109 protein-coding genes, 1 tRNA gene, 1 other RNA gene and 1 riboswitch (1 of these 112 only partly in view) are annotated in these 110,331 nt (G+C 71.2%); of the genes, 57 read left to right on the forward strand and 54 right to left on the reverse strand.

Features of this window, described 5'->3' with window-relative positions; all coding sequences use genetic code 11:
• Positions 1–78 precede the first annotated feature (78 nt).
• The 5 genes from serS to ACLQ3F_RS10245 are packed head-to-tail and all read right to left on the reverse strand — an operon-like array spanning position 79 to position 5,500.
• Complete coding sequence (serS, locus tag ACLQ3F_RS10225; protein ID WP_425848224.1) at positions 79–1,365, reverse strand: serine--tRNA ligase; 1,287 nt, start codon at positions 1,363–1,365, stop codon at positions 79–81.
• Positions 1,366–1,406: 41 nt separating this feature from the next.
• Positions 1,407–2,534 carry a MerR family transcriptional regulator gene (locus ACLQ3F_RS10230; protein WP_425848226.1) on the reverse strand — a complete coding sequence of 376 codons (1,128 nt, stop codon included), beginning with the start codon at positions 2,532–2,534 and terminating at the stop codon, positions 1,407–1,409.
• Between the two features lie 25 nt (positions 2,535–2,559).
• The gene (locus ACLQ3F_RS10235) at positions 2,560–3,756 is read right to left on the reverse strand and encodes a saccharopine dehydrogenase family protein (protein WP_425848229.1); all 1,197 of its coding nucleotides are present in this window, start codon (positions 3,754–3,756) and stop codon (positions 2,560–2,562) included.
• 50 nt (positions 3,757–3,806) lie between these two features.
• Complete coding sequence (locus tag ACLQ3F_RS10240) at positions 3,807–4,955, reverse strand: alcohol dehydrogenase catalytic domain-containing protein (RefSeq protein WP_425848231.1); 1,149 nt, start codon at positions 4,953–4,955, stop codon at positions 3,807–3,809.
• Positions 4,952–5,500 carry a hypothetical protein gene (locus tag ACLQ3F_RS10245; protein ID WP_357206946.1) on the reverse strand — a complete coding sequence of 183 codons (549 nt, stop codon included), beginning with the start codon at positions 5,498–5,500 and terminating at the stop codon, positions 4,952–4,954. The genes ACLQ3F_RS10240 and ACLQ3F_RS10245 overlap by 4 nt, the downstream gene beginning before the upstream one ends.
• A 144-nt stretch (positions 5,501–5,644) precedes the next feature.
• On the opposite strand from ACLQ3F_RS10245, the gene ACLQ3F_RS10250 reads away from it, so the two are divergent.
• On the forward strand, positions 5,645–8,491 hold the full coding sequence (locus tag ACLQ3F_RS10250; protein WP_425848235.1) for a LuxR C-terminal-related transcriptional regulator: 2,847 nt from the start codon (positions 5,645–5,647) through the stop codon (positions 8,489–8,491).
• Between the two features lie 5 nt (positions 8,492–8,496).
• Here ACLQ3F_RS10250 and ACLQ3F_RS10255 read toward each other — a convergent pair whose 3' ends face one another.
• The 5 genes from ACLQ3F_RS10255 to ACLQ3F_RS10275 all read right to left on the reverse strand — a co-directional run bounded on the left by ACLQ3F_RS10255 (position 8,497) and on the right by ACLQ3F_RS10275 (position 11,675).
• On the reverse strand, positions 8,497–9,045 hold the full coding sequence (locus tag ACLQ3F_RS10255; protein WP_091409221.1) for a DsbA family protein: 549 nt from the start codon (positions 9,043–9,045) through the stop codon (positions 8,497–8,499).
• Positions 9,042–9,539, reverse strand: a complete 498-nt coding sequence (locus ACLQ3F_RS10260; protein WP_425848237.1) for a redoxin domain-containing protein — start codon at positions 9,537–9,539, stop codon at positions 9,042–9,044. The genes ACLQ3F_RS10255 and ACLQ3F_RS10260 overlap by 4 nt, the downstream gene beginning before the upstream one ends.
• Before the next feature lie 96 nt (positions 9,540–9,635).
• Complete coding sequence (locus tag ACLQ3F_RS10265; RefSeq protein ID WP_357206953.1) at positions 9,636–10,322, reverse strand: BON domain-containing protein; 687 nt, start codon at positions 10,320–10,322, stop codon at positions 9,636–9,638.
• A gap of 644 nt (positions 10,323–10,966) precedes the next feature.
• Positions 10,967–11,362 (reverse strand): hypothetical protein, encoded by a 396-nt coding sequence (locus ACLQ3F_RS10270; protein WP_355008803.1) that lies wholly within the window; start codon positions 11,360–11,362, stop codon positions 10,967–10,969.
• A gap of 169 nt (positions 11,363–11,531) precedes the next feature.
• Entirely contained in the window at positions 11,532–11,675 is a 144-nt protein-coding gene (locus tag ACLQ3F_RS10275; RefSeq protein WP_158629639.1) for a hypothetical protein, read from the reverse strand.
• Positions 11,676–12,061: 386 nt separating this feature from the next.
• On the opposite strand from ACLQ3F_RS10275, the gene ACLQ3F_RS10280 reads away from it, so the two are divergent.
• Entirely contained in the window at positions 12,062–12,427 is a 366-nt protein-coding gene (locus tag ACLQ3F_RS10280) for an STAS domain-containing protein (RefSeq protein ID WP_357201064.1), read from the forward strand.
• A gap of 18 nt (positions 12,428–12,445) precedes the next feature.
• Here ACLQ3F_RS10280 and surE read toward each other — a convergent pair whose 3' ends face one another.
• Both surE and ACLQ3F_RS10290 read right to left on the reverse strand, forming a co-directional pair.
• Positions 12,446–13,273, reverse strand: coding sequence for a 5'/3'-nucleotidase SurE (gene surE / locus ACLQ3F_RS10285; protein ID WP_425848240.1), 828 nt, complete (start codon positions 13,271–13,273; stop codon positions 12,446–12,448).
• On the reverse strand, positions 13,270–14,247 hold the full coding sequence (locus ACLQ3F_RS10290) for a 1-phosphofructokinase family hexose kinase (protein WP_425848242.1): 978 nt from the start codon (positions 14,245–14,247) through the stop codon (positions 13,270–13,272). The genes surE and ACLQ3F_RS10290 overlap by 4 nt, the downstream gene beginning before the upstream one ends.
• A gap of 191 nt (positions 14,248–14,438) precedes the next feature.
• Here ACLQ3F_RS10290 and ACLQ3F_RS10295 point away from each other — a divergent pair, with 191 nt between their 5' ends.
• Positions 14,439–14,909 (forward strand): SRPBCC family protein, encoded by a 471-nt coding sequence (locus tag ACLQ3F_RS10295; protein ID WP_425848244.1) that lies wholly within the window; start codon positions 14,439–14,441, stop codon positions 14,907–14,909.
• Between the two features lie 147 nt (positions 14,910–15,056).
• Here ACLQ3F_RS10295 and ACLQ3F_RS10300 read toward each other — a convergent pair whose 3' ends face one another.
• From ACLQ3F_RS10300 to ACLQ3F_RS10320, 5 genes are all read right to left on the reverse strand, one after another.
• Positions 15,057–15,557, reverse strand: coding sequence for a hypothetical protein (locus ACLQ3F_RS10300; RefSeq protein ID WP_425848245.1), 501 nt, complete (start codon positions 15,555–15,557; stop codon positions 15,057–15,059).
• Positions 15,558–15,698: 141 nt separating this feature from the next.
• Positions 15,699–16,763 carry a coiled-coil domain-containing protein gene (locus tag ACLQ3F_RS10305; protein WP_425848248.1) on the reverse strand — a complete coding sequence of 355 codons (1,065 nt, stop codon included), beginning with the start codon at positions 16,761–16,763 and terminating at the stop codon, positions 15,699–15,701.
• Between the two features lie 5 nt (positions 16,764–16,768).
• Positions 16,769–16,900, reverse strand: a riboswitch (cyclic di-AMP (ydaO/yuaA leader).
• A 118-nt stretch (positions 16,901–17,018) separates the two neighbouring features.
• The gene (locus ACLQ3F_RS10310; RefSeq protein ID WP_357201080.1) at positions 17,019–17,936 is read right to left on the reverse strand and encodes a cation diffusion facilitator family transporter; all 918 of its coding nucleotides are present in this window, start codon (positions 17,934–17,936) and stop codon (positions 17,019–17,021) included.
• 106 nt (positions 17,937–18,042) lie between these two features.
• Positions 18,043–20,160 (reverse strand): HelD family protein, encoded by a 2,118-nt coding sequence (locus ACLQ3F_RS10315; protein ID WP_425848251.1) that lies wholly within the window; start codon positions 20,158–20,160, stop codon positions 18,043–18,045.
• Between the two features lie 108 nt (positions 20,161–20,268).
• Positions 20,269–21,264: an alpha/beta fold hydrolase gene (locus tag ACLQ3F_RS10320; protein WP_425848252.1), complete on the reverse strand. Its 996-nt coding sequence runs from the start codon at positions 21,262–21,264 to the stop codon at positions 20,269–20,271.
• A gap of 169 nt (positions 21,265–21,433) precedes the next feature.
• Between ACLQ3F_RS10320 and ACLQ3F_RS10325 the strand changes: the two genes are divergently transcribed.
• Positions 21,434–22,057 (forward strand): carbonic anhydrase, encoded by a 624-nt coding sequence (locus tag ACLQ3F_RS10325; RefSeq protein WP_425848708.1) that lies wholly within the window; start codon positions 21,434–21,436, stop codon positions 22,055–22,057.
• Positions 22,058–22,264: 207 nt separating this feature from the next.
• On the opposite strand, the gene ACLQ3F_RS10330 is transcribed toward ACLQ3F_RS10325, so the two are convergent.
• Positions 22,265–22,594 carry a hypothetical protein gene (locus tag ACLQ3F_RS10330; protein WP_030330285.1) on the reverse strand — a complete coding sequence of 110 codons (330 nt, stop codon included), beginning with the start codon at positions 22,592–22,594 and terminating at the stop codon, positions 22,265–22,267.
• Between the two features lie 308 nt (positions 22,595–22,902).
• Here ACLQ3F_RS10330 and ACLQ3F_RS10335 point away from each other — a divergent pair, with 308 nt between their 5' ends.
• The gene (locus tag ACLQ3F_RS10335; protein WP_091409261.1) at positions 22,903–23,394 is read left to right on the forward strand and encodes a DUF3145 domain-containing protein; all 492 of its coding nucleotides are present in this window, start codon (positions 22,903–22,905) and stop codon (positions 23,392–23,394) included.
• A gap of 95 nt (positions 23,395–23,489) precedes the next feature.
• Positions 23,490–25,217, forward strand: coding sequence for a glycoside hydrolase family 3 protein (locus ACLQ3F_RS10340; RefSeq protein WP_425848255.1), 1,728 nt, complete (start codon positions 23,490–23,492; stop codon positions 25,215–25,217).
• 16 nt (positions 25,218–25,233) lie between these two features.
• Here ACLQ3F_RS10340 and ACLQ3F_RS10345 read toward each other — a convergent pair whose 3' ends face one another.
• On the reverse strand, positions 25,234–25,902 hold the full coding sequence (locus ACLQ3F_RS10345; RefSeq protein WP_425848257.1) for a lipoprotein: 669 nt from the start codon (positions 25,900–25,902) through the stop codon (positions 25,234–25,236).
• A 131-nt stretch (positions 25,903–26,033) separates the two neighbouring features.
• Here ACLQ3F_RS10345 and ACLQ3F_RS10350 point away from each other — a divergent pair, with 131 nt between their 5' ends.
• Positions 26,034–26,252 carry a hypothetical protein gene (locus ACLQ3F_RS10350; protein ID WP_355008813.1) on the forward strand — a complete coding sequence of 73 codons (219 nt, stop codon included), beginning with the start codon at positions 26,034–26,036 and terminating at the stop codon, positions 26,250–26,252.
• A gap of 50 nt (positions 26,253–26,302) precedes the next feature.
• Here the strand turns inward: ACLQ3F_RS10350 and fabF are convergent, their stop codons facing one another.
• The 7 genes from fabF to ACLQ3F_RS10385 form a co-directional block, all read right to left on the reverse strand.
• Complete coding sequence (gene fabF / locus ACLQ3F_RS10355; protein WP_357201096.1) at positions 26,303–27,529, reverse strand: beta-ketoacyl-ACP synthase II; 1,227 nt, start codon at positions 27,527–27,529, stop codon at positions 26,303–26,305.
• A 2-nt stretch (positions 27,530–27,531) separates the two neighbouring features.
• A complete protein-coding gene (locus tag ACLQ3F_RS10360) occupies positions 27,532–27,771 on the reverse strand; it encodes an acyl carrier protein (protein ID WP_030330276.1) in 240 nt (79 codons plus the stop codon).
• 85 nt (positions 27,772–27,856) lie between these two features.
• Positions 27,857–28,801, reverse strand: coding sequence for a beta-ketoacyl-ACP synthase III (locus ACLQ3F_RS10365; protein WP_238670069.1), 945 nt, complete (start codon positions 28,799–28,801; stop codon positions 27,857–27,859).
• Complete coding sequence (locus tag ACLQ3F_RS10370) at positions 28,798–29,724, reverse strand: ACP S-malonyltransferase (protein ID WP_425848260.1); 927 nt, start codon at positions 29,722–29,724, stop codon at positions 28,798–28,800. The genes ACLQ3F_RS10365 and ACLQ3F_RS10370 overlap by 4 nt, the downstream gene beginning before the upstream one ends.
• Positions 29,725–29,802: 78 nt before the next feature.
• Positions 29,803–31,131 carry a PucR family transcriptional regulator gene (locus ACLQ3F_RS10375; protein ID WP_425848710.1) on the reverse strand — a complete coding sequence of 443 codons (1,329 nt, stop codon included), beginning with the start codon at positions 31,129–31,131 and terminating at the stop codon, positions 29,803–29,805.
• A gap of 10 nt (positions 31,132–31,141) precedes the next feature.
• Entirely contained in the window at positions 31,142–31,843 is a 702-nt protein-coding gene (locus ACLQ3F_RS10380; protein ID WP_425848262.1) for a response regulator, read from the reverse strand.
• On the reverse strand, positions 31,840–33,024 hold the full coding sequence (locus ACLQ3F_RS10385; RefSeq protein WP_425848263.1) for a sensor histidine kinase: 1,185 nt from the start codon (positions 33,022–33,024) through the stop codon (positions 31,840–31,842). Before ACLQ3F_RS10385 ends, ACLQ3F_RS10380 begins: the two co-directional genes overlap by 4 nt.
• A gap of 414 nt (positions 33,025–33,438) precedes the next feature.
• On the opposite strand from ACLQ3F_RS10385, the gene ACLQ3F_RS10390 reads away from it, so the two are divergent.
• A complete protein-coding gene (locus tag ACLQ3F_RS10390; protein WP_425848264.1) occupies positions 33,439–33,750 on the forward strand; it encodes a hypothetical protein in 312 nt (103 codons plus the stop codon).
• A 112-nt stretch (positions 33,751–33,862) separates the two neighbouring features.
• On the opposite strand, the gene ACLQ3F_RS10395 is transcribed toward ACLQ3F_RS10390, so the two are convergent.
• The gene (locus ACLQ3F_RS10395; RefSeq protein WP_355008820.1) at positions 33,863–34,513 is read right to left on the reverse strand and encodes a hypothetical protein; all 651 of its coding nucleotides are present in this window, start codon (positions 34,511–34,513) and stop codon (positions 33,863–33,865) included.
• Positions 34,514–34,765: 252 nt separating this feature from the next.
• Between ACLQ3F_RS10395 and ACLQ3F_RS10400 the strand changes: the two genes are divergently transcribed.
• Positions 34,766–35,383 carry a copper resistance CopC family protein gene (locus ACLQ3F_RS10400; RefSeq protein WP_425848266.1) on the forward strand — a complete coding sequence of 206 codons (618 nt, stop codon included), beginning with the start codon at positions 34,766–34,768 and terminating at the stop codon, positions 35,381–35,383.
• Positions 35,384–35,559: 176 nt separating this feature from the next.
• On the opposite strand, the gene gltX is transcribed toward ACLQ3F_RS10400, so the two are convergent.
• Genes gltX through ACLQ3F_RS10415 form a run of 3 tightly spaced genes read right to left on the reverse strand, consistent with a single transcriptional unit; the run spans position 35,560 to position 39,646 of the window.
• On the reverse strand, positions 35,560–36,969 hold the full coding sequence (gltX, locus tag ACLQ3F_RS10405) for a glutamate--tRNA ligase (protein WP_425848268.1): 1,410 nt from the start codon (positions 36,967–36,969) through the stop codon (positions 35,560–35,562).
• A gap of 53 nt (positions 36,970–37,022) precedes the next feature.
• Positions 37,023–38,300 carry an MFS transporter gene (locus ACLQ3F_RS10410; RefSeq protein WP_355008823.1) on the reverse strand — a complete coding sequence of 426 codons (1,278 nt, stop codon included), beginning with the start codon at positions 38,298–38,300 and terminating at the stop codon, positions 37,023–37,025.
• Positions 38,297–39,646, reverse strand: coding sequence for a GH1 family beta-glucosidase (locus ACLQ3F_RS10415; RefSeq protein ID WP_425848270.1), 1,350 nt, complete (start codon positions 39,644–39,646; stop codon positions 38,297–38,299). The genes ACLQ3F_RS10410 and ACLQ3F_RS10415 overlap by 4 nt, the downstream gene beginning before the upstream one ends.
• Positions 39,647–39,834: 188 nt before the next feature.
• Between ACLQ3F_RS10415 and ACLQ3F_RS10420 the strand changes: the two genes are divergently transcribed.
• Positions 39,835–40,281: an SRPBCC family protein gene (locus ACLQ3F_RS10420; RefSeq protein ID WP_210783445.1), complete on the forward strand. Its 447-nt coding sequence runs from the start codon at positions 39,835–39,837 to the stop codon at positions 40,279–40,281.
• Positions 40,282–40,447: 166 nt separating this feature from the next.
• Here the strand turns inward: ACLQ3F_RS10420 and aceE are convergent, their stop codons facing one another.
• Positions 40,448–43,186, reverse strand: a complete 2,739-nt coding sequence (gene aceE, locus ACLQ3F_RS10425) for a pyruvate dehydrogenase (acetyl-transferring), homodimeric type (RefSeq protein WP_425848271.1) — start codon at positions 43,184–43,186, stop codon at positions 40,448–40,450.
• 178 nt (positions 43,187–43,364) lie between these two features.
• On the opposite strand from aceE, the gene ACLQ3F_RS10430 reads away from it, so the two are divergent.
• The 7 genes from ACLQ3F_RS10430 to ACLQ3F_RS10460 all read left to right on the forward strand — a co-directional run bounded on the left by ACLQ3F_RS10430 (position 43,365) and on the right by ACLQ3F_RS10460 (position 48,811).
• Positions 43,365–43,838: a hypothetical protein gene (locus ACLQ3F_RS10430; protein WP_425848273.1), complete on the forward strand. Its 474-nt coding sequence runs from the start codon at positions 43,365–43,367 to the stop codon at positions 43,836–43,838.
• Positions 43,839–43,864: 26 nt separating this feature from the next.
• Positions 43,865–44,269, forward strand: a complete 405-nt coding sequence (locus ACLQ3F_RS10435) for a YjbQ family protein (RefSeq protein ID WP_167457620.1) — start codon at positions 43,865–43,867, stop codon at positions 44,267–44,269.
• 232 nt (positions 44,270–44,501) lie between these two features.
• Positions 44,502–44,906: a MarR family winged helix-turn-helix transcriptional regulator gene (locus ACLQ3F_RS10440; RefSeq protein ID WP_355008892.1), complete on the forward strand. Its 405-nt coding sequence runs from the start codon at positions 44,502–44,504 to the stop codon at positions 44,904–44,906.
• Between the two features lie 51 nt (positions 44,907–44,957).
• Positions 44,958–47,537, forward strand: a complete 2,580-nt coding sequence (locus tag ACLQ3F_RS10445; protein WP_425848276.1) for a thiamine pyrophosphate-dependent enzyme — start codon at positions 44,958–44,960, stop codon at positions 47,535–47,537.
• A gap of 112 nt (positions 47,538–47,649) precedes the next feature.
• A complete protein-coding gene (locus ACLQ3F_RS10450) occupies positions 47,650–48,087 on the forward strand; it encodes a DUF3052 domain-containing protein (RefSeq protein WP_030330240.1) in 438 nt (145 codons plus the stop codon).
• A gap of 111 nt (positions 48,088–48,198) precedes the next feature.
• On the forward strand, positions 48,199–48,663 hold the full coding sequence (locus ACLQ3F_RS10455) for a peroxiredoxin (RefSeq protein ID WP_425848279.1): 465 nt from the start codon (positions 48,199–48,201) through the stop codon (positions 48,661–48,663).
• Between the two features lie 76 nt (positions 48,664–48,739).
• Positions 48,740–48,811, forward strand: a tRNA-Val gene (locus ACLQ3F_RS10460).
• A 43-nt stretch (positions 48,812–48,854) separates the two neighbouring features.
• On the opposite strand, the gene ACLQ3F_RS10465 is transcribed toward ACLQ3F_RS10460, so the two are convergent.
• Positions 48,855–49,598, reverse strand: coding sequence for an SDR family NAD(P)-dependent oxidoreductase (locus tag ACLQ3F_RS10465; RefSeq protein WP_425848282.1), 744 nt, complete (start codon positions 49,596–49,598; stop codon positions 48,855–48,857).
• Positions 49,599–49,832: 234 nt separating this feature from the next.
• Here ACLQ3F_RS10465 and ACLQ3F_RS10470 point away from each other — a divergent pair, with 234 nt between their 5' ends.
• The 3 genes from ACLQ3F_RS10470 to ACLQ3F_RS10480 all read left to right on the forward strand — a co-directional run bounded on the left by ACLQ3F_RS10470 (position 49,833) and on the right by ACLQ3F_RS10480 (position 52,309).
• Positions 49,833–50,456 (forward strand): HAD-IA family hydrolase, encoded by a 624-nt coding sequence (locus tag ACLQ3F_RS10470; RefSeq protein ID WP_425848285.1) that lies wholly within the window; start codon positions 49,833–49,835, stop codon positions 50,454–50,456.
• A 140-nt stretch (positions 50,457–50,596) separates the two neighbouring features.
• On the forward strand, positions 50,597–51,076 hold the full coding sequence (locus tag ACLQ3F_RS10475) for a GNAT family N-acetyltransferase (protein ID WP_425848287.1): 480 nt from the start codon (positions 50,597–50,599) through the stop codon (positions 51,074–51,076).
• Positions 51,077–51,166: 90 nt separating this feature from the next.
• A complete protein-coding gene (locus ACLQ3F_RS10480; protein WP_357194653.1) occupies positions 51,167–52,309 on the forward strand; it encodes a polysaccharide pyruvyl transferase family protein in 1,143 nt (380 codons plus the stop codon).
• An 8-nt stretch (positions 52,310–52,317) separates the two neighbouring features.
• Here the strand turns inward: ACLQ3F_RS10480 and ACLQ3F_RS10485 are convergent, their stop codons facing one another.
• A complete protein-coding gene (locus tag ACLQ3F_RS10485; RefSeq protein WP_355008835.1) occupies positions 52,318–52,524 on the reverse strand; it encodes a hypothetical protein in 207 nt (68 codons plus the stop codon).
• Positions 52,525–52,606: 82 nt separating this feature from the next.
• Between ACLQ3F_RS10485 and ACLQ3F_RS10490 the strand changes: the two genes are divergently transcribed.
• Complete coding sequence (locus ACLQ3F_RS10490) at positions 52,607–53,125, forward strand: DinB family protein (RefSeq protein WP_425848290.1); 519 nt, start codon at positions 52,607–52,609, stop codon at positions 53,123–53,125.
• Positions 53,126–53,153: 28 nt separating this feature from the next.
• Here the strand turns inward: ACLQ3F_RS10490 and ACLQ3F_RS10495 are convergent, their stop codons facing one another.
• On the reverse strand, positions 53,154–54,026 hold the full coding sequence (locus ACLQ3F_RS10495) for a carbohydrate kinase family protein (protein ID WP_425848293.1): 873 nt from the start codon (positions 54,024–54,026) through the stop codon (positions 53,154–53,156).
• 189 nt (positions 54,027–54,215) lie between these two features.
• Between ACLQ3F_RS10495 and ACLQ3F_RS10500 the strand changes: the two genes are divergently transcribed.
• A complete protein-coding gene (locus ACLQ3F_RS10500) occupies positions 54,216–57,554 on the forward strand; it encodes an SNF2-related protein (RefSeq protein ID WP_425848295.1) in 3,339 nt (1,112 codons plus the stop codon).
• A complete protein-coding gene (locus ACLQ3F_RS10505) occupies positions 57,551–58,453 on the forward strand; it encodes an SWIM zinc finger family protein (RefSeq protein WP_425848296.1) in 903 nt (300 codons plus the stop codon). The genes ACLQ3F_RS10500 and ACLQ3F_RS10505 overlap by 4 nt, the downstream gene beginning before the upstream one ends.
• A 46-nt stretch (positions 58,454–58,499) precedes the next feature.
• Here the strand turns inward: ACLQ3F_RS10505 and ACLQ3F_RS10510 are convergent, their stop codons facing one another.
• Positions 58,500–58,757 carry a DUF3040 domain-containing protein gene (locus tag ACLQ3F_RS10510; RefSeq protein ID WP_355008840.1) on the reverse strand — a complete coding sequence of 86 codons (258 nt, stop codon included), beginning with the start codon at positions 58,755–58,757 and terminating at the stop codon, positions 58,500–58,502.
• A 431-nt stretch (positions 58,758–59,188) separates the two neighbouring features.
• Between ACLQ3F_RS10510 and ACLQ3F_RS10515 the strand changes: the two genes are divergently transcribed.
• The 5 genes from ACLQ3F_RS10515 to ACLQ3F_RS10535 are packed head-to-tail and all read left to right on the forward strand — an operon-like array spanning position 59,189 to position 65,476.
• A complete protein-coding gene (locus ACLQ3F_RS10515) occupies positions 59,189–61,270 on the forward strand; it encodes a DUF1800 family protein (RefSeq protein WP_425848299.1) in 2,082 nt (693 codons plus the stop codon).
• A gap of 8 nt (positions 61,271–61,278) precedes the next feature.
• Positions 61,279–62,661: a DUF1501 domain-containing protein gene (locus tag ACLQ3F_RS10520; RefSeq protein ID WP_357194634.1), complete on the forward strand. Its 1,383-nt coding sequence runs from the start codon at positions 61,279–61,281 to the stop codon at positions 62,659–62,661.
• Positions 62,658–64,076, forward strand: a complete 1,419-nt coding sequence (locus tag ACLQ3F_RS10525) for a ferredoxin reductase family protein (RefSeq protein ID WP_425848301.1) — start codon at positions 62,658–62,660, stop codon at positions 64,074–64,076. Before ACLQ3F_RS10520 ends, ACLQ3F_RS10525 begins: the two co-directional genes overlap by 4 nt.
• A 13-nt stretch (positions 64,077–64,089) precedes the next feature.
• Positions 64,090–64,704: an FMN-binding protein gene (locus ACLQ3F_RS10530; RefSeq protein WP_425848303.1), complete on the forward strand. Its 615-nt coding sequence runs from the start codon at positions 64,090–64,092 to the stop codon at positions 64,702–64,704.
• A 49-nt stretch (positions 64,705–64,753) separates the two neighbouring features.
• Entirely contained in the window at positions 64,754–65,476 is a 723-nt protein-coding gene (locus ACLQ3F_RS10535) for an FAD:protein FMN transferase (protein ID WP_425848712.1), read from the forward strand.
• 382 nt (positions 65,477–65,858) lie between these two features.
• Here ACLQ3F_RS10535 and ACLQ3F_RS10540 read toward each other — a convergent pair whose 3' ends face one another.
• Complete coding sequence (locus ACLQ3F_RS10540) at positions 65,859–66,530, reverse strand: bifunctional DNA primase/polymerase (RefSeq protein WP_425848713.1); 672 nt, start codon at positions 66,528–66,530, stop codon at positions 65,859–65,861.
• Positions 66,531–66,778: 248 nt separating this feature from the next.
• Between ACLQ3F_RS10540 and ACLQ3F_RS10545 the strand changes: the two genes are divergently transcribed.
• The 7 genes from ACLQ3F_RS10545 to mctP all read left to right on the forward strand — a co-directional run bounded on the left by ACLQ3F_RS10545 (position 66,779) and on the right by mctP (position 73,494).
• Positions 66,779–68,008 (forward strand): helix-turn-helix domain-containing protein, encoded by a 1,230-nt coding sequence (locus tag ACLQ3F_RS10545; RefSeq protein ID WP_328652700.1) that lies wholly within the window; start codon positions 66,779–66,781, stop codon positions 68,006–68,008.
• 16 nt (positions 68,009–68,024) lie between these two features.
• Entirely contained in the window at positions 68,025–68,597 is a 573-nt protein-coding gene (locus ACLQ3F_RS10550; RefSeq protein ID WP_238690551.1) for a flavoprotein, read from the forward strand.
• A gap of 118 nt (positions 68,598–68,715) precedes the next feature.
• Entirely contained in the window at positions 68,716–69,552 is an 837-nt protein-coding gene (locus tag ACLQ3F_RS10555) for a Nif3-like dinuclear metal center hexameric protein (RefSeq protein ID WP_425848715.1), read from the forward strand.
• Positions 69,542–70,279, forward strand: coding sequence for a zinc ribbon domain-containing protein (locus ACLQ3F_RS10560; RefSeq protein WP_425848306.1), 738 nt, complete (start codon positions 69,542–69,544; stop codon positions 70,277–70,279). The genes ACLQ3F_RS10555 and ACLQ3F_RS10560 overlap by 11 nt, the downstream gene beginning before the upstream one ends.
• 3 nt (positions 70,280–70,282) lie before the next feature.
• Positions 70,283–71,449 carry a bifunctional RNase H/acid phosphatase gene (locus tag ACLQ3F_RS10565; protein ID WP_425848308.1) on the forward strand — a complete coding sequence of 389 codons (1,167 nt, stop codon included), beginning with the start codon at positions 70,283–70,285 and terminating at the stop codon, positions 71,447–71,449.
• 153 nt (positions 71,450–71,602) lie between these two features.
• Positions 71,603–71,845: a DUF3311 domain-containing protein gene (locus tag ACLQ3F_RS10570; protein WP_238680505.1), complete on the forward strand. Its 243-nt coding sequence runs from the start codon at positions 71,603–71,605 to the stop codon at positions 71,843–71,845.
• Positions 71,845–73,494: a monocarboxylate uptake permease MctP gene (mctP, locus tag ACLQ3F_RS10575; protein ID WP_393222397.1), complete on the forward strand. Its 1,650-nt coding sequence runs from the start codon at positions 71,845–71,847 to the stop codon at positions 73,492–73,494. The genes ACLQ3F_RS10570 and mctP overlap by 1 nt, the downstream gene beginning before the upstream one ends.
• Positions 73,495–73,656: 162 nt before the next feature.
• On the opposite strand, the gene ACLQ3F_RS10580 is transcribed toward mctP, so the two are convergent.
• Positions 73,657–74,202: a TetR/AcrR family transcriptional regulator gene (locus tag ACLQ3F_RS10580; RefSeq protein WP_425848311.1), complete on the reverse strand. Its 546-nt coding sequence runs from the start codon at positions 74,200–74,202 to the stop codon at positions 73,657–73,659.
• Positions 74,203–74,287: 85 nt separating this feature from the next.
• Here ACLQ3F_RS10580 and ACLQ3F_RS10585 point away from each other — a divergent pair, with 85 nt between their 5' ends.
• Positions 74,288–75,178: an NmrA/HSCARG family protein gene (locus ACLQ3F_RS10585; RefSeq protein ID WP_425848313.1), complete on the forward strand. Its 891-nt coding sequence runs from the start codon at positions 74,288–74,290 to the stop codon at positions 75,176–75,178.
• A 212-nt stretch (positions 75,179–75,390) separates the two neighbouring features.
• Here ACLQ3F_RS10585 and ACLQ3F_RS10590 read toward each other — a convergent pair whose 3' ends face one another.
• Positions 75,391–75,852, reverse strand: coding sequence for a MarR family winged helix-turn-helix transcriptional regulator (locus tag ACLQ3F_RS10590; protein ID WP_425848314.1), 462 nt, complete (start codon positions 75,850–75,852; stop codon positions 75,391–75,393).
• Positions 75,853–75,906: 54 nt separating this feature from the next.
• Between ACLQ3F_RS10590 and ACLQ3F_RS10595 the strand changes: the two genes are divergently transcribed.
• A complete protein-coding gene (locus ACLQ3F_RS10595; protein ID WP_425848315.1) occupies positions 75,907–77,139 on the forward strand; it encodes an MFS transporter in 1,233 nt (410 codons plus the stop codon).
• A 153-nt stretch (positions 77,140–77,292) separates the two neighbouring features.
• Here ACLQ3F_RS10595 and ACLQ3F_RS10600 read toward each other — a convergent pair whose 3' ends face one another.
• Positions 77,293–78,054 carry a sulfite exporter TauE/SafE family protein gene (locus ACLQ3F_RS10600; RefSeq protein WP_425848316.1) on the reverse strand — a complete coding sequence of 254 codons (762 nt, stop codon included), beginning with the start codon at positions 78,052–78,054 and terminating at the stop codon, positions 77,293–77,295.
• 127 nt (positions 78,055–78,181) lie between these two features.
• Here ACLQ3F_RS10600 and rnpB point away from each other — a divergent pair.
• From rnpB to ACLQ3F_RS10625, 5 genes are all read left to right on the forward strand, one after another.
• Positions 78,182–78,597: RNase P RNA component class A (gene rnpB, locus ACLQ3F_RS10605), an RNA gene on the forward strand.
• Positions 78,598–78,983: 386 nt separating this feature from the next.
• Positions 78,984–79,199, forward strand: coding sequence for a hypothetical protein (locus ACLQ3F_RS10610; protein ID WP_244220408.1), 216 nt, complete (start codon positions 78,984–78,986; stop codon positions 79,197–79,199).
• Between the two features lie 291 nt (positions 79,200–79,490).
• The gene (locus ACLQ3F_RS10615; RefSeq protein WP_425848318.1) at positions 79,491–80,237 is read left to right on the forward strand and encodes a hypothetical protein; all 747 of its coding nucleotides are present in this window, start codon (positions 79,491–79,493) and stop codon (positions 80,235–80,237) included.
• A complete protein-coding gene (locus tag ACLQ3F_RS10620; protein WP_425848319.1) occupies positions 80,183–81,022 on the forward strand; it encodes a hypothetical protein in 840 nt (279 codons plus the stop codon). Before ACLQ3F_RS10615 ends, ACLQ3F_RS10620 begins: the two co-directional genes overlap by 55 nt.
• On the forward strand, positions 80,997–81,482 hold the full coding sequence (locus tag ACLQ3F_RS10625; protein WP_425848320.1) for a hypothetical protein: 486 nt from the start codon (positions 80,997–80,999) through the stop codon (positions 81,480–81,482). Before ACLQ3F_RS10620 ends, ACLQ3F_RS10625 begins: the two co-directional genes overlap by 26 nt.
• A 1,413-nt stretch (positions 81,483–82,895) precedes the next feature.
• Here the strand turns inward: ACLQ3F_RS10625 and ACLQ3F_RS10630 are convergent.
• Both ACLQ3F_RS10630 and ACLQ3F_RS10635 read right to left on the reverse strand, forming a co-directional pair.
• On the reverse strand, positions 82,896–83,087 hold the full coding sequence (locus ACLQ3F_RS10630; protein ID WP_425848322.1) for a DUF397 domain-containing protein: 192 nt from the start codon (positions 83,085–83,087) through the stop codon (positions 82,896–82,898).
• A complete protein-coding gene (locus tag ACLQ3F_RS10635; protein WP_425848324.1) occupies positions 83,074–83,880 on the reverse strand; it encodes a helix-turn-helix domain-containing protein in 807 nt (268 codons plus the stop codon). The genes ACLQ3F_RS10630 and ACLQ3F_RS10635 overlap by 14 nt, the downstream gene beginning before the upstream one ends.
• 273 nt (positions 83,881–84,153) lie before the next feature.
• On the opposite strand from ACLQ3F_RS10635, the gene ACLQ3F_RS10640 reads away from it, so the two are divergent.
• Together ACLQ3F_RS10640 and ACLQ3F_RS10645 are read left to right on the forward strand one after the other, a co-directional pair.
• Positions 84,154–84,420, forward strand: a complete 267-nt coding sequence (locus ACLQ3F_RS10640; RefSeq protein ID WP_425848717.1) for a hypothetical protein — start codon at positions 84,154–84,156, stop codon at positions 84,418–84,420.
• Positions 84,417–84,683, forward strand: a complete 267-nt coding sequence (locus ACLQ3F_RS10645; RefSeq protein ID WP_328652709.1) for a hypothetical protein — start codon at positions 84,417–84,419, stop codon at positions 84,681–84,683. Before ACLQ3F_RS10640 ends, ACLQ3F_RS10645 begins: the two co-directional genes overlap by 4 nt.
• A gap of 72 nt (positions 84,684–84,755) precedes the next feature.
• On the opposite strand, the gene ACLQ3F_RS10650 is transcribed toward ACLQ3F_RS10645, so the two are convergent.
• From ACLQ3F_RS10650 to ACLQ3F_RS10670, 5 genes are all read right to left on the reverse strand, one after another.
• Positions 84,756–87,551 (reverse strand): TIM-barrel domain-containing protein, encoded by a 2,796-nt coding sequence (locus ACLQ3F_RS10650; RefSeq protein ID WP_425848326.1) that lies wholly within the window; start codon positions 87,549–87,551, stop codon positions 84,756–84,758.
• Positions 87,552–87,723: 172 nt separating this feature from the next.
• The gene (locus ACLQ3F_RS10655) at positions 87,724–88,095 is read right to left on the reverse strand and encodes a hypothetical protein (RefSeq protein WP_425848327.1); all 372 of its coding nucleotides are present in this window, start codon (positions 88,093–88,095) and stop codon (positions 87,724–87,726) included.
• A gap of 47 nt (positions 88,096–88,142) precedes the next feature.
• Positions 88,143–88,613 carry a hypothetical protein gene (locus ACLQ3F_RS10660; protein ID WP_425848329.1) on the reverse strand — a complete coding sequence of 157 codons (471 nt, stop codon included), beginning with the start codon at positions 88,611–88,613 and terminating at the stop codon, positions 88,143–88,145.
• Positions 88,614–88,793: 180 nt separating this feature from the next.
• The gene (locus ACLQ3F_RS10665) at positions 88,794–89,720 is read right to left on the reverse strand and encodes an expansin EXLX1 family cellulose-binding protein (protein ID WP_425848332.1); all 927 of its coding nucleotides are present in this window, start codon (positions 89,718–89,720) and stop codon (positions 88,794–88,796) included.
• A gap of 55 nt (positions 89,721–89,775) precedes the next feature.
• Positions 89,776–90,378, reverse strand: a complete 603-nt coding sequence (locus ACLQ3F_RS10670; protein WP_425848334.1) for a TetR/AcrR family transcriptional regulator — start codon at positions 90,376–90,378, stop codon at positions 89,776–89,778.
• Between the two features lie 117 nt (positions 90,379–90,495).
• On the opposite strand from ACLQ3F_RS10670, the gene ACLQ3F_RS10675 reads away from it, so the two are divergent.
• A complete protein-coding gene (locus ACLQ3F_RS10675; RefSeq protein ID WP_425848337.1) occupies positions 90,496–91,329 on the forward strand; it encodes an SDR family oxidoreductase in 834 nt (277 codons plus the stop codon).
• Between the two features lie 23 nt (positions 91,330–91,352).
• Here ACLQ3F_RS10675 and ACLQ3F_RS10680 read toward each other — a convergent pair whose 3' ends face one another.
• Entirely contained in the window at positions 91,353–91,994 is a 642-nt protein-coding gene (locus tag ACLQ3F_RS10680; RefSeq protein ID WP_425848339.1) for a TetR/AcrR family transcriptional regulator, read from the reverse strand.
• Between the two features lie 144 nt (positions 91,995–92,138).
• On the opposite strand from ACLQ3F_RS10680, the gene ACLQ3F_RS10685 reads away from it, so the two are divergent.
• The 3 genes from ACLQ3F_RS10685 to ACLQ3F_RS10695 all read left to right on the forward strand — a co-directional run bounded on the left by ACLQ3F_RS10685 (position 92,139) and on the right by ACLQ3F_RS10695 (position 95,267).
• Positions 92,139–92,918 carry an SDR family oxidoreductase gene (locus ACLQ3F_RS10685; RefSeq protein ID WP_425848342.1) on the forward strand — a complete coding sequence of 260 codons (780 nt, stop codon included), beginning with the start codon at positions 92,139–92,141 and terminating at the stop codon, positions 92,916–92,918.
• Positions 92,919–93,098: 180 nt separating this feature from the next.
• Complete coding sequence (locus tag ACLQ3F_RS10690) at positions 93,099–94,325, forward strand: epoxide hydrolase family protein (protein WP_425848344.1); 1,227 nt, start codon at positions 93,099–93,101, stop codon at positions 94,323–94,325.
• A complete protein-coding gene (locus ACLQ3F_RS10695; protein ID WP_425848345.1) occupies positions 94,326–95,267 on the forward strand; it encodes a redoxin family protein in 942 nt (313 codons plus the stop codon).
• On the opposite strand, the gene ACLQ3F_RS10700 is transcribed toward ACLQ3F_RS10695, so the two are convergent.
• Positions 95,254–96,138, reverse strand: coding sequence for a transglutaminase domain-containing protein (locus ACLQ3F_RS10700; protein WP_357194504.1), 885 nt, complete (start codon positions 96,136–96,138; stop codon positions 95,254–95,256). The genes ACLQ3F_RS10695 and ACLQ3F_RS10700 overlap by 14 nt on opposite strands.
• Positions 96,139–96,204: 66 nt before the next feature.
• Between ACLQ3F_RS10700 and ACLQ3F_RS10705 the strand changes: the two genes are divergently transcribed.
• Positions 96,205–96,783, forward strand: a complete 579-nt coding sequence (locus tag ACLQ3F_RS10705; protein ID WP_425848348.1) for a GNAT family N-acetyltransferase — start codon at positions 96,205–96,207, stop codon at positions 96,781–96,783.
• Positions 96,784–96,797: 14 nt separating this feature from the next.
• On the opposite strand, the gene ACLQ3F_RS10710 is transcribed toward ACLQ3F_RS10705, so the two are convergent.
• Both ACLQ3F_RS10710 and ACLQ3F_RS10715 read right to left on the reverse strand, forming a co-directional pair.
• Positions 96,798–97,316: a hypothetical protein gene (locus ACLQ3F_RS10710; RefSeq protein WP_425848350.1), complete on the reverse strand. Its 519-nt coding sequence runs from the start codon at positions 97,314–97,316 to the stop codon at positions 96,798–96,800.
• A gap of 39 nt (positions 97,317–97,355) precedes the next feature.
• Entirely contained in the window at positions 97,356–97,994 is a 639-nt protein-coding gene (locus ACLQ3F_RS10715) for a GrpB family protein (RefSeq protein WP_425848352.1), read from the reverse strand.
• Positions 97,995–98,137: 143 nt separating this feature from the next.
• On the opposite strand from ACLQ3F_RS10715, the gene ACLQ3F_RS10720 reads away from it, so the two are divergent.
• The 3 genes from ACLQ3F_RS10720 to ACLQ3F_RS10730 are packed head-to-tail and all read left to right on the forward strand — an operon-like array spanning position 98,138 to position 100,322.
• Positions 98,138–99,010, forward strand: a complete 873-nt coding sequence (locus ACLQ3F_RS10720) for an AraC family transcriptional regulator (protein WP_357259809.1) — start codon at positions 98,138–98,140, stop codon at positions 99,008–99,010.
• Positions 99,011–99,030: 20 nt separating this feature from the next.
• On the forward strand, positions 99,031–99,366 hold the full coding sequence (locus ACLQ3F_RS10725) for a PadR family transcriptional regulator (RefSeq protein WP_238687275.1): 336 nt from the start codon (positions 99,031–99,033) through the stop codon (positions 99,364–99,366).
• Positions 99,360–100,322: a hypothetical protein gene (locus ACLQ3F_RS10730; protein ID WP_425848355.1), complete on the forward strand. Its 963-nt coding sequence runs from the start codon at positions 99,360–99,362 to the stop codon at positions 100,320–100,322. Before ACLQ3F_RS10725 ends, ACLQ3F_RS10730 begins: the two co-directional genes overlap by 7 nt.
• A gap of 3 nt (positions 100,323–100,325) precedes the next feature.
• On the opposite strand, the gene ACLQ3F_RS10735 is transcribed toward ACLQ3F_RS10730, so the two are convergent.
• Both ACLQ3F_RS10735 and ACLQ3F_RS10740 read right to left on the reverse strand, forming a co-directional pair.
• Positions 100,326–100,823 carry an NUDIX hydrolase gene (locus ACLQ3F_RS10735; RefSeq protein WP_425848356.1) on the reverse strand — a complete coding sequence of 166 codons (498 nt, stop codon included), beginning with the start codon at positions 100,821–100,823 and terminating at the stop codon, positions 100,326–100,328.
• A 59-nt stretch (positions 100,824–100,882) separates the two neighbouring features.
• Entirely contained in the window at positions 100,883–101,983 is a 1,101-nt protein-coding gene (locus ACLQ3F_RS10740) for a M48 family metallopeptidase (RefSeq protein WP_425848358.1), read from the reverse strand.
• Positions 101,984–102,323: 340 nt separating this feature from the next.
• Between ACLQ3F_RS10740 and ACLQ3F_RS10745 the strand changes: the two genes are divergently transcribed.
• The 4 genes from ACLQ3F_RS10745 to npdG all read left to right on the forward strand — a co-directional run bounded on the left by ACLQ3F_RS10745 (position 102,324) and on the right by npdG (position 105,817).
• The gene (locus ACLQ3F_RS10745; protein WP_357194484.1) at positions 102,324–102,527 is read left to right on the forward strand and encodes a hypothetical protein; all 204 of its coding nucleotides are present in this window, start codon (positions 102,324–102,326) and stop codon (positions 102,525–102,527) included.
• 82 nt (positions 102,528–102,609) lie between these two features.
• A complete protein-coding gene (locus tag ACLQ3F_RS10750) occupies positions 102,610–103,461 on the forward strand; it encodes a histone (RefSeq protein ID WP_425848360.1) in 852 nt (283 codons plus the stop codon).
• A gap of 80 nt (positions 103,462–103,541) precedes the next feature.
• Positions 103,542–104,972 carry an RNB domain-containing ribonuclease gene (locus ACLQ3F_RS10755; protein ID WP_393222335.1) on the forward strand — a complete coding sequence of 477 codons (1,431 nt, stop codon included), beginning with the start codon at positions 103,542–103,544 and terminating at the stop codon, positions 104,970–104,972.
• A gap of 146 nt (positions 104,973–105,118) precedes the next feature.
• Positions 105,119–105,817 (forward strand): NADPH-dependent F420 reductase, encoded by a 699-nt coding sequence (gene npdG / locus ACLQ3F_RS10760; RefSeq protein ID WP_091409546.1) that lies wholly within the window; start codon positions 105,119–105,121, stop codon positions 105,815–105,817.
• 62 nt (positions 105,818–105,879) lie between these two features.
• Here npdG and panB read toward each other — a convergent pair whose 3' ends face one another.
• Together panB and ACLQ3F_RS10770 are read right to left on the reverse strand one after the other, a co-directional pair.
• Positions 105,880–106,725, reverse strand: a complete 846-nt coding sequence (gene panB / locus ACLQ3F_RS10765; protein WP_425848363.1) for a 3-methyl-2-oxobutanoate hydroxymethyltransferase — start codon at positions 106,723–106,725, stop codon at positions 105,880–105,882.
• Positions 106,726–106,954: 229 nt separating this feature from the next.
• Positions 106,955–108,712: an NAD+ synthase gene (locus ACLQ3F_RS10770; RefSeq protein WP_425848366.1), complete on the reverse strand. Its 1,758-nt coding sequence runs from the start codon at positions 108,710–108,712 to the stop codon at positions 106,955–106,957.
• Between the two features lie 321 nt (positions 108,713–109,033).
• On the opposite strand from ACLQ3F_RS10770, the gene glnA reads away from it, so the two are divergent.
• On the forward strand, positions 109,034–110,331 hold the 5' portion of the coding sequence (glnA, locus tag ACLQ3F_RS10775; RefSeq protein WP_355008887.1) for a type I glutamate--ammonia ligase. It continues 52 nt past the right edge of the window; only the first 1,298 of its 1,350 coding nucleotides appear in the window; the start codon lies at positions 109,034–109,036; its stop codon lies beyond the right edge, outside the window.

The following is a 110,331-nucleotide window of genomic DNA, read 5'->3' on the forward strand; positions in this document are numbered from 1 at the left end:
GACAGGAGGTCCTCGCCGATCAAGATCCGTCAGGTCGTGTCGTCACACAACCTCAACCAACGTGCCTGGGCAGTACAGCTAGCGCAGGGGGGTCAGACGGTCGGTGCCCAGGCGGTCCTGGAGGACCTTCGGGACCAGGACGCTGCCGTCGGCCTGCTGATTCTGCTCCAGGATGGCCGGGAAGAGCCGGCTGGTGGCCAGTGCCGACCCGTTGAGGGTGTGCACGAAGCGGGTCTGCTTGCCGCCCGGCTCGCGGTAACGGATGGCCGCGCGACGCGCCTGGTAGTCGCCGGCCCAGGAGACCGACGACACCTCCTTGTACTTGCCCGTGCTCGGCATCCACACCTCGATGTCGAGGGTCTTCTTCATCGAGGCGCTGGCGTCACCGGCCGAGAGCAGCGTGCGCTGGTAGTGCAGTCCCAGCCCTTCGACCAGGCTCTCGGCGTGGGCGAGCATCTCCTCCAGCGCCGCGTCGGCCTGCTCCGGCAGGGTGAACTGGAAGATCTCCACCTTGTTGAACTGGTGCCCCCGCACCGTGCCGCGCTCGTCCGAGTGCGAGCCGGCGGACTCCCGCCGGTAGCACGGGGTGTACGCGAACGCCTTCAGCGGCAGCTTCGGGGTCTCCAGGATCTCGTCCTGGTACGCGCCGAGGATCGCCGTCTCCGACGTGGGCAGCAGGAACTGGCCGCGCGGGGCGGACGCCGAGTCGAGGTGGTAGACGTCGTCGTAGAACTTGGGGAACTGCCCGGCGGCGAAGCCGGCCGAGTCCAGCAGCAGGTGCGGCGGGAGCAGGAACTCGTAGCCGGCCCTGATGTGCTGGTCGACGAAGTAGTTGAGCAGCGCCCACTCCAGCCGGGCGCCGACCCCGGTGTAGATCCAGAAACCGGACCCACCGAGCTTGACCCCACGCTCGTAGTCGACCAGGCCCAACGCGCGGCTCAGCTCCACGTGGTCGCGGACCTTCGCGATCACCGGCGGCTCACCGAAGGTCTTCACCACCCGGTTGGCTTCCTTGCCGCCGGCCACCACGTCGTCGCTGGGCAGGTTGGGCAGCTCACTCATCGCGTCGCGCAGCCGGGCCTGCACCTCGTCCAGCTGGGACTCCAGCTCGGCGAGCTGCTTACGCTCCGCCTCCGGTGCGGCGGCCTGCGGCTCCTCGCCGGCCCTCTTCGCCTGCGCGTACGCCCGGGCCTCGGCCTTGCGGCGCTGCCGCTCGGCGTCGATCTCCGTGATCAGGGCGCGGCGTTCCTGGTCGAGCCGCTGGATCTCGTCCAGGGCACGGGTGACCTCGGCGGGATCCAGACGCTTCGCCAGCGCGGTCGCCACCGCCTCGCGATCCTTCCGGATCAACTCCATGTCGAGCATGCTGCTCCGTACGCCTCCGTCCGGGGTTCACTGGTGAACCATCAGATGCTACCGTCGCGGCCCTCTCGGCCCGGGACGGGGAGGTTCTCCAGCCGGATCGGCATCAGCACCGAGTAGGTGTCGGCGTCGTCGGGTCGGCGTACGGCCAGCGGTGCGATCGGCCCATCCAGCTCCAGCACCAGTTGCGGCGCGCCGGCCGCGTTCAGCGCGTCCAGCAGGTAACCGCCGTCCACCCCGACCCGCAGCGCGTCGGTGCCCAGGTCGGCGGCGGGAAGCAGCCGCAGCCCGCCCTGGTCGTCGACGCCGAGCACGGTGACCGGCCGGGTCGTGCCGTCGTGGTCGAGGGCGACAGTGGGTGCCGCCGGGTCGGCCAGCGCGGCGCGCAGCGCGGCCACGTCCACCGGGATCCGGCGCGCGGTCGGCCGCTCACCGACGGACTTACGCAACAGGCGGTGGTAGTCCGGGAAGTCGTACGGCAGGGCGGCGGCGGTCAGCGTGCGGTCGGCCACCCGCACCCGCAGGTCCGTGCCCGCCACCGTCAGCCGTACCGGCCAAGTGTCGCCGGTGTCGAGCAGCGGCCGGAGCTGGTCGACGAGGGCGACCGGCAGGAACACCCGCACGGGCGGCCCGTCGACGTCGGCCCCGGCCCGAGCCAGCGCGAGCCGGTACCGGTCGGTGGTGACGAGCCGGACGCCGTCGGACTCCACGTCGAACAGCACCCCGGCCAGCATCGGCAGCTCCGGATCGACGCCGACGGCGAAGCGCACCGCGTCGAGCGCTGCGGCCAGGGCGGTGGGGGTGACCAGGAGAGTGGTGGCGGTCGGCGGGGCCGGGTCCACCAGGGCGCGGAGGCGGTCGACCTCGCGGCGGGCGTCGCTGAGCCCGTCGGCCAGCCGACGCAGGTGCGCGTCGAGCAGGTGGTGCACCACTGCCGGCTCGGCGCGAACCGCGGCGGCGATCTCCGGCACCGGCATGCCGATCCGACGCAGCCCGGCCACCAGCCGGGCCGGGGCGATCTGGCCCTCGGTGTACCAGCGGTAGCCGGTCACCGGGTCGACCAGGGTCGGCTCCAGCACCCCCGCCGAGTCGTAGAAGCGCAGTGCGCTGACGGTCAGGCCGCTGGCTCGGGCCAGCTCGCCGATGCTGTGCAGGTCACTCACGCTGGGCATCCTGCCCCCTCGACCCGGTTGAGGGTCAAGCCGCAGGCTCCCGCGTCTCCTGCTTGAGCACCCGGAAGGTGAGGCCGGCCCGGACGAGCCGGTCGAGCAGCGCGTCACCCATCGCGGCGACCGGGGTGAGCTGGCCGGCGGTCGACGGCAGCTCGTCGAGCGCCAGGCACAGCGCCGACTCGGCGAGCATCTTCGCCGTCTCGTCGTAGCCGGGGTCGCCGCCGGCGACCTCGGTGACCACCCGCCGTCCGCCGCCGGTGCCGACGAACCGGACCCGGAACCAGGACGACGCTCGCTGTTCCGCCGTGGGCCCCTGCCCGGACGCGAGTCGGCCGAGCAGCCAGCGTCGGCTGGGCGGCAGCTTCACCAGCCCGACCACCGCTCCGAGCCCGACCGCGCCGGCCAGCACGGTGGGCAGCCGCTTCACGGCGGCGAAGTGGCGGTAGCGGAAGTCCGGGCCGTACTCCGGGCGGGCCGCTGCCGAGCGGCGGACCACCTGCGGGTCGATGGTCGGCAACGGCACGGTCCAGATGCCCAGCTCCGCCGAGCGGGCCAGCCGGCCGGGCACCGCCCGGACCCGCCGGTCGGTGGGGCGCGGCTCGACCGCCCGACGGTCCCGGGCGGCCTGGCTGGCCTGCCCGGTACGGGAGAACGCGGTGAGCGCCGAGTGGTAGGTGCCGGCGGAGAACCGACCGCCGGCGCGCACGTACCCGTCCACTGTGATCGGGACGTCGGTGGGCAGCTGCTTCACCGTGAACCAGACGCCCAGGTCGTGCGGGATGGAGTCGAACCCGCAGGCGTGCACCAGCCGCGCGCCGCTGCGTGCCGCCTCGGCGTGGTGACGCACGTACATGAGGTCGACGAACTCCGGCTCCCCGGTGATGTCCAGGTAGTCGGTGCCGGCCCGGGCGCACGCCCCGACCAGCGGTTCCCCGTGGTGGATGTACGGGCCGACAGTGCTGGCCACCACCCGGGCGCACTCCGCCACCGCCCGCAGGGACTCGGCGTCGGTCACGTCGGCAGTGAGCAGCGGCAGGTCGGCCAGGCTCGGGTCGATCGCGGCGAGCCGGTCCCGGACGGCGGCGAGGCGCTGCGGGTTGCGCCCGGCCAACGCCCAGCGCAGCTCGGCCGGCGCGTGCCGGGCCAGGTATTCGGCGGTCAGGCCGCCGGTGAACCCGGTCGCTCCGAACAGCACCACGTCGTACGTTCGCTCGCCAGTCATCCTCAGAGTCTGCCATTCGTGGTCGCCGATCAGCGATCACGAGGAAGCGGTCACGGCGTGAACACGGCGCGTACGCAGCCGTCGGCCCGGTCCCGGAACAGCGCGTACCCCTCGGGACCCTGCGCCAACGGCAGCCGGTGGGTGGCCAGGTGTTCGGTCCGCAGCTCGTCGCGGGCCATCCGGTCCAGCAGCATCGGCACGTCCCGCAGATCCGGCCGACCGGCGCCGCGCAGCGTGAGTCGCCGCTCGGTCAGCGCGCCCAGTGGGAACGCGTCGACGAACCCGCCCGTCGCGCCGAGCACCACCACCACACCGCTCTTGCGACACGCGTGCACGGCCTCACGCAGCGCGTCCGGTCGGTCGGCGTGCTGGCCACCGAACCGGTCGGCCCTCGACCGGGCCGGCGGCGTGCCGACCGCCACCACGCAGACGTCCGGCCCGCGCCCACCGCTTCGGTCGCGCAGTTCGGCCGCGACGTCGGTGTGGCGGTAGTCGAGCGGCTCGGCGTCGGAGTGCCGCTCGGCCATCCGCAATCGCTGCTCGTGCCGGTCCACGACCAGCACCCGGGCGGCTCCGCGCAGCACCGCCGCCCGGGCGGTCACCTGACCCACCGCCCCGGCGCCCCAGATCGCCACCACGTCGCCGGGACGCACCGCACCCACCTCGGCGGCGAGCCACCCGGTCGGCGCCACGTCCGCCGCGAACACCGCCCGGTCGTCGGCGACGGCGTCCGGCACCCGGAAGGCGCTCACATCGGCGTACGGCACCCGCACGTACTCGGCGTGGCCGCCCGCGAAACCGCCCGCCGCCCGGGGCCGGCCGAAACAGCCCGCGTCGGAGCGGGCCCAGTCGGGTTCGGCGCTGGGCAGGTCGGCGTGGGCGTTGTCGCAGCAGGAGTGCAGGCCCTGGCGGCAGTACCAGCAGCCCCCGCAGGCAACGCTCGCACCGACCACCACCCGGTCGCCGGCGCGGTGTCGGCGGACCCCAGGGCCGACCTCCACCACCTCGCCCAGGAACTCCGCGCCGAGCACCTCGCCGGGCCGTAGCAGCGGGTGCCGGCCGGCCAGCAGCGGCAGGTCACCGCCGCAGGTGGCGCTGCGCCGAACCCGGACGATGACGTCACGCTCGTTGCGCAGCTCCGGGTCGGGGACCTCGCGTACGGCCAGCTCGCCGGCGGCCATCCAACAGAGCGCTCTCACCCGGGGACCTCGGGGCGGTCCAGCGCCGAGCGGTCCGCGCGGAGCACCTCACCGGCCTCCACCCGTTGCTTGATCTGGCGCAGGGTACGGCGGACCAGCAGACCCGGGTCGTCGCCGACGACGTGCGCGGCGAGCCCGGTGGGCGGTGTGACGCCGGCCAGCGGTCGGGCGGCCAGTTCGGTGCCCCGGTCACCGGGCGCCGGGCGCACCCGCACCTCGACCGCCCCGTCCAGGCGGCGCAGCGGCTCCGGCCAGCGGCCCTCCGGCAGCACCTGCTCCGGCGGCCGGTCGACGGTCACCACCTCCCACCGGGCCGACGCTTCGGCGTCGCCGTCCGCGCCGTGCCGGCCACGTGCAGCGGCGTCGCCGTCCGCGCCGTGCCGGCCACGTGCAGCGGCGTCACCGTCCGCGCCGTGCCGGCCACGTGCTGCGGCGTCACCGTCCGCGCCAGGCCGGCCACCCCGGCGGGGTACGCGCAGCAGCCGCGCCGCCCCGGCCAGCGCCGCCCCACCGAGGGCGGGTCCCGCCCGCACCAGCCGTCCCATCGGTACCACCCGTCCTCCCGGTTCACGTCCCCCGATCGTCGGTCGCACCCGGGTGAAGCGCGCTCGCCCGGAAGGGGTGAACCGGCCCGTGCCGGGTAACCGCTCGCCGACCGGGGGCGGAGCGCGTGGTGGGGGTGGGGCTGGGTGCCGGAACAGGATCACGTACGGGTCGAACCGGCATCGGGGCCACCGCTGTTGGCGTCCCGGCTGACGCCGGCCGTGCCGCCGGAGCCGGTGGTCGCCCGGCCCCGCCTGCTGCGCCGGTTGGACGAGGGCAGCGCGGGACCGGTCACCCTGGTCGCCGCTCCCGCCGGCTGGGGCAAGACCACCCTGCTCGCGTCCTGGACACGGCTGGGCGGCGCGCCGCCCGACGTGGAGCCGGGCGGGACGGTGCCGGACTCCGGTGACCTGTCGGTCTCGTCGGCTGACGTCCCGGTCTCGGCGTGGATGTCGGTGGAGGCCGGCGACGACTCCGACCGGCTCTGGGCGTACCTCGCCGCGGCGCTGCGTTCGGCGACCGGGGCGACGGAGGGCGGCCCGGTGCCCGACCGGCCGCCCCGCCCCGACCAGCTGGAGGCGCTGGCCGCCATGCTCGCCGCCGCCGACCGGCCGGTGCTGCTGATCCTGGACGACCTGCACCGGGTCGCCGACCCGGCGGCGTTGACCGGCCTGGAGTTCCTGCTGCGGCACGCCGGGCGGCGGCTCCGTCTGGTGATCGGCGCGCGGGCCGGACTGCACCTGCCACTGCACCGGCTCCGTCTCGCCGGCGAGCTGACCGAGATCGGCCCGGACGAGCTGGCCTTCACCGACGACGAGGTGGCCGACCTGCTCACCGCCCACGCCGCCGCGCTGCCGGCGACCGCGGTGCGCCGGCTGCGGGAGCGCACCGGCGGCTGGCCGGCCGCGCTGCGCATCGCCGCCCTCGCGGTACGCGGACAGTCCGACCCGGAACGCTGGGTGGGGCAGTTCGGCGGAGACCACCCGGAAATCGCCGGTTACCTGCGCGAGGAGGTGCTGGCGACGCTCGACCCGGCCGAGGAGGAGCTGCTGCGCCGTACCGCAGTCGTCGACACCGTCTGCGCCGACCTGGCCGAGGCGCTGACCGGCCGCGCCGACGCCGGGCAGGTGCTGGCCGACCTGGCCGGGACCGGTGGTCTGCTGCACCGGGAGGACACCCGGCCGCCCTGGTACCGGTACGACTCCCTGCTCGCCGAGCTGCTCCGCGCCGACCTCGCCCGGTTGCCAGTCGACGAGCTACGCGACCTGCACGTCCGGGCCGCCGACTGGTACGCGGGTGACGGGCGGCCCGCCGACGCTCTGCGGCACGCCCTGGCCGCCGGCCGCTGGGACCTGGCCGGTGATCTGTTCGTCGCGAACTGGCCGGAGCTGACCCGCTACGACCGGGACCCGGTGCAGGCCCCGGCACCCACCCCGCCGCCGGCGGAGGTGATCCGGGCCGACCCGGAGGTGGCGCTGGCCTGCGCCGCCGAGCGCGCGTACGCCGGTGACCTGCCGGCCGCCACCGGTCACCTGCGGGCCGCCGCCGGGCACGCCGCAGGGCTGCCGGTGCCGCGCCGGGACCGGTTCCTGCGGTTGGTCACCGCGCTGGAGCTGACAGTGGCCCGGCTCGCCGACGACCGCACCGAGGCCCGGGCCGCCGCCGCTCGCCTGCTGCGCACCCGCCCTGCGGAAGCCACGCCCACCGGGCTCCCGACGGGGGCTTCCAGTTCCGCCCCGACGGCCGGTGGCGGCGGCGCCGCCGACGACCTGGACCTGCGGGCGTTCACCGGTACCGCGCTGGGGCTGGTCGAGTTGGCCGACGGGGCGCTGCCCACCGCCCGGTTCGTGCGGGCCCGGGCGGCCGGGCGGGAAGCCGGCCGGCCGCGCACCGAGCTGGTCGCCGCAAGCCGCGCCGCGCTGCTGCTCGCGGTGCGCGGCGAGCTGCGGGCAGCCGAGCAGGCGGCCAGGGAGGCGCTCGGCATGCCGCCCTGTCGGGGCTGGTCCTGTCGGCTCGACTGCGGCCACGCGTACCTGGCTCTCGCCGTGGTGGCGCTGCTGCGCGACCAGCCCGAGGAGGCCGAGGCGAACCTCGCCCTCGCCCTTCCGGCGCTCGACGTCACGCACGGCTGGGCCGGCGATCCCTCCCTGGGTGGCGACTGGCTGGCTGGTGCCTCCGACGAGCCGGTGGCGGCGGCGGTGGCCGCGCTGTGCCGGGCACAGCTACGCCGCGACTCCGGCGACCCGGCGACCGGCCAGCGGCTGCTCGTCCAGGCGCGGGAGGCGCTGGCCGACCGACCGTCCGCCGACGAGCTGACCGGCCTGCTGCGGGCCGCCGAGGCCGAACTGCGGGCCGCGCGGGGCGACCTGGACTCCGCCCGCGACCTGCTGGCCGACGCCACCGACGAGGGGGCCGACCCGGTGCTCGCCGTGACGTTGGCGAAGGTGCAGCTGCGGGCCGGTGACGCCGCCATCGCCGAGCGGACCCTGCCGGACTGGCAGGCGCCGGCCGCCACGGCCTGGCCGCTACCGGTACGCCTGGACGCCGGTCTGCTCGACGCGGTGCTGGCCCAGCGGGCCGGGGACGGGCGTCGGGCGGGTCGGATCCTGGAGCAGACGCTGAGCCTGGCCGGCCCGCAGGGCTGCCGCAGGGTCTTCACCCGCGCCGAACCACCGGTGCGGGACCTGCTGGCCGCGCACCTGGACGCGGGCACCGCGCACTTCACGCTGGTCAGTGACCTGGTGCGGGGCGCGGGACAGGGCGCCGTCGGGCCGACCGCCGGGCCGGGGGGCGCGCTCGACGAGCCGCTCACCGAACGGGAGCTGACCATTCTGCGCTACCTGCAGAGCATCCTGTCCAACGTGGAGATCGCCGCCGAGTTGTCCCTCTCGGTCAACACCGTCAAGACCCACGTCCGCAACATCTACCGGAAACTCGACGCGACCCGCCGGCGCGAGGCGGTCCGGCGGGCGCGCGAGCTGCGTCTGATCTGAGCGGGTCAGGCGTTGGCGGCGGCATCCGCTGCCGTCAGCAGGTCGGGCAGGTCGTACCCGCCGTCGTGCCTGATGCCGTTCACGAACAGGGTCGGGGTGCCGTTCACCCCGCTGCGGATGCCCCCCACGAAGTCCCGACGCACCCGGTCCGCGTGCGCACGGTTCTCCACCTCGGCGTTCAACTCGTCCGGCGGCAAGCCGACCTGCTCGACGCCGAGCGAGAGGTGCACCGGGTCGAGCTGGTCCTGATGCTCGTAGAGCCAGTCGTGCATCTCCCAGAACCGGCCCCGGACCCCGGCGGCCTCGGCCGTCTCGGCGGCCCGTTCGGCGTACGGGTGCACGTTGGCGATCGGGAAGTAGCGGTAGACCAGCCGTACGGTGTCGGCCCGCTGCCGCAGCAACTCGTGCAGGTTCGGGTACGCGGCACCGCAGAACTGGCACTGGAAGTCGCCGTACTCGACGATGGTCACCGCCGCGTCGGCCGGCCCCCGGATGTGGTCGTCGGTGGTCACCGGGTCTCGAAGTCGGGCGGTGACCTGCAGTGGCGTGCTCATCGGGCCATCACCTTCCGATCGGCGGCGAGTTGGTCCAGCGCGTCGAAGATGCCGTCGGCGCCGGGGTTGACGTCGGGCGGCGACAGGTAGCTCCAGGTCACCGTCCCCGTCGGGTCCAGCACCACGAGCGCGCGGGCCGCCTCACCGTTGGGCATGTACGCGCCGTAGCTGCGGGCCACCTCGCCCTTGGGCTCGAAGTCGGCCAGCAGGGGGAACTCGATGCCCCGGCTCTCCGCGAACGCCCGGTGCGACCAGATGCTGTCCACCGACAGGCCGAGCACCACCGCCTCGTACTGGGCGAAGACGGGTGCCGCCGACTGGTAGAGCGACATCTGGTCACCGCAGACCGGGCTCCAGTCGGCGGGGTAGAAGGCGAGCACGACCGGCCGGCCACGGAACTGCTCGGGCCCCAGCAGGGCCCCGTCCGGGGTGGCCGGCAGGGTGAAACCGGGTGCGGTGCGCCCCGGTTGGATCAGCCCGTTCGGATCACTCATGCCACCAGCCTGCTCCCGGGGTGGGTGAGACGGGCTCACCCGCCCCGGGTGGTTCCCCGCCCGTTCAGCGCCCGCTCAGCGGGCGTCCGCGCCCGCTCAGCGCAGCACCGGGGCGACCGCGATGTGGTTCTGCACCTCCCGGATGCCCGGTGCGGACCAGGCCACCTGCTCGACCTCGGCCCGTTCGGGCATCGAGTGCACCAACCCGGCGAGGATCACGGTGTCGCCGTGCACCCGGACGTTGATCCGTTCGGCCTCGGTCGCTCCGGCCCGGGCGAGGGCGTCGACGATCCGGTCGGCCAGGTTGCGGGCGTCCGGCGCGCTGGCCGGTCTTACGGTGATGCCGTTGCTCACCCCGCGTACGCCGGTCAGCCGGGCCACAGCGCGTTCGGCCGCCCGCCGTTGGTACTCCCACTCGACGTCGCCGTGCAGCGTCACCCAGCCGGCGGAGACGGTGACCTGAAGCTTCTCGATGGGTACGAACGCGTCCCACTCCAGCCCGTGGCTGGCGGCGGCGGCCAGGTCGCTGTCGGCGCGCTCGGTGCCGTTGGTGAGCTGCACGGCCAGGTCGTTCGCGACCGCCCGGACCGAGGCGACCCGGTGGGTGGCTCGTTCGGCGGCCCACTTCTTGGCGTAGCTGTCCACGCGGCCGGTCAGGGTGACGACGCCCTCGGCGACGGTGACGCCGATCTCGTGCGGCTGCACCCGTGGTTCCCAGGTCAGCTCGTCGAGCACGGCGGACTGGATGTCCTGGTCGGTACGACTGATCTCCGCGATGGCCATCTGTCCCTCCTCCGCTGTTCCGATGGCGGACCGGGTGCTGGCCGCGGCCGAAGGTCCGCCGTGCTGCGATCCTGCCGCCGCCCCGGGTGAGCCGTCCTCGCCCGGACCGGGTGACGGAGGGGCCCGACCTGGGCGGGGCGGGTGGGGGAGCGCGTCGAACATCGATGATGGGAGCGCTTCCAAAGCGAGCTGCTTTCGGTTACGGTAATCGCATTCCTCGATTGCGGGAGCCGTCGCGTCGGGTGGTGGAGCCAGGGCAGCTCTACCCGTCTCGTCGTCGTGCTCGTCCCCCGGGCCACGGCGGCAGCCAGGTGATCGACCCCGTCCCCCGGGGCCGATCCCGAGAGGAACCGCCCTTGCGCAGATCAGTCCGGCGACCCCCACCGGCGCCGACGTCCACTTCGGCCTGCCACCGACCGACGGCCTCCGAGTACCGCGCCGACAACCACCCAGACCTGCCGTCGGCACGGGCGCTAACCACCGAGCAGGTGATCCGGACGGGACCCCGGATCACCACCGATGCACCGGTCCGCCGGGCCGCCTGAGGGGTCCGGCACCCGGCGGACCGGGTTCCACCCGAACGGGCGGATGACAGCGGGCCCCGCCCGACCGGGGTCGAGCGGGGCCGATGGTGGTGCTGTCGGTCAGACGGCGGGGGAGTTGGGGCGGTCGACGTCGACGAACTCCACGTCGTCGACCGTGTCGTCCCGGCTGCCGGCGGCCCGCGCGGCGGAGCCGACGGCCCAGCCGACCGCCGCGCCGACGAGCGCGGCGCCGATCAGGAGCGTCCAGGGCAGTGCCGGCTGGCGGCCGGCGAGCGCGTCGAAGGCCAGCGAGGCGCGGCGTCGCGCCTCCTCGGCGGCGGAGCCCACCAGGTCACCCGCCCCGTCGGCGAGGTCGCTGCTGTTCTGGCGGGCCGATCGGGCGGTGTCCCGCACACTGTCACCGGCGTAGCTGACCGCTGAGAGCAGGTGCTCCCATGCCTGGTCCGCGATCCGCTCCGGCTTGCTGCGGCGGTCCAGCAGGTTGGTTCCGAACATCGTGGTTACCTCCTCAGGTGCCGAAGCCGCCGGCCACTTCGGACTTCGGCGTCTTTCCAGCGCGTCACGGTGTCGCCTACCCCGCAGTGCCCCGGGTCAGCCGGACGCAAACCCCGAGCTGCACGCAGCACCGGTAGCCCGGCGCGCCGGGAACCTGCGCGCCACCGAATCAGCGCACGGCTGACACGGCGACACCTCGGGCGAAGTCGTCGTCGTCATCGTCGTCATCGTCGCCTCCGCCACCGAAACCGCAGGCCAGGACGAGGGCGAGCAGAACACCGACGCCGGCCAGCCCGGCAAGTCGCTTGATCATCGAAGATCCTCTCCGTAGCGGTGGTGTCCCGGCCGATGCTAGGGCGCGTCGGCAACCGGGGGCGCGGGCCGCGCCGGCCGACGGTGGGCGACACGCCGACGGCACACGGGGCGGGCGTAGGTCATGGGCCGCCTGTCGGGCGCGCCGGTTCCGGACCGCTACCCTGGTTCGGCGGCGGGCCGGTCCCGACTGATCGCCGATGGTCAGATAACGAAAAGTCTTGAGTAATCAGATACTGAAAAGTACGGATATGGGTGGCTTTGTGGGCCCGGATCCGTGAATTGCTCATCCCGAGGGGTGGCGACCGAGGCCGTCAGAGGAATACTCTCGGTCGCGGCCCGCGTACTGATGAGACGCCCGGGGGACGGGCGGGTGGAGGTGCTCGCGTGAGCCTGTCGATCGTGAAGTCGGTTCTGTCCGGTGGTGTCGTGGAGATCGCCCCGCGGGGTGAGATCGACGTCGACACCGCGTACGAGGTGCGCGAAGCGATCGCAGAGGTGCTGGCCAAGGGCCGCCCCCTGCGCATCGAACTCAACATGAGGTTGGTCACCTTCATCGACTCGGTCGGCATCAGCGCCATGGTCGCCGGCTTCCAGACGGCCGAGGTCAGCGACGTCAAGCTGGTGGTGACCCAGCCGAGCCGATTCGTGCACCGGCAGCTCTGGGTGACCGGCCTGCTCGGCCTCTTCGGTGCCCCGGAGCCCTACTTCGCCGGCGCTGCTCCCACCCCCGAGGTGCTCCCCGGCGCCTGAGCGCGCCGGGTCTCCCCGTCAGGGCTGCTCGTCCAGACCGGTCAGGTCGATGTCGGTCGCCTCGGTGACCGCTCGGATGGCCGTCACCGACGCGTACCCGGCGGCCAGCAACGCCACGTCCGTGCCCGGCTGTGCGGCCTGCCCCGGCTCCTCCAGCGAGGTACGGACGAACCCGTGGCCGGATTCGGCCACCGTCATCTGCACCTGGCCGAAGCTGGCCAGGGTGCCGCGCCGCACCCCGCGCAACTGCCCGTGCGGCAGGTCCGGGGTGTTCACGTTGAGCACGCTCTCCATGGGCGCGGAGGTCAGGCGGGGGAGCAGGTCCAGGGCGACCCGCGCGGCCGTGCCCCAGTGCCGCTCGGCGTCGCGTATCCGGGCTGCGGCATCCACTGCGGCACCACCGCTCGCGGCCGTCGCCTCGCCGACGGAGAGCACGTCCAGGGAGACCGCCATCGCCCGGCAGCCATTGCTGGCGGCGGTGAACGCGGCGCCCACGGTCCCGGAGTGCAGCACCGCCCGCCCGGCGTTGGCGCCCCGGTTGACGCCGGAGAGCACCACCGACGGCGGTGGTCCGAACGCCCCGTGCAGGGCGATCAGCGTGATGAAGCCCGGGGACCCGGCAACCCCGTACGTCGGCACCCCCGCCAGGTCCGGCAGCGGATGCTCGTTCACGACGACCCGTCCGTCGCGCTCCACGGCGCTCATCGCGGCGCTGGTGCCGCTCGCCTCCTCCATCGGCGCGGCCACCACGACGTCCAGGCCCCGCTGCCTGGCTGCCCAGGCCAGCGCCTGGATGCCCGGCGCGGCGACCCCGTCGTCGTTAGTGATCAACACCCGCAGGGTCATCGCTCGACCACCCGGCCGGCCAACTCGTCCGGGGTGGTCCGCTCCTGTTGCCGAGTGTCCGCCGGCACCAGCCGGACCCGGTCCACCAGCCCGGTGATCGAGTCCAGCCGCCCGGTGCCCAGGCCGTGCCGGGTCACGTTCAGCGCGCCAGCGGCGGCGCCGGTGCGGATGGCGGTCCGAATGTCGCCGCCCCTGGCCACGACGGCGGCCACTCCGGCCGTCATCGAGTCGCCCGCGCCGCGTGGGTCGGCGGCCTCCAGCCGGGGCATCTCGACCTGGAACAGTTCCCCGTCGATGAGCGCCAACGCCGGCTGGTCGGCGCGGCTCACCACCACCGTCTCGGCGCCGCCCGCGTGCAACTCGTACATGGCCCGCGTCAGCTCCTCGGTGTCGTCGCTGCGGGCGCGGCCGTCGCGGATCAACTCCTCGTGACTGACCTTGAGGAAGAACACCCCGCTCTCCAGCACCGAAGCGAGGTGATCGCCGGAGAGGTCGACCACCACCCGAGCACCGTTCGCGCCGAGGTCGGCGGCAAAGCGTCGGTACAGGTCGGCCGGTACGAGCCACGGTTCGTTCGGCCCACTGAGGATGCTCACCGAGGCCCGCAAGCCCTCGCCGAGGGCAAGGTTGTACAGCTCGTCGATCTCGTGCCGGCTCAGCGGCTGTCCGGGCACGTCGGCGATCTCCTGCCGGGAGCCGTCGCGGCGATCGTGCACGTACCCGCCGCTGCCGGAGTCACGGACCACCACCTTGAGGTCCACACCCTCGCTGACCAGCAGTGGCTCCAGCACCTGGCCGATCTCACCGCCGAGGGCGGCGCAGAGCACCACGTGGACTCCGAGGGAGAGCACCATCCGGGCCTGCCAGACGCCCTGCCCGCCGGGGTGCAGATGCAGCTCGGGGTGGTCGTTGGGCTGGTCCACCATCACCGTCAGCTGTGGGGTGGGCGCGAAGACCATCACGTGCCCACTCATCGGTCGTCGCCGTTCATGCTGGCCGCCCTCCGGCACCTTCGGAAGATTCCGTACTAACCGACCTTAATGGCGCAGGTGGTGGCAGGTCGTCGCATCGGCCCGGTCCGGCACGGCGCTGAGGGTCCCTGGGGCGTTGCCAGCCAGACATCGGTACGGGACGATCGGGCGACCAGACGACGGCGGGAGACGGTGTGCTCAGCAGCGATACCTTCAGCTACACCGTCCAGGCGCGGTGCTCACCCGCCGAGGCGGCAGCGTTGCTCAGCGACCTGACCCGGCAGGGCGAGCTGCATCCGCTGATCGTGCGGGTTCGCCGGGTACCGCCCCGGCCCGGCGCCCAGGCCAGCTACACGATCAACGACCGGTTGGCGGCCGGTCCGCTGCGCTTCCGGACCACCTACCACGCGGACGTGCTGATCAGCGAGGCCGACGAGATCGTCATGGTGGCCCGCCAGTGGCCGGCCACCACTGTGCGAAACCACACCCGACTACGCGCCGAGCCGGACGGCCTGACCCGCGTCGACGTCGAGATCACCCTGACCGCGCCGAGGCCCCTGTTCCGCTACGCGTTCCGCCAGGCCCAGGCCGCTCACCTCGCCCTGGCCACCCGGCTGGGCGCGGCCCTGGACCGCACCAACAACACCCCGCCCCCTAACCCCTGACCCGCGTCCCGACCCGCCCCGGGGCCGAGCCCGTCGGCGCCCCTGGCGCGCCGATCTTGCAGTTTCAGCTGTCGATATCAGTGGGATGAACCCATATGTCGGCGCAGTAAGTGCAAGATCGCGGGCGCGTAGGGCGGGGCGGGCGCGTTAGATCGGGGTTGGCGCGCTCTTGTGGGTCGGGCGGGTGGTGGGACGTCGGCCCCACGGCTTGTAGGTGGAGAGCACTGTCGCGATGACCATCAGGCTGGTCGACACCGCCGGCGCGATGACCAGGTCGGCGCGATCGCGGGCGGGCAGGGCGGCGCCGACCGCTCCGGCGTGACGCAGATTCGGGGTGAGCAGGAACAGCACCAGCCCGACCATCACCGTGGTGAGCACGAGCTTGACCAGCACCCAGCGGTGGCGCAGCAGGCCCCACGGGGTGAGCAGCGAGCTGGCGACTCCGATCAGCCACACCAGGACGCTCAGCGGCGCGAACAGCACCGTGCCGACCAGGGCCGTGACCGGATAGACCACCGCCGGGTCGGCACCCCGCTGCACGGCGACGCCGAGGGTGAGCAGCACCAGGTCGGCGCCGAGCCAGCCCAGCGAGGTGACGAGGTGCAGGGTGAGCAGCGCCTTGCGGGTGGTGGGTCGGATCCGAGGCATACCGCGATGCTGCCCGCCGGCCACCGCCGGGTCGTCCGACGAGCGACGACATCAGGGGTACGCCCGGTGACGTAGCCCCGCCCCCGGACACACATGATGCCTGTGAGCCATCACTGGCTCACAGGCATCACGACGCGTGGGTCAGTAGACCGACAGGTGTACGTGGTTGGTGTGGTCGCTGGACGGGTCGCCGCCCGCCCCGCTGTACGACTTCCACCCGCTGCTGGGCAGCCAGATCTGCCTGTACCAGATCACGTAGAGCACGGCGAGCCGGTCCGCGTTGCGGATGAAGTACGCGGCCAGGTTGTTGCCGTACGTCTTGTCGCCGCCGGTGGCGTCGCCGCCGAAGCCGTTCTTCTGCGCCGCGAAGTCGCAGGCCCGGCCCTTCGGGTGTTCACCCGAGCCGCTGGGGCGGTGGCACGAGACGTACCGGGTGAATCCCGCGGCCTTGGCCTGGTTGAGCGCGTGCAGGGTGCGCGGGGTGATGCAGCCGTTGGCCGGCGTGGGGTCGTTGACGCTGCACGACTCGGAGGGCCAGGAGCCGTCGGAGTTGCGCGGTGCGGCCTTCGCGTTGGCGCTGGAGGTGCCCCGGTTGGAGCCGGCGTCGGCGGTGGTCTGCGGCTTGGGCGTGGTGGCCACACTCAGGGCCCGTTCGGCCTGCTCCTTGCGCTTGGCCATCACCGCGACCTGCTTGCGCTGTTCGTTGATCTCGCCGTCCAGGGCGACCCGGGTGCGGTTGGCCTTGTCCTTGGTGTCCAGCAGGTCGCGCAGCACCCGGTCCTCGTTGGCCGCCACCGCGTCCAGCGCGGCCGCCCGGTCCATGAAGCCTTCCGGGGTGTTGCTGTTGAGCAGCGCCGACACCGCACCCAGCCGGCCGGTGCGGTAGGCGACCTCGGCGATCTCGCCGACCTTGCCGTTGCGCTGGTCGATCTCGACCTCAATGGTCTTCAACTGGGTGCCGAGCTGCTTCTGCCGTTGCACTGAGGTGTCCAGGGCGCGCTTCGCGTCCAGGTAACCCTTGCTGGCCGCATCGAGCTGGGCTCGCAACGCCGGGGTGCCGCCCTCCTCGTCGGAGTCGGGTGCGGCGGCTCGCAGGCCGGTCGGGGGAGCGGCCGAGGCGGTGCCGGCCGGAAGCGCGACGCCGAGGGCGAACATCGCGACGATCAGGGCCGCCAGTCGGGCGGCGGGTGGTCGTGCTGGTGCCACTGCGCATGTCCTTCCGTCAGCCGCCGACCGGGTTAGCTGACGGGTTCGGGACGGAAGATCCCTACCGCTGACGCGGATACACCCCAGGAACATGGTTCCCCGGTTCGCCCAGTTGGGCGATTAGGCGGCGACCGCCACCGGCGCCGGGAGGGCGCCGCCTGGTGACGGCCGGGACCGAGCCTACCGGTGCGGGTGGGGCCGCTGCAGCCGATGTGACGGACGGTGCGTGCGTCACCACGGAAATCGACGAACCGGTCACCATTCGATGGAGCCGCAGGCTCCAGAAGCGGCGCCGGGCTCGATCTGCAATGTCGCGTGTTCGATGCGGAAGTCGTCGTGCAGGGCCGTACGTGCCGCGGTGAGCACCGCGCCGACCTCCGCGCCCGGTGCCATGGTCAGGTGGGCGGAGGCCACCTCCATGCCCGAGGTGAGCGTCCAGACGTGCAGGTCGTGCACCTCGACGACACCGGGGACGGCGGCGAGCCGGTCGTGCACGGCGGTCACCTGGAGGTGCTCCGGGGCGGCCTGCACCAGGATGCGGATGGCGGCGCGGGCCAGCCGCCAGGTGCGCGGCAGGATGAACACGCCGATGGCGACCGCGACCAGAGGGTCGGCCCACCACCAGTCGGTGACGGTGATGAGCAGCGCCGCGCCGATGACGCCGACCGAGCCGAGCAGGTCACCGAGCACCTCCAGGTAGGCGCCCTGGAGGTTGATGCTCTCCCGGGCTCCGGCGCGCAGCAGCGCGAACGCGGCGATGTTCGCGAGCAGGCCGAGCACGGCCACCGCGAGCATCGGACCGGCGATGACCTCATGCGGGTCACCGAAGCGGCGGATCGCCTCGACCACCACGTAGATCGCGACGCCGGAGAGCAGGACGGCGTTGGCCAGCGCGGCGAGCACCTCGAGCCGGTAGAGCCCGAAGGTGCGCTGCGGGTCGCCGGTGGCCCGCCGGGTCGCCGTGATGGCGGCGAGCGCCATCCCGATGCCGAGCACGTCGGTGAACATGTGCCCGGCGTCGGAGAGCAGGGCGAGCGAGCCGGTGTGCAGTGCGACCACCGCTTCGACCACCATCAGGGTGGCGAGCAATCCGAAGGCCGCCCAGAGTCGACCCCGGTGCTGGTGTGCGGCATTGGCAACGGACCCATGGTGGTGGTCATGACCTGCGCCCACGAGAACCACCTTCCGCCGCTGGTCGGGACCCGGTCAAATGTATGCTCACATCGCTATGTGTGCAAGTGTACGGGCGGGGCGTGCCGCTGGCGGCAGTCCGCACACGTCAGCCGGTCGGGTCGATGGTGGTGAGACGCTGGGTGGCCCGGGAGAGCGCCACGTACAGGGTGCGCACCCCGGCGCCCGGATCCGCCCGGATCTCGCTCGGGGCGACCAGCACCACCCCGTCGTACTCCATGCCCTTGGCTTCCAGGCTGGTCACCACCTGCAACCTGGGCGCGCCGAGCGCGCCCAGCCAACCGGCGACCTCGTCCCGGCGAGGGACCGGCGTGATGACCCCGACCGTGCCCTCCACCTCGGCCAGCAGGCCGGCGGCGGCCTCCACGGTCGCGGTCTCCAAGCCCGTCGCGGGCACCACCAGCTCCACCGGCTCGACCCCGGTGGAGCGGACGGCGGTCGGCAGCGGAAGGTCCGGGTAGAGCCGCCGGATCTCCGCCGCCGCCACCGCGAAGATCTCCGCCGAGTTGCGGTAGTTGGTGGTGAGCGTGAAGTCGTGTCGCTTACGCCGGCCCAGCGCCTGGTCGCGGGCCCGGGTCAGCTCCTCCGGATCGCCGGTCCACGCGGTCTGCGCGGGGTCGCCCACCACGGTCCAGGAGGCCAGTCGGCCGCGTCGACCGATCATCCGCCACTGCATCGGCGAGACGTCCTGCGCCTCGTCCACCACCACGTGCGCGTAGTCCCGGTAGTCCTCGGGGCGCTCCCGGGCCGCCGCGCGGGCCGCCCGTTGCCGTTCACCGAGGGTGCTGAGCTCACGGACGCCGCCGGCGAGCTGGAACGGGTCGCGTCGCGCGCGGGCCGGCTGCGCGGGCTTGCCGAGCAGCGCGTCCAGCTCGTCCAGCAGTGCCACGTCGGCGATGGTCAGCCCGGCCGAGTCCAGGTTCTGGTATGCGGCGTTGAGCAGCCGGATCTCCGCCGAGGAGAGGATCCCACCGGCGTACCGGCGCAGCCGGTCCGGCTGCGCCAGCCAGCCGAGCACGTGCCGGGGGTGCAGCCGAGGCCACCACGCCTTGAGGAACTCCCGGAACTCAGACCGCTCGGCGATCTCCGCCTCGAAGGCCGGTTGCTCCGGCAGCCGACCGCTGCTCAGCTCACGGGCCTGCGCCCAGAGCGCGGCGAACACCCCGTCGAAACCGGCCCGGCGCACCTCGTTGCGCCGTGCGCCGCGTTGCAGCGCACGGTCCCGGACCCGGTCCAGCGCGACCCGGTCCAACCGCAGCAGCGTGCCCCGGTAGAGCAGCCGCAGCTCACCCGGGCCGCCCGGCACCGCGTCGCGGGCCGCCCGCTCCAGCACCCGGCGCATCCGCAGCGAGCCCTTCACCGCCGCCACCTCGGGCGGGTCGGGGCGGGTGGCTGTCATCCCCGGGAAGAGGGTGCCCAGCGAGTGCAGGGTCGCGGTGTCCTCACCGAGCGACGGAAGCACGGAGCCGATGTACTCGACGAACACCGACGACGGGCCGACCACCAGGATGCCGCCGCCGGCGTAGCGGCTGCGGTCGGAGTAGAGCAGGAACGCGGCCCGGTGCAGGGCGACAGCGGTCTTGCCGGTGCCGGGGCCGCCCGCGACGATCGTCACCCCGGAACCCGGCGAGCGGATCGCCTCGTCCTGCTCCCGCTGGATGGTCGCCACGATGTCGCGCATGCCCCGGCCGGTGGCCTTGGACAGGGTGGCCAGCAACGCGCCGTCACCGACGATGGTCATCCCTTCCGGGGCGGCCGTCGGGTCCAGCAGGTCGTCCTCGATCCGGGTGACCCGCTCGGCGCGGGACTGGATGGTGCGGCGCCGCACCACGTCCAGCGGCTGCGCCGGGGTGGCCTGGTAGAACGCGGCGGCGGCCGGCGCGCGCCAGTCGACGACAAGTGTGACGGCGTTCTCGTCGCGGATCCCCAGGCGCCCGACGTGCAGCACCTGACGGTCGCGCAGGTCCAGTCGGCCGAAGACCAGCCCCTCGTGCTCGGCGTCCAGGGTGTGCCGCCGCTGCGCGGCGTGGAAGACCATCGCGTCGCGCTCGACCAGGGCGCCGTGCGTGCCCACCCGGGCCATCCGGTAGCCGTCACGCTCGGCGCGGACGGCCGACTGCCGCAGCTCGGCCAGTCGGGCGTACACCCGGTCCAGGTGTCGTTGCTCGACGGCGATCTCCTGCTCCAGGCCGGTCTGGTCGGTCAACGCACGCTCCTTCAGAGGTCGCCGGCAGGCGGTGGAAACCGCGCGGGCCAACCGCAGAAGGGTACGGCCCCGGACCCGACCCGCCGCGCCCGAGGTGCGCGAACGTGCTCAGGCACCCGTCTCGGCGGGGGCCGCGCCACGGTGAGCCGGGGGCGACGCGCCACGGTGAGCCGGGGGCGACGCGCCGAGGTGAGCCGTCGGCGATTCGGCGATCACCCGTCGTACGACGCCGGTGAGCGCGGCGTTCACCTCGTCCGGGCGTTCCATCATCAGCATGTGCCCGGCACCTGGGCACACGGTCAGCTCGGTGGCCGGCAGAGCCGCCGCGATCGACTCGGCGCACGGCGGTGGGGTCAGCCGGTCCCGGTCGCCGACCAGGGCGGCGGCCGGCAGGTGGGCCAACGCGGCGAGGGTGTCCAGGCGGTGCTGGGTGCCGATGGAGGCGCGGAACCCGCCGATCGAACGCAGCGAGGCCCGGGCCACCGCCGACGTCACCAGGCGGATGTCGGCCGGCTCGCAGCGGTCACCGAAGAGCATCCACCGGATGCTCGGTCGCAGCGCGTTCAGCAGTGCCCGGGGAGCACGCCACGAGCCACACCGGGCCAGCACACCGGCGCCGGTCGTCTCGGCCAGCCGGATCAACCGGGCGATCCGCGGCGAGAGCCCGTAGACGGTGTGCGTGTGCCCCTCGGCGGTGGTCGAGACGAAGACCAGGCCGGCGGTACGGGCGGCGAAGTGCGCGGGGTGGCGGTGGGCGTATTCCATGATCGTCATGCCGCCCATCGAGTGCCCGACCAGCACCACCGGGCCGGTCGGGGCGACCGCGTCGATGACCGCGGCCAGGTCGTCACCCAACTGGGCCAGGGTGGCCGTGGGCAGCGCCATGCAGCTGGACCGGCCGTGCCCCCGCGCGTCGTAGGCGACCACCCGCACCGCATCGCCGAACTGCGGCGCGGTGAGCGCCTCGACCTGCCGGTGCCAGGCGCGCCCGTCCAGCGTCCAGCCGTGCAGCAGGATGGCGGTGACCTGGGCGTCCGTCGGACCCGTCGCCTCGACGTTGAGCCGTACACCGTCCGGCAGGCCGACCTCGAACCGCTCCGGCATCGCCACCTCCCCAGGGCCGCCCAGTATCACCAGCACCGGGATACCCGGCGGTAACACCGGCTACCCGCCATGACACCACGCCAATCGCGCCGTGGCGAACATTCCCGACCTCGCCCGTGCCGGACGGCGGCGGGCCAAGCTGGACGGCATGGGGTCGTCGGGAGCGCCCATGGGTGCGACGTCGGGGCAGGGGCGGCAGGCCGGCGGTACGCCCCGCGCCGCCATGGCCGACCTGCTCGCCGGCAATCGGCGGTTCGTCAGCGGCCAGCCGGTGCACGGACACGACGTCACGGCAGCCGCCGCGGCCTCCGGCGACCAGCAGCCGTACGCGGTGGTGCTGGGCTGCATCGACTCCCGGGTGCCGTTGGAGGCGATCTTCGACCAGACCTTCGGCGCGATCTGCGTGATCCGCACCGGGGGACACGTGCTCGATCGCGCGGTCCGCGGCTCGATCGAGTACGTGGTCGGCCAGCTCGGCGTACCGCTGGTGATGGTCCTCGGCCACGAGCGGTGTGGCGCGGTGCAGGCCACGGTAGAGGCGCTGCGCATCGGCCAGCGTCCCGGCGGGTCGCTGGCGCACCTGGTGGACGAGATCGCGCCGGCGGTCACCGAGGCGGGGATCGACGATCCGGCGGTCCTGCCGCTGGCGATCCGCCGGCACGTCCGGCGTACGGTGCGCACCCTGCGCCAGGACGATCTGCTGGCCGGGCCGGTGGCCACCGGCCGGGTGGCAGTGGTCGGCGGCCTATACGACCTGGCCACCGGCGAGGTCGCCCTGCTCGATCCAGGCTGACCTGCCCTGACCCGAGGACCGCCCCGTCCCCGCCCGCCGCCCGCCGCCCACCGCGTCGATCATGGAGTTGTGGTGGGTGACAAACCGGCCTGAATGACTTCAAGCCGGGCACCACAACTCCATGATCGACGAAGTCGATCCTCGCGCACGCGAAACCGCCCGCCGGGAACTCCCGGCGGGCGGTTCGTTGGAGCGGTGGGGGAGGGCTCAGCCCTCGAAGACGCCGGCCGCGACCAGGCGCTTCTCGGTGGCCTCCCAGCCGTCACCCGGGTGGGTGGCAGCCAGGTTGTTGATCTCCGCCCGGATCTTGGCGGCGTGGCCGGCGGCGGCCAGAACGCGGATCTCCTCGACGAAGGCGTCGGAGTCCGTGCGCAGGTGCGCGGTCTTGCCGTTGGTCAGGTTCCGCACGTAGGCGTGCTTGCCGCCGTTGAGCGGGATGAGGTACTTGAACTCGCCCAGCACGCTGAGGGCGCCACCCTGGCCAGCCTGGCCGGCCCGGACTGACGCGCGCGCGGTCTTAGAGGTGTTGCTCGCCACGGAGGTACTCCTTGCAAGACGTACGGGAGGACTAGACGTCCGGGGGCTGTGTGCGGGTCGTACGTGACTCGGCCCGCGAAGGTGTAACGCGGCATAAGCCGCCGGTGGAACTGTACAGGACCACGACATCATGCTGGTCGTCGCGGTGTCCTGAGAGGCAACGGCGACCACCCGTCCGGCTATTCCACCCGGCGTTTTTTCCGATTCCCTGGCGCACCATGCGTCACAGGAGTCATCATGTGTTGCAGCAGCCACCTGGGTGGACGAGGTCGTAGGGGAAGACGCACCTCGCTCTCCGGGAGGTCACCGTGCCAACGCGTGGCGTCGTATACGTCCACTCGACCCCGCTCGCCGTGTGCTCGCACGTCGAGTGGGCGATCGCGCGCGTCCTAGCCGCGCCGGTCAACCTGCAGTGGACGGCTCAGCCCGTCGACCCCGGCGCACGCCGGGCCGAGTGCGGGTGGACCGGTCGTCCGGGGACGGGCGCCGAGCTGGCTGCTGCCCTACGGCAGTGGCCCATGATCCGTTTCGAGGTCACCGAGGAGCCGAGTCCCGGCGCCGACGGTGAGCGATTCATGTACGTGCCAGCCCGTGGCCTGTTCCGGGCGACGGTCGGCGTGGCCGGCGACATCCAGCTCGGCGAGGACCGGCTCCGGGCGCTGATGGCGGCCTCCCGGGCCCCCGAGGCTCTGGCGCACGCCCTCGACAAGGCGCTCGGCACGGCATGGGACGCTGACCTGGAGCCCTACCGGTACGCCGGCGACGGCGCCCCGGTGACCTTGCTCACTCGGGTCGGCTGATCCGAACGGCGGGCCGCTGGCCGTACGACGTCGGGCCGGTGACGACCGGTAAGGTCAAGTTGCCCCGATAAGGGAGAAGCTGGTGGGATGGCGACGTGTCGAATCGCCCGTGGCGCGCCAGTGTCGCTGTCGTCGCCCTGACCGCCCTGCTCGTCTCCGGCTGCTCAGGCGACCCGGAGCGCCCCAAGCCGACGCCCAGCCCGGTCGGGACGTCGGCGGGCCCGAGCGTCCCGCCCGCGCCGCCGGCCAGCGACCCCGCCGGCCGCGCCGCCGCGCTGGTGGCGACGCTGTCCGACGAAGACCTTGTCGGCCAGGTGCTGATGCCGTACGCCTACGGCGACTCGGCGACGAAGGTCTCCGCCGGCTCGGCGGCCGGCAACCAGGCCCTCGGCGGGGTGGACACCCCCGCCGAAATGATCGCCAAGTACCGACTGGGTGGCCTGATCCTGGTCGGCTTCAGCGCCGACGACCCGACCAAGGGCAACCAGGAGACAACGAACGTCGACAACCCCAAGCAGGTCCACGAGCTCACCACCGGGCTGCGCAGCGCCGCCGGTCGGCTCGCCGCCGGTTCGGCGCCGCTGCTCATCGGCACCGACCAGGAGTACGGGGTCGTCACCCGCGTGACCGACGGTGTCACGGTGCTGCCCAGCGCCCTCGCGGCCGGCGCGGCCGGTGACCCGAAGCTCACCGAGGCCGCCTGGCGGGCCGCCGGCGCCGAGCTGGCCGCGATGGGTATCAACATCGATTTCGCCCCGGTGGCCGACGTGCTGGCCACCCGCAGCGCAGTGATCGGCTCCCGGTCCTACGGCTCCGACCCGAAGCAGGCCGCCGCGCAGGTGGGCGGCGCGGTCCGTGGCCTCCAGGCGGCCGGGGTCGCGGCCACCCTGAAGCACTTCCCCGGGCACGGCCACAGCGCCGACGACTCGCACCAGGACCTTCCGGTGCTGACCCAGTCCGCCGCGGCGTTGCAGAGCGGCGCGTGGCCGCCGTTCACCGCTGGAATGGACGCGGGCGCGATGGCCGTGATGTCCGGTCACCTGGACGCGCGCGCGATCGACCCGGGGACCCCGGCGACGTTCTCGCACAAGCTGCTCACCGACGTCCTGCGCGGCCAACTCGGCTTCAAGGGCGTGGTGATCACCGACGGGATGAACATGCCGCCCGCGATGCGCTGGGCTCCCGGCGAGGCGGCGGTCCGGGCGCTCAACGCCGGTAACGACCTCATCCTGATGACCCCGAACGTCGGTCAGGCGTACGACGGGCTGCTCGCCGCGCTGCGCGGAGGGTCGCTGCCCCGGACCCGGCTGGTCGACGCGGTCACCCGGGTGCTGACGATGAAGTTCCAGCTCGCCGAGCTGCCGGCGGCGCAGATGTCCACGCTCAACGCCCCGGCACACCGGGCGGCGGCCGACGCGCTGGCCGCTGCCGCCGTCACCGTGCTGCGGGGCGCCTGCGGCGGAGCGGTACGCGGGCCGGTCACCGTCACCTCGTCCGGCGGTCGGGACGGCACCCGGGCCACCCTCACCGCCGCGTTGACCGCAGCCGGAGTGCAGGTCAAGCCCAGCGGCGGCACTGTCGTGCACCTGGTGGGCTACGGCGACGGCGCCAAGGACCTGAGCCCCGACGCGGCGATCACCGTCGCCATGGACACCCCGTACGTGCTGGCCGACGCGAAGTCACCGAGGCTGCTGGCCACGTACTCGTCCAGCCGGGCATCGATGACAGCCCTGGCCGCCGTGCTCGCCGGCAAGGCTCGGCCGGGCGGCCGCTCCCCGGTGACCGTTCCCGGACTTCCCGCGACGACCTGCGCCAGCAACTGACCCGACCGGGTCCACCTCAGCCGGCAGCGGTGAGTCCGCGCACCGCGAGCCGGTACGCCGGCAGCACGTCGGTCCGTTCGGTGATCAGGCCCTCGTTGACCGCGAAGACCAGCGTCTGCCCCGCCGACTGGACGGCCAGCGCCCAGTTCCGCGCCGCCTCCTCCTCGGCCAGCGGACTGGTGGCGAGCCAGGTCATCTCGGTGGCGTCGAGGCCGCCGGCGCGGAGGTCGCGGAACTGCTGGCCGGTGACCGTCTCGCCGGCTCCCGCGGCGAAGCTCTCCAGCGCGGCGCGCGGAGCGGCAGTCGGCGTGTCCGTCGCCCAGATCCGCAGGAACCCGCCGCCGGCCGGCCGGCCGTCCACCTCGCAACGCACTGTGGTGCCGCCGCGCTTGGTGAGCGCCTCGCCGACCAGCTCGGCCAGCTCACCCTTGGGAGGCTCGACAGCCTTCGCCGTCCACCCGTCGGCCAGCGGAAACGTCACCGGTACCGGGCAGGGGGAACCGGCGCCGCCGGTGGTGCCGCCGGACGCGGCGGGGGTCGTCTCGTCGTACCAGGGCTCGCCCGTGGCCTGCGGGGCCGGGTCGCCGGCCGCGGGCCCGGCGGGAGCGGCGGCGTCGTCGCCGCAGCCGGCCAGCAGGCCGAGGATGAGCGCCGCCGACACGGCGACGCGGGTACGAACGTCCATTGTGGTGATCCCCGTCAGTCGATCTTCAGTCGGCCCATCTAAGCCGCGCGGTCCCTCGACGTCAATCGGGATCGAGTGCCGCGACGGAAATCCGGTCGCCTCCGCGCCGATCGGTCTGACAGCCTCACCCCATGGGAGCGGCAGCAGGATTCCGGCACGTACGACGGGCGGACGGCACCGTGGTGATCACCCACCACGGCCGGGTCGCCGGCACGCTGCGTGGCGCTCGGGCCGCCGAGTTCCTGGCCGAGGTCGACGACGACCCGCAGCTGGTGATGGCCCGCTGGACCGGCAACTACCGCCACGGCAACGAGCGCACCGCGAAGCAGCACCCCCGCAACCGGGGCTGAACGACGAAAAGGCCCCTCCTCTCGACGAGGAGGGGCCTTTTCGCAGGATCTCAGGGGCGGGCGAAGACCAGAGCCACGTTGTGGCCGCCGAAGCCGAACGCGTTGTTCAACGCGGCCGGGATCTCCATGTGACGGGCCTTGTGCGCGGCGACATCCAGGGTGAGGCCTGGCTCGGGGTCGTCGAGGTTGATCGTCGGAGGGACGACACTGTCGCGGATCGCCAGGATGGTGGCGATCGACTCCAGCGCACCGGCCGCACCGAGCAGGTGACCGGTCATCGACTTCGTCGCGGTCAGCACCGGGTGGTCGCCGAGCGCCTTGTGCAGCCCACCGATCTCCAGCATGTCCCCGACCGGGGTCGAGGTCGCGTGCGCGTTGACGTGCACGATGTCCCGCTTCGCCACGTCCGCGTCGGCGATCGCCTTGGCGATGGCCCGGATCGCGCCCTCGCCCTCGGCGTGCGGCTGCACGATGTCGTACGCGTCGGAGGTGATGCCGGCGCCGGCGAGGCGCGCGTACACCCGGGCGCCCCGGGCCGCGGCGTGCTCGGCCCGCTCCAGCACCACGATGCCGGCGCCCTCGCCGAGGACGAAGCCGTCCCGGCCCCGGTCCCACGGGCGGGAGGCCCGCTCCGGGTCGTCGTTGCGGGTCGACATGGCCCGCATCGAGCTGAAGCCGGCGATCGGCAGGGGATGGATGACCGCCTCGGTGCCGCCGGCCACCACCACGTCGGCCCGACCGGAGCGGATGATGTCCAGACCGAGGGCGATCGCCTCGGCGCCGGTGGCGCAGGCGCTGGCCACCGAGTGCACGCCGGCCTTGGCGCCCAGCTCCAGCCCGACCCAGGCGGCCGGACCGTTCGGCATCAGCATCGGGATGGTGTGCGGGGAGACCCGCCGTGGCCCGGAGGCCTCCAGGATGTCGTCCTGGGCGAGCAGCGTGGTGGCACCACCGATGCCGGAGCCGACGCTGACGGCCAACCGCTCCCCGTCGAGGTCGGAGCCGGCGAGGCCGGCGTCCGCCCAGGCCTGCTGCGCCGCGATGATCGCGATCGCCTCGGAACGGTCCAGGCGGCGCAGGCGGACCCGGTCCAGCACCTCGGACGGCTCCACGGCCAGCTGGGCGGCGATCCGGACCGGCAGTTGCTCGGCCCACTCCTGGGTGAGGGCACTCACCCCGGAGCGGCCGGCGAGCATTGCGTCCCAGGTCGACGCGACGTCCCCGCCAAGCGGGGTCGTCGCGCCGAGCCCGGTGACGACGACGTCTGGACGACTCATGATCAGGACTGCGCCGCGATGTAGCTGACAGCGTCGCCGACGGTCTTCAGGTTCTGCACCTCGTTGTCCGGGATCTTGACGCCGAACTTCTCCTCGGCCGCGACCACGACCTCAACCATGGAGAGCGAGTCGACGTCGAGGTCGTCGGTGAAGGACTTCCCCTCGGCCACGTCGTCCGGGTTCACCCCGGCAACCTCTTCGAGGATCTCGGCGAGGCCGGTGGTGATCTCGTCACGGGTCATTGCGGTTGGTTCCTTTCATCGGGGTTCTCTGGCGGTCGGCGTCGCCGACCGCCAATCCTGGACGCGTACGCGCCCGAGGGGGTCATCAGGGGCAGCGGACGACCTGACCGGCGTAGGTCAGGCCACCGCCGAAGCCGAACAGCAGCACCGGTGCGCCCGAGGGCACCTCCCGGCGCTCGACCAGCTTGGACAGGGCCAGCGGCACACTCGCCGCGGAGGTGTTGCCGGACTCGACGATGTCCTTCGCGATGATCGCGTCGGGGATGTTGAGCCGCTTGGCGATGCCGTCGATGATCCGGGCGTTGGCCTGGTGCGGCACGAACGCGGCCAGCTCCGACGGGTCGACCCCGGCCCGCTCGCAGGCCTGTAGCGCGAGCGGCGCGATGGCGGTGGTGGCCCAGCGGAACACCGCCTGCCCCTCCTGCTGGATGTACGGGCGCCAGCCCTCGATGCGGACCGCGTCGCTCTTGTCCGGCACCGAACCCCAGACGACCGGGCCGATGCCGGTCGGCTCGTCGTCGGCGGTGGCGGAGACCACCGCGGCACCGGCCCCGTCGGCGAAGATGATGCAGGTGGAGCGGTCGGTCCAGTCGGTGAAGTCGGACAGCTTCTCCGCGCCGATGACGATCGCGTTGCGCGACGCCCCGGCCCGGATGGCGTGGTCGACGGTGCCCAGCGCGTACGCGAAGCCCGAGCAGGCGGTGTTGAGGTCGAACGCGCCCGGCGCGGTGATGCCCAGCTTGCCGGCGACCCGGCAGGCCACGTTGGGGCTGCGGTCGATGGAGGAGCAGGTGGCGACCACGACCAGGTCGATGTCGGCGGCGGTCAGGCCCGAGTTGGCCAGTGCCTTGCCGGCAGCCGCGGCGGCCATGTCGGCGACCGTCTCACTGTCGGCGATCCGCCGGCTGACGATGCCGACCCGGTCACGGATCCACTCGTCGTTGGTGTCGACGAGCTGGGCGATGTCGTCGTTGGTCACCACCCGGGAGGGCTGGTAGTGCCCCATCGAGACGATGCGACTGCCAGTCATGAACGGCCTCCGATACGGGCGATCAGGTCCCGTGCGGCCGGCAGGTCGTCCGGGGTGTTGAGGGTGACGATCTCCGGGGCGCCGTCGCCCTTGAGTTCCCGCTTGACCAGACCGGCGAGGGTGCCGGCCGGGGGTAGTTCGATCACGCCGGTGACCCCGAGGTCGGCCAGCGTACGCATGCACAGGTCCCAGCGCACCGGCGCGGTGACCTGACGAACGAGGCGCTGCACCATTGCCGCGCCGCCGTCGACGGCGGTGCCGTCGAGGTTCGACAGCAGGGTGCGGGCCGGGTTCGCCGGGGTGATCCCGGCGGCTTCAGCGGCGAGCGCGGTCTCCGCCGGAGCCATGTACGGGGTGTGGAAGGCGCCGGCCACCTGGAGTCGGATGATCCGGGTCCGGGTGGGCGGCGCGGCGGCGAGCTTGTCGAGCCCGTCCAGGGCGCCCGCGGCGACGATCTGCCCGGCGCCGTTGCGGTTGGCCGGGTAGAGCCCGTTCGCCTCGATCGCGGCGATCACCTCGTCGGGATCACCACCGAGCACCGCGGCCATTCCGGTCGGCTCCAGCGCACACGCGGCGGCCATCTCCCGGCCGCGCACGCCGGCCAGGGTGATCGCGGCGTCGGCCGACAGCACACCGGCCAGGGCGGCGGCACCCAATTCGCCGACGCTGTGGCCGGCGGTGACGGCGACGCCGTCCAGCGGCAGGTGCTCGGCCGCGAGCAACGCCGCGGCGACCAGCAACGGCTGGGTGCGGGCGGTGTCCTTGATCTCGTCGGCGTCGGCGTCGGTGCCCAGGTGCAGCAGGTCGACCCCGGCCAACGCCGACCAGTCGCGCAGTCGCGCCTCAGTGCCGGTCAGGTCGAGCCAGGGGGTCAGGAAGCCGGGTTTCTGAGAACCCTGGCCGGGACTAAGTACGGCGAGCACGTCTATGACTCTCCCGGATAATGGCGGGTAACGCGGTGCCGCCTTCGACCAAACCACACTAGGACCTTTAGAGGTTTCCTACAAAGATCGGCGGGGATCATCCTCGGTTTGGGTGGATTTCCGGGTAGCCGGGGTCATTGTCTGAGTCGGGACCGGCGAGGCCAACGGGGCGACCGGATCCAACCGACCCACGGTCAGCGCGACCTGAAGGGCGAACGCGTCGCGCGGCGACAGTGGCGAGAACCCGGTCACCTCGGCGATCCGGCGCAACCGGTAGCGCACCGTGTTCGGGTGCACGAACAGCGCCCGGGCCGCGCTCTCCAAGGTGCCACCGGCCGCCAGGAAGGCGTCCAGGGTGGCCAGCAGCTCCCCACCTGCGCGCACCAGCGTCGCGTACACATCGTGACGCAGCCGCCGACGGGCCTCGGTGTCGCCGGCGAGGGCCCGCTCCGGCAGCAGGTCCCCGGCCGGCACCGGCCGGGGCGCGCTCGGCCAGGCCGGTGCGGCCCGAAAGCCGGACAGCGCGGCCCGCGCCGACTCGGTCGCCTCGTCCAGGCTCGGTACGGCGGGACCGACCACCACCGGGCCGTCCCCGAACGCGCTCAGCAGCTTCGCGGTGGCGGTCAGCGGATCAGGTGCGCCGCCCAGCACGATCACCAGCCGGTCGCCGTGGACGCCGCCGATCACCTCCACGCCGATGCGGCGGGCCTGCCGGTAGACCACGTGCAGCACCGCGGAGACCTCGCCGCCGGGCGACCGACCGACAGCCACCGCCACCGGCGGCGCGTCCGCCCAGCCGAGAGCGGCGGCCCGACTGGCCAGGACGTCCGGCGAGTCACCCCGCAACAGCGCGTCGACGAGCAGCGCCTGCAACCGGGCGTCCCAGGCGCCACGCGACTCGGCGGCCCGCGCGTACACCCGGGCGGCGGAGAACGCGATCTCCCGGGAGAAGCGCAGCACCGCCTCGCGTAGCTGCTGCTCCTCACCCTCGGCGGCCAGGTGCGACACCTGCTCCTCGACCACGTCGATCGTCACCTTGATCAACGCCACGGTCTGCTGGAGGGTGATCGACCGGGCCAGCGCCTGCGGGGCGGCGGCGAAGACCTCGTCCGAGACCTCCTGGGTGCTGTCCGCGGTGCCGCCGCCCTCGCGCAGCCACTGCACCAGCGACCTCGCGCCCGCCTGAGCCACCAGCATCACCCAGGAACGCTGGTCAGCCGGCAGCGCCCGGAACCAGGGCAGCGTCTCGTCCATCCGGGCCACGCTGGAGGTGGCCAACGCCCCCGCCGATCGTTCGATCCGGCGCAGCGTGGCCGACAGCTCCCCACCGCCCGGCGTGCTCACCGCCCTAGCCTGACACGTCGTGAGCAGGCCAACCACGCCGGCACCGGTCCGCCGCGCGCCCAGCGGGCCCCTCTCACGGGTGCGGGGGAGCGGGCAGGCCCACCTCCTGGGCCAGGATGGCGGCCTGCACCCGGCTGCGGAGGCCCAGCTTTGCCAGGATCCGGCTCACATGGGTCTTCGTGGTGCTCTCCGCCAGCACCAGTCGGTCGGCGATCTGCTGGTTGGACAGGCCCAACCCGAGGCAGGCCAGCACGTCACGCTCGCGCGGGGTGAGGGTGTCCAGCGCGGCCCGCGCGTCCGCCGACGCACCCGGCGCGGTGGCCGCGAAGGCGGTGATCAACCGACGGGTCACAGTGGGCGCGATGAAGCCGTCGCCCCGCGCCACCGTCCGCACCGCGCCGACCAGGCCGTCGGCGTCGGTGTCCTTGAGCAGGAACCCGGCCGCCCCGGCCCGCAACGCCCCGAAGACGTACTCGTCCAGGTCGAAGGTGGTGAGCACCAGCACGTCGGCGAGCCCCTCGCTGACGATCGCCCGGGTCGCGGAGATCCCGTCCCGGTGCGGCATCCGCACATCCAGCACCGCCACGTCGGGTCGCAACTCCCGGCACAGGCGCACCGCGGCGTCGCCGTCGGCCGCCTCGCCGACCACCTCGACGCCCGCTGAGCCGTTCAGGATCAGGGCCAGTCCGGCCCGTACCGCCGGCTGGTCGTCGGCGAGCACCACCCGTACCGTCGCCGGGGCCGTGTCGTCCGACGGCCGCGCCGGCCCGGTCACCCGCCCTCCCCGGTGGGCAGGGCCGCCCGCACCTGCCAACGGCCGTCGTGCGGCCCGGCGGTGAACCGGCCGGCCAGCAGCGTGGCCCGCTCCCGCATGCCGATCAGCCCGGCCCCGGCGCCCGGCAGCCCGGCCCCGCCCCCACGCACCGGGTTCTCCACAGTCAGCACCACCTCGGCCGGCCGGTACGCGATCGTCAGCTCCGCCTCACCCGTACCGTGCTTGAGGGCGTTCGTCAGAGACTCCTGCACGATCCGGTACGCGGCGAGGTCCACCCCCACCGGCAACGCGCCCGGCGTGCCATCGGTCCGGACCCGCACCGCGAGGCCGGCAGCCCGGACCCGGTCGACCAGTCCGTCCGCCTCGGCCAACCGCGCGGTGACCACCTCCGGCGCGGCCGGGTCGGCGCTGGTCCCCGGCTCGCGCAGCACCTCGATCATCTGACGCATCTCGGCGAGGCCCTGCACGCTGCTCTCCCGGATCACCCGCAACGCCGACTCCACCTGACCGCGATCCAACCCGGGTACGGAGAGCACTGCGGTGGCGTGGATGGCCACCGCGCTGAGATGGTTCGCGACCACGTCGTGCAGCTCCCGGGCCATCCGGGCCCGTTCGGCGCTGACCGCCTGCCGACGGTCCAACTCGACCAGCCGGGCGGTCTGCTCGGCCCGCGCCCGCTCGGCGGCGGCCTGATCGCGGTACTGCCGCACGCTGATACCGGTCAGGACCGGCAGGAGGCCGACGAGCACCACCAGCACGCCGATGGCCACCCCGCTCCACTGGTCGGTGAGGATCACGCCGACGACCGCACCGAGCACGCTCAGCCCGATGGTCGCCCGCAGCAGCCACCGCCACAGCCGCGGCGGACCGTAGACACAGGCGTCGTAGAGAACCTGCGTGTAGATCAGGATCGCGCCCAGCGAGCCCCCGAGCGCGATGTCCACCACCACTGCCACGGTGCCGACGGCGAGGCTGGCACGCGGGGCGGCGCGGCGCAGGCCCACCGCGACGCACATCGCCAGCAGCGACGGCAGGAACAGGACCGCGGGCACATCCGGGTGCGGACGGATCTGCGGTTGCCAACCCAGGGTCCACAGCACCAGCCCGCCGGCCAGCGACGCCCCGGCCAGCGCCAGGTCCCGGCCGCGAGTGCCGGAGCCGAGCCACGGTGGCGGACGCATGCCCCGATCCCACCACAGTCGCACCGGGTCGGAGTCCGACCGGGGGAGGAGACCGCCGCCTGCGACATGCGCCGAAAGGGGTACGCGGGCCGCGCCTCGTCAGCCCAATAATGATCATCATGACCGATGTGGAAACCCTGGCCGCGCTGGCACTGCGGGCGCTCTTCGCCCGCGCCGACCTGGAGGCTCACCGCGCCCGCTGACCGCCGGTCCGCCGCGCCGCCGAACCCCACGGTGAACGACACGAAAAGAAGCTGTGAACTGCGTAACCGGCTCCCGCGCTCAACGGCGTCTCCGGGGACCGGCCGGTCCGGACCCCGGGTACGCTGCGCGCGGCCCGTCGGTCCCGGCCAGTACGGTGACAGGGCACCTCGGGAAGCATTCGAGGGTGAAGCGAGCGTGAGGAGACCGGGGATGGCGCACGGGGAGGCCGAGCACGGCTGCGCCCAGGGCGAGCCCTGCCGGCCGGGGCACCACGACCCACAGGCGGCTGGCAAGCCCCGCCGGCCGGTCGGCGGTGCGCCATCGCACCCGGTGGAGCCGCTGCCGGGGCGCATCGACGACGAGCCCGTGCTGCCGCGCCAGCGCTCTGCCGAGCCCGACTCGGACATTCCCGCTGGTTGCCTCAGTGAACTTTCCGGCTGGGCCGGGGCACACCGGCACGGCGCGGTCCGGCCGCGTCCACGAGCCACCCGCCGGGAGCGCCCACCGCGCCGCTGGTGTTGAACACCGAGTTGCGGTGCCCGGTCGGCCGACGCACCCGCTGACCAGCGAGTGCGTCGGACCGTCGGGTGTTGTTGCGGGTCAGCGAAAGCGTGACCTCAGTACGTGCGCCAGCTCAGCGCGTGCGCCTGCGGATCAGCAGGGCGATCCCGGCGAGGCCGACGGTGATGGTCAGCATCACGCCGACGTTGAGCAGCAGCAGGCGTTGCAGGTCGCCGAGCGCCTCGTCGAGGTCCTTCGCCGGGTCGAGCGTGTCCTCCGGGAGAACGCGCTCACCGCCGCCCGCGCCGCCACTGACCGTGTCGAACTGCCGCTCCAGCGGCACACCGGCGGTGCGCAGGGTCTCGGACATGCTGAGCCGACCCAGGAACCAGCCGGCGCTGGTCTTACGGCCGTCCGGCTGCTTCGCCGGCCGGAAGACGCGAGGGCCGCCGATCGCCTTGGGGTAGAGGTCGTAGGTCTGCTTCGGCGTCTCGCCGGCGAGCACCACGACGGTGTATTTCGGACCGAGGTTGGCTGCCTTCGGACCGGTCGGCATGCCGGTGCGCGCGAGGAAGTTGACCTGGTCGATGACCGCGCCCACGAGGGCGGGCTCCTTCTCCGCGCGCAACCGCAGCGGTGCGGACAGCCCCGTGCCGGTGATGTCCACTCCGGCGGGTGCCGGCTTCGGCGCCGCTGAGGCCGAGCCGGCGGTGCCAAGCGACAGCAGTGCCACCGCCATCGTGCCCGCCAACACGGCGGCCAACCGCCTCATGTGTCGGAGCATCCCGCCTCCTCGCCCCGTTCGATGGATGGCTTCGTGGTGACGTCTGGACCGATCTGCCGGTGCGGCATCGACCGGATGGTCGCGTCCACTCCTACAGACTCCGCAGAACGTCGATGAGTTGCAGCTTTTGGAACAGTAATTGGAACTATCTGCGATCTCTGCTCGACTAATGAGGAGCCGTTTGATCAGCGGGCGGATCGTACCCTTACGGAGGGGTTCATGGGGGGCAGGGTTACACGTACGGTGCGGGTCGTGCCAGTGGTGCTCGGCGTGGCGTTCGGTGTGTCGTTTTTGGTGCCGGCGACTCCGGCCGCCGCCCACAACCAGCTGACCGGCAGCAACCCGCGCGACGGCGCCCGCGTGGCGTCGGCGCCCGCCCGGGTCGAGCTGCGGTTCCTCGCCAAGCCGTCGCCGACTACGACGAAGATCACAATAACCGGACCGGACAATGTGGTCGCTGGCGGGACTCCCGCCTTCGACGGCAGTCGGGTGCGGGTGCCGTTCAAGCCGGCCGCAGCCGGGCTCTACATCGTCGGCTACCAGCTCGCGTCGTCCGATGGGCACCCGGTGAAGGGCGAGGTGCGGTTCACCCTCACCACCGGCACCGCAGCCGACCCCACTGCTTCGCCGTCGGCCACCGCCGGAACCAACCCGGCGAGCTCGCCCTCGGCTGGCGCGTCGGCCGTCGGCGTACCCTCCGCCGGCTCGCCGTCGGCGGCACCCGGCAGCTCGACGGCCTCCCCGGTGCCGGCCGCCTCGGAGCAGTCCGACTCCGGCAGCCGCTGGTGGATCTGGGCTGTCGGCGGCCTGCTGCTGCTCGCCGCACTCGCGGCCGGCCTCGTGTTCCGCCGCCAGCGACGAGCTCGGTAACCCTCTGATCCTTGCCGCTTCTGTGGGCAGGGCAGGCGTACGCATCATCCTTTGCTCTGCACCCGCGAATGCGACGGCAACGGTCTGTGACCGGTGCAGATTGGGGTGCAGAGCAAAGGATGATGCGATGCTGAGTTGCGCCGGCGACGCTCTCCTGACGAGTGGACGGGCGACAGTCAGACGAGGCGTAGGCGGGCGGCGCGGATTCGGGTCAGGGTGCGCTCGCGGCCGAGCACCTCCAGCGACTCGAACAGCGGCAGACCCACCGTGCGACCGGTGACCGCGACCCGCACCGGCGCCTGCGTCTTGCCGAGCTTGAGGCCCCGCTCGGCGCCGACCGCCTCCAGCGTCGACTTCAGCGACTCGGCGTCCCAGGACTCCAGCGCCTCGAACGCCGCGACGGCGTCGTCCAGCAGCTCGGCGGAACCATCCTTCATCGTCTTGGTCCAGGCGGCCTCGTCGATCAGCGGTGAGGCCAGGAAGAGGAAGTCGACGTTCGGCACGATCTCGCTGAGCACCGCGATCCGCGTCTGGGCCAGCGGCGCCACGGCGGCGAACGCGTCGGCGTCGAACTCCTCCGGCTGCCACGGCGGCGGCGGGATGGTCCCGGTGCCGGTCAGCCACGGCTGGCAGGCGTCGATGAACTCGGTCACCGGCAGCGCGCGAATGTACTCGCCGTTGAACGCGCGCAGCTTCTTCTCGTCGAAGAACGCCGAGGAGAGGTTGACCTCGTCCAGCCGGAACTCGTTCTCGATGACCGACCAGGGAACGATCTCCCGGTCGCCGGAAGGGGCCCAGCCGAGCAGCATGAGGTAGTTGCGCATCGCGCCGGCCAGGTAACCCTCGTCGCGGTACGCCTCCAGGGCGACCTTGTCCCGGCGCTTGGAGAGCTTCTGCCGCTTCTCGTTGACCACCACCGGCACGTGTGCCCAGATCGGCGGCTTGACCCCGAGGGCTTCCCAGAGCAGCTGCTGCTTGGGGGTGTTGGGCAGGTGCTCTTCGGCCCGGATCACGTGGGTGATCCCCATCGTCATGTCGTCGACGACGTTGGCCAGCAGGAAGACCGGCGAGCCGTCACCGCGGGCGATGACGAAGTCCTCGATGAGCTTGTTCTCGAACGTGGGCTCACCACGGATCAGGTCGACCACCACTGTCGCGCCCTCGTCGGGCGTACGGAAGCGCAGGGCGTGCCCGGGGCCGGGGCCGAGGCCACGGTCGCGGTGGTAGCCGTCGTAGCCCTGGTACTGCGAGCCGGTGCGGGCCTGCACGTCCTCGCGGGTGCAGTCGCAGTAGTAGGCGCGGCCCGACTCGTACAGGCGCGCGGCGGCGGCCCGGTGCTCCGCGGCGTTGGCCGACTGGAAGTACGGGCCCTCGTAGCTGCCCCGGGAGATCCCGATCCAGTCCAGCGCGGAGAGGATGCCCTCGGTCCACTCGGGCTTGTTGCGCGCCGCGTCGGTGTCCTCGATGCGCAGCACGAACACGCCGCCCTGCTGCTTGGCGTAGATCCAGTTCTGCAGCGCCGAACGGGCGCCGCCGACGTGGAACATACCGGTCGGGGAAGGGGCGAAGCGCACACGTACTGTCACGTCCCCCAGCCTACGGCGCTCCGCGACTGCATTCCGCCACCGCCCCCCACGGCTCAGGGGACCGAGCGGATCTTGACGACCAGCGCGCTGCCGAGCAGGGTGACCACGGCGGTGACCGCGTAGAGCGTGGGATAGCCGCCCAGGTACACCACGAGCGGGGCGGAGAGCGCCGGGCCGAGCACCTGCGGCGCCGAGTTGGCGATGTTGATGACGCCCAGGTCCTTGGCCCGGTCGGTGGCCCGGGGTAGCACCTGGGTGATCAACGCGGCGTCCACCGAGAGGTAGACGCCGTAGCCGGCGCCGAGCAGCAGCGCCGCGACGATCGCCATCGGCCAGACCGGCGCGACCGCGAGCAGCAGCGCCGCCACCGCCATGATCAGCCCGGAGACGATCACGTAGATCTTGCGGCGGCCGGAACGGTCGGACAGCCGGCCGGCGACCACAGCTGTCAGCATCATCCCGAGCGTGTAGAGCAGGATCAGCACCAGCAGGCCGCCCTCGGGGTCGGGGTGGCGCACCCCGTCGCTGAGGAAGTACAGCAGGTAGAGGGTGCCCAGGGCGTTGCCCAACTGGACCAGGAACCGGGTGATCCAGGCCCAGGCGAAATCCGGGTGCCGGCGAGGGCTGATCCACATCGAGGCCAGCAGCGCCCGCGTCCGGATCGCCGGCCGATGGGTACGCGGCAGCGGTTCGTCGGGGGTGAGCAGCGCGAACGGCAGCGACAGCAGCAGGACGGCCACGGCGATGGCCAGGTAGCCGGCGGCGTTGCCGGTGACCACTGCGGTGACCAGCACCGCGCCGAGCACCAACCCGAGCGCCTGCGGGATGCCCACCCACCCCGAGACGCCGCCGCGCTGCCGCACCGGGACCCGGTCGGGGATGGCGGCGCTGAGGCTGGCCAGCATCGCGTTGAAGCAGACCTGCGCGGCGACCCAGCCGAGGGCGACGCCGAGGATGGTCCGCTGCTGGGCCAGCAGCACCAGGGCTGCCGCACCGAGCACGGCCCCGCCCGCCGTCCAGACGTGCCGACGGCCGAACTCGCGGCCGGCGATGCGCAGGCAGGTCCGGTCGGAGAGCGCGCCCGCCAAGGGGTTGGCCAGCACCGCGGCCAACGCGCCGAGGCCGGTGACCACGGCCAGCATGTTCTCCTTGTCGCCGGGCGCGATCTGCTCGATCTGCTGCGGCAGCAGCACCTGGATGGGCGTGAAGAACGCCATCCACACGCCGAGGTTGGCCGCGAAGATCAAGCCGATCCAGCTGCGCCGCACCGGCACCGTCGGCTCGGCGAGCGCCGCCGGCAGCGACGCCGGCGTTGGGTCGAGGGTGGTCACCGCGCCGGCCCCGGCCGGCTGGCCGCGATCAGGTCCCGCAACCAGGTGTACGACGACTTCGGCGTACGGGTCTGGGTGGGGTAGTCGACGTGTACCAGACCGAAGCGCTTGGTGAACCCCTCGGCCCACTCCCAGTTGTCCAGCAGCGACCAGACGAAGTACCCGCGGACGTCCACCCCGTCGTCGATGGCGGCCCGGACCGCCCGCAGGTGCCCGTCGAGGTACGCGATCCGTTCCGGGTCGGCCACCTGCCCGTCGGCGTCGGGCGCGTCGTCGTACGCGCAGCCGCTCTCGGTGATCTCGATGGGCGGCAGCGCGTCGCCGTAGGTGTCGCGGAGCCAGCCGAGCAGCTCGCGTAGCCCCTCGGGGTCCACCGGCCAGTCGAAGGCGGTACGCGGGTAGCCGTCCAGCGGCACGAGGTCGAACGGCAGGGGTGAGCCCTCCTCGGCCGCCCGTACGCCGGTGGGGTTGTAGTAGTTGACCCCGAGCACGTCGATCGGCGCGGCGATCGTGTCGAGGTCGCCGGGGTGGATGACGCTCGGATCGAAGCCGGGCAGCTCCGGATAGCCGCGGCCGAGCAGCGGGTCGGTGAAGAGCCGGTTGTGCAGCGCCTCGTACGCGGCCCCGGCGGCCCGGTCGGCGTCGCGGTCGCCGAGCACCCGCACCGGGGAGTAGTTGTTGGCGATCGCCACCGGGCTGGCGGTGTGGGTCCGCAGCGCGGCGACCGCGAGCCCGTGCCCGAGCAGTTGGTGGTGGGCGACCGGGAAGGCGTCGAACAGCAGCATCCGGCCGGGGGCGTGCACACCCATGCCGTAGCCGAGGCTCATGTGGATGAACGGCTCGTTGAGGGTGATCCAGAGCCGGACCCGGTCGCCGAGGCGAGCGGCGGTCTTCTCGGCGTACTCGGCGAAGCGGGCGGCGGTGTCCCGGTGCATCCAGCCGCCGGCGTCTTCGAGGGGTTGCGGCAGGTCCCAGTGGTAGAGAGTGGCCACCGGGTCGACTCCGGCGGCCAGCAACTCGTCCACGAGGCGGTCGTAGAAGTCCAGGCCGGCCGGGTTGGCCGGGCCGGTGCCGGTGGGCTGGATCCGGGGCCAGGCGATGGAGAACCGGTACGCGGAGACGCCCAGGCCGGCCAGCAGCGCCACGTCCTCCGTGTGTCGGTGGTAGTGGTCGCAGGCCACCTCGCCGCTGCTGCCGTCGCTGATCCGCCCGGGGGAGCGCGCGAAGGTGTCCCAGATGGACGGAGCGCGACCGTCGGCGGTGGTGGCCCCCTCGATCTGGTGGGCCGATGTGGAGACGCCCCAGCGGAAGCCGGTGGGGAACTGGGGCATCGGTGCGGTCGACATGCGCCCTCCCGGTCAACGTGAAACGTGTTCGGGACTTTAAAGCGCTCTTGATGAATGCGCCATAGGCCGCCCTGGCGTAATCCGCAATGGTTGATCGGCGTGTCTTTTTCCGAACCCGTCCGGGTAAGTCCGATTTAGCGCATAGAGTGCCGATATCGTGGGATGTCCTCACCGGAGGAAAGACGGAAATGATCCTCGTGGAACGCAGTGCGCACGTGGCGGCGCCAATTGAAGTGGTCTGGGATGTCGTGCAGCGGGCCGAGCAGTTGCCGGCCTGGCTGGCCGGGGTCCGAGCGGCCGAAGTGCTCTCGGGAGAGGGCTTCGGGCGGCGACAACTCGTCCAGGCTGGGCGCGGCTCGGCGCATGAGGCCGAGGTGATCGCCTACCAGGAGCCGACGCTGATCGGCTGGCGGGAACGGGCCAAGGGCGCTGGATCTCGGGCGGAGGCGCGCACCGAGATCTACGTCCAGCTCACCGGAGACGAGGAGGAGGGCGGGACCATCGTGCGCCTCATCGTGGTCCGCTGGCCGGCCGGCCCGGTCAAGGCGGCCATGCTGCGCCTCGGACTGCGTCGGGTCGGCGCCGACCTGGAGGACTCGCTGGCCCGGCTCACCGACCTGGCCGCCGTCGGCTGACGAGCGCCCATCCTCCCGGCGTCACCCGCGACGGCGGTGGTCCGGATCCCCGCCAGGGCCCCCGGACCGCCGCCGCTCCGTACCCCCCGACCGCAGTTGGGTTGGGCCGTAGCCGCAGAAGGGCCCGGCGCTGATGCGCCGGGCCCTTCTGCGGTCGTGCGGGGTCTTAGCTGTCGCCGCCGGTCTCGCCGACCGGGGCGGCGTTGACGTCGTCGATCGCGTACTTCTTGGCGGCCTCGGCCGGCACCGTGATCGCCACCGCGCCGCTGCGGGCGAGCTGCCGCAGCGTGGCCACGACGATCGACTCCGCGTCGACGTGGAAGTGCCGGCGCAGCGCGTGCCGGGTGTCCGACATGCCGAACCCGTCGGTGCCGAGCGACGTGTAGTCGCCGGGTACCCAGCGGGCGATCAGATCCGGTACCGCACGCATGAAGTCGCTGACCGCGACCTTCGGCCCGTCCGCCTCGGCCAGCTTCTGCTGGATGTACGGAACCTTCGCCTCGGCGCCCGGGTTGAGGAGGTTGTACTCCTCGGTCTCCACCGCGTCGCGGCGCAGCTCGGTCCAGGAGGTCACCGACCAGACGTCGGCACCCACCCCCCAGTCCTGGGCGAGCAGCTGCTGGGCCTTGAGCGCCCACTGCATCCCGGTGCCCGAGGCGAGCAGGTTGGCCTTCGGGCCGTCGACCTGCGGTGCCGGCGAGTAGCGGTAGATGCCCTTGAGCAGGCCCTCCACGTCCACGTCGGCCGGCTCGGCCGGCTGCAGCGTCGGCTCGTTGTAGACCGTCAGGTAGTAGAAGACGTTCTCCTGCGCGTCCCCGTACATCCGGTGCAGACCCTGCTCCAGGATGTGCGCGATCTCGTACGCGAACGCCGGGTCGTACGCGACCACCGCCGGGTTGGTGGCGGCGATCAGCAGTGAGTGCCCGTCCTCGTGCTGAAGGCCCTCACCGTTGAGCGTGGTCCGACCCGCTGTGGCGCCGAGGAGGAAGCCCCGGGCCATCTGGTCGGCCGCTGCCCACAGCCCGTCGGCGGTCCGCTGGAACCCGAACATCGAGTAGAAGATGTACATCGGGATCATCGGCTCGTCGTGCGTGGCGTACGCCGAGCCGGCCGCGGTGAACGAGGCCACCGAACCGGCCTCGTTGATCCCCTCGTGCAGGATCTGCCCGGAGGTCGACTCCTTGTACGACAGGAACAGCTCGCGGTCGACAGAGGTGTAGCGCTGGCCGTGCGGCGAGTAGATCTTCGCGGTCGGGAAGATCGAGTCGAGACCGAAGGTGCGGGCCTCGTCCGGGATGATCGGCACCCAACGCTTGCCGAACTCCTTGTCCTTCATCACGTCCTTGAGCAGACGGACGAAGGCCTGCGTGGTGGCCACCTTCTGCTTGCCCGAGCCGCGCTTGATGTCGGCGAACCGCTCCGGGCCCGGGATGGCCAGCCGCTTCGTGCTGGTCCGCCGGGACGGCAGGTACCCGCCGAGCTGCTCGCGCCGCTCCTTGAGGTACGCCAGCTCCTCGGACTTCTCGCCCGGGTGGTAGTACGGCGGCAGGTAGGGGTTGTCCTCCAGCGCCGAGTCCGGGATGTCCAGGTAGAGCCGGTCGCGGAAGGTCTTCAAATCCTCCAGCGTCAGCTTCTTCATCTGGTGGGTCGCGTTGCGGCCCTCGAAGTGCGAGCCGAGGGTCCAGCCCTTGATCGTCTTCGCCAGGATGACTGTGGGCTGACCGGTGTGCTCGGTGGCCGCCTTGTAGGCCGCGTAGAGCTTGCGGTAGTCGTGCCCACCCCGCTTGAGGTTCCAGATCTCGTCGTCGCTGAGCGGCTCGACCATCTTGCGGGTCCGTGCGTCACGGCCGAAGAAGTGCTCCCGCACGTACGCGCCGGACTCCGCCTTGTAGGTCTGGTAGTCGCCGTCGGTCGTGGTGTTCATCAGGTTGACCAACGCGCCGTCGGTGTCCGCGGCGAGCAGCGGGTCCCACTCACGACCCCAGACGACCTTGATCACGTTCCAGCCGGCACCCCGGAAGAACGCCTCCAGCTCCTGCATGACCTTGCCGTTGCCCCGGACCGGGCCGTCCAGCCGCTGGAGGTTGCAGTTGATCACGAAGGTGAGGTTGTCCAGCTCCTCGCGGGCGGCGACGCCGATGGCGCCGAGCGTCTCCGGCTCGTCCATCTCGCCGTCGCCGAGGAACGCCCAGACATGCTGCTGGGAGGTGTCCTTGATGCCGCGGTGCTGCAGGTACCGGTTGAACCGGGCCTGGTAGATCGCGTTCAGACCGCCGAGGCCCATCGAGACGGTGGGGAACTCCCAGAAGTCCTGCATCAGCCGAGGGTGCGGGTACGAGGGCAGCCCACCACCGGGGTGCGACAGCTCCTGGCGGAACCCGTCGAGCTGGTGCTCGCTGAGTCGCCCCTCCAGGAACGCCCGCGCGTACATGCCGGGGGACGCGTGGCCCTGGTAGAAGATCTGGTCGCCACCGCCCGGGTGGTTCTTGCCCCGGAAGAAGTGGTTGAAGCCCACCTCGTAGAGCGACGCCGAGCTGGCGAAGGTGGAGATGTGCCCACCGACGCCGATCTCCGGGCGCTGAGCCCGGTGCACCAGCATGGCGGCGTTCCACCGGACGTACGCCCGGATCCTCCGCTCGACGTGCTCGTCACCCGGGAACCAGGGCTCGCGCTCCGACGGGATGGTGTTGATGTAGTCGGTGGTGGTCAGGGGCGGAACCCCGACCTGGCGCTCACGGGCCCGCTCCAGCAGGCGCAGCATGACGTAGCGAGCGCGTTTGGCGCCGCGTTCGTCGATGACACCGTCAAGCGACTCGACCCATTCGCTTGTCTCTTCAGGGTCGATGTCCGGAAGCTGGCTCGGTAGGCCGTCGCTGATCACCGGGCGCTTGCGTTCCGTAGCCACAGGCGTTCCCTCGGTTGTGTGTGGGATAGGTCTCTAGCGCCATCCTGCCCCCTGGTGGCACCCCTCGTCACGTCTAGGTCCCCTGGACGCGATGCTGAACACAGGTACCCGCCGGTAACTTAGCGCGACGACGCGGTGGAACCTGAGCGGTTTGACCGCCAGTCCTACCGTTGCCCCCATGAACGGACGCCGTGTCGCGGTTGCCGCGAGCATGATCGTTGTCGGGGTGGTCGGCCTGGTCATCGGCGCGGTCGCCCTCGCCTCCGGCAGCCTGCCGATGGTCGGACTGGTGGCCCTCGGCGCCCTGGTGGCCGTGCTCGGCGCGGGCCTGCTGCGCGACGCGAGCCGAGCGGCCCGTCGGAGCGGCCAGGCCAGCGGCCGTCGCCGCCGTCCGGACTCGGGTGGCGGCGGGTACGGCTACCACCCGATGCCCGCCGGGGACGCCGGGAGCGGGAACGTCGGCCACCAGCGGGACGGCGACCATGACCGCTCCGACGACACGGAGCCGGCCGGCGGCAGCGGCGACTCCGGGGGAGGCTGGTCCGGCTGGGGCTGGTCCAGTGGTGACTCCGGCGGCGGCTGGTCCGGCAGTGACTCGGGCGGTGGGTGGTCCGGTGGCGGCGACTCCGGCGGCGGTGGCGGCAGCTCCTGACCTCACCCTGCGGCAGAATGCGACGTATGCGCAGCGACGTGATCACCGTCCAGACCGGGTCCCGGCCGACCGTCCGGGACATCACCGCGGAGGCCCAGCAGTTCGTCTCGGGCGAGGGCGACGGCCTGCTGCACGTCTTCGTGCCGCACGCCACCGCCGGCCTGGCGATCATCGAGACCGGGTCGGGGTCCGACGACGACCTGCTCAGCGCCGTGGACGACCTGCTCCCCACCGAGGACCGCTGGCGGCACCGACACGGCTCGCCCGGCCACGGCCGCGACCACGTGCTGCCGGCGTTCATCCCGCCGTACGCCACGCTGCCGGTGCTCGGCGGTCGACTGGCGCTCGGCACCTGGCAGTCGATCTGCCTCGTCGACACCAACGGCGACAACCCGACCCGTCAGGTCCGCTTCTCCTTCCTCCCCGCCTGACCCAGCCCCCATCTCGGCGATCTTGCACTTGCTGTCCCGACACAAGGGGCATTCCACTCATTCGGACAACCGAAACCGCAAGATCGGCGCGGAGGGGGCGCGCGCGGGGGTGATCAGGCTGGGCTGGGTTGGGCGGGCTGGTGCGTACGATGTGGTCGTGACGGGGCAGGTGGGTGCCGTGGTGGGCGGGCCGGCGGATCGGGCTGGTCTCGCCGCCGACGTGCTGCGGCGGATGGCCCACGTCAGCGACGCGGTACGACACCGGCAGGGCAGCGCGTTCGCCGAGGTCGGGCTCACACCGGCGGCGGCCCGGGCGTTGCGGGAGCTGGACCCTGATCATCCGCTGCCGGCCCGCGATCTCGCCGGTCAGCTGGGTTGTGACCGGTCGAACGTGACGGTGCTGGTCGACAAGCTGGAGCAGGCTGGGCTGGTCGAGCGTCGCACCGACCCGGCGGATCGGCGGCAGAAGACGCTGCTGGTGACCGAGGAGGGCCGCGTCGTACGGGCCCGGGTGATCGAGGTGATGTCCGACTCCCGACTCCTGTCCGGGCTGGGCGACGAGGAGCTGCGTACCCTTCGTGACCTGGTCTGGAAGGTGTCCGACGGCGGCTTTCCGGAGCCCTGCGGGTCGGAGTGAGCGCGACCCTTCCGGCCGTGTCCCACTGGGCGAGCGGAGCTTCCGTCGGTAATGCTGTCCGACGTGACCACCCCGCAAGATCTCGACGACCGGTTCCGGGAGACGCTGGCGGCGCTGCCTGCCGCCGAGCGGCGGCGTGACCCCGCCGACCCGGTCACCGACGACGCCCCGCTGACCGGCGGGCAGGTGCTGGACCTGTTCGACGCGCAGGTGACCAGCCGGCAGCTCGACCTGGCCGGCCGCTGGTTGCGCAGCTTCGGGGAGGGTTTCTACACGATCGGCTCCGCCGGGCACGAGGGCAACGCCGCGGTCGCCGCCGCGCTTCGTCCCACCGATCCGGCGTTGCTGCACTACCGCTCGGGTGCCTTCTACTGCCTGCGCGCCGCCCAGGCCGCCGCCGACCCAGCCCTGGCTCCCGTGGACTCCGCGGACGCTACCCGGGCCGCCGCTGACCAAGCGCCATCCGCCGGCCGGGCGCGAACTGTCGACTCCGAGCGGTCCGCCCCGGCGGGAACCGTCGACTCCGAACCGTCAACCGGCACTCAGTCGACCGTCGACGGCGCACCGACCCGTGACCCCGACCCCAGCACCGATCCACGGCTGTCCGAATCGGAGCCGTCCGGGATCGAACAGGCCCCGGCCGCCAACGGGTTCGCGGCGTACGCCGACGCGGCCCGGGACGTGCTGCGCGGGATGGTCGCGTCCAGCCTTGAACCGATCGCCGGGGGACGGCACAAGGTGTTCGGCCGGGCCGACCTGGCCGTCGTGCCGACCACCTCTACCATCGCCTCGCACCTGCCCCGCGCAGTCGGAATGGGACTGGCAGTGGAGCGGCTGCGCCGGTTGGACAGCGCCGGACGGCGTACCGGGGCCGGAATGCGGGTCGGCAGCGGCGCGGGCGCCACGCACGCCCCCTGGCCACCGGACGCCATAGTGGTCTGCTCCTTCGGCGACGCCTCGGTCAACCACGCGAGCGCCACCGCCGCCTTCAACACCGCCGGGTGGTACGACCACGCGGGGCTGCGGATTCCGGTGCTCTTCGTCTGCGAGGACAACGGGCTGGGCATCAGCGTCCGCTCGCCGGAGGGCTGGGTCGAGGCGACCCTGCGGGCCAAGCCGGGCATCCGCTACTTCAGCGCGGACGGAGCAGACCCGGTGCGGACGTACGAGGTGGCGGCGGAGGCCGCGGCCTGGGTACGACGCAACCGGCGGCCGGCAGTGCTGCACCTGCGCACCGTTCGGCTGATGGGGCACGCCGGGGCGGACGCGGAGTCGGCGTACCGGGGTCCGGCCGAGCTGGCCGGGGACCTGGAGCGGGACCCGGTGGCCGCCACCGCGCGGCTGCTCGTCGAGGCGGGCGTGGCGACCGGCGAGGAGCTGCTGGCCCGGTACGACGAGACCGGCTGGCAGGTACGCCGGCTGGCCGAGGAGGTGCTGGGCGAGCCGAAGCTGGCCTCCGCGGCCGACGTGGTGTCGGCGCTGGCCCCTCGTCGTCCGGTGCGGGTGGCGCGGGCGGTGGCCGACGCCGCGGCGCGGGCCAGTGGGCCGGGAGCGGGCGCCCGGGCGGAGGCGTTCGGCGGCAAGCCGCCGGAGCTGGCCGGGCCGATGACCCTGGCGCAGAGCATCAACGCCGCGCTCGCCGACGGGATGCTCGACCACCCGCAGATGGCGCTCTTCGGTGAGGACGTGGCCGCCAAGGGCGGCGTGTACGGGGTGACGAAGGGCCTGCGCGACCGGTTCGGGGCGGCCCGGGTCTTCGACACCCTGCTCGACGAGACGTCGGTGCTCGGGCTGGGCCTCGGTGCCGGGCTGGCCGGGATGCTGCCGGTGCCGGAGATCCAGTACCTGGCGTACCTGCACAACGCCGAGGACCAGTTGCGCGGTGAGGCGGCCACCATGCGGTTCTTCTCGCAGGGGGCGTTCCGCAACCCCATGGTGGTGCGGGTGGCGGGCCTGGCGTACCAGGAGGGGTTCGGCGGGCACTTCCACAACGACAACTCGGTGGCCGTACTCCGGGATGTGCCCGGTCTGGTGGTCGCGGTGCCGGCGCGGCCGGACGATGCCGCGCCCATGCTGCGGACCTGTCTGGCGAGCGCGGCGGTGGACGGCAGCGTCTGCGTGTTCCTGGAACCGATCGCGCTCTACCACACCCGCGACCTGTACGCGGATGGTGACGGGGAGTGGCTGGCCGGTTATCCGGAGCCGGGCGGGTGGGTGGCCGGGCACGTGCCGATCGGGCGGGCCCGGGTCTATCCGGTCGGCTCGGCGGACGACCTCACCATCATCACCTTCGGTAACGGGGTGCGGATGTCGCTGCGGGCCGCTGCCGTCCTCGCCGAAGAGGGGGTGGGCACTCGCGTGGTGGATCTGCGCTGGCTGGCTCCGCTGCCGGTGTCCGACATCATCCGGGAGTCCTCGGCGACCGGCCGGGTGCTGGTGGTGGACGAGACGCGCCGCTCCGGCGGGGTCGGCGAGGGCGTGATCGCCGCGCTGGTCGACGCCGGATATGTCGGTGCCGCGCGTCGAGTGGCGGGAGTTGACTCGTTTGTACCATTAGGTCCGGCAGCACGTCACGTACTGGTCTCCGCTGAAGCCATTACCGACGGTGCCCGTACGCTGCTGGCACGGTAAATTCCGTTCCACCCGGTGCGCCACTTGCGCGCAGCCCAACAACTGTGTGGACTTTGCCTGACGGCGTCGCACCGACGTCGCGAGCAGGGACGAGATGAGGAGGCACGCGACAGTGAGCGCGACCGCTGGTCAGGCCGCCGACGGGGTACGCAGCCTGGCGGACCGGTTCGGGATCGAACCGGGGATGGTCGTCATGGAGATGGGGTACGACGACGACGTCGACCAGGATCTCCGAGACGCCCTGACCGACCGCTGTGGAGATCTGGTCGACGAGGACACCGACGAGGTGGTCGACGCGGTGCTGGTTTGGTACCGGGACGGCGACGGTGACCTTTTCGAGCTGCTCGTCGATGCCCTCGGCCCGCTGGCCGACAACGGCGTCGTGTGGCTGCTCACCCCGAAGGCGGGGCGCGAGGGGCACGTCGAACCGAGCGAGGTCGCGGAGTCCGCGCCCACCGCCGGCCTTCAGCAGACCTCGACCGTCAACGCCGGCCGGGACTGGAGCGGCGCGCGTCTGGTGCTGCGTCGAGGTGCCAAGGCCAAGAAGTAGCCAGCGCCGCTCCGCTCGCCCGACGGTCCGCCCACCGTCGGGCAGCAGTCTGGTGCCGTCCCCCCGCCCCGACGCCGTCGCCGGCGTGGCCGAGCAGCGAGGAGAGTTCGCATGCCCGTAGAGGTTGGTGCCGAAGCACCCGACTTCGTGCTCAAGGACCAGAACAACCAGGAGGTCCGCCTCTCGGACTTCCGGGGCAGACGCGCCGTGCTGCTGGTGTTCTACCCGCTCGCCTTCACCGGCACCTGCCAGGGCGAGTTGAGCGAGGTGCGCGACAACCTCGGCGAGTACGTGAACGACGACGTGCAGGTGCTGACCGTCAGCGTCGACTCGGCCTACAGTCACAAGATCTGGGCCGACCGTGAGGGCTACCAGTTCCCGATGCTCGCCGACTTCTGGCCGCACGGCGCCGTCGCCCAGGCGTACGGGGTCTTCAACGACGTGGCCGGCTTCGCCAACCGGGGCACCTTCGTCATCGACAAGGCCGGAGTGGTCCGCTTCGCCGAGATGAACGGCCCGGGCGAGGCCCGCGACCAGCAGGGCTGGCGCAAGGCCATCGCCGAAGCGACCAACTGACCGGGGTACGCCGTGCGCCCGGGTCGGTGGCGGGCAGGTAAGCTTGCCAGCCACCGGCCCGCCACATGGGCGATCCGGGCGCGTAGCTCAGTGGGAGAGCACCCGCCTTACAAGCGGGGGGTCGCAGGTTCGAAACCTGCCGCGCCCACCCTGCAGTACGACGCAGCCTGCGAGGGCACGCCGCGTCCAGGTCAGCTGGTGAAGCCCCCGTCCACGTTGACCACCGCACCTGTCACGTAACTGGCCTCGGGGCTGGCCAGGTGCGCGACGGTGGCCGCGATGTCGGCGGGGCGCGCGTACCGGCCGACGGCGGTGAATCCGCTGATCGCCGCCGCGTTCGGTCCGTCCGCCGGGTTGGCGTCGGTGTCCGTCGGCCCGGGGTTGACCAGGTTGACGGTGATGGCCCGTGGGCCCAGTTCACGGGCCAGGCCGCGGGTCAGCCCGACGAGAGCGGTCTTGCTCATCGCGTAGAGCGTCAGCCCGGGAAAGACCGCCCGCTCACCGACGTTGCTGCCGATGCTGATGATCCGTCCGCCGTCGCCCAGGTGCCGCAGGGCCGCCCGCGCGGCGACGTACGGTGCCCTGATGTTGACCGCGATGGTCTGCTCCACCTCTGCCGAGCCGAGCTCGTCCAGGGCGCCGACCAGGAACACCGCGGCGTTGTTCACCAGGATGTCCAACCGGCCCAGTTCGGCGGCGGCCCGGTCGACGGCGCCCCGCACGGCGGCCGGGTCGGCGCCGTCCGCCTGGATCGCCAGCGCTCTGCGGCCCAGCGCCTCGATCTGCTTCACCACGATCGCGGCCCGCGTGGCGTCCTGCCGGTAGGTCAGCGCCACGTCGGCCCCGTCCTGTGCCAGGCGCAGCGCGATGCCGGCTCCGATGCCTCGGGAACCCCCGGTCACCAGGGCGACCCTGTCGTTGAGTGTCGTCGTCATGCAGACGATCATCTGGCCGCGCCGAGCTTGCGTCTGGCGGCCATCGGACGTCTCGCTCCGACCGCCAGGTCCGATACCCGCGATCCTCGGAGGCCGGCCGACCCGTCGGCCCGCCATGATCCGCGCACCTTCACGGATCCTGCTGCCTCACCGGGCGACGAGACAGCAGGATCACCGAAGTTGCGCGGATCTTGCGAGGTGGGGGAGGGTGGGGCGAGCGATCCGGGGAGCGTGGTGGTGGAACTGGCGGGCATTGGCGCGGTGCTGTTCGACATGGACGGCACCCTGGTCGACTCCGACGCCGCCGTTGAGCGGGCCTGGGGGCGGTGGGCGGCCGAGTACGCCGTCGACCCGGCCACGGCGCTGGCGATCGCGCACGGCAGCCCGGCCGACCGGACCGTCCGCCAGCTGCTGCCCACGCTCGACGACAGCGCGGTCGCCGCCGCCGCGGCACGGCAGCTCGCATTGCAGTACGACGACCTCTCCGACGTGACGGCCACCCCCGGGGCGCACGAGCTACTGAACGCGCTGGCCCGGCTGGGGTTGCCCTGGGCGGTGGTGACCAGCGCCGACGCGCGGCTCGCCGAGGCCCGGCTCGGTGCCGCCGGCATCAAGGCGCCGGTGCTCGTCACCGTGGAGGACGTCAGCGTCGGCAAGCCGGACCCGGAGGGCTACCTGCGGGGCGCGGCGCTGCTGGGCGTACCCGTGGGGCGGTGCCTGGTCGTCGAGGACGCCGAGGTCGGCCTGCGGGCCGGTCGGGCTGCCGGGGCGATGACCGCCGCGCTGAAGGGCCTCGACGGCGACCTGCGTCTGCGCGACCTGGCCCAACTGGCGCACCAACTGGAGTCGACGCCCTGACCAGCTCGGCCAGGTAGCGCTCCGCGGACCAGTCCGTCGCCGCCGCCCGGCCGTCCCGTCCGCCCCGGGCGGGGAAACAGTTGGCGTGGCCGGGCCGGTTCTGCTGCACTACCGGCTCGCGACGACGAAGGGGAGACGCGGTGGAGTTGACATTGACGCCGATGACGGCACAGGAGTTGGCCCGCCTGCTCGAATCACTGGAGCAGGGGTACGCCGACGATCTGGTGGCGCACCGGGGGATGACCCCCGAGGCGGCCCTCGATCGGTCGGTCAGCCAGATCCGGGAGTCGCTGCCGGCGGGCGTGGCCACCGAGGGGGCCCTGCTGCGGGTGGGCCGGGTCGGCGACACCGAGGTCGGCTGGATCTGGGTGACCCTGCCGACGACCGCCGCCCCGGACCAGGCCTGGATCCACAACATCGAGGTGCACGAGGAGCACCGGGGACGCGGGTACGCGCGGCGGATGATCCAGCTCATCGAGGCCGAACTCACCCAACACGGTGTGCCCGAACTGGGTCTGAACGTCTTCGGTACGAACTCCGTGGCGATCGGCCTCTACCGCAGTCTGGGCTTCGAGGTCACCTCGCAGCAGATGGCGAAACGCCTCACCCCGGGGAGCTGAGCCGGCGGCCCGGGGAGGGGTCCCTTCGGCAGGACTGTTCACCTGCCCAGCGGGAAACCGGCGCGGACCGCACCTGGGGAGGAGCGACGGATGACGCACGGCGCCGGACTGACCATCGGTGTGCTCGGCTCGTACGGTGGGCGAAACCTCGGCGACGAGGCGATCCTCACCGGCCTGCTCACCGATCTGCGTACGCAGGAACCGAACGCCCGGATCATCGTCTTCTCACGGAACCCGGCGCACACCCGGGCTGCCCACCCCGATGTCGAGGCGGTGCCGTGGGAGGGCGTGAGCCGTACCGACTCGGCACTGGTTCTGGCCCAGCTAGACCTGCTCATCCTGGGCGGTGGCGGCATCCTGTACGACCGGGAGGCCCGCCGTTACCTGCGGGTGGTCCGGGTGGCCCAGGAACGCGGCCTGCCGCTGATCACGTACGCGGTGGGGGTCGGGCCGCTCAGCGAGGGGGTGGACACCGGCATGGTCCGGGAGACGCTCTCCAGCGCCACCCAGGTGACCGTCCGGGACCAGGAGTCCCGGATGGTGCTGGAGGAGGCCGGCCTGCTCAACCCGATCACGGTCACCGCGGACCCGGCGTTCCTCCTGCAACCGGAGGAGTTCCCGGCCCACCTGTTGGCCGAGGAGGGTGTGCCGGTCGGTAAGCGCCTCGTCGGGATAAGTGTGCGGGAGCCGGGCCGGGCCGCCGAACGCCTCGACGTGGACGGCTACCACCGGCTGCTGGCCCAGATCGGTGACTTCCTGGTGCACCGGATCGACGCGTACGTGCTGTTCGTGCCGATGGAGCGTGACGACATCCGGCACTCCCACGGGGTGCTGTCGCACATGGTCGCCGCCGAGCGAGGTCGGATCCTGCACGGCACCTACTCACCGCAGCAGGTGCTGGGGTTGATGCGCCACTTCGACCTGGCAGTCGGCATGCGCCTGCACTTCCTGATCTTCGCGGCGATGGTCGGTACGCCGTTCCTGCCCCTGCCGTACGCCGGCAAGGTCTTCGACCTGGCCCAACGACTCGGCGTGCCGGCGCTACGCGGCGTGGAGCGGGAGGTCGAGGGCCCGCTGCTGGCCGAGGTCGACCGGCTCTGGGACGAGCGGGAGCAACGCGCCGAGGCCACCGCACGACGGGTGGCGGAGGTGTGCGATCAGGCCCGGGGCACCTCGGAGGTCACCCGCGGCGTGCTGGAGAGCCTGCGCAGCCAGACCCTCACCCGGGTCTGAGCTGGCTGTCACACCGCCGGGCCGGTCCACCGGTAGCGCCACTCGCGGGCCTCCTCGCGGGCGGTCTCCAACTCGTAGATCTGCGCGTCGGCCAGCCCGCCGGAGCCGAGGTGATGGTGGGTCAGCGGCGGACGGCCGTTGCTGTCCAGTTCGACGGTGATGGTCTGCCCGTCCGCCGAGCCGCCGACGAGAAGGATCTGCACGGATGAAGCCATGCGCCCATCCTGCCCGGCCCAGCGCCGGCCCGCAGCGGATAGCGGGGCAGCGGGGGGCCCGGCCCGTGGCTAGGGTCGGCGGATGGAGCAGAGGATCGATCCCACGCTCGGTCCGGTGCTCGCCCGCACCGGCGACGAACGCGCTGTCCTGACCTCGTTCCTCGACTTTCACCGGGCCGTGCTGCTGCGCAAACTGCGCGGTCTCTCCGATGCCGACGCCCGACGTCGGCTGGTGCCGTCGGCGACCACGCTCGTCGGGCTGGTCAAGCACCTGACCCTGGTCGAGCGGAACTGGTTCCCGACCCTGTTGGCCCCCGAGCCCGGCGACGTCTACCTGACCTCCGAGGAGGACGCGGTCGCCAGCTTCACGCTGAGCGACCAGGAAACCGTCGTCGGTCTCACCGAGGCGTACGAACGGGCCTGCGCCCGCTCCCGGGCGGTCGTCGCGAGCATCGACCTCGACCACGTGGTGCCGCACCCGCAACTCGGTGAGGTGTCGCTGCGCTGGATTCTGGTGCACATGATCGAGGAGACGGCCCGGCACGCGGGCCACGCCGACATCCTGCGCGAGTTGACCGACGGCGAGGCCGGCGCGCTCTGAGCCCCGGGTCGCCGCACGCCGTCGGCCGTCACCCGGTGGGCAACAGGCCCGGCGGGTACTCCATCCCGTCGTGCGTGCAGGCCGCAGCGGCAACCCGCGCCGCGTACCGGGCGGCATGCGTCAGTGGCTCGCCGCGCAACCGGCCGGCGATCAGGCCGGCCGCGAAGGCGTCGCCCGCCCCGTTGCTGTCCACCACCGGTTTTCCCGGGGCGGCGGGCGGCACTGGTACCGCCGTGCCGTCGCCCGGGTACACCTCGGCGCCATCCGCGCCGCGGGTCACCACCATCGTCCGAGGCGCCAGCGTGCCGGCGAGCGACGCGGCCCGGTCGCCCAACCGCACCCCGCTCAGCAGAACCAGGTCGGCGGCCTCCGCGAACGGCTGGTGGTAGGTGTTCTCGCCGTCCCAGTCGTGCAGGTCGGTGGAGAGCGTCACGCCCGCCGGAACGGCGGCCCGCACGGCGGACAGCAACGGCACCACCCAATCCATGATCGAGAGGTGGACGTGCCGGGCGTCGCGGACCAGTGCGGCCACCTCGGTGGCGGGAAACGGTGGATCACCCTGCCATGGGCGCGGGTCGTACAACGACGTGCGCCGTCCGCCCGGGTCCACCAGGTTCACCGACCGGCGGGTGCCGCCCTTGTGTTCGGCCAGCAGCGCCGGCACCTCGGCCCGGGTCAACGCCGCCCGGACCAGCTCACCGGCCGGATCGGCACCGAGGGTGTCGACGACCAGCACGCGTAGGCCGAGTGCCCGGGCGGCCAACGCCACCCCGGCGCCGGTGTTGCCGATCCGCAGCTCGATCGGCTCGACGGTGTGGGAATCGGCAGCCGGGAGCGGCAGCGCGGGCACCCGAACCCGCACGTCCACCCCGAGCCCACCAAGAACCAAAAGATCGACCACGAAGCCCACGCTAACCCGCACCCCGCCTCCCGCGCCTCCGCGATCTTGCACTTTCTGTGGTGACAAAAAGTGCATTGTTCGCAGAACGTTGACAGAAAGTGCAAGATCGCGCGAGTGCGGCGATGGGTGCGGATCGCCGGCCAGGTGGGCCGCCCTATTCTTGGGGCGGGCGGCGAGTAGGGGGAGCAGGTGCTGGTCATCCACGGGCTGTGGCTGCCCGGCGGCAGTTCGACCGGCGGCCTCGCCGTCTGGGCCGAGGACAGCGCCGCACCGATCCCCGCTCCGCGTTCGGGCCGGCCGGCCCGGGAACGCCCGCATCCCTTCGCCGCCGGGCACTCCGACCTGGCCGTCGTCCTCGCCGACGCCGCCGAGCCGAGCCGGCCGGACACCGCGCTGCTCACCCTGCCCACCCTGGCGGGCGCGCCGACCGACTCACCCGAGCTGATCCGGACCACCGTCGCACCTGCGGCCCGCGGTCGGCTCACACTCGCCGGGTGGCGGGTCCCCACCCTGGTGTACGCCCCGGACGACGCGCTGTCGTTGCTGCAAGCCCTGAACGACATCCCGGCGGTGGCCGGGGCCACCCTGCGACACCTCGCCGAGCTTGCCGACTTCGCCGCCGACCTGGTGACCCGTGGCCGCGTCCTCCCCGGCGTGCGTAGGACGACGACGGCTGACCTGACGCCCGGCGCTGACGTGCCGGTGGCGTCCGACGTTTCCGTGCAGGCGGTGTGGCGTCCGCTGCTGACCGGCACCGACGCCGCCTGGGCGCGTTCGCTGGCGCTGGCCCTGCCACCCGCCGCCCGAGCCACCGTCCTGCCGCCCGCCTCCAGGCTGACCACTTCCGAGCCGTCCGCTGCCGAGCCGTCCGCTGCCGAGCCGTTCGCTGCCGAGCCGTTCGCTGCCGAGCCGTTCGCTGCCGAGCCGTCCGCTGCCGAGCCGTCCGCTGCCGAGCCGTTCGCTGCCGAGCCGTCCGCTGCCGAGCCGTCCGCTGCCGAGCTGACCGCTGCCGTCCTGGTCGCGGACGCGCTGGACGCGCTGACCGACGCCGCCGCGCGGGCTGCCCTGGCGACCACCACGCTGGCCCGAGGGCTGCGGCCAGGGGGTCCGGCGCCGGCCTGGCTGGCCGCGCTCGCCGGCCCGCAGCGGGACTTCACCATCGACCCGGCCGGGCTGGCCACCCTCTCCGCCGAACTGGACTCCTGGCAGCGCGACGCCGCCGGTGGCCCGGTGCGGGCCAGTTTCCGCCTTGTCGAACCAGCCCCCGACGAGGTCACCGAACCGATCCTGGCCACCCGGGCGGTGTCCGCCGGCGGTGTGCCGGTGCCTGTTGACAGCGCGCCGGTGTCGGTCGGGTCGATCGGTGCCGGGCGCTGGCGGTTGGAGTTCGGGTTGCAGGCCGCGGACGAGCCCGGCCTGCACGTCGACGCCGGGGACATCTGGCGAGCGCCGCAGACCCTCGACGGCCTGGTCGGCCGGACGACCAGCCCGCAGGAGACGCTCCTCGCCGAGCTGGGCCGGGCCAGTCGACTCTGGCCGGACCTGGACGCCGCGCTGCGTACCGCCGCCCCGGAGGCGATGGACCTCGACGTCGAGGGAGCGCACCGGTTCCTCAGTGCGGGTGCCCCGGTGCTGCACGCGGCCGGTTTCGGGGTGCTGCTGCCGTCCTGGTGGCAGCGTCCGTCGGCGCGACTGGGCGCCCGGTTGCGAGCGCGCAGCCGCACCGCACCGGGCACTGTGGGTGGTACCGATGCCGGTGTCGGTCTGGACGCCCTGGTCGACTACCGCTGGGAGATCGCGCTCGGTGACCAGCCGCTCTCCGCCGAGGAGTTGGCGGCGCTGGCCGAGACGAAGACCCCATTGGTACGGCTCCGCGGCCGGTGGGTGGAGCTGGACCCGGGGCGGCTCGCGGCGGGGCTGCGTCTGCTCCGCTCCGCCGGCGAGCTGACCGTCGCCGATCTGCTCCGCCTCGGGCTGGCCGACGGCGAGGCCACCGGCGAGCTGCCGGTGTTGGAGGTGACCGCCGACGGTGCGCTGGGCGACCTGCTCGCCGGCGCGGTCGAGCGGCGGCTCACCCCGCTGGACCCGCCGCCGGGCTTCCGGGGGACGCTGCGGCCGTACCAGCAGCGAGGGCTGGCGTGGCTTGCCTTCCTGCGCTCACTCGGTCTGGGCGGTGTCCTCGCCGATGACATGGGGCTGGGCAAGACGGTGCAACTGCTCGCGCTGCTCGCCGGGGACCCACCGGAGGCCGGGCCGACCCTGTTGGTCTGTCCGATGTCGCTGGTCGGCAACTGGCAGCGGGAGGCGGCCCGGTTCACCCCGGAGCTGCGGGTGCACGTACACCATGGTGCCGAGCGGGCGCGGGGGGCGGAGTTCACAGCGGCCGCGCACGGCGCGGACCTGGTCCTCACCACCTACTCGGTGGCCGCCCGCGACGCCGCCGATCTGGCCGGCATCGACTGGCACCGGGTGGTGGTGGACGAGGCTCAGGCGATCAAGAACGCGTCGACCCGGCAGGCCGAGGCGGTTCGCGCGCTGCCCGCCCGGCAGCGGGTGGCGGTGACCGGTACGCCGGTGGAGAACCGCCTCGCCGACCTCTGGTCGATCATGCAGTTCGCCAACCCGGGTCTGCTCGGGCCGGCCGCGACGTTCCGCAAACGGTTCGCCGAGCCGATCGAGCGACACGGCGACGCCGAGGCCGCCGAGCGGCTGCGACGGATCACCGGCCCGTTCGTGTTGCGCCGGCTCAAGACCGACTCGTCCATCATCTCCGACCTGCCGGAGAAGCTGGAGATGGAGGTGCTGTGCAACCTGACCGCGGAGCAGGCCGCGCTGTACCGGGTGGTGGTCGACGACATGCTCGCCCGGATCGAGACCAGCGACGGCATCGAGCGACGCGGTCTGGTGCTGGCCACCATGACCCGCCTCAAGCAGGTCTGCAACCACCCCGCCCAACTGCTGCGCGACGGTTCGGCGCTGGAGGGCCGCTCCGGCAAGTTGGCTCGGCTCACCGAGATCCTGGAGGAGGTGCTGGCGGCGGGGGAGAAGGCGCTGCTGTTCACCCAGTACGCCGAGTTTGGTGCGATGTTGCGCGGTCACCTGTCGGCGCGGTTCGGCCGGGAGGTGCTGTTCCTGCACGGTGGCCTCGGCAAGGCCGAGCGGGACGCCCTGGTGCAGCGTTTTCAGTCCGCGGAGGGTCCGCCGCTGTTCGTCCTCTCCCTCAAGGCCGGCGGCACCGGGCTGACCCTGACCGCCGCGAACCACGTGGTGCACGTGGACCGGTGGTGGAACCCGGCGGTCGAGGACCAGGCCACCGACCGGGCGTTCCGGATCGGGCAGCACCGGCGGGTGCAGGTACGCAAGTTCGTGTGCGCCGGCACTGTGGAGGAGAAGGTGGCCGCGATGATCGCCGACAAGCGCAGCCTCGCCGAACGGGTGGTCGGCACCGGCGAGCAGTGGATCACCGAGTTGTCCACCGGCCAGTTGCGGGACCTGTTCGCCCTGGAAGCCGGCGCGGTGGTCGAGTGACGGAGTTCGCCGATTACGGGCGTCCTCGTCGGGTCGACGGGGGCCTGCGGGCGCGCAGCGCCCGGGGCGCGATCGGCCGGTCCTGGTGGTCGCGGCGTTTCCTGGAGGTGCTGGAGTCGTTCGCGCTCGGCACCAGGTTGACCCGGGGCCGGTCGTACGCGCGAGCCGGTCAGGTGCTCACCCTCGACATCGCACCCGGGCGGGTCAGCGCGGTCGTGCAGGGCTCCCGGCCGAAGCCGTACCAGGTGTCGATCGCGCTGAAGCCGTTCCCGGCGGCGCTCTGGTCCCGCATCGAGGACGAGTTGGCCGGGCAGGCGTTCTTCAGCGCCCGGCTGCTCGCCGGTGACCTCCCCGACGAGTTGGAGGAGGTCTTCTCCGCCGCCGGCGCGCCGCTCTTCCCAGCCGCTGTGGACGAGCTGACCCAGCGCTGCAACTGCCCCGACTTCGCGGTGCCGTGCAAGCACCTCGCGGCGACGTTCTACCTGCTGGCCGAGGCGTTCGACGCGGACCCGTTCGAACTGCTGCACTGGCGCGGTCGGTCCCGGGCGGAGTTGCTCGACGAACTCCGGGCCCGCCGGGCCGCGACCACCGGTGCCACCCCACCGCCCCCACCGCTCGACCCACCGTCCGAACCGGACGGTGCGGAGTCGAGTGTGGACGCCGTGGCGCCGGTCGGTGCCGCCCGGGCGCTCGCCGGGCTGTCGGCGACGCCGCTGGCGGATACGGCGGACCGGTTCTGGTCAGCGCCGGTGCCGCTGCCGGATCGGCCGCCCCGACTGGTGACCGGCACGGACCTGCTGCTGCGACAGCTCGGAGCACCGGCCCCGGCCATCGGTGGGCCGGGACTGCTCGAACGGTTGCGCCGCGCGTACCGGGCGTTCGGCCCGGCCGACAAATGAGCTGTCACGTCCACCGGTTGAGCCGTCCCGTCGAGCGGTTCAACAGTCACGTCCAGCGGCGGCGAAACCGCCACATGATGGCGGCGTTTGCCACCAGCACCACCGCGCAGATCGCGCCGGTGAGTCGACCGGCGAACACGGCTATCGCCGGCAGCGACGCCCACAGCACGATGGTCAACAACATCAGGTAGCGGCCTCTGCGGGCTCGGGCCCGGTGGTCCAGCCGCTTGAAGAAGGCCGGGTCACTTTCCCGGAGCTGACGGGTGATCTGGTCGAATCTGCGCTGATCCTCTTTGCTGAGCATGGCGCTGCCTTCCCCTCACGCGTTCAGCGGTTCGGCGGCATACCCGCTGCGGTGGTGGCTCACGCTCGCCCGCTGCTGCTACTTTTCCTCCACGCGAGCACGCTTCACGTCCGGCTTACCTGAACCTTAAGTTTGCCTTTGGTGGTGAACAACGCCGAAACTGTCGCGTACGGCGGCGAGGTCCGATCCGTGCTCGGCTGGCGCGCGTACGCCCTGCTGGGAAGCTCTGCGGGCGGGTCCGTTCCTCCGCCCGCCGCCGAGGTCGCACTGAACGCTGTCTTAAGTGCCCTCCCGAGTGGGTTCCGGCCACCTTGAAGGGCCATGGGCCCTTGGTTACTTTGCCGTAGCAACCCCCTCAGGCAACAGTCGCCGCACCTGCCGCACCTGCCCGGTAGCAGCTTCCGGCGCTCATCAGAAATCGGGATTGGTACATGGCCGACCAGAATGTGCCACCACGTCGACCGCGGGACGACCGCGGTTGGGACGGACATCAGCACCCCAGCGCTGACGGCTACGGCGACCCCCACCCGCCGGCGCCCTACGGCTACGACTCGCCCCACCCCTACCAGGGCGGCTACGCCGCGCAGGCCGACCCGCGTGAGCAGTACGCCGGGCAGCCCGCGCCCGCTCCGCGCGGTCCGCAGTGGGTCGGCCCGGAGGGCCTTGGCCGCCCGGCCCCGGCGCGACCGGCCGGCACCGGACTGCCCACCCTCGACGATGACAACGAGCCGGATCGCAAGGTCGGCCGACGTAAGGCGATGGTGGCCCTCGGCGGCACCGCGGCCGTCGTCGCCGGTGGCGCGGCGCTCGCCATGACCCCGCAGATCCGTGGCCTCTTCGGCGACGACGCGGTGGCCGGCGACGCGACCGGCAGCACGGTCACCGACGGCACCGCGGCGCGGCCCAGCGGCCAGCAGCCCAGCACCGTGCGTACCTACACCGAGCAGAACGAGAGCTACATGGGCTCCCGGGCCGGTGAGGCGCTGAAGAAGAATGCGCCGGCCGGCGGGCGGACCTACTCCGGCCCGGCCGCCGCCGCGGCGGCGACCACTGTGACAGTGAAGACGGTGCTGGCCAAGGACCCGATCCTGCACCTGGCCCGGCGCGCCACCTTCGGCGTGACGCCCGCGGTGGTCGCCGACATCAAGCGCGAGGGCATAGACGCCTGGATCCGCGCCCAGCTGGACCCGGGGAAGTTGGAGCCGAGCAAGGGCGAGCTGAAGCTCGCCGAGCTGCCGACCCAGAAGCTCTCCGTGCAGCAGCTGCGCGACCAGCGGGACAAGCTCAACGAGCAGGACGCCCACCCCGAGCGGGAGATGGTCGACGCCACCATCGCCCGGCAGATCTGGTCCAAGCGCCAGCTGTTCGAGGTGATGGTCGACTTCTGGAACGACTTCCTGCACGTCGCCGCCGACTTCGACGGCGGTGAGGTGTACCGCAACTCGTTCGACCAGGACGTCGTGCGCAAGCACGCGCTGGGCAGCTACCCGGAGATGCTGATCGCCGCGAACAAGCACCCGGCGCTGCTGATCTACCTGAACCAGAAGGACTCCCGCAAGGACGCGATCAACGAGAACCTCGCCCGGGAGAACCTCGAGCTCTACTCGGTCGGCGTCGACGGCGGCTACAAGGAGCCCGACGTCCGGCAGGCCGCCATGTTGCAGACCGGCCGCGGTGTGGACGACAAGGGCAAGTACGTCTTCCGCCCCGAGCAGCACTACGTCGGCAAGGTGAAGATCCTCGGTTTCACCCACGCGAACAACTCGGCCGACCCGAAGAAGGCCGAAGCGGCGATCGACGCGTACATCACCTACATCGCGACGCACCCGTCGACGGCGAAGTACGTGGCGCAGAGCCTGGCCACCCGGTTCGTCTCGGACACCCCGCCGAAGTCCCTGGTGGACCGGCTGGCCAAGACGTACACCACGAACAAGGGCATGATCAAGCCGGTCCTGATGACGCTGTTCTGCTCCTCGGAGTTCTGGGCCGGGGTGGGCCAGAAGGTGCGTCGGCCGATGGAGTACCTGGTCGCCACGTACCGCACCCTGGGCGTCTCGCCGGAGGCGTCGCCGAAGCACAACAACGGCGACAGCAAGCGCACCGCGTACGCCCGGGGGCTGCGCCAGATCCACGACAAGATGCGCGAGCTGGGCCAGTCCCCGATGGGTCACCCGACCCCGGACGGCTACCCGGACGTCTACGTCGCCTGGACCTCGGCTGGCACGATGGTCAACGGCTGGAACGAGGCGGGCGAGATCCTCGCCGGCTACCGCACCACCTTCACGTACACGGCGCCGGAGAAGCTGGTCGCCAAGCCACCGGCGACGGCCGGGGCGTACGTGGACGCGCTCTCCCAGCGGCTGGTAGGCCAGAAGTTGAGCACGCGGGAGAAGAACCTCATCCTCGGCGTGGCCGGTGTGGCGGCGACCACCAAGGTCGACGCCACGTTCAACGGGGCCATCACCGCCGTCGCGCGGGCGATCCTCGCTTCCCCCCAGCACCACCTCCGGTGAGGCACCCGATGGAGAAGACTGTGTACAACTCTTTCCCCCTGCACCCCGAATGCCCCGACGTGCGCCGGCTGGCCGACAACCCGGCCGAGGCTCTGCTGCGCGCCGAAGCGGACATCGTCGCCGCCGAGAACGCCGCCGAGTTCGACAGGTACCGCACCCTGGAGAACCTGGAGGAGGCCCAGCAGGACGGTCGCGGCGTGACCCGGCGGACCTTCGTCGCCGGTGCCGCGGCCACCGCCACCGCGCTGGCCACCGCCCAGTTCGTCACCACCTCGGCGTCGTTCGCGGCGACCAAGACCGGCACCCTGATCCACGTCTTCCTCTACGGCGGGCTGGACGGCCTGAGCCTGATCGCGCCGGACAACGACGCGGTGCTCAACAAGGCCCGGCCCGACCTGCTGCTCGGCAACGACTCCCTGGCCCTGGGCCGCGGCTTCAAGCTGACCAGCGCGTTCAAGCCGCTGGAGAAGTGGCTCACGGCCGGTCAGCTGGGCTTCATCCCGGCGGTCTCCGACGAGCGGCTGTCCCGCAGCCACTTCCAGGCCGCCGACGCCTGCAACCTGGGCGGGCTGCCCAACGAGACCGGCGGCCGGGGTTGGCTCGACGGTCTGGTCGACAACCTGGGCAAGGGCACCGCGTTCCGCAGCGTCGGCATCGGCAGCACGCTGCCCCGCTCGCTGGTCGGCAACAACGGCGCGCTCTCCCTGAACAACGTCGGCTCCCTGCGGCTCAACGGTGACGAGCGGTTCCGGGCCGCCACCGAGAAGGCCATCAAGGGGCTCTTCACCGGGATCAACCACCCGGTCGAGGAAGCTGTGCAGGAGGGCATGGGCGCGCTGGCCACCGCCCAGAAGCTCGCCGCCAAGCCGTACCAGCCCGCCGAGGGCGTCAAGTACGAGGGCGTCGGCAACGCGTTCCAGCAACTCGCCCAGCTGATCAAGGGCGGTGCCAACGTCCGGGTCGCCACTGTCGGCATGGGTGGCTACGACACCCACGAGAACCAGGGCACCCGCGAGGGCGGCCAGCTGCACCGCCGGCTCAACGAACTGGCCAACGCCATGGCCGCCTTCTTCACCGACCTCGGCCCGAAGGCCGCCGACGTGACGATCATGGTGTCCAGCGAGTTCGGCCGTCGGGTCGGCTCCAACAACAACGGCACCGACCACGGGCACGGCGGCGTGGTCACCCTGCTGTCCGGCAAGAAGCTGGCCGGTTCGCTGCTCGGCACCTGGAACGGTCTGGACAAGCTGGACTCCGGTGACGTGCCGGAGTACAACAACATGTTCAACGTCTACGGCGCGGTGGCGCAGGGCCGGTTCGGGCTCACCAACGCGGAGGTCGACAAGGTCTTCCCCCGCCAGAAGTACGCCCCGATGAAGCTGTACGCGTGACGTACCCGCACACCCACGCCGCCGGCCGTCGTACCGGGACCTCGTCCCGGCACGGCGGCCGGTCGGCTGCGCCCGTACCCCCGCAGATCCCGGCCCGGCGCGGGCCCGGCGGCCGACGGCTGTTGGGCGTGCTGCTCCTGGTCGGCCTGCTCGCCAGCGTGGTGCCCTGGTGGCTGGGCACCCCGGCCGGATCGCTGCGGACCACAGCGGCCACCGTCACCTCCGCCGGCCGGATCACCGGCCTGGTAGCCGGCTACCTGCTGCTCGTGCAGGTGCTGATGATGAGCCGACTGCCGGTGCTCGAACGGTGGATCGGCGGCGAGCACGTGGCCCGCTGGCACCGGGACATCGGCGCCACCCTGCTGGTCACCGTGCTGGCGCACATGTCGCTGATCCTGGTCGGCTACGCCGACCTGCGTAATCAGTCGATCCTCGCCGAGGTCGGCACGTTGCTCGGCGACTACGAGGACATGGTCTCGGCGTTCGTCGCCACCGGCATCATGATGCTCGTCGGGTTCAGCAGCATCCGGGCGATCCGGCGGGCGCTGCCCTACGAGATGTGGCACCTGCTGCACCTGTCCAGCTACCTGATCCTGCTGCTCGGCTTCGGCCACCAGTTCACCCACGGCGCGCAGCTGTACCGGCCCGGCCCGGTGCGCACCGGCTGGATCGCGCTCTACGTGCTGGTGGTCGCCGCCCTGCTCTGGGGCCGCGTGATCGCACCGCTGGCGTTCAACCTGCGCTACAAGCTGCGGGTCGCCGACGTGGTAGCCGAGAGCCCCGACACCATCTCCATCTACCTCACCGGGGAGCGGCTCGACCGGCTGGCGATGCTCGGCGGCCAACACTTCCGCTGGCGGTTCCTCACCCGGGGCTGCTGGTGGCAGTCGCACCCGTTCTCCGTCTCCGCCGCCGCCAACGGCCGCTGGCTGCGCGTCACCGTCAAGGTGGTCGGCACCCACACCGCCGACCTGCGCGACCTGGAACCGGGCACCCGGGTCTGGGCCGAAGGCCCGTCGGGAACCTTCACCGCCGCGCACCGGCTCCGGGAGCGGGCGCTGCTGATCGCCGGTGGCAGCGGCATCACGCCGATCCGGGCCATGCTGGAGGAGCTGCCGCCGGGCGCGGCGCTCATCTACCGGGCCCGCACACCGGCCGACGTGCTGCTCAGCCGCGAGTTGGACTGGCTGGCCCAGGAACGCGACACCTCCGTCTGGTACGTCATCGGCTCCCGCGACGACCCCGGCCCCCGCCAGCTCATGAGCCCGGACGGGCTGCGGCAGCTGGTGCCCGACGTGGCCCGGCGCGACGTCTACCTGTGCGGGCCGCCCGGTCTGGTGGAACAGTCGGTGCGGGCGCTGCGGCGGGCCGGCGTGCCCCGACGGCAGATCCACCTCGCCACGTTCGAGCTGTAGGAAGGGCATCCCCATGCGTCGCGCGCTCCTCGCGATCACCGGCCTGGCCGCCAGCACCACCGCACTTGTGGTGTTCAAGGGCTCGCCAGGCACCAGCCAGGTCGCCCAGAACCTGCCGACCGCCCAGCCGGTCAACCCCTCCGGGCCGGGCGTCGACCCGAGCGCCGCCCCGGATGCACCGGGTGCCGATCCGGCGGGCGGTGCGCCTTCGTCGTCGGCCAGCGCCAAGCCGTCGACGTCGCCCAAGCCCGGCAAGACCACCGCTCGTCCGTCGGGCACCAAGACGACGAAGGCCCCCAGCGCTCCGCGGACCACCAAGGCGCCCCAGTCGACAACCCGCCGGGTCACCGGCACCGGCTTCGACGCGGTTGAGGGCAGCCAGAAGTACGGGTTCGTGACGGTGCAGATCGTCGTCTCCGGCAACCGGATCGTCGACGCCGTCGCGCTGTCGCTGCCCAGCGGCGGTGAATCCGACATCCACAGCGGCGACGTCCGCAGCTCCTACGACGGCAGCGGCGGCCAGGTGGTGCAGAAGCAGAACGCCAACCTCAACACCGTCTCCGGTGCCACAGCGACCAGCGACGCCTACAAGAAGTCGCTGCGGTCCGCCATCGAGCAGGCATTCTGACGTGCGGGCCACGCTGACCCGACCCGGGCTGTGCCGGGTCGAACAGATCATGGGTACGACGATCACCCTGGACCTCGCCGACGATCTGCCACCGGCGACGTTGCGCGAGCTGGCCGACGAGGTCTTCGTCTGGATGCACGAGGTGGACGCGCGGTTCAGCACCTACCAGCCGGACAGCGAGGTGTGTCGCTTCGACCGTGGTGAGGTGCTGCTCTCCGAGGCGTCCGCTGACCTGCGGTACGTGCTGGAGACCTGCGCCGACCTGTGGGGTGCCACCGACGGGTTCTTCGACGCGTACGCCACCGGTCGGCTCGACCCGTCCGGCTTCGTCAAGGGCTGGGCCGCCCAGGTCGCCTCGGACCGCCTGGTCGCCGCCGGTGCCGTCAACCACTGCGTGAACGCCGGCGGCGACGTACGGGTGCGGGGTCTGTCGCCGTCCGGGGAGCCGTGGCGCATCGGTATCCGGCACCCGTGGGACGCGATGGCGGCTTGCCTGGTGCTCAGCGGGACCGACCTGGCGGTGGCCACGTCCGGCGTGTACGAACGCGGCCGGCACGTGCTGGACCCGCGCCGGGGCGCACCGGCCAGTGGGCTGCGCTCGGTGACGGTGGTCGGCACCGACCTCGGGGTGGCCGACGCGTACGCCACCGCCGCCCTGGCCATGGGCACCCCCGGCCTCAACTGGCTGGCCCGCCTGGACGACCACACCCACGCGGTGATCACCGACAACGCCCGCGAATACCACTCGTTCAACCTCCCCCTGACCGACTAGCCCGAGCCCCGCACGCCCTCTCGCGCCCGCGATCTTGCACTTTCGGTTGGCGTTCTGTCCCTTTGCGTGGAGATTGTCGGGACAGAAAGTGCAAGATCGCGGAAAGCGGGGCGGACTAGCGGAGGGGGCGGTGGGTTCCTGCTGGGCGGGAGCCGGTGGGGCGTGGGCGGCCGGGGCGGGACCCGGACGGTCGGGTGCCGGCCCAGCGGCGCCCCGGGTGGCTGCGCCGGGGCGGCTCGGTGCCGCCGGGGTGAGGCGCTCTGTCGTTTGTGGACATCGTTCCCCCGTTCGTGGCGCGCGTTCGCACCGTCCCCCTGTCAACGAGTACCGACGCCTCGGCGACGCTGTCGGGCACCGGATCGAATCCTCGACCGGGCCGGTTTCACATGCCGCGTCGGGGCAGTGGCAGGTGACCGGGGAGCAGGTCGGGGGCGAGCGTCACCCCGGCGGCGCGCAGCGCCCCGATCAACGTGTTCTGCACGAGGTACGAATCCGGAAGCTGCCAGCGTGCCTGCTCCGGGGCGACCGCCCAGCGGACCGTGCCCTCCGGCAGCCGGGTGGGCGGCGCGGGGATCCACGAGCCCGGCCCGTGCCGGACCACGTGGAAGCAGTGCTCCAGCTCCGGCCTGAGCGGGTCGCCGGGGCGGACCAGGAACATCCACCGCCCGGTGGGAGTGACCAGCACCGGTCCGCGTACGCCGGTGCCGGCCGGGTGGATCTGGATCGCGTCGAGCACGTGCCGGCCGAGGTGGGCGGGCACCTCCAGCACGTCGAAGGCCCGGCCGGTGGGCAGCAGCACCCCGTGCGGCCGGTTCCGCCACCAGGTCGCCACCCGGGCCGGGTCGGCGCTGGCGGCCAGTTCCCAGTTCTCCAGGGCGGGGTGGCAGCCCACTGTGGGGCAGCCGGCCCGGCCGCAGACGAAGCGGCTGCGGGCCAGACAGGCCCCCGGGGTGACTTCCCAGCCGTGTACCGCGTACCGGATGGCGACCCGGCGCAGCCGGACCCGTTCCAGCGGCGACAGTTCGGCAACGCGCGGTACGACATTCCCCCACATGTGTGCCAACTCCTCTCGTCGGGCCCGGCGTTCGCCAGGTCGCATGTCGAGCACCGTCACTGCCGTAACCCACGATCGTTGAGGTTGACGAACGGCCCGTGCAACTTGCACGAAAAGTACGAGGACTACCTGTCCGGCTGACGTACATCCTGTGCGACCAGCCAAAACCTGAACATGAACGGCAGTCGCCGCACCCGCGGACATCGCCCCGACTCGATTGGTCGTCGGTGGCAGGGGAGGATGGGGAGATGGACGAGCTACCCATAGGACGGCGAGTTGCCTACTGGCGGGGGCGGCGCAAGATGTCGCAGCAGGTCTTCGCGGACCGGCTGGGCAAGTCCAAGAGCTGGGTGGACAAGGTCGAACGCGGTGTCCGCCGGTTGGACAAGTTCTCCGTCCTGTACGAGATCGCCGACATCCTCCAGATGGACGTGCAGCTGCTGATGGGCAAGGACCCGGAGCGGCGCGCCGACGCCCTCAACTGCATCGACCAGGTCGAGGTGCAGGAGATCCGGGCGGCGCTGGAGCGCTACGACTCGATGAGCGCGTACTTCGACGCGGTGCCGTACCCGCCGCCGATGGACGACATGCGCAAGGCCGTCAACCATGCCTGGCTCACCTACCAGTACGGCCGCTACGGGATGCTCACCCGGGCGCTGCCGAAGCTGCTGCGCGACGCCCAGGCGGCCGACGCCGCCTACGGCGGTGAACAGGCCGCCGAGGCGGCCCACCTGCTCGGCCAGGTCTACCAGATCGCCTCCTCGGTGCTGCGCAAGCTCGGCGAGTGCGAGCTCGCCTGGTTGGCCGCCGACCGGTCGATGGCGGTGGCCCAGCGGGCCGACGACCCGCTGCTCGCCGGGATCGCCACCACCCGGGTGTGCAACGCCCTGGTCGCGATGGGCCGGGCCCGCCCCGCGCTGGAGCTGAACGTCCAGATCGCCAACCGGCTGGCGCCGGGTGGCAGCAACGAGGTCTCGCCGGCCCGCCTCTCCGTCTACGGGATGCTGCTGCTCCAGGGCGCGATGGCCGCGTCCCGCATCGGTGACTCGGCCAGCGTCGACGACCTGATCAACTGCGCGCAGGAGGCCGCCACCCTGCTCGGCGGCGACCACAACCACTACTGGACGTCGTTCGGCCCGACGAACGTCGAACTGCACCGGGCCGCCGCCGCTGTGGAGCTGGGCGACGGCGGGCGGGCCGTGGAGGTGCACCAGCTTCGCATCGCGGAGCCCTCCTTCAACGCGCTGCTGCCCGAGCGCCGCGCCCACCACCTGCTCGACATCGCCCGCGGGTACGCCCAGATCGGTGACGTGGCGAACGCCGGCGAGATGCTGCTGCTCGGTGATCGGCTCGCCCCGTCGGAGATCCGCTGCCGGCCGATCGCGCACGAGGTGATGTCCGACATCCTCCGTCGCACACGTGGTGCGCCGCCTTCTCCGGTAGCGGAGTTGGCTGAGCACATGGGAGTAGGGGTATGAGCGCGGAGCCGGTCTGATGGCCGGTGCAGCGCACAACAGCGGGCACCGTGAGGTGCTCTACGTCATCGCCTGCGGCTCGCCGCTGGCCCGGCACGTCGGTCGTCTGGTCGACCTCGCCCAACAGGACGGTTGGGACGTCTGCGTGGTCACCACGCCGGACGGCGCGAAGTTCGTCGACCAGTCGGCCCTGATTCGGCAGACCGGTCACCCGGTGCGGACGCACTACAAGAACCCCGGTGACCCGGATGTGCTGCCGCCCGCCGACGCCATGATCGTCTGCCCGGCCACCGTCAACACCGTCAACAAGTGGGCCGCCGGGATCACCGACACGCTGGCACTCGGGCTGCTGGTCGAGGCGCAGGGCAAGGGCGTCCCCATCGTGGCGGTGCCGTACACCAACGCGGCGATGGCCTGCCACCCGGCATTTCGTGCCGGGGTGGCCCGGTTGGCAGAGTGGGGCGTCACGGTGCTCTTCGGCGACGATGTGATCGCCCTGCACCCGCCCGGAACGGGGGAGCAGCACCTGCACGCCTTCCCCTGGGCGATGCCGCTGGCCGCATTGCAGACCGTCTCCTGGAGCGCCGCGTAGCGCGTCCGGCAGATCTTCCACCCGACGCGGCCGGGCCGGGTGTCACCGCCCGGCCGCCCCGACGCCGGTAAGCTGGCCCGCCGTGAGCACAAGCGGATCCGCCCCCACAGTCAGCGACGTGGTGGCCGCGCTGGAACGGCGCTTTCCGCCGGTCTGGGCGGAGGAGTGGGACCGGGTGGGCCTGGTGCTCGGTGAGCCGGCCGCTCCGGTCCGCCGGGTGCTCTGCGTGGTCGACGTGGTGCCCGAGACGGTCGACGAGGCCTTGGCCGCCGAAGCGGACATGATCGTCGCGCATCACCCGCTGCTGCTGCGCGGGGTGTCGTCGGTCGCCGCGACCACATTCAAGGGGCGGATCATCCACCGGTTGATCCGGGCCGGGACGGCGCTGTACGCGGCGCACACCAACGCCGACGTGGCCTCCCCGGGCGTCTCCGACGCCCTCGCCGCCCGCTTCGGGCTCACCGGTCTGCGCCCACTCCAACGACCCGCGCCCGGCTCGCCCGCCCACGGCGACGACAGGGGTTTCGGCCGGATCGGCGAACTGCCCGAGCCGATGACCCTCGCCGAGCTGACCCGGCACGCGGCGGCGGTGCTCCCCGTCACGTCCTGGGGAGTTCGCGCGGCGGGGGATCCCGGGCGTATGGTTCGTACCCTCGCCGTCAGCGGCGGGTCGGGGGACAGCTTCCTCGGCGCCGCGACCGCCGCCGGGGTGGACGCGTTCCTCACCGCCGACCTGCGGCACCACCCGGCCGGCGAGCACCTCGCCGCCGATGGTCCCGCCCTGATCGACGCCGCCCACTGGGCGACCGAACGACCGTGGCTGGACGACCTGGCCGCCTTCCTCAGGGAGGCGCTGGACGTCGAGACGCTGGTGTCCGACCTGGACACCGACCCGTGGACCGTGCACGCCGCCGCACCCGTTGTGGACGACAAGGAGCCCGACCGTGAAGGCTGACCCTCAGGTGCAGCGCCGCCTGCTCGACCTCCAGGCGATCGACACCAACCTCGCCCAGCTCGCCCACCGCAGGCGAACGCTTGCCGAGCGGGCCGAGCTGGAGTCGCTGGCCCGGGAGCTGTCGTCGATGGAGGACGAGCGGGTTCGCGCCCAGGTGGCGGTGGACGACCTGGACCGGGACATCGCCCGGTTGGAGAAGGACGTCGAGCAGGTCCGGGCCCGCAAGGAGAAGGACGAGAACCGGCTGGCCGCCGGCACCGGCCCGGCCCGCGAGCTGGAGGCGCTCCAGCACGAGCTGGTCTCGCTCAAGCGCCGCCAGGGCGACCTGGAGGACGCCGAGCTGGAGCTGATGGAGCAGCGGGAGACCGCGCAGGGCGTACTGGACGGCGTGGAGCAGCGGCTGGCCGAGACCCGGGACAAGCGGGCCGCGACCGAGCAGCGCCGCGACGAGGCGCTGGCCGAGATCGCCAAGGAGGAGGAGTTCAAGCGGGGTGCGCGTCAGCCGCTCGCCGGCGATCTCCCGAGCGAGCTGGTCAACCTCTACGACAAGATCCGCGAGGACACCGGGTTGGGTGCCGCGCTGCTCACCGCGGGCCGCTGCGGCGGGTGCCGCCTGGACCTGTCCGGCGCCGACCTGGCCCGCATCCGCAAGGCTGCCCCCGACGACGTGGTCCGCTGCGAGGACTGCCGGCGGATCATGGTCCGTACCAACGAGTCGGGCCTGTAGGTCGTGGCGCCGCGCGTCGTCTCCATCGAGGCCGACGGTGGATCCCGGGGCAACCCCGGCCCCGCCGGCTACGGCGCTGTGGTCCGTGACCCGGAGACCGGCGAGGTGCTCGCCGAGCGCTCCGAGTCGCTCGGTACGGCCACCAACAACGTCGCCGAGTACCAGGGCCTCATCGCCGGGTTGACCGCCGCCGCCGAGCTGGGCGCCGCCGAGGTGGACGTCCGGATGGACTCCAAGCTGGTGGTCGAGCAGATGTGCGGCCGGTGGCAGATCAAGCACCCCGGCCTGCGGCCCCTCGCCGCCCAGGCCGCCGCGCTGGTGGGCCGGTTCAGCGCGGTCCGGTTCAGCTGGATTCCGCGCGAGCAGAACCGGCACGCCGACGCCCTCGCCAACGCCGCCATGGACGCCGCCGCGGGTCGTCCGTCGGGGTCCGCGGCCCCCGCCCGTCCTGCGGCCGCCGGCCAGCCCTCGACCACGCCCGCCGCCCCGATCGTCGGCAGCGACCCGGCGACCGCGCCGGCCTCCTGGGAGCCACGGCCGACCTTCACCGCCACCCGGCTCATCCTGGTCCGGCACGGCGAGACCCCGTACACCGAGCAGGGGCGTTACTCCGGGCGCGGCGACGTGCCGCTCTCCGAGCGTGGCCGGGCCCAGGCGCAGGCGACGGCCGCCCGGGTGGCCGAGCTGGCCCCGTCCGTCGCGGCCGTCCTCAGCTCACCGTTGTCTCGGTGTACGGCAACTGCGGCGTCGATCGCCGGGGCGCTCGGTGACGTGCCGGTCCGCACCGACGACGACCTGATCGAGTGCGACTTCGGCCAGTGGGAGGGGCGCACCTTCGCCGAGGTGCGCCAACAGTGGCCGGGGGAGATGGACGCCTGGCTCGCCTCACCCCGGATCGCGCCGCCGGGCGGCGAGTCGTTCACCCAGGTCGCCGAACGCGCGCACCGCGTCATCAGCGGGCTGCTCACCGCGTACCCCGGTGAGACGGTGGTGGTCGTCTCGCACGTCTCGCCGATCAAGCTGGTGCTGCGTGACGCCCTCGCAGCCGGCGACGGCTTCCTGCACCGGCTCTTCCTGGACGCGGCCGGCATCTCGGTGTTCGACATGTGGCCGGACGGCGGCGTCGCGGTGCGCACTGTCAACGACACCGCCCACCTCGCGGCCCTCTAAGGCGGTCACCCTTCGGCTGGTGGCCTGCGCCGTTCGGCGCAGGCCACCAGCCGTTCGGCGCAGCACCTTCCGAACGGGTCACGTGACGCCCATCACAAAGCCATAGCCTCCGGCCGTTGCATCGAGAGCCACGACTCCCCGGAGGTGTGTCAGATGGCTGCACCCGAACCGGAGGCGCCGCCCACGGCGCCGACCAGGGCAAAGGACCACAGCCCCTGGAACTGGTTGCTCTTCATCCCCATCGTGGTGCCGCTGATCCCGGCGTTCTTCAATGGCGACTCGCCCCGGGTCTTCGGCTTCCCGCGCTTCTACTGGCTGCAACTGGCCTTCATCCTGCTCGGCGTCGGCACCACCACGTTGGTCTACCAGATGACGAAGAAGCGGGGTGGTTCCTGATGTGGCGCGACCATCTCACCGAGATCATCGTCTTTACCCTGCTGTTCCTCCTGGTCAGCGTGATGGGCTTCGTGGCGGCCCGGTGGCGGGCACCGAAGGACATGGCGCACCTGGACGAGTGGGGGCTGGGCGGGCGCAGCTTCGGCGGCTGGATCACCTGGTTCCTGGTCGGCGGTGACCTCTACACCGCGTACACCTTCGTGGCGGTGCCGGCGTTGATGTTCGGTGCCGGCGCGGCCGGGTTCTTCGCCGTGCCGTACACCATCGTCATCTACCCGCTGGTCTTCCTGGTGCTGGTGCGGCTCTGGTCGGTGTCGCACCGGCACGGGTTCGTCACGCCGGCCGACTTCGTCCGCAACCGGTTCGACTCGCCGGTGCTGGCGCTGCTGATCGCGATCACCGGCATCGTGGCCACCATGCCGTACATCGCGCTGCAGTTGATCGGCATCGAGGCGGTGCTCAAGACGATGGGCGTCACCGGCGACAACGCGCTGGCCCGACACCTGCCGATCATCATCGCGTTCGCCATCCTGGCCGCCTACACGTACCAGTCGGGGTTGCGCGCGCCCGCGTTGATCGCGTTCGTCAAGGACAGCTTGATCTACATCGTGATCCTGGTGGCGGTCATCTACCTGCCGTACAAGCTGGGCGGTTGGGGTGACATCTTCGCCGCCGCGGACGCGAAGTTCGACGCCTCGCCCAACCCGAACGACGGCATCCTGCTCAACGGCAACAACCAGCTTCAGTACGTGACGCTGGCGTTGGGCTCGGCGTTGGCGCTCTTCCTCTACCCGCACAGCATCACCGGTGTGCTGGCCAGCCGGAACCGCGACGTGATCAAGCGGAACATGTCGGCGCTGCCCGCGTACAGCCTGCTGCTCGGGTTGATCGCGCTGCTCGGCTACATGGCCATCGCGGCCGGCGTGAAGCCGCTGCCCGGCGCCAAGGAAGGCACTGTCGACAGCAACACCGTCGTGCCGTTGCTGTTCGACCAGCAGTTCCCGGACTGGTTCGCCGGTGTCGCGTACGCGGCGATCGGCATCGGCGCGCTGGTGCCCGCGGCGATCATGTCGATCGCGGCGGCGAACCTGTTCACCCGCAACATCTACAAGGAGTACCTGAAGCGGGACGCCTCCCCGGCCCAGGAGGCGAACGTCTCGAAGATCACCTCGCTGGTGGTCAAGGTCGGCGCGGTGGCCTGCATCGTCTTCCTCGACCCGCAGTTCTCCATCGACCTCCAACTGATCGGTGGCGTGATCATCCTGCAGACGTTGCCGGCGGTGGCGCTGGGCCTCTACACCCGTTGGTTCCACCGCACCGGCCTGATCGTCGGCTGGGTGGCCGGCATGGGGCTGGGGATGTGGATGCTCTACCAGGTGGCCAGCCCGACCCGGAAGCACTTCGGCGGCTCCGCGTTCCCGCTGTCGGAGTTCGGGTTCGACACCACCAAGACGATCTACGTCGGCATCGTGGCGGTGGCGGTCAACCTGGCCGTGGCGGCGCTGGTGACGCTGGCACTGCGGGCCGCGAAGGTCGAGGAAGGAGTCGACGGCACCGAGCCGGACGACTACTTCGCCGACGAGGACGACCCCCGCGTCACCCCGGGCACCGAACGCGACGCCGACCCAACCCGAGAACCAGTCGCCTAACCCCGGCCCCGGCCCCGGCCCTTCCGCGCCCGGCCCGTCCGTGCCCGCCCTTTCCGCGTCGATCATGGAGTTGTGGTGCCTGGTTGATGACTGTTCGCGGCAGTCGTCCCCCACCACAACTCCATGATCGACGATGCTTGAACCTCACGAGCCCTTGTGGAGCTACTCGCCCCTGCCCGCTGGCCCGATTCCCCTGAGGGCGAGGGTCAGCAGTTGTTCCGCCTTGGGCGCGCCCATCGGTTGCGCCGCGAGTGAGATGCCGTTGGCGAGGATCATCAGGTCGGCCATGGTGATGTCGGGCCGTACCGAACCCTCGTCGATGGCTCGGCGTAGCAGCGGTTCACCGGCGGAGACGAGCATCGCACCGCAGGCCTCGGTCTCCTCGGGGGGCTCGTTCAGGAGGGATTCCGCGAGGCCGCGGGTTGCCGTGGCGTACGCGGTGACCTCGTGCAGCCAGGTCGTCAGCCCGTCGAGGGCGTCCGGCGCGGCGAGCAGATCTCCGGCACGCGCCGCCAGGTTGCGGACGCACCCGCGGAAGACCGCCTGAAGCAGCGACCACCGGGTGGGGAAGTGCCGGTGCAGGGTCGCCGAACCGACCCCGGCGGATCGCGCGATCTCCTCCAGCGAGGCGTACGCGCCGTCGCGGGCGATCGCCTCCGAGGCCGCCGTGACGACGAGGTCGTAGTTGCGCTGCGCGTCAGCTCTCATGGCCCGCCTTGCAGAAGTGGGGTGGTCCCCCGTATCGTAGCCGACTGGAAGTGGGGGATCACCCCGCTTATTCTCAGGAGGCATCGTGGCTGTTCTCGTCATCGGCGCGACCGGTAAGCAGGGCGGGGCCACGGCCCGAGCACTGCTCGACAAGGGCGTCCCGGTCCGTGCCCTGGTCCGTGATCCCGACGCCGACAGCGCCCAGGCTCTGCGGGATCGGGGCGCCGAACTGGTCACCGGCGACCTGGACGACGCGGAGTCGCTGTTCGCCGCGGCCGACGGCATGGATGGCCTCTTCTCCATCCCGTACCCCGACGTGACGGACATGCAGGGCGACGCCGAGGTGACCCGCGGCCGCAACGTCGTTGAGGCGGCGCGCCGGGCCGGTGTGTCGCACGTCGTGCACAGCAGCGTCTCGGGTGCCGGCGACTACCACCGCAACCAGCCCGGATGGGCCGAGGGCCGGTGGGACCGGCACTACTGGGAGAGCAAGGCGGCCATCGACGAGATCGTGCGCTCTGCTGGCTTCGCGCACTGGACCATCCTCAAGCCCTCGACCTTCATGGAGAACCTCGTCGGCTGGTCCTACCTCTTCGGCGACTGGTCCAGCGGCACCATCATCACCGGCTTCGCCGCTGACACGCGGATGCCGTGGATCGCCGTCGACGACATCGGGGAGGCCGCGGCGATCGCGTTCACGAACCCGGGGAAGTTCCACGGCCAGGACGTCGAACTCGCCGGCGACCTGCTCACCATGACCGAGGTCGCGGCCACCCTGACCGAGGTCACCGGCCGGGAGATCACCGCTCCCGTGCTCACCCCGCAGGAGGCCGTCGAGCGCGGCCTGCTGCCCGCTATGGTCAAGGCGGTCGAGCAGATCAACGAGAACGGCAGCCCGGCCCGTCCGGAGATGGCCCGCGCCCTCGGCCTGCCCACCACCGACTTCCGCACGTGGGCGCGGCGAACGTTCTCCTGAGAACCGGCGGTCGCGGACCCGCGCCGGGTGTGGGTCACGCGGCCGGACCGGCTCGGCGGATTCACCGCCAAGATCGCGCTCGATCCTTGTTGTAGTGGTGTTGGGCCGTGCAGCAGGCCACTACAACCAGGATCTTGCGCGATCTTGGCGGTGGGAGGGGCTTGTAATGCGGCCGGACGGGGTGATGGGCCACCACGTCAAGGCAGGCGCGCTCAGCGGCGGCGGTTGCGGTCCACCAGGGCCTGGTTGAGGCGGCCCAGCAGCCGTGCCAGGGTCTCCCGGTCATCGGTGGTCCAGTCGGCGAGCATGTCCCCGTAGAGCCGGGTGCGGGCGGCCTGGACGGCGGCCATCCGTTGCAGACCGGTCGAGGTGGGGGAGATGACAGTGCCGCGGCCGTCGGACGGGTCCGGGGTACGGGTGATCAGGCCGTCGCGCTGAAGCGCGGACACCTGTCGGGTGACTGTCGAGCCGTCCAGGTTGAGCCGGGCGGCGAGCGCCGAGACGTTCTGCGGGCCGGCGTCGGCCAGGTGGCGCAGGATGACGTACGCCGCGCGGTCCAGCACCCGGTGCTCGGCGGTGCCGGTGGCCCGCCGGGTGGCCTCGCCGAAACGCATCAGCAGGGCCACCTCGGTCTCGATCCGGCCGAGGGCGCTCTCGTCATGGTCGTCGCTCATAGCTGTATGATACAGAATAAGTACCTGTACGATACAGCTATCTGAGGAGTCGGAGTGGATCGGCGTTCCGAACCGAACCGCAGTGCCATCTACGCCACCACGCTGGTGGCCTTTCTCGCCATCGCCGGCATCGCCGTCGTCGACCCGATCCTGCCCGCCATCGGCGAGGCGATCGGCGTCACCGCCTGGCAGGTCGAGTTGCTGTTCACCGCGTACATCGCGGTCATGGCCCTTGGCATGATCCCGGCGACCCTCGCGAGCGGCCGCTTCGGCTTCAAACCGGTGCTCATCACCGGCGTCTCCGTCGTCGGTCTCGCCGCGATCCTCGCCTCGTTCAGCGACAACATCGTGCAGCTCTCCGTGCTGCGCGGCGTCTGGGGACTGGGCAACGCGATGTTCTTCGCCACCGCCATGGTGGTGCTGGTCAACCTGGCCGTCGACAGGGAATGGGTGGTGGGTCTCTTCGAGACCGCCCTCGGCCTCGGCTTCGCCGTCGGACCGCTGATCGGTGGCCTGCTCGGCGAGGTCAGTTGGAGGCTGCCGTTCTTCGTCTGCGGTGTCTTCATGGTCCTCGCCCTCGGCGTGGCCTCCCGCAAACTCCGCGAGCCCACCAACCGGCAGGCACCGGTACGCGTCGGCCAGATCTTCGCCACCTACCGCCGGCCGGCGTTCATCGCCCTCTGCGTGGTCACCGCCGCGTACAACTTCGTGTTCTTCGTGGTGCTCGGCTACACGCCGCTCTTCCTCGGCCTGGACGTCATCCCGCTGGGGCTCGCGTTCACCGGCTGGGGTCTCGGCCTGGCCGCCGGCATCATGGTGATCGGCCACCGGCTGGCCCACCGCATCGGCGCGGTACAGACCGTCGGCGTGGCCATCGCCGGACTGCTGGTCTGCATGGTCCTCTTCGCCACCTCCACCAGCACCGCCGAGGCGCTCGTGGTGCTGGTGCTCGCCGGACTCTGCATGGGCCTGGCCAACGCCAACCTCACCGACCTGGCGCTCGGCCTCGGCTCCAGCGACCGGCGCGTCGCCACCGGCGCGTTCAATCTGGTCCGCTGGGGCGCCGCCGCGCCGGCACCGATCATCTCCGGCAAGCTCGCCGAGCAGTCTCTGGCGCTGCCGTTCTGGGTCGGCTTCGGGGTGCTCGCCGTCGGCGTGCTGGTCTATCTGGCCTTCGCGCACGTGATGGCCGCCGGCTACGGCGAGCGGGTCCTCTGGTCCCGCTGGAACCGCGCCGCCGCGAAGACCGAGCACGCCGCCGAGGAACCGGTAGGCGAGGCCTACTGACCGTCCCGGTCCCGGCCCTGCCGTTCCGCGATGTGCCGCCCAAGATTCGCGCAGTTTCGGGGAAACTGCTGCCTCGCTGCCGGTTGAGGCAGCACTTTCCCTGAAGTTGCGTAGATCTTGGACGGCGCGTCGGTGTTTGCGGGCCGGGCGCCCTTAGTTCAGGGCGCGCCAGAGCAGGTAGAGGCCGATCGTCGTGCCGAACACCACGATCACCGTCTTGAGCACCACCGGCGGCAGCCGACGGACGAGCCGGGCGCCCGCGTACCCCCCAATCAGGGTGGCCGGCGCGACCACCGCGACGGCCGCCCAGTTCAAGGGGCCGAACAGGGCGAACACCACGAGCGTCGTCAACCCCACCACCGCGGAGAGCAGGTTCTTGATCGCGCTCACCCGGGCCAGTGTCGCGTCCAGCACCAGGGCCAGCCCGGCCACCAGCATCACCCCGAGCGCCGCACCGAAGTAACCGCCGTACACCGCGCCGAGCCCGACCATGGTCTGCACCGCGATCGTCCGCCGGCGTGGCGACAGGTCCCGAGGGTGACCGACCAGCCGGCGCAGCGGGTCCTGGAAGGCCAGGACCGCTGTCGCGCCGAGGACCAGAAAGGGTACGACCAGCTCGAACGCGCGGGCCGGAGTGGCCAGCAGCAGCAACGCCCCGAGAATCGTGCCCACGATGGTGGTGGGCACCAGCGTGGCCAGCGCGCGGGGGCGCGGCAGGTCCTGCCGGCTGCCCGCCACGCTGGCCAGGTACCCGGGGAAGACGGCGACGGAGTTGCTGACGTTCGCCGGCACCGGGGGCAACCCGATCGCGATCATCGCCGGGAAGGTGATCAACGAACCGCCACCGGCCACCGCGTTGACAGTGCCAGCGGCGAGACCGGCGGCGAGCAGCAGCGCGGCGTGGGAGAGATCCATAGCCCCACGAGGCTAGCCGTTGCCCTACGGCACGCATTCGCCGGATCGTCCGTGAGCAGCGCGATCTTGCCCGGGCGGGGCGGCAATACCGGCAGCACGCTCGTCGTTAGGATGAGAGCGCGACGGACGAGTCGACCGGGCGGCCGCGTCGGCGGGCTTCGGCCCGCCGCCGAGGAACGTCCGGACTCCACAGGGCAGGGTGGTTGTTAACGGCAACCCGGGGCGACCCGCGGGAAAGTGCCACAGAAAACAGACCGCCGACCCCAACGGGGACGGTAAGGGTGAAACGGTGGGGTAAGAGCCCACCAGCACCCCGGGTGACCGGGGTGGCTCGGTAAACCCCACCCGGAGCAAGGCCAAGCAAGGGCCGTCACCGCAAGATGACGACCCGGCGCAGACGCTTGAGGGCTGCCCGCCCGATGTCTGCGGGTAGGCCGCTGGAGCCTGCCGGCAACGGCAGGCCGAGATGGATGGCCGCCGCCGGCGCAAACCCCTCGGGGTACGCGCCGCGCACAGAATCCGGCGTACAGGTCGATTCGTCCGTCGCCCACCAGCTCAGAGCCGCGACCATGGCTCTGAGCTGGTTCTATGTTCGGGTGCCGATGGTCGTTCTTGGTCAACATCGTGCGGCGTTTGACGCCCTGACGCCCTGGAGACGCCCTGAGCGTCGGCTCAGTTACCTCTTCTCGGGTCGGGTTGGCTGTGCCGCCGTGGGCCGTCTCCTGACCCGCGCCCGACGGTTCCGGCTTGGGGGCGGCGGGTACGTCCTGGTGGTGGAGCTGGTGCCGCGACCCGGTGATCCGGTGGCAAGCCAGTCACGGGGTTGGACTGGCGCGGCGGACGAAAGCCCCGACGCACGACCAGGCCGACCCCGCTGGTTTCCGTAGCGGTATTGGTGGTCCCATTCGTGGATGAGGTGGGATGAGTGTGTGCCGGAGTTGCTGGAGCACCTGGGGGAGATGGGTCTGGTCGGGCTGGTCAAGATTGATGGGGAGCGGGAGCGCAAGCCCTGGACCGTGGTGATCTCGGGTCAGCGGCTCGATGGTGCGGCGATAAGGGTCGACGGCCACAGCCTCGATTACTGTCTGCGGCATGTGGTCGTCGCGCTTCACGAGCGCTTCCCAGACGAGCTCGCGCTGAGCTGAGATCCGACCGTGGGCGGTGTCCGGGCGGCTGTCGGTGGCTCACCGCCCCGGCGCCGTAGGCGGCCGGGCGGCTTGCCGCCGGCCGGGCTTGCCGCCCCGCACCTCGCGGAGCGCGGTGCCTTGATAAAGGACAGAGCTATTCGGCAGTCAGATTGCCGACTGCGGCGCTGCCCCATGCGGCAATCCCTTAGGCTTCCGGCCGGGCAAATCCCTGCGAAACGCATAATCGCGGAGAAGTATCGCGTAGTAGCCATGCGTGGAACCGCGGACGGCGATGTAGAGTTCCGGGCCATGGCAACTGGGGATGACGCAAGCCCTGCCGAGTTCTTAGATCTAGCCTGGTCGCACGTCGGTGCATCCTCCGGCGATCTCGACCTGCCTGATCCCATTGCGTTTGCCGATATGCGGCACGCGTGGCCAGTTCAGCGCGAGGCTCTGGCCCAACGCATCCTTAGCGGTGATACGCGGCCAGCGGACCTCGAAGTCATCGAGCTGCCCAAGAATGAGTTACTTGTGCGTCCCCTTGCGCGGGTGAGCCTCGAAAGCCGTCTGATGTATGAGGCTGCGGTTCTTTCGATAATCGAGAAAATCGACAGCCAAATGTCGCATGCCGTTTTCAGTCATAGGTGGCTCGCGTGGGATAAGCGACTCTATGCACCGGTCGCCCGCTGGATGAAGATGCATGACGAGGCCGCAAGCTTTCATCGGGCGAATCCTCATCTACAGATGGCGCGCACGGATGTATCTGCATTCTACGAGAATATCGACTTGGCGATAGTGCTCCGCGAGTTAGATGCTTTGGGTCCTCCCAAGTGGGCCTTTGAAACTATCGAAATCTTTCTGAAATCATTTAATGAATTGAACAACGTTTGGGGGCTTCCGCAGGATTCGATGTCACTGGAGTTTTGGCCAATTTGTACCTCCTTCCCGTTGACCAAATCCTGCATCGCGAGGGCATCACCCACTTTCGGTACTCGGACGATATGCTCCTCTTTGGTGAGGACTGGATGTCCCTCCGGCAAATCATCTTGGAGATAGGTAGAACTCTCCGTGGTCGTCGGCTGGTACTCGCGGGATCCAAGACGGCGATAATATCGAGTAGCGATATTGCTAACGAGCTCTCGGACGTCAGGAAGAACGCAATAAATTACGGTATTGCTACAGGTAGGTCCGAGACTCGTGCTGAACTCCGAGGCTTCTTCGACGATGCCGTTTTGAGTGGCGTTGTCGACAAGCGCGACTTCACGTACAGCCTCACCAAGCTCGGTTCGCTGCGGGACGATTACGCCGTCTCCTGGGTTCTAGAGAACATTGGCTCTGTTCCTCATGCCAGCCGAGAAGCCCTCTCCTATCTCGGAATTTTCCATGAGAAATTCCACTACGGCGCTCGCGTTGCCGACTTTATTTCAAATAGCAAGCTCTCCTTCTATCCATTCGCTCAGCAGCACGTACTCCTCTACCTGATAAGGAACCAGGTAGTTGATGAGTCGGCCCTCAAAGCGGCGTGGCAATTGCTGATAGACCGAAATACCGCCGGCTTCGTGAGAGAATTCGCCGCCCGATACCTAGGGCTTTTCGGGGGCTCAACCTACGGCATATGGCTGAGAAGCCAGTTCAAGGATGAGCGAGACCCGAAGGTTCGGAGGGCACTCCTAGTCGCCTGCTACGAAGCAGGGAACTCTGAGCAGGAGATGCTGAACCTGGTCTCTAGATCATCCCCAGAGCTTCGCCTTATAGCTGATTTCCTGAAGACAAGCCCCGGAAGGCTCCCAGTCCCGACGACAGGTAGGTTCCCGTATGGACGCATCAGATCTCCGCGCTGAACTTGAGAAGGAGTATGCGCGACTTTATGAGGACTGCAATTATTCTTCCCTGACGTATTTCAACGCTGCTAAATCAGCAGAGCTCTGGGGCAAAGGTGTGGTCTTCGGGCCTGCCGTGGTCAGTGCTCTTGCGTCGTTGCTAGTCGCGTTTAACCAGCCTAGGCAGTTAAGCGCCTTGGGTGCGGTAGCAAGTGCAGTGGTGGCGACTGCTACGTTCTTGGGTGCTGGGAAAAGGGCGGATTCGCTCAAGGATTCTGCAAAAAGACTGACGGCTCTACGCCATAGAGTCCGCCTCGAGATGGTGCTCGCTCCGGGGCGAGAGAGCGATGCCACCGAACGGATCATCCGAGAGCTTCGCGAGGAGTACTTTGCAATCATCGCTATGAACGAGGTCGTATCTGACCGCTTCTTCAAGCGCGCCCAGGATCAAATAAATAAGGGAGTTTTGGAATACGATTAACGACCTGACCTGGCACCTATTCAACAATATCGCATATCTGAGGTAAGCGGGTGCTATCCTTCTTCAACGCGCTTTTCGCAATACCGGCTATGGTTGGAATGATGTCCCTCGCATATGGGGCCTTCGCATTTATCTATCAAACAACCGAGTATTTCGTCCTGCGCAACATGGCCAGCGAAGTTTATCGGCTGCACGCCTATGATCCAGAGTATGTTAGATCGGCCATAACTCTACCGGGTTTTTCAGTCTTCGTCGCTATCATGGCGGGCATCGGAGTCAACCTGACCACTAGCGGCAGCAATGCGGATGTCCTTGCGACTGGTGTTACATTGACGATTCTCAGCCTTCCTATGGCGTGGTGGATTGGCTTCGCGGTGATAACTAACTCTAGTAAAAACCTGAGCAGGTCGCGCTGGGTGTTGCTGCGCCTCGCACGTATTTCAACCGCCTTGGACGATCCATTCGTCACGTCTGATCAGTTAATTCTGCTCATACCCGAGGTTCGTCGACTCCGAAGCGCAGGAGCGCGTCTGTCCGACTGTCGAGGCAGGGTTGACTTCAAGTCTTGGGTAAGCGGGAGACTGCGGGACCAAGGTGACCGCGCCTTTGTTGCGATATTGTACGGTGCACCAGCTTTCACCGTATGGGTGATAGGTTCGAACATCGCCACTAGAGGGCTGCCGGATAGTCCATGGGCGACTGGGGTCCTCGCTGCCTTGATCTTTGCAGGGATATGCGGCGGACTTGCCGCGCCGCTACTTTGCTGGATGAATTACCGCAAGAGATGTCTGCATTTCGGCAGTCATCTTAGAGGGGAAGCAAACCGGGTCCTGCGTCGCTTGGAGCGAATACAAGCCAAGTCTCTGCCTCGACCGTTGAAGGCGGCTTCTGAGGAGAAGGCCGGTGGAGCCCTGAAACGCCGAGTGCGGGATGCCCTACGAAGGCTTTGGTCGAGTTGACCTCGCGGCGAGTAAGCATTTTAGCTGTGCTGGGGACTTCGCGCTAGGTCTCCGCTTACCCGGCGCAGCTATTGGTGGCCACGCCTGCGAGTCAGGCCCAACCATTCCCAGCCTCTGATGCGGCGGCGCCTCAGAATGTTGCCTCGGCGGAAGTCGAGGCGGTCAACGTAGGTGAGTCGTCCGCGTGCATCAAAGGTTCCAAGAGATCATCGTGGGATGGTTCGGCGGGTGCGGGGGCCGAGGCATGACGGTGACGCGCCGCGCCTTTCAAGTTGCAACGGCATGTGCGATCCGGGCTGGCACCGCTGATCAGGCCGATGAGACTGCCGCCTCAACTGTTTGAGGATCGGCAGGTGGGCGTTCCGGCGGTGGTTGACCGCCCGATGCCGAAGCCGACGTGGTCGCTTGCCACAGGCCGGGCTTCCCGGAGCGTGCGAAGTTGGCGTTGCGTCGGTTACGGTCGCTCGGTGACCTGGGCGACGAACGCCGCCCAAGCAGCGGGGGCGAAGATCAGTGCCGGTCCGGAGACGTCCTTCGAGTCGCGCACGGCCACAACACCGGGCAGGTTGCTTGCCACCTCGACGCAGTTCCCGCCGCTCGCGCCGCTGCGGGTGGACTTGCGCCACCGGGCGTTACTGAGGTCCATGATGGCTCTCAACTTCCTTCAGCAGGTCGATGGACTGCCGGCGCGGTAGAGCCTCGTTCCGGACGCTCTCCCACCTTGCCTGAAGCGTAGCTACATCATCGTCCTTGTCGATGACGTCCCCGCCAAGCTGGTTTTCGAGGTGGCCGACCCACACGCCCTCGCTGGACCGAGCCAGCGCGAACGGTCCGGACAGCCCGATGTGCAGGCCGCTGCCGATCGGGATGACGTGGACGTGAACGTGCGGAAGCTCGCCCATCGCCACCAGGTGAGCCACCTGCTGGGCCATGATCCCGCCCAGACCATCACCCGTGCGCCGGATCGCGGCTTCGTCCAGCACGGCGACGAACTGCGGCCGACGCTCTCCGGTCAGGATCGCCTGCCGGCTCATGCGCCCCTGCACGCGCTGCTCAACCTCGTCATCGGTGAGGCTTTCGACTGTTCGCAGGACGGTACGGGCGTAGTGCTCCACCTGTAGTAGACCGGGAATCAGGTTGGGCTCGAAGTAGCGAAGCTGTGTCGCTTCGCGCTCAGCGTCCAGCCAGGGCAGGAACCACGACGGTGCGCCGAACTTCGTCGCCAGGCGCTCGAAGAGCCCACCGTTGTTGAGCCCTCGATCGGCACCCTTGATGAAGTCGATCGTCAGCGCTCGCGTGCCGCTCTCCACGGCACTGACATGGGAGGCACTGAAGCCCGCAGCGCGGCCGAAGGACTCTTGCGTCATGCCGGAAGCCCCTCGGGCGCGGCGGATCTCGCCAACGATGAACGCCGATAACGGCCCTGGTACGTCAGCCATACAACGCCCCTCAACTCAAAGATCGACTACCCGAGGTGCCACACGTCGGGACCCTGTTAGGCCAGGTCAGCCCGGACGCCGGAACCACCTTCCGAGCGTAGTGGCCTCCACAGCAGAGTGTCACCAAGCGGCGCAGCTGGCAGGCCCACCAGATCCGGCGGTCGCGTTCGTAGCGGGGCTGCTCCCGACGGGCGAGCACTCACGGGAGCGGCCCCTTCCCAACGGCACCAAGGGGAGACCGTGCCCGACGACAAACCCGAGAAGATCGGGAAGATGAAGGCCGGCGACGTGGTCCTCCTGACCACCGCGGCGAGCGTGCAGTTCCTGCGCCCGATCTTCGTACGGGTCATCCGCGAGCTGCCCGAGCGGCACACGTACGACGGTTGGGTCTGGATTGAGGGTTACCAGCTGAACGCGGCCGGCGACGCGGTGGCGCGGCGCGAGCTGTACGTGATGCGTGCGGGCGTGCGCTTGCAAGCCCTGCCCGTCAAACCGACCAGGCCAGCCAAACGCCGACGGCGTCCGGTGCGAGTCGGATGACCGCGCGCCCTCGCCCGCACCTGCCGATGCGCCCGGCGTGGCGGTGCCGCAACTGCGCCGCGCCCTGGCCGTGCGGCCCGGCGCAGCTCGCTCTCGTGACCGAGTTCTACGGCCATTCGATCGCGCTGGCGTTCTACCTGGCCGCGTCGATGCAGGAGGCGATCGACGACGTGTACGGCCTGGGGCTGTGCCCGGACCTGCCCGCGATGCACGCCAGGTTCCTCGGCTGGCTGTCGCTGGCCCGCCGGCCCCACCGACGCTGAGCCCAGCCAGGCAACGAACCGGCCGGGTGGGTTGCCCCACCCGGCCGGTGTCCGGATCCCTGCGAACGGGTTCTAGTGCTTCTTGAACACCGGCATGGTGTCCAGCGTGGTGGTGATGTTCTGCGTGGTGCCGCCCCGGTACGTCTTCCCGGTGAAGATGTCGGTCCAGCTGTTGCCCGGCGGGAACCACACCGACGTCGTGGCGGTGGTGCCGGGCGTCGTCACTGGTGCCACCAGGTAGTCCGGGCCGTAGAGGTACTGCGAACCGGCGGTGGCGTACGCGGCCTGCTCATTCGGGTAGGCCAGGTACATCGAGCGGACGATGGGCGTACCCGTGCGGGTGGCCTCCTTGGCGGCGGCGTAGGTGTACGGCAGCAGCTTCTCCCGCAGGTTCAGGAACTTCTTGGCCGACGTGTTGGCCTCCGGGCCGTACTGCCAGGGCAGCCGGTCGCTGTGGTTGGAGTGCAGGCGGTCGATCGGCTGGAACGTGCCGAACTGGACCCACCGGGCGTAGAGGTCGTCGGGCAGCTTGGTGCTGCCCGGTTCGCTGCCCGGCTCCTGGAGGCCGCCGGTGTGCCCGCCGATGTCGTGGCTGACCGCGGCGAGCCCGGTCGCGGCCGACTCGCCCGGCGTGTAGCCGACCTCCATCTGGAGGGTCGACCAGTCGGAGGTGGTGTCGCCGGTGAAGTGCAGGGTGGTGCGCTTGTCGGCCCACGGGCCGGTCGACACCGGGGTCGGGCTGCTGTAGCCGCCGGCCTGCAACGAGCCGTACGCCCGGGAGAAGGCGAAGCCGGTCTTGTCGGCGTACTGCTTGTTGATCCACGCGTCACCGGTCACGCCGGCGAGCGACGACTTCGTGTTGTCGCAGCACCAGTCCAGCCACCACAGGTCCGGGCCCTTGCTGCCCTTCGGGATCATCCCGTCGTGCAGCTGCATGTATGCCGTGAGCTGGTCCGAGTCGCCGAAGTCGAACGTGTAGCAGTCGGGGCCGCCGTTGCAGCCGACGCGCTGGAGCTTGCCCTTCGCGGTGGCCTGCGCCTGCGCGAACTTCGGGTCTGAGCCGAGGATGCTGGGGTGGATGTTGATGCCGGTGTGCAGGCCCTGCTTCTTGGCCCAGTCGAAGAACGCCTTCGGGTCGGGGATCCGGGTGGGATCGATGCTCCAGCCGTTCCACTTGTCCGGCGCCTTGACGTCCGTGTCGAGAACAAGAACATCAAGGGGTACGCCTTCGGCCTTCGCCCGGGCCACCAGCTCCTGGAACTCGGTGGCGGTGCGGTCGTAGTACTCGGAGTACCACACCCCGTACGCCCACTTGGGCAGCAGCTTCGTGGGTCCGGTCAGGGTCGACAGGTCCTTCAGCCCACGGGTGAAGTCCTGCCCGTACGCGAAGACGTAGCCGTCCTGCTCGGGCGCCGGCCGGGGCTTGGTGGTGCTCAGGGCCGAGGCCGAGTCGTCGAGCAGGTACCAGCCGTCCTGGTAGAGCAGGCCCGGAGCGGTGAGCGCGGAGCCGGTCACGCCGTCCAGGCCCCGGCGGTAGCCGCCGAGCGGCGCGTGCGGGGCGAGCAGTGGGGAGCCCTTGCTCGTGACGGCGACCGTGTCGACGTTGACGTTGCAACTGGCGTCCGTGGGGCAGCCCAGCGTCACGGTGTTGGTGCCTCGGTCGAGGTGGACCGGCACGGAAACGCTGTTCCAGTAGTCCCATCCGCTGGTCGGCGGAAGGGTCGCCGTGACCGGCGTCGCCGTTCCCGCGCTGACCGACATGGTGCGCGTCTGGCTCGGCTGGGCGCCGGCCTGACCGTTGGCGTAGCGGATCTGCACCTGGTAGTCACCGGCGGACGGAACATCCGTCACGGTGAGCGCGGCGGCGGAGGTGGTGCTCTCCAGGCCGGCAAGGAATCCCGTACCGGATGCGCCGTTGTGGTCGTTCGCGGGCCTCGCGCCGCCGGTCAGCGCGCCGGTCTCGGCCTCTCCCAGCGTGCCGAACCGCAGGGGCTGCGGCTGGGGCGGGGTCGGTGCCGGGAACGCATCACCCGGGTTGACCACCGCGAGGCTGTCGACGTTCACGTTGCCGGAGTCGTCGGGACCCCGCACGACGCTGATCTCGTGCCGCCCGGCGGTGAGGTCGACCGGCACGGTGGCCAGGCCCCAGGTGTCCCAGTTGGCGGTGGGCGGCAGCGTCAGCGTGTGGCCGGCGTCGCCGTCGACCCGAACAGTCAGGGTGCGGTCCACGTTCTGGCCGTCGCCACCGGTGCTGTTGGCGTAGCGGACGGCGAGCTGCTTCGTTCCGGCCGCCGGGGCGTCGAGCGCGAAGGTGACCGAGTCGCCGGCCGCGGCGAAACCGGCAGCGAAGCCACGCCCGGTGTACCCCTTGTGGTCGGTGGCCACGCCGGGGCCGTTGAGCTGTAGCGATTCGGCCTCGCAGAGCGCGCCGAACGCGCAGGCCGGGGCGGTGTGGCCGGCCCACGGCTGGCCCTGCACAGTCTGCTTGCCGGCCTTGAGCTGCACGGTGAGGTTGTCGGCGGTGAACGCGCCCGAGCCGACCTGGTACCGCAATGTCATCGCGCCGGTGTCGATGGTGAGCCAACCGTGGTCGACGCGCTTGGTGAACCGCGTCCGGGGGAAATCGTCGCGCCCGACGGCGTTGAAGGTGGCGGCGTCGGTGAACCTGCCGTCCTTCTGGTACTCGGTGCGGATCAGCGTCGGGGACAGCACCTCGAAACGTGCGTCACCCGAGCGTACGGCGTCGTCCTGCGCCCGGTGGCGGCTCGCCTGGGCCGGCGCGGACGGGGCGAGCGCCAGCCCCGTGATGAGGATGCCGGCTGCGGCGGCTGCTGTCGCGCGGCGACGGTGTGAGTTCCGATAGAGCAAGATGCGCTCCTCGTCTCATATGGAAGAAATGAGTCGATGACAACGCTGTCACTCGCTCGAAACGCATGTCAACGGGCCTCGGAGGGTGTCCCTTCTCTCTTTCGTTCACCTGCCGTACTCATCCGGCAGGCGTCCGCTGCGCACGGTGACGTAGACCCGCGCGACCACCAGTTCAGGCGTACGGAGTCCAGGGCTCGGGCTGTTCGGCGTCCCAGCCCAGCTCCTCGAGTGCCCGCAGGACCGCGCCGACGCGGAGGGTCCAGAAGAGCAGGACCTGGTCGCGCTCCTCGACCTCGAAGGCGACGGCGGTCGCCGGCAGCGGGAACCGCCGGTGAAACGGATGGTGCGCCACTGCGGCTACGTAGAAGTGCTCCAGGGTGTCCGACCCGGTACGCGACGTGAAGGTCACAGTGCTGTCGTCGGCGTGCAGCCGCACCGTCGGCCAGACCATTCGCCGGACAGCCCTGAGCGTGTCGCCCCTGGTGAAATCGAGGCGGTCAACGTAGGTGAGTCCGCCGCGCGTATCGAAGGTCTCCGAGATCATCGCCGGATGGTACGGCGGACATGAGGGCCTGTGCCCGGCGGTGGCAGCTACCAGATGTGCGCGCGTTCGTCGATGAACCGGGTCGGTTCGCCGAGGAAGGTGTCGGCTGGAACCGCGCCATGGGCCAGGTTGAGCGTGTCCAGACGGTATGTCGTGGCGCCGCCATTCATCCCGGCGAAACGGTAGTTGATGTGCCAGCGCAGCCATTCGCCGCGGGCGAGTCCCACGGTGGGCGGCCGGCGGTGGCGGCGCGGCGCGCCCCATGCCGCCGCGAGCAATTCAACCTGGAGTTGATCAGCTGCCAGTTGGAGACGCACCTCGCTCCGATACGGCGGGTGTGTCAGTTCCTCGCGAGGCTCGAACCCCACGGCCTCCGAAATCTTGATCTCCTGGACGAACGGCACCGCCCGTTCCGGCAGGACGAACGACACCGGCACGGCGTTACGCCGGGTCGCCTCGGCTCCGCCGCGCGAACGCTTGGTCCATGACGTACGGACCCACTGCACCACGGCATCCACACGGCGATGCTCGGTCGCTAGAGGTCCTGACGCAACCCAGATTCGCCCTGCCACTCGGCTTTCATGAAATCGGGGTGTCCGACGGCTGGGGAAGGGCCGACTTCCTGAAAGCCGAGTGGATCAACGGTCGTCCGGGCTCGACCGACGGCAAGGCGGTGGGCTACCTGACCGTGCAGACGTTCAGCAGCGGGGGCGGTCGAGTGGCGCGGCACCGGCGAGGGCTTCGATTGTCGTCGTGGGTGCGACCGATTCCGCTGCAGTCGGTGAGGGCGCAGCGCTGGGGGTCGGCGGGGCCGGGGGTGAACTGCTGGGCGTGGGGGAGACGCTGGCGAGGGTGGCCGTGCTGCGTTGCACCTGCTTGGTGACCAGGCGGATGCCGGTGGCGGTCGCCTGGCGTCCGTACACGTCGGTGACCCTGATGCTGTACGGCCCGGGGCCGATTCCGCCCTCGATGGCCCAGTGGTTGTCGCTCTGCCGGGCGGCCTTGCGGAAGCCGCCGCCCGACCCTTTCGCCTCGACCGAGCGCAGTGGGTTGCCGTGGTTGCCGACCTGCACCGCGAACCAGTATTTCGAGGTGCCGCCCTTCATCCGGAAGGTGAGCCCTCCGTCGAGCGGTGGGTTCACCACCGCCCGGTACGTCACCGACGCGATGCCCTGAGACCGGTCCGCGATCCTGGTGAACGCCTCGGTGGACAGGTCGATCTTGCTGGGTCCGCAGCCGCCGCACTGGTCCATCACCATCACCCGGACCGTGCCCTTCGGGCCGCTCACCTCCAGGTAACTGCCGCAGGCCGCCGATCCGGAGTACTGGGATGCGCCGAGGGCCACGTAGAGGCGGTCCGCCGGCGGGCCGGGGAAGGAGCAGTTGCCGCCCGAGCGGCCCGCGTCGTAGAAACTGGCCTTTCCCTTGTGGACGGCGTTGCCCGTCGGTGGTGCGGCGCAGGCCGGGGTGGCACCGCCGCGCACGGCGAGGGTGATGCCCAGGACGGCGGCCAGGGCGGTGATGCCAGCACCGGCCAACCAGTGCCGGACCCGCCGGCTGAACCGAGGCCTGCCGGTGTCGCCGGCCGGAGTGTCGTTGTCCGGGGCCGTGCCTGGTGCCGTCACGGCGCCTGATGTTGCCGCACCCCGCTGTGACAGCGCAAAGCCGTCCCACAGGTCGTCACTCGCTGGATCGGCGCGGGCGCAGTCCGTTGAGGGCGGTGCTGACGACGAGGTCGGCGTACTCGGCGGTGAGCGGCCCGCTGCGGTGCTGCCAGCGACTGAACAGCGGACCCCAGATCAGGTCCACCGCTACGTCGAGGTCGACGTCGTCGGCGATCTGACCGGCCTGCTGGGCGCTGCGCAGGCGTTGCCGTTTGGCCTCCTTCAGCGGCCAGTCCAACCGTTCGGCGTAGGCGGCCGCCAGCTCGGGGTCGAGTGCGATCTCGGTGGCCAGGGCGCGCATCGGTTGCTCGTACCGGGGATCGTTCATCTCCTCGACCGTGGCGCGCAGCACCACTGTCAGGTCCGCCGCCAGGTCGCCGGTGTCCGGCAGCGTCGGCGGCCCACCCTCGGTGGCCTCGCTGAGCATGAGGAAGGCGTCGAAGATGACAGCGCCCTTCGACGGCCACCAGCGGTAGATGGTCTGTTTGCCGACGCCGGCCCGCGCGGCGATGCCCTCGATGCTGAGCTTCGCGTACCCCGTCTCCTGGAGCAGGTCGAAGGCCGCGGTGAGGATGGCGCGGCGGGAGGTCTCCCGCCGCCGGGCCGTGTTGGGCGTCATGGGCCGAACGATAGCACCTAACGAGACGAACCGTCTCGTCTTGACGGTGGTGGTGTCGCGCGCCTAGCCTCGGTTCACGCGAGACGGACCGTCTCGTCTTGAAACGAGGAGAAGCGCATGCGTACCTGGTTCATCACCGGTGCCAGCCGCGGCCTGGGCCGCGCCTTCGCCGACGCCGCACTCGACCGGGGTGACCGGGTGGTCGCCGCCGCCCGGACCATCGCCCAGGCCGACTTCGACGAGAAGTACGCGGACCGGCTGCTGGCCCTGACCCTCGACGTGACCGACCGGGCGGCGGTCATCGCCGCCGTGAACACCGCCGTCGAGCACTTCGGCCGGCTTGACATCGTCGTCAACAACGCCGGCACCCTGTCCATGGGCATGATCGAGGAGTTCACCGAGGCCGAGGCGCGCGCCCAGTTCGAGGTCAACTTCTTCGGCGCGCTCTGGGTCAGCCAGGCCGTGCTGCCACACCTGCGCGCCCAGCGGTCCGGCCACATCGTGCAGGTCTCCAGCATCGCCGCGCTCGGCGGCTTCCCGAGCACCGGCCTGTACAGCGCGAGCAAGTTCGCCCTGGAAGGCATGAGCGAGGCGCTGGCGACGGAGGCGGCGGCCTTCGACATCACCGTCAGCATCGTGCAGCCGGGCGGCTACTGGACCGACCTCTACACCAGTCTGAGCGCCACCACCCCGATGGACGCCTACGCGCCACTACGCGCCGAGCTGGAGCGCCAGTGGGCGGAAGGCTCGATCGACAGCGAACCCCGGCTGGCCGCCGAGGCGTTGCTGCGACTCGTCGACAGCGACGACCCGCCGCTGCGGCTCCTGCTCGGGAGCATGGTGTACGACCTGGCGTTCGACATCTCCCGTCGGCGGATGGACACCTGGGCGGGTTGGGAGCAGGTCAGCCGAGCCGCCGAAAAAGCCGTCGCTGCCCCTGGACGCCCTTGACCGGCCCGCAAACGTCGGCGGGATCAGTTGGTGGACGCCTGGGGTCTAGTCGTGGCGTACCGGGCGGCGACGGTGCGGACGGCCTCGTCGACCACCTGAGCGACGCGTTCAGCGCTCACCTCCCAGCCCGGCACCAGGAGTGTCGGCCAGAAGACGTAGTTGGAGATCATGCCCAGGAACTGGGTGGCTGCGAGGTCCACGTCCTCGATCCGCACCGTTCCCGCCTCGTGCTCAGTCAGGAGGTAGCTGCGTACGGACTCGTAGTAGGGCAACTTCCCGTGCGAGAACTGCGCCTGGGCCAGCTCGGGGAACCGCGGCAGCTCGGCGATGACGATTCGGAACAGGTCGGTCATCTGGGGCTGGCTCAACAGCTTGGCGTAGCGGCGACCGATGGTGCCGAGCCCGTCGACGACGTTGCCTGCTGGCGGAGGGTCCTCTTCGTCGGCTGTTGACCAGGACTCGGTGACGATGGCGTCGAACAGGGCGGCTTTGCTCGGGAACTGCTTGAACAAGGTGGCCCGCGAAACGCCCGAGCGCTCTGCGATCTGCGCCAGCGACGTCCGGTCGTAGCCCAACTCGAGGAACAGCGCGGTCGCGGCCGTCACGATCAGCGCGCGCTTCTCCTGGGCGACGCGCTGGTGATACGTCGTCACGACCCTGCTCATGAACCGAGCATACGAGGTGAGTGGCTTGACTCGCCATTGCCACCGACCTAGTGTCGGGGCAGTGGTGAGTCGACCGGCTCACCATTGGCCGCCGTCATCGCTGGTGATCCCGGTCATTCACCCCAGCTACCGAAGGAACATCTGATGCCCCGCTTCGACAACCAGACCGTGCTCGTGACCGGCGGGACCGGCGGCCAGGGCTCCAGCCACGTGCGCGCCTTCCACGCGGAGGGAGCGAACGTGGTGATCGGCGGCATCGACGCGGAACGTGGCGCCGCTCTCGTCGACGAGCTCGGGACCCGCGCTCGCTTCGCCCGCCTCGACGTCACCGACGAGAGCTCGTGGTCCGCCGCTGTGCTGGCCGCCGAGAGCGCCTTCGGCGCCCTGAACGTGCTCGTCAACAACGCGGGCGTCCAGAATCCGCCGGCAACGATCGAAAACACGGAGCAGGCCACGTGGTCGCGCATCCTCGACATCAACCTCACGGGGACCTTCCTCGGCATCAAGGCCGCCGCCCCCGCGCTGCGCCGCGCAGCAGGGGGAGCCATCGTCAACATCGCCTCGACGATGGCCCTGGGCGGTACGGCTCACTACGCGCCGTACGTCGCCAGCAAGTGGGCTGTGCGAGGTCTCACCCAAACGGCAGCGCTCGAGCTCGGCCGCGACCACATCCGGGTGAACACCATCCACCCCGGCGTGATATCGACCGCCTTCATCCACGAACCAGCAGCTGGCGCAGTAGCGGCAATCGCCGACTTCTACTCACCCGAGCCGTTCGCCATTCCCCGGCTCGGGGAGCCGACCGACGTCAGCCGTCTTCTCCTGTTCCTCACGTCATCGGACGCGTCGTTCATCACGGGGTCGGAGTACGTCATCGACGGTGGGCTCCTCCTCGGCCCCGCCCTCCAGGCCGAGACCGCATGAGCAGCCCAGATCCGACGACTGAGCAAGTGTCAACTTCGCCGACCATCGCGGTCGGCCAACACTAGGCTCCGAGATATGGCGGCGGCGTGCCCAATCCCAATTGGCACATAAGTCCGGGCAGAGCCTTCACCCCATGATTTCTCCTCGCGAGGCGCAAACCTAGACGGAGAGGAAACACGCATGGCTGTCAAAACCAAGACTCGTCCGGGCACCACGGAGATTCGACCGTTCTCGGTCGACATTCCTCAGGCCGACCTCGATGACCTGAAGAGGCGCATCAAGGCCACCCGCTGGCCGGACAAGGAAACGGTGGACGACCAGTCACAGGGCGTGCCACTCGCGACGATTCAGGCCGTCGCCCGCTATTGGGAGAAAGAGTACGACTGGCGCAAGGTCGAGGCGCGGCTGAACGCCCTGCCGCAGTTCATGACCACCATCGACGGGGTGGATATCCACTTCATCCACGTGCGCTCGAAGCACGAGGACGCGATGCCGCTCATCGTCACCCACGGGTGGCCGGGCTCCGTGATCGAGCAGTTGAAGATCATTGAGCCGCTCACCGACCCCACCAAGCACGGCGCGAGCGCGTCGGACGCCTTCCACCTGGTGATTCCGTCGCTGCCCGGCCACGGCTTCTCCGGCAAGCCGACCGAGTCGGGATGGAACCCGCAGAAGATCGCGACCGCCTGGACGGAGCTGATGAAGCGGCTCGGCTACAACCGGTTCGTCGCGCAGGGCGGCGACTGGGGTGCGGTGATCGTCGACCAGATGGGCCTCCAGGCGCCTCCCGAACTGCTCGGCATCCACACCAACATGCCCGGTGCGATCCCCACCGAGATCGACCTGTTGTTCCAGGGCGACACCACCGGTGCGAACAACGCCATGGGCTCGCTGCCATCGGGGCTCTCCGACGACGAGATGCGTGCCGCCGAGGAAGCCAACTTCGTCTGGAAACACGTCGCGTACGCCCTCATGATGGCGACACGTCCGCAGACGCTGACCGGGCTGGCCGATTCTCCGGTCGGCCTGGCGTCCTTCCTGCTCGACCACGACGCGAAGAGTCTGGCCCTGATCTCGCAGGTGTTCGACGGCGCCAAAGCGGGCCTCACCCGCGACGACATCCTGGACAACATCTCGCTCTACTGGTTGACGAACACCGCGATCTCGGCCTCCCGTCTGTACGCAGAGAACAAACTCTCGTTCTTCGCCGCGAAGGGCGTGAAGGTTCCGGTCGCCGTGAGCGTCTTCCCCGACGAGCTGTACGAGGCGCCACAGAGTTGGGCCGAGCAGGCGTACTCCAACCTCATCTACTACAACAAGCTCGACGTGGGCGGGCACTTCGCAGCCTGGGAACAGCCGAAGATCTTCTCCGAAGAGCTTCGCACCGCCTTCCGGTCGCTGCGCTAGATGGCCGTGCACCTGCCCCCGCTCAACGGGGCGGCCGAGTGGCTCAACTCCGAGCCACTCGGCCCCGCCGACCTGGGCGGACGCGTCGTCCTGGTCAACTTCTGGACGCTGACCTGCATCAACTGGCTGCGCCAGGAGCCGTTCGTGCGTGCCTGGTCGCAGGCATACCGCGATGACGGGCTGGTGGTCATCGGGGTGCACACCCCGGAGTTCGGCTTCGAGCACGAGGTCGACTGGGTGCGGCGGGCGGTGGCGGCCCGATCGATCGACTACCCGGTGGCGGTCGACAACGACTACGCGATCTGGAGCGCCTTCGACAACCACTACTGGCCGGCGCTCTACTTCGTCGACACCGACGGCGTCATCCGCGACGAGCACTTCGGCGAGGGACGCTACGAGCAGTCCGAGCGGGTGCTCCAGCAACTGCTCGGTATCGAGCGGGAACCCGTACCCGTCAACGGGCTCGGCCCGGAGGCGGAGGCCGACTGGAACAACCTGCGGACGCCCGAGACGTACCTCGGTTTCAGTCGCGGCGAACACTTCGCGTCGCCGAACGGCCCGGCGCTCGACGAACGTCGCGCCTACCAGGTGCCGGAGAGCCTCGGCCTGAACCAGTGGGCCCTTGCAGGAGAGTGGACGATCAGGTCGGAGAACGTCGTGCTGGACCAGGCCGGCGGCGGCATCGCCTTCCGATTCCACGCCCGCGACGCGCATCTCGTGCTGGCCCCCGGGGCGGGAGGGCCGATCCCGTTCCGCGTGCTGCTCGACGGCGACCCTCCCGGCCCGTCACACGGCGTCGACGTCGACGTCGACGGTAACGGCGTACTCCAGGACGGCCGGCTCTACCAGCTCGTCCGCCAGGACGGCCCGGTCCGGGAGCGGACCCTGGAGATCACGTTCGGCGAACCCGGGGCGGCCGCGTACGCCTTCACCTTCGGCTGACGCGCAGATCGACAGTGCTCACGGTGCCGGAGACCGGCGAGATGCTGTGCACCTGCGGGCCGGGGCGGAGTCGGGCGTCGCTGGCGTACCGGTCGGCGAGGGCCTTCTCCGCGGTCTCGTCGCCGTCGTCGGCAGCGAGCAACAACGCGGCGATCTCGTCCACGAGCGTGAGGTCGGCGGTGGCGATGTCCTCGGTCATCGCACCGAAGCCGTCCCAGAGCAGCAGTTCGTCCTTCTGCCGGTGGGCCAGCTCGATCAGGACGTAGTCGTGGATGAACCAGTCGCCTCGGATCGGCAGCTCCGGGCTGACGCCGTAGCGCTCGGGGTCGATAGTCCCGGCCCGGTACGCCGACCACACCCGCGCCGCCGAGTCGAAGAGCCCTGCCTTCGGGTCGATGTCGTAGCCGTCGAACCCCCAGTCGCCGGCCGGGTCGAGCTCCGGGTCGGCCCAGACCCACCGGTCGCCGTTCCAGTACTCCACCAGCACATGGTCGTGGTGCCAGTCGGGCGCGAAGTACGAGGCGAAACCGACCCGGCTGCGGCTGGGAATGCCGTGCTGACGCAGCACCGCGACCGAAAGCAGCGTGTGGTCCCGACAGCAGCCTGCCACGCGGTCGACGGCCGGACGCTCCGCCGCGAGGGGCACCGGAAAGCGGGACTGGTCAGTGTCGAGGATGCGGTCCACCCAGCGGCAGTTCACCTCGTCGAGCCGATCGTCGGGCAACTCGACGCCGCCGGCCCGGTAGTGAACGATCACGTTGCGGGCGGTCGCCGCCACGGTGGGGAAGTCGGTCGCCACGGCGTCGAGGAGCCCGCCGTGCCGACCCGGGTCGCTGTACGCGGAGTGTTTCCGGTAGTCATCGAGGTCCATGCGACCAGTCTCCGGTCCGCCACCGTGTCAGGGTCAAGGCGCTTTTTCCGACTAGTGTCGACTGCCGTGACGACTCCCGGGATCACCATCGCCACGCCCGCCTACCGCGCCAGAGTTGTCGACACGCTCGTCGCCGCGTTCATCAAGGATCCGATCCTGCGGTGGCTGTTCCCCGACGAGGAGACCTATCCCCGGTACTGCGCCGCCTTTTTCGGGCGCCTCTTCGACAAGCGGGTGCACCGATCGTCGATCTGGACTATCGGTGGGGGCGCGTCCGTGGCCATCTGGGAGCCCCCGGCCGACCCGTCGGCCCCCGCGCACGGGTCGCCGGAGATATCTCCGTACCCGGCCGACGTGCAGGCCCGCGTGCAGGGCTACGACGACATCCTGCACGACGCCCTGCCCGCGTTCCCGTTCTGGTACCTCGGTGTCCTGGGCACCCACCCGGACAACGCCGGACGCGGTTGGGGTCGTGCCGTGATGCGGGCCGGGCTGGACCGCGCCGCCGCCGACGGCCTGCCGGCGATCCTGGAGACCAGCAACCCGGGCAACGTCGAGCTGTACCGCCGGGCCGGCTGGGAGGTGATGAGCTTCCTGCCGGAGCCCGTACCCACCTGGCTCATGATGCAGCAGCCGCCGCGCTGATCACGCGGCGCGGCTCACCCGAGGGTGAGCGGGACCGGTTGCCCTTGGCGTACGTCGAGGACCGCTCGCTTGCCCAGCGGCTGTGCCAGGTTGAGGGTCGCGTTTCGCGGGGAGCCCAGAAGGGGGCACACCTCGCCGCTGTTGTGGTGCTGCGCGATGACGATGACCACGACGGCGCTGGCCGACTCGACGGACTCCGCGTGGTAGTCGGCGCCACAGCGTCCGGTCGCCGGCCCGAAGGCGCCGGTGAAGTCGACGGTCAACTGCGTACCGGCCCCGCTTGTGGTCGCCGACTCGATGGCGATGCCCGGCGGGGAGTTCCATGGTGGTGGTGTCGGGGTGACGGCGCCAGCGCCGCCTGCGTCGACGACCGCCTGGTCGTATCGGGCCAGAGCCTCCCGTGCCTGCTGACGCAGCTCGCCGAGGCTCTCACCGCGGGGTAGCGCGGCGTCGACAGTGGCGTTCGCGTCGGTGTCACAACCAGCGAGCATCGTCACCGCCACAACCCCGACGACCCAGTGCCAGCGCGCCATCGAAGACCCCTTTTTCCGGCAGAGTGACCGCCAGGATTATCAACCCTCGGCCCGGGACGTTCGGCCCTCCTGCTCGACCTCGGCGTCCGAGCCGGCGAAGATGCGCGCGTAGATCTCGTCGATGACGTCGTTCTTCGCGAGGCTGTAGTCGCGGGGCCGGTGCGCGGTGTCCCGCGCGAGGCGGCGCTTGGTCGCGGCGTACCGCTCCCGGTCGTCCGGATGCGAGCGCAGCCAGTCGCGGAAAAGTTGGTGCCGGACCGGTTCCGGAGCACCCTGCGGCCAGACGTGCAGGTTGACGTCCTCGGCGGGGCTGAGCAGCATCCGGTGCCCGTGCCACCAGGGTTCCCGAAGGACGAGCCGGTACCCGAGCCGTTCCAGGACGGGGAGATAGGTGGCCTCGTCGGCGGTGTCCTCGATGACGAGGTCGACGTCGATGACGGGCTTGGCGGCGAGCCCCGGCACCGCCGTCGATCCGATGTGTTCCACCCCGATGATCAGCTCACCGAGCGCCTCGGTGAGCGACGACCGGACGGCGATGAACCGCTGCGCCCAGGACGGGTCGTACTCCTTGATGACGACGGACTCCCACGTCCGCGGCGGCTCGCCCACCAGGCCGGCGTCGACCTGTTCGGGGGTGCCGTGGAAGCGCTGTACGACGTCCTGCGGATACTCGGCCACGTCGACCTCCTCGGGAAGCGAAGTCCGCCAGGCTACGACACGGCGGTCGCTGTGGCCGCACCCGACCGATGCGGGCATCGGATGTCGGGTGGGCGACCGACCCTGCGACCTAACGTCGGTGTTCGAAAGGGAAGGAGGCCCGGGTGCTGGATCGGCTCAACGAGGCCATGACGTACATCGAGCGTCACCTCGACCGGAAGATCGAGGTGGCGGAGCTGGCGCGGATCGCGCTGACGTCGGAGTACCACTTCCGGCGGCTGTTCTCCGCGCTGGCCGGAATGCCGCTGTCGGAGTACATCCGTCGGCGTCGGCTCACCGTCGCCGGTGCGGACGTGCTGGCGGGGGAGCGGACGTTGCTCGACGTCGCTGTGCACTACGGCTACGGCTCGGCGGAGGCGTTCGCCCGGGCGTTCCACGCCGTGCACGGCGTGGGGCCAGGAGAAGCTCGGCGTACGGGGGCAGCGCTGCGTGCCCAGCCCCGGATGTCCTTCCGACTCACCGTCGAAGGGAGCGGCAGCATGGAGTACCGGATCGTCGACAAGGACGCGTTCGCGCTGGTGGGGCGCAAGGCCCGGGTCCCGCTGGTGCACGAGGGGATGAACCCGGCGATCGTCGCGTTCATCAGGAGTATCGACACGGAGACGACCGAGAGGATCGAGGCGCTCTCCGATCAGGAACCGAAGGGGATCGTCAACGTCAGCGACAACCTCGCCGACAGTCGGCAGGAGGGCACCGAGCTCGACTACTGGCACGGGGTGGTGACCGGCACCGAGCCGCCGGAGGACCTGGACGCGCTGCCGGTGCAGGCGGGGTCGTGGGCGGTGTTCACCACCTCCGGCGCGTTTCCGCAGGCGGTGCAATTCCTGTGGCGTGACGTGTTCACCCAGTGGTTTCCGTCCAACCCGTACCGCAGCCGACCTGGACCGGAGATCTCCCGGGTCCGGGTGTCGGCTGACGGAACCCAGGCGGACGCCGAGCTGTGGATTCCCGTCGAACGGGTACCCACCCCTATGTAGAGTTCCGATACAGTGGTCGGATGCGGATGACCATTCCGGTCGCGAAGGTGCTCGCGGCGCTGCTCGCCGAACCCGACGAGCAGCGCTACGGGCTCGACCTGATGCGATTGACCGGCCTGCCCAGCGGCACCCTCTACCCGGTGCTGCACCGGTTGCAGGGGGCCGGCTGGCTGGCCGCCGACTGGGAGGCGATCGATCCCGTCGCGGCCGGGCGGCCGGCCCGCCGCTACTACCGACTGACCGCCGTCGGGGTGACGCAGGCCCGCCAGGCGCTCGCCGACCTGCGGGCCGCTATCCCCGACGGTGGCCGTCGCCCGTGGGGCGGCACCGAGCCCACCGGAGCACCGGCGTGGTGACCCGTCGGGCCGCCGAACTGCTGTTGGAGTTGGCCGCGCGCCGCTGGCCGGCCGAGGTTCGCGACGACCTGCGCCGCGAGTGGGCCGCCGAGCTGCACGTGCTGGCCGAGAGCGGTCACCGGACGAGAATGCTGGGCTTCGCGGCGAGCCTGGCCGTCAGTCGGACCGGCGCCCCGATCGTCGACCGCCGCCTCGTACGCGGTCGGATCGGACGCACCGCCGCCGCGTTGCTGCTCTCCCCGATCGCCTGCGTCGGCATCGTGCTCGCCAGTGCCTTCGCCCTCATGCCGATCGAGCGGGTGGTGACCCAGGACTGGTCCCAGCGGGTGCAGAAGCCGATCTGGACGGCACTCACCATCGGGTTGGCAGTGCTGCTGGCGGTGTTCGCCGCGCGCTGGGCCCGACACACCGCACTCGACAGCCCGCTACGCATCGCGCTCGGCGTGGTGCTTCCCATCGGCGCGGTCGGTGCCGTGTTCCTCGCTGCCATCTCCCCGGACGACCCGGTCACCTTCGTACCCGGGCTGCTGCTCTGGCTGGCCGGCCTGACGCTGGCCCTCTGGGCCGCGGCGAGCCTCGCCTCCCGCAACCGCCTCCGTGTGGCCTGGTGGGTGGGCATCCTCGGCGCACTCGCCGCCGCCGACCTCGCGGTGATTCTCGCCGTCGTCGACGTCATCGCGGCAGGCCGTCGCGCCGGCCCCGTCAGCAGTCCGACGCCACTGGGCGGCGTCGACTGGATCTCCGCACCGCTGTGGCTCCTCGCCACCTGGACGGAATGGAACATCAGACTGCCCAGACCCACCATTTCGTGGGAGATCTTCCACATCGTCATCAACGAGGTGCGGGCGGAACCCATGCTCTACCTGGCCTGCACGCCGTACGCGCTCGCGTACACCATTCGGGCGGCCCGGTCGGCCCCCGCCGAGCCGGTCGCCCTCGCGCCGACCCCGGTGTGAACCTCAGTCGGGTACGTCGTCCCACGTCGTACCCGGCTCCAGGTAACCGGCCACCTGCTTCTCGCGCAACGCGTACGCGATGACCAGCAGGGCGTGCTTGTCCAGCTCGGGCAGCTGGTCCAACGGAAACCACCGCACGGCCAACGACTCGTCGTCGTTGACCCGGGCGGTGCCGCCGATCACCCGGCACAGGAACCCCATGTTCAGGTATTCACAGCGGTCCCCGTTCGGGTACGTGTGCGGGTGCGACACGGCACTGGACATCCGCACCGGCGCCACCTCCACGCCCGTCTCCTCGCGCACCTCGCGGACCAGCGCGGTGGCCGGCTGCTCGCCCGGCTCGACGAAACCGCTGATCACCGACCACCGCCCGTCGTCGGCGCGCTGACCGAGCAGCAGCTCACCGGCCTCGTTGCGGACCACCGCGCTGACGCTCGGCAGCCAGAGCAGGTCGTGGCCGACGTGCTTACGCAACCCCAGGATGTAGTCCGGTATCGCCATCCGGCGATCATAGGCCGCGACCGCTCTGCCCAACGCCGGACGCGGACCCGCGCCCGGCGTCAGCCCGACCAGCTGACGGTACGGCGGAAGCGGTCGTACTCCTTGGCGAGTTCGGCGTCGATCCGCTCCATCCGGGCTTCGGTGAGCACCACCGAGGGATCCTGCCAAGCGCGCTCCGCGAGCATCTGGCGGCGCATCCCGACCGGTGGGTGAGCGGCGAACAGCGACGCCTCGTCGCGGACCGACAGTTGCCGCAGCAGCGCCAACTGGTCAGCCTTGGCCGCACGGGATTCGGCGAGCGCAGAGCGCCACCGGTCCGGGCCGTGTCCCGCCCGGCTCTCTCGGCGCACCGCCAGCGCCAGCGACTCGGTGGCGAGCAGGGTGTCGAGGAAGTCGGTCGCGGCGGTCGTGCCGGCCACCCGGGCGGCCATTTCGTCGGCGAGGTACTCGGCGCGCTGGCTGTCCCGCAATGCCACCGTCACCAGCAGCAGGTACGCGACGAACAGCACCCGTGACACCACCCACTGGAACGCGCGGCCCAGCGCGTCGCCCAGCATCTCCACCAGTCCCGTCCCGACGCTGGTCCGCACCGGCCGGAATAGGTCGGCGGCCGAGCCGAGCATGGTGAACGCGGGCTGGGTCAACAAGCCCCGGCGGGGGTCACCGTTGACGAAGTGACCCAACTCGTGGCCGAGCAGCGCCACCCGGCCACCGGCGGGAAGTGAACCCCACAGCGGAAGCCCGAGACCGAGCACCTTCCGCCGCCGCAACCCGACCGTGCCCGCGTACGCGTTGATGGTGTTGTCCACGCCCACCACGTCCGGCGCAGGCGCCCCGACAGCAGTCGCCACCTCGTCGATCAGGCCGAACAGCTCCGGCGCCTGGTCGCGGGTGAGCACCTCCAGTTCCGGGTCGAGGCGGCCGAACCGGGGCCGCAACGCGATCGCCAGACCGACCATCGCCGCACCCGGCACGATCGCCAGGTTGGGGAACGGGAACGCCACGATCAGCCAACCGCCGACGACCGCGAGCGCGAGCACTGCGGCGATCAGAAGGAGGGAAGCTGCTGCGGTGAGCGTCCGGGCGGCTCCGGATCCATTGGTGCCCAACGGTCGCCCAACCAGGTGGGTGAACTGCCGCCTGGTCGCCCGGAACGCCATTCGGTAGGTCCACCGGTCGACCCAGCTCCACCCGAACTCGCGTCGGCGTCGTGCCGGGTCATAGGCGTCCAGATTCCATTCGCAGCTGGGACACCAGGGCACCGCGTCCCGTACCGATGCCGTCGTCGCCGCACACCCCGGGCACGCCCCCGTGCCGGTCACCGTATCGATCACGAGCGCAGATCATGCCTCAGCCCTGGATTGCACCGGAACTGACTGTTCGTCCGACCCTATTTCCGTGTTCCGGCCCGACGAGCGCGATGCATATCTACTGTGGAGATCGTCGGCGACTTGTGCGATCCGGTGGCGGCCGGCCGGTTCGCGGTGCACAGTGATTCCCATGAGCGACAGCGGACGTAGTGGGCAGTTCTACTGGTGCACCCGGCATCACCGGGTCGAGACGGACTCCAACGTGTGTCCGGCGAAGCACGTTCTCGGCCCGTACGACTCGGCGGCCGACGCGGAGAACGCCCTGCAACGAGTGCAGGAGCGGAACGAGGCGTGGGATGCCGAGGACGCTCGTTGGGCCGGGGACGACAGATAGGCGGCGCGGGACGGCTCGCGCCGAGGTTTTCGTGCTCCGCGAGGACGCACGCGAGAGCACGTCCCCCAAGGAGGGAACAACGATGGCCGAAGCACAGCAGGCCACCAAGCGCCCGGCCGCCCGACGCACCACCGCGAAGAAGACCGCCGCGGCGGAGCGGAACACCGCGGCGAGCCGGACCACCCCCGTGCGCAAGTCCACCACGGCTGCCGCGAAGGCACCGGCCCGCAAGGCCGCCGGCGGGGCGGGCCGCGCCCCGGCCAAGAAGACCACCACGGCGGCTACGAAGGCCCCCGCGAAGAAGACCACGACCAAGACCACAGCAGCGGCCAAGAAGGCCCCCGCGAAGGCCTCGACCACCACCCGCAAGACGACCGCCGCCGCCAAGCGGGCCCCGGCGTCCACCGCGCGCAAGACGACCGCCGCCGCCAAGCGGGCCCCGGCGTCCACCGCGCGCAAGACGACCACCGCCGCGAAGAAGACCACCGGCGCGGCGAAGAAGACGGTGAGCGCGGCGAAGAAGACCACCACGGCGGCGAAGGCTCCGGCGCGTAAGACCACCACCGCGGCGAAGGCTCCGGCGCGGAAGGTGGCGACCACGGCGTCCGCCGCCAAGAAGACGGCGGCGAAGAAGACGGCGGCGAAGAAGACGGCGGCGGCGAAGAAGACCGCGGCGAAGAAGACCGCGTCGACCCGCCCCAGCGGTGGCGCCCGCAAGGCTCCGGCCAAGAAGGCCCCGGCCGCGAAGGTGTCGGGTACCTCGTCGACCACCGCCCGTAAGGCGGCGGCGAAGAAGGCACCGGCGAAGAAGACCGTCGCGGCCAAGGCGCCGGCCCGCAAGGTGACCGCCCGCAAGTCGCCGGCCCGCCCGGTCGCCGCCCGAGCCACCGCCCCCAGGGGGGCCCGCAGCGCCGCCCGCAAGGCGACCGGCTGAGCGCGGAGCATCCCCACACCGGGCGGATTTCCGGCCGGTCACCGGAAGCGGATCACCCGTGGCGCTGTCAGGATTGACCCGTGGTCATCCGACGCGTACTCGCGCCCCGCATCGACTTCGGCGCGTTGCGCCGCGAGCTCGGCCTGCCCGAGGAGTTCCCGGCCGACGCCCAGCGTGAAGCCGACGAGGCGGCTGCGGCACCGCCGCAGCCGCCCGTCGACCGCACCGACATACCGTTCGTCACTGTCGACCCCGCCACCTCGCGGGACCTGGACCAGGCGATGCACCTCGCCCGCCGCCCCGGTGGCGGCTACCGGGTGCGGTACGCGATCGCCGACGTCGCCGCGCACGTCACCCCGGGTGGGGCGTTGGAGGCGGAGACCTGGCGGCGGGGGCAGACCATCTACCTGCCCGACGGCAACGTGCCGCTGCACCCGCGCACCCTCAGCGAGGGTGCGGCCAGCCTGCTGCCCGACGACGACCGGGCTGCGGTGCTCTGGACCATCGACCTGGATGCCGACGGCGGCACCGTTGCCGTCGAGTTGGAACGCGCCCTGGTCCGCAGCCGCGCCAAACTCGACTACACCGGGGTGCAGGCGGCAGCCGAGGCCGGGCGGCTACCCGACCCGATCGCGCTGCTACCGGAGATCGGCGACCGGCTGACCGCCCGTGGGCTGAGCCGGGGCGCCATCAACCTGCCGCTGCCCGAGCAGGATCTGGAACCCGACGGTGAGGGCTGGCGGCTGGTGCTGCGCGCGCCGGTGCCGATGGAAGAGCACAACGCGCAGATCTCCCTGCTGACCGGAATGGCCGCCGCCGACATCATGCTGGCCGGCCGGGTGGGTCTGCTGCGGACGATGCCGGCGCCCAAGCCGGAAGCGGTGCAGCGGCTCCGGGCCGCCGCCGCGCCGCTGGGGGTGCACTGGCCGGACGACGTGGGCCCGGGTCAGGTCATCGCCGGCCTGGACGCCGCCCAGCCGCGCGCCGCCGCGTTCATCGACCAGGCGGCCGAGCTGATGCGCGGTGCCGCGTACACCGCCTTTGACGGGGAGCTGCCGGAGCATCCGGAGCACGGTGGCGTGGCGGCCGCGTACGCCCACGTGACGGCACCGTTGCGGCGGCTGGCCGACCGGTACGCCACCGAGGTCTGCCTGGCCCTGCACGCCGGCCAGGCGGTGCCCGACTGGGCCCGCGCCGCGTTGCCCCGGCTGCCCGAGGTCATGGCGAGCACCGACCGGGTCGCCTCGGCGGCGGCTCGCGGCGCCGTCGAGTTGGCCGAGGCGGCGGTGCTGGAGCACCGGGTGGGCGAGACCTTCGACGCGGCCGTCCTCGACGTCGACGCCCCGCCCAACGGCAAGTCCCGGCCCCGACCGCCCGGCGGCACCGTCGCGCTGGACGCCCCGCCGGTCCGCGCCCGCTGCCTCGGTCAACTGCCGCTCGGCGAACGGGTCCGGGTCCGCCTGGTCACCGCCGACCCGGCGGCCCGTACCGTCCTGTTCGAGCTGGCCTGAGCGGGCCGCCGTCGCGGGACCGGTCCTCCCCGTGGGCGCGGTCGCCCGCCGTGGCTCGTCCTCGGCGGCGCTGTCGCTCACGGCAGCGGGGATTCTCACAGGGCTCGGCGCTGCTGACGGGCCGGGCGGTTTGCGAGGATGAGGCCATGGCATACGACGCGAGCACGCTGCCCGACGTGTCCGGGCTGACGGTCGGCATCATCGGCGGCACCGGCGACCAGGGGCGGGGCCTCGCCTACCGGTTCGCGCGGGCCGGCCAGACGGTGCTGATCGGATCCCGATCGGCTGAGCGGGCCGCCGAGTCCGCTGCCGAGATCGCCGCCCTGCCCGGGGTGCCGGCCGGCGGCAGCGTCACCGGCGCGGCCAACGACGAGGTGGCCCGACGCAGCGACGTGGTGATCATCGCGGTGCCGTGGGACGGGCACGCCGCCACCGTCGCCGCCCTCGCCGAGCCGCTCGCCGGCCGGATCGTCGTCGACTGCGTCAACCCGCTCGGCTTCGACAAGCAGGGCCCGTACGCGCTGACCGTCGCCGAGGGCAGCGCCGTGCAGCAGGCCGCCGCGCTGCTGCCCGACTCCCGGGTCTGCGCCGCGTTCAACCACGTCAGCGCCCCGCTGCTGGCCGACCCCGAGGTCGACCGGATCGACCTGGACGTGCTGATCTGCACCGAGGACCGTGAGCTGGTCGACATCGTCGGCGCGCTCGCCGCCCGGATCCCCGGCATGCGGGGCATCTACGCCGGGCGGCTGCGCAACGCCCACCAGATCGAGGCGTTCACCGCCAACCTGATCGCGATCAACAAGCGCTACAAGGCGCACGCCGGCATCCGCGTCACCGACCTCTGACCCCGAGCGGCGTGGTCCGCCCCGGTTCCACGGAGCCGGAGCGGATCACGCCGTGCCCGGTCCTAGAAGGTATGTTCGGCAGCGGGGAACTCGCCGCCGCGGACCTCGTCGGCGAAACGGCGGGTGGCGTCGGTGAGAGCGCCGGCCAGATCCGCGTACCGCTTCACGAAGCGCGGCGCCCTGCCCGTCCGCAGCCCGGCCATGTCCTGCCAGACCAGCACCTGCGCGTCGGTGTCCGGGCCCGCGCCGATGCCCACGGTGGGGATCGGCAGCTCGTGGGTGATCCGCTTGGCCACCTCGCCGGGCACCATCTCCAGCACCACGGCGAACGCGCCCGCCTCCGCCACCGCCCGTGCGTCGGCCAGCACCTCGTCGGCGGCGTCGCCGCGACCCTGCACGCGGTAGCCACCCAGGGTGTGCTCGCTCTGCGGAGTGAAACCGATGTGCGCCATCACCGGGATGCCGGCACCGACGATCGCGGCGATCTGCGCGGCGTTACGGCGGCCACCCTCCAACTTCACCGCGTGACAGCCACCCTCCTTCATGAACCGGACGGCGGTGCGCAGCGCCTGGGCCGGACCCTCCTCGTACGAGCCGAACGGCAGGTCACCGACGACCAGCGCCTGCCGGGTCGCCCGCACCACGGCCCGGACCAGCGGCAGCAGCTCGTCGGCCGTGATCGGTAGGGTGGTCTCGTAGCCGAACACGTTGTTCGCGGCCGAGTCGCCGACCAGCAGCACCGGAACACCGGCCTGGTCGAAGATCGACGCCGTGTACTGGTCGTACGAGGTGAGCATCGGCCAGCGCTCGCCGCGATCCTTGGCGGCCATCAGGTCGCGGGTGCGGACCCGTCGGGTGGCCGGGCCGCCGTACAACGCGGTCACCTCGTGCGGAGTGGACTCCACCATCTCTGTCTCCCTTCCTCGAGGCCGCCTGCGCGGTCCCCGGGTTCTGTCGCGATCGTCGCACCGCGAGACGGGCTGACGGCAGGGCCCAGTGCAAGATGTCACTCCACCAGTGCAAGATGTCACTCCACCAGCGCGAGGCCGCCCCAGCTGGCCACCCGGGACCGCCCCGCGCCGCCACCGCGCGGCCGCGCCGGGCCGCGCCACCGACCCGGCACCCCAGGGGTACGGCTCAGCCGTGCTCGCGCCACCGGTTGGTGATCGGCAGACGGCGGTCCCGGCCGAACGCCTTCATGGAGATCTTCGTGCCCGGCGCGGACTGCCGTCGCTTGTACTCGGCGGTATCCACCAGCCGCAGCACCCTGTCCACCACGGCCGGGTCGTGACCCGACTCGATCAGCCCGTCGCGGCCGAGGTCACCGTCGACGTAGCCGATCAGGATCGGGTCCAGGACGTCGTACTCGGGCAGGCTGTCACTGTCGAGCTGGCCCGGGCTCAGCTCGGCGCTCGGCGGCTTGCCGATCGAGTTCTCCGGAATCGGGGCGGTCTCACCGCGCCGGGCCGCGTCCCGGTTGCGCCACTTCGCCAGCCGCCAGATCAGCGTCTTCCAGACGTCCTTCACCGGGTTGAAGCCACCCACCGAGTCGCCGTACAGGGTGGAGTAGCCGACCGCCAGCTCGCTCTTGTTGCCGGTGGTCAGCACCAGGTGGCCCTCCTGGTTCGACAGCGCCATCAGGATCACGCCACGGACCCGGGCCTGGAGGTTCTCCACTGCCACACCGGACAGCGACAGGTTGGCCAGGAAGCCGTCGACCATCGGCTGGATCGGCTCGACGCGGTAGTCCAGGCCGGTGCGCTTGGCCAGGTCGGCGGCGTCCTCCCGGGAGTGCTCCGAGGAGTGCTGGCTGGGCAGCGACACCCCGACCACCCGGTCCGGCCCGAGCGCGTCGACGGCGAGCGCGGCCACCACCGCCGAGTCGATGCCCCCGGAGAGACCGAGCACCACCGACGGGAACCGGTTCTTGTTGACGTAGTCGCGCAGACCCAGCACCAGCGCCTGCCACACCTCGGCCTCGTCGGCCACCGGCTCGATCAGCCCGCCGGTGGCGGCCGGGCCGGACGGGGTGGGCGGAATGCCGTCGAGCGTGCTGTGCACGATGCGCATGCCGTCCGCGACGGTCTCCGTGGTCGTCGCGGCGGTGGCGGCCGGCAGCTCGATGTCGTGCACGAGCAGGTGTTCGACGAACTGCGGTGCCCGGGTGAGCAGCTCACCGTCGGCGGTCACGATCATCGAGTCGCCCTCGAAGACCAGCTCGTCCTGGCCGCCAATCATGTTGACGTACGCGACGGCGGCGCCCGCCTCGGCGGCCCGGCGGCGGACCAGCGGCAGCCGGATGTCGTCCTTGTTCAGCTCGTACGGCGAGCCGTTGATGTTGACGACCAGGCCGACGCCGGCCCTCCGGGCGGCGGCGAACGGACCGCCGGCCTGCCACAGGTCCTCGCAGATGGTCAGCGCGACGTCCACGCCGCCGAGCCGCACCACTGTCAGCGCGTCACCGGAGACGAAGTACCGGTCCTCGTCGAAGACCCCGTAGTTGGGCAGGTGGTGCTTGAAATAGCGGGCGGCCACCACGCCCCGGTGCAGCAGCGCGGCGGCGTTGCGGGCGCCCCGGCCCGGCTCGGCGTCCCCGCTGACCTGCGGCGGGCCGTCGGCGTCCAGGTAGCCGACAACGACCGGCAACTCGCCGAGACCGTCGGCGGCCAGGTCGGCGGCCAGCCGCTCCACGGCGGCCCGGGACGCGGCGACGAAGGAACGCCGGAAGACCAGGTCCTCGACCGGGTACCCGGTCAGCATCATCTCCGGGAAGAGCACCAGCTGGGCGCCGGCATCGGCGGCCCGGCGAGTCCAACTGCGGACCAGATCGGCGTTTCCGGCGAGGTCGCCGACGCTCGGGTTGACCTGGGACAGGGCGAGACGCAGGGTGGGCATGCCTTCATCTTGCCCCAGCGTCGTCGCGCCAGTCCGTACCCTCGGACGAGATTGCCGCCACCCTGCCGCGACGGGCGCCCGCGAGGCCGCGGCGGCAGGTGCTCGGCCGTCGTGGCGGCCGTCGGTGGCGGCTCGGCCGTCGGTGGTGGTTCGGCCGTCGTGGCGGCAGGGGTGGGCCCCGCGCTCGCCCGGCGGGACACGAGGGGACGGCCGGCGGCTGTTCGCGTAACGTCTGCGTAACCAGGCCCGGGAACACTGGGCGATCAGGTCGGGTGCAGCCCGGCCAAGGCGGACAAAAGAGTGTCGCGAGGGGTTGGGGAAGTGGACCGTCAGCAGGAGTTCGTCCTCCGCACGCTGGAAGAGCGGGACATCCGGTTCGTCCGGCTGTGGTTCACCGACGTTCTGGGCACGCTCAAGAGCGTTTCGGTGGCACCCGCCGAGCTCGAGGCGGCCTTCGAGGAAGGCATCGGCTTCGACGGCTCGGCGATCGAGGGCTTCGCCCGGGTCTTCGAATCGGACATGGTCGCCATGCCCGACCCGACCACCTTCCAGGTCTTCCCCTTCGAAGGCGGGGTCAGCGGCGAGAGCGCCCGGATGTTCTGCGACATCCTGCTGCCCGACGGCGGGCCGTCCTGGGCCGACCCCCGGCACGTGCTGCGCCGCGCGCTGTCCAAGGCGGCCGAGAAGGGCTTCACCTTCTACACCCACCCCGAGATCGAGTTCTTCCTGCTCGAAAACGGTCCGCAGGACGGCACCGTGCCCACCCCGGTCGACACCGGCGGCTACTTCGAGCACACCACCCACGCCGTGGCCCGGGACTTCCGCCGTCAGGGCGTACTCGCGCTGGAACGCATCGGCATCTCGGTGGAGTTCAGCCACCACGAGGTCGCACCCGGCCAGCAGGAAATCGACCTGCGGTACGCCGACGCGCTCACCACCGCCGACAACATCATGACCTTCCGGCACGTGGTCAAGGAGGTCGCACTCTCCACCGGTGTGCAGGCCAGCTTCATGCCGAAGCCGTTCACCGACCAGCCGGGAAGCGGGATGCACACCCACCTGTCGCTGTTCGAGGGGGAGCGCAACGCCTTCCACGACAGCGGCGACCCGATGAAGCTGTCCAAGGTGGCGAAGTCGTTCATCGCCGGCCTGCTGGTGCACGCCCGGGAGTACACGGCTGTCACCAACCAGTGGGTCAACTCGTACAAGCGGCTCTTCCCGCAGCACCTGCCCGACCGGATCACCGAGAGCCCGGCGTACGTCTGCTGGGGTCACCTCAACCGGTCCGCGCTGGTCCGGGTTCCCGCGTACGGCAAGCCCAACTCGGCCCGGGTCGAGGTCCGCTCGCTGGACTCGGCGACCAACCCGTACCTCGCCTTCGCGGTGCTGCTCGGCGCCGGCCTGAAGGGCATCGAGGAGGGATACGAGCTGCCACCGGGCGCCGAGGACGACGTCTGGTCGCTGACCAGCGCCGAGCGGCGTGCCATGGGCTACGAGGCGCTGCCGGAGAACCTCGCCGAGGCGATCGACGTGATGGCGGAGTCCGAGCTGGTCGCCGAGGTGCTCGGCGAGCACGTCTTCGACTTCTTCCTGCGCAACAAGCGGGCCGAGTGGGAGCA

This window comes from Micromonospora sp. DT15, from assembly GCF_049841475.1.
Classification (GTDB): domain Bacteria; phylum Actinomycetota; class Actinomycetes; order Mycobacteriales; family Micromonosporaceae; genus Micromonospora.

Excerpts from the sequence above, each read along its gene's own strand:
- serS (WP_425848224.1), bottom strand. The coding sequence starts at position 1,365 with ATGCTCGACATGGAGTTGATCCGGAAGGATCGCGAGGCGGTGGCGACC.
- ACLQ3F_RS10230 (WP_425848226.1), bottom strand. The coding sequence starts at position 2,534 with ATGCCCAGCGTGAGTGACCTGCACAGCATCGGCGAGCTGGCCCGAGCC.
- ACLQ3F_RS10235 (WP_425848229.1), bottom strand. The coding sequence starts at position 3,756 with ATGACTGGCGAGCGAACGTACGACGTGGTGCTGTTCGGAGCGACCGGG.
- ACLQ3F_RS10245 (WP_357206946.1), bottom strand. The coding sequence starts at position 5,500 with ATGGGACGGCTGGTGCGGGCGGGACCCGCCCTCGGTGGGGCGGCGCTG.
- ACLQ3F_RS10255 (WP_091409221.1), bottom strand. The coding sequence starts at position 9,045 with ATGAGCACGCCACTGCAGGTCACCGCCCGACTTCGAGACCCGGTGACC.
- ACLQ3F_RS10260 (WP_425848237.1), bottom strand. The coding sequence starts at position 9,539 with ATGAGTGATCCGAACGGGCTGATCCAACCGGGGCGCACCGCACCCGGT.
- ACLQ3F_RS10265 (WP_357206953.1), bottom strand. The coding sequence starts at position 10,322 with ATGGCCATCGCGGAGATCAGTCGTACCGACCAGGACATCCAGTCCGCC.
- ACLQ3F_RS10270 (WP_355008803.1), bottom strand. The coding sequence starts at position 11,362 with ATGTTCGGAACCAACCTGCTGGACCGCCGCAGCAAGCCGGAGCGGATC.
- ACLQ3F_RS10275 (WP_158629639.1), bottom strand. The coding sequence starts at position 11,675 with ATGATCAAGCGACTTGCCGGGCTGGCCGGCGTCGGTGTTCTGCTCGCC.
- surE (WP_425848240.1), bottom strand. The coding sequence starts at position 13,273 with ATGACCCTGCGGGTGTTGATCACTAACGACGACGGGGTCGCCGCGCCG.
- ACLQ3F_RS10290 (WP_425848242.1), bottom strand. The coding sequence starts at position 14,247 with ATGAGTGGGCACGTGATGGTCTTCGCGCCCACCCCACAGCTGACGGTG.
- ACLQ3F_RS10300 (WP_425848245.1), bottom strand. The coding sequence starts at position 15,557 with ATGCCTCGGATCCGACCCACCACCCGCAAGGCGCTGCTCACCCTGCAC.
- ACLQ3F_RS10320 (WP_425848252.1), bottom strand. The coding sequence starts at position 21,264 with ATGCCGGAGCGGTTCGAGGTCGGCCTGCCGGACGGTGTACGGCTCAAC.
- ACLQ3F_RS10325 (WP_425848708.1), top strand. The coding sequence starts at position 21,434 with ATGGGTGCGACGTCGGGGCAGGGGCGGCAGGCCGGCGGTACGCCCCGC.
- ACLQ3F_RS10345 (WP_425848257.1), bottom strand. The coding sequence starts at position 25,902 with ATGGACGTTCGTACCCGCGTCGCCGTGTCGGCGGCGCTCATCCTCGGC.
- ACLQ3F_RS10350 (WP_355008813.1), top strand. The coding sequence starts at position 26,034 with ATGGGAGCGGCAGCAGGATTCCGGCACGTACGACGGGCGGACGGCACC.
- fabF (WP_357201096.1), bottom strand. The coding sequence starts at position 27,529 with ATGAGTCGTCCAGACGTCGTCGTCACCGGGCTCGGCGCGACGACCCCG.
- ACLQ3F_RS10360 (WP_030330276.1), bottom strand. The coding sequence starts at position 27,771 with ATGACCCGTGACGAGATCACCACCGGCCTCGCCGAGATCCTCGAAGAG.
- ACLQ3F_RS10365 (WP_238670069.1), bottom strand. The coding sequence starts at position 28,801 with ATGACTGGCAGTCGCATCGTCTCGATGGGGCACTACCAGCCCTCCCGG.
- ACLQ3F_RS10385 (WP_425848263.1), bottom strand. The coding sequence starts at position 33,024 with ATGCGTCCGCCACCGTGGCTCGGCTCCGGCACTCGCGGCCGGGACCTG.
- ACLQ3F_RS10390 (WP_425848264.1), top strand. The coding sequence starts at position 33,439 with ATGGCGCACGGGGAGGCCGAGCACGGCTGCGCCCAGGGCGAGCCCTGC.
- ACLQ3F_RS10395 (WP_355008820.1), bottom strand. The coding sequence starts at position 34,513 with ATGCTCCGACACATGAGGCGGTTGGCCGCCGTGTTGGCGGGCACGATG.
- ACLQ3F_RS10415 (WP_425848270.1), bottom strand. The coding sequence starts at position 39,646 with ATGTCGACCGCACCGATGCCCCAGTTCCCCACCGGCTTCCGCTGGGGC.
- ACLQ3F_RS10420 (WP_210783445.1), top strand. The coding sequence starts at position 39,835 with ATGATCCTCGTGGAACGCAGTGCGCACGTGGCGGCGCCAATTGAAGTG.
- ACLQ3F_RS10430 (WP_425848273.1), top strand. The coding sequence starts at position 43,365 with ATGAACGGACGCCGTGTCGCGGTTGCCGCGAGCATGATCGTTGTCGGG.
- ACLQ3F_RS10435 (WP_167457620.1), top strand. The coding sequence starts at position 43,865 with ATGCGCAGCGACGTGATCACCGTCCAGACCGGGTCCCGGCCGACCGTC.
- ACLQ3F_RS10440 (WP_355008892.1), top strand. The coding sequence starts at position 44,502 with ATGGCCCACGTCAGCGACGCGGTACGACACCGGCAGGGCAGCGCGTTC.
- ACLQ3F_RS10445 (WP_425848276.1), top strand. The coding sequence starts at position 44,958 with ATGCTGTCCGACGTGACCACCCCGCAAGATCTCGACGACCGGTTCCGG.
- ACLQ3F_RS10455 (WP_425848279.1), top strand. The coding sequence starts at position 48,199 with ATGCCCGTAGAGGTTGGTGCCGAAGCACCCGACTTCGTGCTCAAGGAC.
- ACLQ3F_RS10465 (WP_425848282.1), bottom strand. The coding sequence starts at position 49,598 with ATGACGACGACACTCAACGACAGGGTCGCCCTGGTGACCGGGGGTTCC.
- ACLQ3F_RS10480 (WP_357194653.1), top strand. The coding sequence starts at position 51,167 with ATGACGCACGGCGCCGGACTGACCATCGGTGTGCTCGGCTCGTACGGT.
- ACLQ3F_RS10485 (WP_355008835.1), bottom strand. The coding sequence starts at position 52,524 with ATGGCTTCATCCGTGCAGATCCTTCTCGTCGGCGGCTCGGCGGACGGG.
- ACLQ3F_RS10490 (WP_425848290.1), top strand. The coding sequence starts at position 52,607 with ATGGAGCAGAGGATCGATCCCACGCTCGGTCCGGTGCTCGCCCGCACC.
- ACLQ3F_RS10510 (WP_355008840.1), bottom strand. The coding sequence starts at position 58,757 with ATGCTCAGCAAAGAGGATCAGCGCAGATTCGACCAGATCACCCGTCAG.
- ACLQ3F_RS10515 (WP_425848299.1), top strand. The coding sequence starts at position 59,189 with ATGGCCGACCAGAATGTGCCACCACGTCGACCGCGGGACGACCGCGGT.
- ACLQ3F_RS10520 (WP_357194634.1), top strand. The coding sequence starts at position 61,279 with ATGGAGAAGACTGTGTACAACTCTTTCCCCCTGCACCCCGAATGCCCC.
- ACLQ3F_RS10530 (WP_425848303.1), top strand. The coding sequence starts at position 64,090 with ATGCGTCGCGCGCTCCTCGCGATCACCGGCCTGGCCGCCAGCACCACC.
- ACLQ3F_RS10535 (WP_425848712.1), top strand. The coding sequence starts at position 64,754 with ATGGGTACGACGATCACCCTGGACCTCGCCGACGATCTGCCACCGGCG.
- ACLQ3F_RS10540 (WP_425848713.1), bottom strand. The coding sequence starts at position 66,530 with ATGTGGGGGAATGTCGTACCGCGCGTTGCCGAACTGTCGCCGCTGGAA.
- ACLQ3F_RS10545 (WP_328652700.1), top strand. The coding sequence starts at position 66,779 with ATGGACGAGCTACCCATAGGACGGCGAGTTGCCTACTGGCGGGGGCGG.
- ACLQ3F_RS10550 (WP_238690551.1), top strand. The coding sequence starts at position 68,025 with ATGGCCGGTGCAGCGCACAACAGCGGGCACCGTGAGGTGCTCTACGTC.
- ACLQ3F_RS10570 (WP_238680505.1), top strand. The coding sequence starts at position 71,603 with ATGGCTGCACCCGAACCGGAGGCGCCGCCCACGGCGCCGACCAGGGCA.
- mctP (WP_393222397.1), top strand. The coding sequence starts at position 71,845 with ATGTGGCGCGACCATCTCACCGAGATCATCGTCTTTACCCTGCTGTTC.
- ACLQ3F_RS10580 (WP_425848311.1), bottom strand. The coding sequence starts at position 74,202 with ATGAGAGCTGACGCGCAGCGCAACTACGACCTCGTCGTCACGGCGGCC.
- ACLQ3F_RS10590 (WP_425848314.1), bottom strand. The coding sequence starts at position 75,852 with ATGAGCGACGACCATGACGAGAGCGCCCTCGGCCGGATCGAGACCGAG.
- ACLQ3F_RS10600 (WP_425848316.1), bottom strand. The coding sequence starts at position 78,054 with ATGGATCTCTCCCACGCCGCGCTGCTGCTCGCCGCCGGTCTCGCCGCT.
- ACLQ3F_RS10615 (WP_425848318.1), top strand. The coding sequence starts at position 79,491 with ATGGCAACTGGGGATGACGCAAGCCCTGCCGAGTTCTTAGATCTAGCC.
- ACLQ3F_RS10620 (WP_425848319.1), top strand. The coding sequence starts at position 80,183 with ATGCTCCTCTTTGGTGAGGACTGGATGTCCCTCCGGCAAATCATCTTG.
- ACLQ3F_RS10625 (WP_425848320.1), top strand. The coding sequence starts at position 80,997 with ATGGACGCATCAGATCTCCGCGCTGAACTTGAGAAGGAGTATGCGCGA.
- ACLQ3F_RS10630 (WP_425848322.1), bottom strand. The coding sequence starts at position 83,087 with ATGGACCTCAGTAACGCCCGGTGGCGCAAGTCCACCCGCAGCGGCGCG.
- ACLQ3F_RS10635 (WP_425848324.1), bottom strand. The coding sequence starts at position 83,880 with ATGGCTGACGTACCAGGGCCGTTATCGGCGTTCATCGTTGGCGAGATC.
- ACLQ3F_RS10640 (WP_425848717.1), top strand. The coding sequence starts at position 84,154 with ATGAAGGCCGGCGACGTGGTCCTCCTGACCACCGCGGCGAGCGTGCAG.
- ACLQ3F_RS10645 (WP_328652709.1), top strand. The coding sequence starts at position 84,417 with ATGACCGCGCGCCCTCGCCCGCACCTGCCGATGCGCCCGGCGTGGCGG.
- ACLQ3F_RS10655 (WP_425848327.1), bottom strand. The coding sequence starts at position 88,095 with ATGATCTCGGAGACCTTCGATACGCGCGGCGGACTCACCTACGTTGAC.
- ACLQ3F_RS10670 (WP_425848334.1), bottom strand. The coding sequence starts at position 90,378 with ATGACGCCCAACACGGCCCGGCGGCGGGAGACCTCCCGCCGCGCCATC.
- ACLQ3F_RS10675 (WP_425848337.1), top strand. The coding sequence starts at position 90,496 with ATGCGTACCTGGTTCATCACCGGTGCCAGCCGCGGCCTGGGCCGCGCC.
- ACLQ3F_RS10680 (WP_425848339.1), bottom strand. The coding sequence starts at position 91,994 with ATGAGCAGGGTCGTGACGACGTATCACCAGCGCGTCGCCCAGGAGAAG.
- ACLQ3F_RS10685 (WP_425848342.1), top strand. The coding sequence starts at position 92,139 with ATGCCCCGCTTCGACAACCAGACCGTGCTCGTGACCGGCGGGACCGGC.
- ACLQ3F_RS10690 (WP_425848344.1), top strand. The coding sequence starts at position 93,099 with ATGGCTGTCAAAACCAAGACTCGTCCGGGCACCACGGAGATTCGACCG.
- ACLQ3F_RS10695 (WP_425848345.1), top strand. The coding sequence starts at position 94,326 with ATGGCCGTGCACCTGCCCCCGCTCAACGGGGCGGCCGAGTGGCTCAAC.
- ACLQ3F_RS10700 (WP_357194504.1), bottom strand. The coding sequence starts at position 96,138 with ATGGACCTCGATGACTACCGGAAACACTCCGCGTACAGCGACCCGGGT.
- ACLQ3F_RS10710 (WP_425848350.1), bottom strand. The coding sequence starts at position 97,316 with ATGGCGCGCTGGCACTGGGTCGTCGGGGTTGTGGCGGTGACGATGCTC.
- ACLQ3F_RS10725 (WP_238687275.1), top strand. The coding sequence starts at position 99,031 with ATGCGGATGACCATTCCGGTCGCGAAGGTGCTCGCGGCGCTGCTCGCC.
- ACLQ3F_RS10735 (WP_425848356.1), bottom strand. The coding sequence starts at position 100,823 with ATGGCGATACCGGACTACATCCTGGGGTTGCGTAAGCACGTCGGCCAC.
- ACLQ3F_RS10740 (WP_425848358.1), bottom strand. The coding sequence starts at position 101,983 with ATGGCGTTCCGGGCGACCAGGCGGCAGTTCACCCACCTGGTTGGGCGA.
- ACLQ3F_RS10745 (WP_357194484.1), top strand. The coding sequence starts at position 102,324 with ATGAGCGACAGCGGACGTAGTGGGCAGTTCTACTGGTGCACCCGGCAT.
- ACLQ3F_RS10750 (WP_425848360.1), top strand. The coding sequence starts at position 102,610 with ATGGCCGAAGCACAGCAGGCCACCAAGCGCCCGGCCGCCCGACGCACC.
- npdG (WP_091409546.1), top strand. The coding sequence starts at position 105,119 with ATGGCATACGACGCGAGCACGCTGCCCGACGTGTCCGGGCTGACGGTC.
- panB (WP_425848363.1), bottom strand. The coding sequence starts at position 106,725 with ATGGTGGAGTCCACTCCGCACGAGGTGACCGCGTTGTACGGCGGCCCG.
- ACLQ3F_RS10770 (WP_425848366.1), bottom strand. The coding sequence starts at position 108,712 with ATGCCCACCCTGCGTCTCGCCCTGTCCCAGGTCAACCCGAGCGTCGGC.